Origin of the sequence: Algibacter agarivorans (assembly GCF_039543245.1) — a bacterium.
Classification (GTDB): domain Bacteria; phylum Bacteroidota; class Bacteroidia; order Flavobacteriales; family Flavobacteriaceae; genus Algibacter_G; species Algibacter_G agarivorans.
This window is the reverse complement of the sequence record NZ_BAABJJ010000014.1, coordinates 1-115,343: the sequence shown is the minus strand read 5'-3', so window position 1 is coordinate 115,343 and position 115,343 is coordinate 1. Positions and strand designations below refer to the sequence as shown.

Genomic DNA, 115,343 nt, shown 5'->3' with positions numbered 1-115,343 from the left:
TAAATACAAAATGTTTGCTGCCCAGTTAGCTTTGTTAGGGCATATAAAAGTGATTCCAAACCATTTAACTATTGATGTGGGCCCGATGTTACAATACAATGGCAGGTTAGAGATTAAGGACAAAAACCAAGAAGGTTACTTTATAAATAACTACACCAATTTATCTGCGGAAGACATCACCAATATTTCCCAATTTAATTTGAATGGGGCTGTAGGAGCATCATTAGGATTTAAAAATTTCAAGTTGAAGGCCCAATATCTTTATGGGTTTACTAATACTTTGAAGAAACTTGAAAATGAAGGTTTAGATACTCTAGGCGGTAATTCGCGTTTTAAAGGGAATCAAACGATGTTGGTTTTAGGGGCGACGGTTTCGTTTTAGGGTTAGAATATATACAACAAAAAAGCAAGCTATTTAGCTTGCTTTTTTGTTGGCTTCCACAATCGAAGTTGTAAATTTTCGCAATTCCTTTTGTGTTATGGTAATGACACGCTTTGTGTCATATGTATTAAATACTATCAATAGCCAGTTCTATTCGTCTAACCGTTGCATCTCTACCAATCATAAACATAATTTGGAAAAGGTCTGGACCTTTTAAATCACCAACTAAAGCCAAACGAAGGGGCTGCATCACTTTGCCGAAACCAATGCCTTTGTTGGTTATCCATTCTTTAACAACCGTTTGAAGATGTTCAACAGACTCTGCTTCTATATTGTTTATAACTGATACAAATTCTTTCATAATAGCATCTGTATCGTCTTTCCAAGCTTTTTTTGCTGCCTTTTCAACAAATGTTTTTGGTGCAGCAAAAAAGAAAGAACTAAGCTCCCAAAAGTCACTAACAAAAGTGGCACGTGGTTTAATTAATCCAACAACCAACGATATATAATTTACATCGATAGGTTCAAGCTCTGGATGAGCCGATTTAAATGCTTTTGCCAAGACATCATTATCTTGCTCTTGCATATAGTGATGATTAAACCACTTGATTTTATCGGGGTCGAAACGCGCACCAGATTTGTGTACTTTTTTCAAATCGAACGCTTCAATCAGTTCATCAAGAGTAAAAATTTCTTGTTCCGTTCCTGGATTCCAACCTAAAAAGGCTAAGAAATTAACCATGGCTTCCGGGAAATAACCATCTTCTTTATAACCTCTAGAAACGTCACCAGTTTTTGGGTCTGTCCATTGTAACGGGAATACTGGAAAACCTAATTTATCACCATCGCGCTTGCTTAATTTCCCTTTTCCTGTAGGTTTTAATATAAGCGGTAAATGTGCAAATTCTGGAGATTCCCAGCCAAAAGCTTTATATAATTGGTAGTGTAATGCCAAAGAGGGCAACCATTCTTCGCCACGGATAACATGCGAGATGTCCATTAAATGGTCGTCTACAATATTCGCTAAATGATATGTTGGCATGCCATCACTTTTAAACAACACTTTATCATCTAAAATATTAGTATCAATTTTAATATCCCCACGAATAATATCTTGTAAATGCAACGTTTCATCTTGAGGGGATTTAAAACGAATCACATAATCATCGCCAGCCTCTAATTTAGCTTGAACCTCGTCTGCGCTAAGCGATAAGGAATTACTCAATTTTAATCTGTTATGCCAATTGTAAATAAATGTTTTTCCTTTTGCTTCGTGGTCTTTTCTGTGAAAATCTAATGTTTCAGAAGTATCGAAAGCATAATACGCATTACCAGAAGCAATTAATTCTTCGGCATATCCCTTATATAAATGTTTACGTTCGCTTTGTCTATATGACTCTTTTGTCATTCCCTCGGAGGAGGGAATCTGTGGTCCTTCATCAAATTCTAATCCGCACCAATTTAAAGCGTCTATAATATATTGTTCTGCACCTTCAACATATCTATTTTGGTCGGTATCTTCAATTCTTAAAACAAACGTTCCGTTATGTTTTTTAGCAAATAAATAATTGAATAAAGCGGTACGAACTCCGCCTATATGTAAAGGTCCTGTTGGGCTAGGTGCAAAACGCACACGAACATTTTTGGTCATGTTTTGTAAATTTGCAGCAAAGATATGTATTAAGACAGAAGACAGAAGCCAGAAGACAGAAGTTTTTTGCTTTTTATTAAATAGATGGCCTTAATTAACACTTAATTATAAAACCCGTAAAAAATAAAATTGTAGTTTAGTAAGTTGAAAACACTAATATTGAAGAGGTTTTACCCAAATCATGAATAACTTTAAAACCATACAAAACAAATTAGAGGCATTTATTAGGCGATATTATACGAATGAGTTGCTTAAAGGAACCATTCTGTTCTTCGCTATTGGTTTACTGTACTTTCTGTTTACGCTTTTTATAGAACACGTTTTATGGTTGAATACAACCTTTAGAACGGTGTTATTTTGGTTATTTATTACAGTTGAATTTGGCTTGCTCATCAAGTTTATTTTTATCCCATTGGCAAAATTGTTTAAACTTCAAAAAGGGATAAATTATAAAACAGCTTCAAAAATTATTGGACACCATTTTCCTGAAGTGAATGACAAATTATTGAATGTTTTACAGCTTAATGAGAATGCTTCAAAATCAGAATTACTACTAGCTAGCATCGAGCAAAAGTCTTTAGAATTAAAACCTGTTCCGTTTAAATTAGCGGTTAATTTTAAGAAGAATATTGGGTATTTAAAATATGCTGCTATTCCTATCGCCATTTTATTGTTAACCTTTTTTACGGGAAATTTTGATTGGTTTAATGAGAGTTACAAACGTGTTGTTGATTATAAAACCGCTTACGAACCACCCGCGCCATTTCAGTTTTTTGTAGTGAATGACAATTTGAATGCTATAGAAAACAAAGACTTTAAGTTGATTGTAAAAACAGCAGGAGCCGTAACCCCAGAAAGTGCTCAAATAACCTATAATAACGAAACTTATTTTCTGCAACAAAAAGCTGTTGGCGAATTTGAATACGTATTTACCCAACCGAAAGAGGCCATTACATTTCAGTTATCGGCCAATGATGTAACCTCAAAACCCTATACGATGGATGTTATTGAAACACCGTCGCTATTAAGTTTTGAAATGGTTTTAGATTATCCAAATTACACTAAAAAGAAAGATGAAACCTTAAAAAGCACAGGTAATGCTTTAGTTCCAGAAGGCACACATATTAAATGGAAACTTAAAACTAAATCTACAGATGCCGTGTTTTTATACGCTAAAGACACCCTTGCTTTTAGTTCTGATGAAGCCAGTGTTTTTGAAGCCTCTAAGCGCGTGTTTAATAATTATGATTACACGTTAAGTACCAGCAATAAAAAACTAAAAGACTACGAGAATTTAGCCTTCAGTATTGATGTGGTAAAAGATGAATATCCAGAAATCAATTTGAAAGTTGAGAAAGATAGTTTGGATTTGCAGACGCTTTATTTCTACGGACAGGTGAGCGACGATTATGGTTTTAGCAAGTTGCAATTGGTTTATTATCCCTCAGAAGATGAAAAAAATAAACAGTTTGAAGCTATTCCAATTTCAAATTCAAACATTGCAGAATTCATCAGTGCATTTCCAAATAATTTGAATATTAAAGAAGGTGTTCCTTATGAATTATACTTTCAAGTAATTGATAATGATAGAGTTAATAGGTTTAAAAGCGCAAAGAGCAGTGTGTTTACCTATCGAAAACGTACTAAAGACGAAGAAGCACAAAAGAAACTTGAAGAGCAAAGCGAAACGATTAAAGATTTAAATAAGTCTTTAGAAAAGTTTGATGAGCAAGAGAAGAAATTAGAAGAATTAACCAAAACTCAAAAGGAAAAATCGAGTTTAAATTTTAATGATAAAAAGAAGTTAGAATCATTTTTTAAGCGTCAGAAACAGCAAGACGAGATGATGAAAAATTTCAATAAAAAATTAAAAGATAACCTACAAGAGTTTCAAAAAGAAAACCCAAAAGAAGATCAGTTTAAAGAAGATTTAAAAGAGCGTTTAAAGGACAACGAAGAAAAGCTCAAAAGAGATGAAAAGCTTTTAGAAGAAATAGAAAAACTTCAGGAGAAAATTAATAAAGAAGACTTAATTCAAAAGTTAGATGAGCTTGCCAAACAAAATAAAAACAAAAAACGAAGCTTAGAGCAACTCTTAGAATTGACCAAACGTTTTTATGTTGAAAAGAAGTTAGAAAAGCTCAAAGATGATTTAGAAAAGCTATCAGAAGAACAAGAGAAACTATCTAACAAGTCTGAGGAGGAAATCACCAAAGACAAGCAAGACGAATTGAATAAAGCATTTGAAGACTATAAAAAGCAAATAGAAGAACTCGAAAAAGATAGTAAGGCTTTAAAAAAGCCAATAGATATTCCTAGAGATAAATTAGATGAAAAGGAGGTTGAAAATGAACAGAAAAAAGCATCGGAGGAATTAGATAAAAAAGAAGAAGAGCCGCAAGAACCTCAAGATTCTGATCAAGAAAAAAAGGAACAAGAAGAAAGTAAAAAACAAAATTTAAAAAACGCTCAAAAAAGCCAGAAGAAAGCGGCTAAAAAAATGAAGCAAATGAGTCAGCAAATGCAAAGTGCTATGCAATCGAGTGGTGGCGAACAAATGCAGGAAGACACAGACATGCTAAGACAGATTTTAGACAATCTTGTCTTGTTTTCTTTTGACCAAGAAGCGCTCATGGATCAATTTAAATCTATCGATGTTAATCACAATAAATTTGCAACCTATCTTAAAAAACAAAGTTATTTAAAAGAACATTTCGAACATATTGATGATAGTTTGTTTGCCTTATCGCTCCGTCAACCAAAGTTATCGGAGCAGGTTAATAAAGAAATTACCGAAGTGTATTATAACATTGATAAGGCCTTAAATTTATTAGCCGAAAATCAATTGTATCAAGGGGTTTCCAATCAACAATTCACTGTTACAGCAGCCAATAATCTTGCAGATTTTTTAAGTAATGTGTTAGACAACATGCAAGAAAGTATGAGTATGTCTGCAGGTAAAGGAGGTGAAAGCGATATGCAGTTGCCAGATATTATTATGAGTCAAGAAGAGCTCAACAAGATGATGGAGCAAGGCATGAAAAAAGGAGAAAAAGGAAGTCCTAAAGACGGCGAAGGAAAACAAGAAGGTGAAGGAGAGAAAGAAGGGGAGAAGGGTGAAGATGGAAAGTCAGGTAAGGAAAAAGGTGACCATAAAGGAAAGGACGGTCAACAAACTGGTGGGGAAGGAGAAGGTACTAATGAAGACCAAAACGGATTACTTTACGAAATCTACCAACAACAACAACAACTAAGACAAGCGCTTCAAGATAAAATAGCTAAAGAGGGTATGGGCGGAAATGGTGATGCATTGGTTAGAAAAATGGAAGACATTGAATTGGATTTATTGAACAAAGGATTCACGAATCAAACACTTCAAAAGATGATGGAACTGAAACATCAATTATTAAAATTAGAGAATGCTACGTTTCAACAGGGTGAAGATAATAGACGAGAATCTGAAACCAATAAAAATAGATTCGATAATAACTCAAATAATCAAATACCAACCGCTAAACAATATTTTCAAACAACAGAAATATTAAACAGACAAGCTTTACCTTTGCAGCAAGTTTACAAAAATAAAGTACAAGAATATTTCAAAAAAGCGAATGATTAATTTCAATTACGAAACCGATTTTAAGTTGGAATCAGAGGAGCAGATTTCAAAATGGATTACTGATGCAATTGCTTCTGAGGAATACAAATTAGAGGAGATTAACTATGTGTTTTGTGACGACGATTATCTTCATAAATTAAACGTGGAATTTTTAAAACATGATACTCTAACCGATATTATTAGTTTTGATTATTCAGTCGGAAAAATTATACAAGGAGATATTTTCATTTCTGTTGAAAGAGTAGCTGATAACGCTAAAGATTTTGGTGTTTCAATTGAAGAAGAATTGTATCGAGTTATGATTCATGGTGTGTTGCATTACTGTGGGTACAAAGATAAAACGGATGATGATGCAAAGGAAATGAGGGCAAAAGAAAACCACTACTTATCTCAATTAGTTTAGGATTAAAGATTTCATCGTATATTTGCAAACTCAAAATTACAATGTGTTCCACGTGGAACACATTGTAGAATTAAATAAATAATGTCAGGTAGAGCGCTCCCAATAGGTATAGGGATGAAACCTTTTGATATTAATAGAAACAGTAATTATGTTTAACGAAGTTTATGATGTTATAGTTGTAGGAGCGGGTCACGCAGGAAGTGAAGCTGCTGCGGCTGCTGCAAATATGGGAAGCAAAACGCTACTTGTTACCATGAACTTACAGAACATTGCACAAATGTCTTGTAATCCTGCTATGGGAGGTATTGCTAAGGGGCAAATTGTGAGAGAGATAGATGCCCTTGGAGGGTATAGTGGTATTGTTTCTGATACGTCTGCTATCCAATTTAAAATGCTGAATAAATCTAAAGGACCTGCCATGTGGAGTCCGAGGGTGCAGAGTGATAGAATGCGATTTGCTGAAGATTGGAGATTGCTTTTAGAGGGCACACCTAATCTTGATTTTTATCAAGAAATGGTTTCTGCACTGATAGTGGAAAATCACAAAGTAGTCGGGGTAAAAACATCATTAGGAATTGAAATAAAAGCGAAGTCTGTTGTCTTAACTAACGGTACTTTTTTAAATGGATTAATCCATATAGGCGATAAGAATTTTGGTGGAGGACGAGCAGGTGAAAGAGCTGCAACAGGAATAACAGAACAGCTTGTTGATTTAGGTTTTGAGTCTGGTAGAATGAAAACAGGAACTCCTCCTAGGGTTGACGGAAGGTCTTTAGATTATTCTAAAATGGCCGAGCAGCCTGGAGATGAAAACCCTGAAAAATTCTCATATTTGGATATTACAAAACCACTCGTAAATCAGCGTTCTTGTTATATGACTTACACAAGTCTTGAGGTACATGATTTGCTTCGCGAAGGTTTCGATAGGTCGCCTATGTTTAATGGTAGGATTAAAGGTTTGGGTCCAAGGTACTGTCCATCTATTGAAGATAAAATAAATCGTTTTGCAGATAAAGATAAGCACCAATTGTTTATTGAACCAGAAGGCTGGAACACTTGCGAGGTTTATGTAAATGGGTTTTCTACATCCTTACCAGAGGATGTGCAGTTTAAAGCATTGCGTTCTGTTGTTGGTTTTGAAAACGTGAAATTTTTTAGACCAGGGTACGCTATTGAATATGATTATTTTCCGCCTACGCAACTAAAGCATACGCTAGAAACTAAACTTGTTGAAGGTTTGTATTTTGCTGGCCAGATTAATGGAACAACGGGTTATGAGGAGGCTGCTTCCCAAGGGTTAATGGCGGGTATAAATGCAAGTTTAAAAGTAAAAGAAAAAGACCCTTTTACTTTAAAAAGAGATGAGGCATATATAGGTGTTTTGATTGATGATTTGATTACTAAAGGGACTGAAGAACCTTATCGTATGTTCACATCACGTGCAGAATATAGAACTTTATTGCGTCAGGATAATGCAGATAAACGATTAACGCCAAAAGGATTTGAATTGGGATTAGCTTCTGAAAAGCGTTTAAAACGCATGGAAGAAAAGCATGAAGCTGCAGAGAAATTTGTTAGGTTTTTTGAAACTGAAAGTGTCAAGCCAGAAATTATAAATCCGATTTTAGAGTCTAAGAAATCAGCACCTGTTAAACAATCCGGAAAGCTTTTTAAAGTATTTGCTAGACCAAATATTGAGATGGATGATATTAGAAAAGTAGAAAGTATAGAATCTTACATTCAAGATAATAATTTGGACAGGGAAGTGATTGAGCAAGCTGAAATCCAAGTGAAATATGCTGGATATATTGCTAAAGAAAAGAACAATGCTGACAAATTAACGAGATTAGAATATGTAAAGATTCCTGAGAATTTTGACTATTCACAAATCAAATCGATGAGTTTTGAAGCACGAGAAAAGTTGAAAAAGATTCAGCCCGCTACGGTATCTCAAGCATCTAGAATTAGTGGTGTTTCACCAAACGATATATCCGTATTATTGGTTTATATGGGGCGCTAAGTCGATCATGGACGTTTGAAATTTGATATGTTCCACGTGGAACATGTTTTTTTTCCTAGGATTAAAATACAATAATATAGCCAATTGTAAGTTGTGATGTCACGCTGAGCTTGTCGAAGCGCACAACATAAAATAAATAGAACTGTTGGTTAAGGAAAGTCTTCGACAAGCTCAGACTGACAAATATTATATCATTTGTCAAACATTTATAAGAGGAAACCCAAGATAAGTTTTAGTAAATAGTTTTTAAACATTCGTGTATTCGTGGCTAAAGAAAATTTAAAAGTAAAAGACCACTCCGTTTCGGGAGAGGAATTCATATTAATTCAGAATCCTGAATACGGTTTTCTCGAAACTTCGCCACAACCATCAACAGATAAATTACCGGAATTTTATAAAAGCGAAGATTATATTTCGCATACAGATTCTAAAAGAAATCTATTCGAAAAAATATATCACCTAGTTAGAAGAATTTCACTTAATAAGAAATTAAAGTTAATTAATTCGTTTGCTTCTGAAGATAAAAATATTTTAGATGTAGGATGTGGGACAGGCGATTTTTTACAAACGGCACAACAAAACAGTTGGATTGTTTCGGGAATAGAACCTAATGATCAAGCCCGAGAAATTGCCAATAAAAAAACGAATAATTCGATTTTTGAAACGGAACAACTTTCAAAGTTTAAATCAAATAGTTTTGATGTGATTACACTTTGGCATGTATTAGAACATTTGCCAAACTTAGAAGATCATATTCACATCTTTAAAAAACTTTTAAAACCAAATGGGACTTTAATTATTGCTGTTCCCAATTATAAAAGTTACGATGCAAAATATTATAAACAGTTTTGGGCAGCTTATGATGTGCCGAGGCATCTTTGGCATTTTAATCAGGATTCCATTTCAAAATTGGTTTCAAAACAATCTATGGAAGTTATAAAAGTAAAACCAATGTTGTTTGATGCGTATTATGTTAGCTTACTTTCTGAAAAGTATAAGTCTGGAAAAATGAATCCTATCAACGGGTTTTGGATTGGATTGCTTTCAAATATTAAAGCGCTAAGTACAAAAGAAGCTTCATCTTTAATTTATATCATTAAAAACAGTTAAAATCGATTTCTATTTAGCACAGTCTTTCTTCTTGCAAGCAAATACCCAAATACTAGTCAATTTTATTAAAGTGCTTTAAATCGCTTTATTCGCATTCATTTTTAATAGGGATTAACTATTGTTTTCTATTTTTACTATAAGGGTTCATTATATGTTAAAATCAGAATAATTCCGCTTCATTTTAAAGCTTACTTTATTACATTTGTTCGGATTTAAAAAATCAACAAAAACAATCAACAAATAAAATAGCAGATGAAAAACATAATTTATGTTGCCTTAGCGATGCTTGTATTAGCATCATGTGAAAAACCAAATAAAATTGGTTTTGTAGATAACGGAACCGTTATAAACGATTTTCAAGAAAAGAAAGATTTAGAAGCAAAATTTCAAGTAAAAGAAGAAGCTTTTAGAAAAAGAGCTGATAGTATCGGGCAAGCGTTTCAGGCAGAAGCACAAAAAGGACAAGCAGAAGCTCAAAGAATTGCAAGAAGTAACAGAAAGAAAGCTGAAGAACTTATGGGCGGTTTGCAACAAAAGCAACAACAATTACAGCAACAAATGCAAATAGAGCAACAACAATTAACGCAAGCGTTCCAAACTGAAATTGATTCGGTTATTGTTAAGGTTAAAGACTTTGTAAAAGACTATGGAAAAGCTAACGGTTACAACTTTATATTAGGGACCAGTGATGCTGCTGCAACGGTTATGTATGGAGAGGAACAAAATGATTTAACACAAGTAATTTTGGATGCTTTAAATGCAGAGTATAAAAAAGAAGAATAGATTTAAATAATTGATATTCAATACGCTAAAACCTTGTTTGAAGAAATTCTGCAAGGTTTTTTTATGGAAATTAATCTGCTTTCTTATGAAGTAACCGCGTAAGTTTAATAGATAAATCCGTTAAAATTATTTTAGAATTACCGTTACGCTCAATATGATAAATAGCATCTTGTAATTCATTACTAATATCCATGATGTTATTACCATGTACAAAAGGCGCAAAATTTTCTAGTTTAAATTTTTCGGTTTTGGGTTCAAAAAAGACTAGATCTGTGGCGTTATAATTTAAAAGTAAGGCTTGACGAAAAAAGTCTAAACAAAAGTTCAAGAATTGTTTTTGGGTTTCTCGACCTGTTTTAGCAATATCTTCACTCCAAGAAATTAAATCGTGAATAGCCGCTTTGTTGCCTTTGGCTTTAAAGGCGCTACGAATCCAGAAAATAAACCAAGTTTCAAATTGAATATCTTCAGAGTCTTGATATACTAGGTCGCAGGCTTTATTATAATTTCCATTAGACTGGTGCGCTATTTTTGTGGCTACGCCAATATCTATATTATACTGTTTTACTAAAGCATTTTTTATAACGTCTTCTGCCAAAGGCGGGAAATGTAATATTTGGCAACGCGAACGTATCGTATTAATAATTTGCTCTTCATCTTCAGCAACTAAAATAAAAATAGTTTTACTTGGTGGTTCTTCAATCAGTTTTAAAAGTTTGTTGGCAGAGGCGGTGTTCATTTTTTCTGCCATCCAAATCAACATCACTTTATAGCCACCTTCGTAAGATTTCAGCGTAAGCGATTTCACAATATTATGTGCTTCTTCAACACCTATTTGTCCTTGTTTGTTGTCAACACCAAGTAGTTTGTACCAATCAAAAAGATTTCCGTAAGGCTGTTCATTTAAAAGTTGTCGCCATTCTTCCAAATAAAAACTAGAAACCGGTTTGCTTTTTACTTTATCGCTCGTGGTTACCGGAAATGCAAAATGTAAATCGGGATGCGAAAAGTTTTTAAACTTCAAGTTACAGGCATCGTTTCCAGAAGTATTTTCACCTCCAGAATTTGAGCATAAAATATATTGCGCATAAGCTAAAGCCATAGGTAAAGTCCCAGAACCCTCATTACCCACAAATAATTGTGCATGCGGAACCCTGCCATTATCTACACTTTGCGTAAGGTGTTTTTTAATGTGTTCTTGACCTAATATGTCTTCAAAAAGCATAAAACAAACCTACATAAATTTTTACTAATAAATAAAGAGTCAAACATTAAAAACACAATAAAGCACTCTGCATTTTTACGTATTTAAAAAATCTTTACTAGCTACATCGTTTTCGTTAAAAATCACATTTTAAATGGTTTTTTAATTAGTTACATTTGTAAATTAAATACTTAAAAGACAAATATATATACATATGAAAACGCTTAATGATTTTAATTTCGAAAACAAAAAAGCATTAATTAGAGTAGATTTTAATGTGCCATTAAATGAAAAATTTGAAGTTACCGATGCAACAAGGATTGTATCCGCAAAACCTACTATTATTAAGATTTTAGAAGACGGCGGAAGCTGTATTTTAATGTCGCATTTAGGGCGTCCAAAAGGATTTCAAGAAGAATTTTCATTAAAGCATATTGCTGGTAAAGTAGAAGATATTTTAGGCGTAGAAGTAAAATTTGTTGCAGATTGTATTGGAGAAGATGCTGAAGCGGCGGCTGCAAGCTTGGAACCAGGACAAATTTTATTGCTAGAGAACTTACGTTATTATAAAGAAGAAACCGCTGGTGATGTTGGCTTTGCTGAAAAATTATCAAAATTAGGCGATATTTATGTTAATGATGCTTTTGGTACTGCGCATAGAGCACATGCATCTACAACAATTATAGCTCAGTTTTTTGAAGGTAAAAAATGCTTCGGAAATTTATTAGCTCAAGAAATTGAAAGTATTAAAAAAGTTATGGAAACAGGCGAAAAACCTGTTTTAGCTATTCTTGGTGGTGCAAAAGTATCCTCGAAAATTACCATTATTGAAAATATTTTGGATAAAGTAGACCACTTAATTATTGGTGGAGGTATGGCGTTTACTTTTGTTAAAGCGCAAGGCGGAAAAATAGGAAATTCTATTTGTGAAGATGATAAAATGCCTTTGGCTTTAGAAATCTTAAAACAAGCAAAAGCAAAGAATGTACAAATTCATATTCCGGTTGACACCATTGCTGCTGATGATTTTAGTAACGATGCTAACACACAAACTGTTGATATTAATGAGATTCCTGATGGATGGGAAGGTGTTGATGCTGGACCAAAATCTAGAAAACAATTTCACGATGTAGTGATGCAATCGAAAACTATTCTTTGGAATGGCCCATTAGGCGTTTTTGAAATGGAAAGTTTTGCTGGAGGAACTATTGAATTAGGAAACTCAATAGCTGAAGCCACTAAAAATGGTGCATTTTCACTTGTAGGTGGCGGGGATTCTGTTGCAGCAGTAAAACAATTTGGTTTTGAAGATAAAGTAAGCTACGTAAGTACTGGTGGTGGTGCCATGCTTGAAAGTTTAGAAGGAAAAACATTGCCTGGAATTGCTGCTATTTTAGAATAGTTAGCAAAAAACAGCATAATAGAATAAAATGGATGCCAAGTGCATCCATTTTTTATTCAATGACTTTAAGGGTCGAGTGGCCTCTGATTATGATTGAGTCAAAGGGATTGAAAATTGATAGGGATTGGGCTGTGTTTTATATGCATGTTGGCAGTAGTTTTTATTCCTTTTTTTAGTTTATTCTATGTGAATTTTATTTAAAGCCTATAATAATTCTAAATTATATTGTATATTTACAATTGACAAGACGTAAAAATACAATAATGGAGGTTAAGACAAAAACAGGGAATTCAAATAAAAAAAAGGGTGCAGTAAAAGTAAAAGTTGCTAGAAAGGGTGCGACTCCTGCAAAACATAGTAAGTTTTCGCCATCTTGGGTTGTTGTACACTCTAAAGATGCTCCTGGATTCAAATTGGAATTAATAGGTCGTATTAGAGAAGGTGTTAAAAAGTCAGATTGGAAAGAATTGATTCAATACACAGATTCTACGGAAAAAGAGTTCGAACATATTCTTCCTGCATCTATAAGTAGTATGCAAAAGAAAGCTGTTTACGGAAAAGAGACGTCTGAACGAATTTATGAATTAGCTAGATTATTTGGATTAGGTTATGAGGTCTTTGATTCCAAAGAAGATTTTAAGAAATGGTTAATGACTCCATCGAAAACTCTCGGTAATAAAATTCCATTTGAGCTACTTGACAGTAGTTTTGGTTTTGAAATGGTGGAAAACGAAATCATTAGAATTCAATATAACGTTTACAGCTAATGATTGTCTACAGAATAGCTAATGTAAAACATAAAGACAAAACATTATCAGGAATTGGTGCTGAAAAAGTTGGCGGAAGATGGAATTCAGTTGGTACGAGAGCTGTTTATTGTTCAGAAAATATTTCATTAGCGTTATTAGAATATTATGTTCATTCTGAAAACATTGCGTATTTACCTAAAGAAATATTAATTGCAAAAATTCAATTTCCAGACGAGTTTTTAATAGAAGAATTAAAAGAACTTCCTGAAAGATGGAATCAATATCCATATTCTTCCAAAACAACAGAGGTTTTTACTGATTTAGCAAAAGACCGAAATAGATTTGCTTTAAGAGTGCCATCTACTATTGTCGGTCTCGAATCAAATATTATTCTAAATCCTTTATTTAAAGAATTTGGAAAAGTTGAAGTAGTCGAGTTTATTGAATTACCAATTGATGAAAGGCTAAAAAAAGATAAACGATAATAATCTAGATTTTGCCTTGGGTTTTAATGCCAACTCGTTATATGGTAAATTTTTTGTTACCGTTATCCCATAAAGATAATTAAGTTTTCCTGCGGGAAATAAATAATTTCCAACAAAAACTATCAGGATTTTAAATACTATTTATCATGGCGAATCAAGATTTTATTCGTGATGTGGCAATCTGTTTGTTGAAATCTATAAACTTCAATTTAAATCAAAAATCAGTGTTTAATTAATCTAAATTTAGATATAACTTAAATTAAGTTTTCTAATTCCCCTAAAAAATACGAATTTAGCCATAACACCGTTCAATAATCAACGGAATTGATTTTATGGCTTTTCGATTTTTTACAATCCTATTACTTCTTAATATCGGAACTTGTTTTTCGCAAGTTCAGGACACTGTTTATGTACAACACCAACCCATTAAAGACTCTTTAATTGACGGCATTTCCCAAAGCATAAAATCTATTGAAGTTGAAGTGGATAGTGCTTCAATAAAAAAAAGAATAGAAGCCATTGCGTATGCTAACAAATTAGACGAACAATGGTATGCGGAATTGTACAACAACACCCTGTTCGATTCTATTTATAATTCAGTTACTGAATTAAATTTCGAACCCGTTGACTACCCAGAATTACCCACAGATACGCTTAAAGCCAGACTTAAAAAACTTGATGCAAGAACGCCTTTTAATGTAGCATATAATCCATCTTTAGAAAGTGTTATAAAATCGTATTTAAAACACAGGAGAAAATCAATTCAAAAGTTAATCACCTTAAGTGCGTTTTACTTTCCGATGTTCGAACGTGAATTAGACCTTTACGACATTCCATTAGAAGTTAAATATTTAGCCATTGTAGAGTCGGCATTAAAACCCAGGGCAAAATCTAGAGTAGGCGCTACAGGGTTGTGGCAGTTTATGTTTAGCACAGGTAAAATGTATGGTTTAGATGTAAGTAGTTATGTTGACGAACGTAGCGACCCCATAAAATCTACCGAGGCCGCAGCAAAATACTTAGCCAAATTATATAAAATATTTGGGGATTGGGATTTGGCTTTAGCGGCGTACAATTCGGGCCCTGGTAATGTTTCTAAAGCCATTAGGCGCTCTGGAGGTTATAGGAATTACTGGAATATAAGGCATAATTTACCGCGAGAAACAGCGGGTTATTTACCAGCATTTTTAGCCAATATGTATATTTTTGAGTACGCCAAAGAACATGGTTTTAAACAATACAAACCCGAATCTGCTTATTTTGAAACAGATACTGTTCTTGTTAAACGTATGATTACGCTCGACCAAGTGTCGGAAGTAACAGGAACCCCTATTGAAAAACTTCAATTTTTAAATCCGTCTTATAAATTAGATATTATTCCTTTTATTAAAGATGAAAATTATACGTTGCGATTACCCATAGATGTTGTTGGGGATTTTGTAAATAATGAGGAACAAATTTATGCCTTCGCTAAAGCGGAATTTGATAAACGCGAAAAACCCATGCCTCAGTTTTTTGAAGCAAAAGATAAAATAACCTATCGTGTAAAGTCTGGAGACTATCTAGGGAAAATATCTAGAATCTATGGTGTTAGAGTTAGTAATATAAAAAGATGGAACGGGTTAAGAAGCAATAATTTAAAAATAGGCCAACGATTAACTATTTATCCTACAAAGCCTCATGTGGCTGCTAAGTCTTCCACGAAAGCGATAATAAAACCAAAACCCATTTCTGGGGAAGTGATTACCTATGTGGTTAAAACTGGAGACTCACTTTGGAGCATTTCTCAAAAATTCCCGGGAGTTTCTATTCAAAATATTAAAGATTGGAACGGTATTAGCGGTAGTAAATTAAAACCCGGAATGAAACTTAAAATAGCCAAAGGGTAAATTCCTAAAACTTGAGCGTATTATGCGATATATTATTTTTTCAGTAGTATCATTAATAATTTTAATGTCTTGTGTTGACAGCAATAAACCAAAAGAAAAATTTCTTCCAGATGCATCGGGAGCTATTAACAATGTATCTGTTGTAACAGAAAACGAGATATGGGACGGTCGCGTAGGTGAAGCCATAAGAAACGTACTCGCACAACCCATTTACGGATTGCCACAAGATGAACCCACATTTACTATTAGTCAAATTCCGACTGCTGTATTTTCAGGTTTTGTTACTAAAAACAGAACGGTTTTAAAGATTGAAACCAATAAAGAAGCGGGTATTGAAATTTTAAAAGATGCCTACGCTAAGCCTCAAAAAGTTATTGTAGTTTCTGGGAAAACAAAAGAAGAGATTATTAATGTTCTTAATGAAAATGAATCAAAAATAATTGAAACATTTAGAAATGAAGAGCTTACAGAACGATTAAGGCAAATGGCTAAATCGCCACATAAATTCAGTGCTATTAAAGAAAAATTTGGTCTAACAATTCAGTTTCCATCTATATATGAAATCGTTAAGGAAACAGACAATTTCTTCTGGTTTTCAAAAGACATCACCACGGGGTCGTTGCATTTAATGTTGTATGAGTTGCCATATGATGCCATAAAACGTAATGATAGCACGGTTGCACAAATTATAAAAATTAGAGATTCGATAGGGGAAATAAATGTTCCTGGACGTATAGAAGGATCCTATTTAATAACCGAAAAAGCCTATACGCCATTCCATAACAACGTTATAATAGATAACAAACCGACTTTAGAAACAAAAGGTATTTGGGATTTACAAGGTGCTTTTATGGCGGGCCCGTTTATTAACTATGCTATAGAGGATAAAATTAATAAACGTTGGGTAGTTGTTGAAGGCTTTGCATTTGCACCATCAGTTGAAAAACGAAACTATATGTTAGAAGTTGAAGCGATTATTAAATCGGTTAAAATAGATTGATACCTAATAAGCCTCAAAAATTTTCATAAAAAAAGACCAACACATCGTGTTGGTCTTTTAAGTATAAACAAAATTAGTTTTACTCTTTTTTGTCGTCTGCGGATTCTTCCTCTTTACTAGCATCTTTAAATTCCTTGATGCCGCTTCCTAATCCGCGCATTAATTCTGGTATTTTTTTACCTCCAAATAATAATAAAACAACCACAACAATCAATGCTATTTGCCAAGGTCCTATTGCTAATGGTAACATATATAAGCTCATAATAATTATTTTAAAAAACAAAGTTAATAATTTAAGTTTAATAAACGCGATTTAAGGCTAACTTTAGCATATTGTTAGGGTAAACTCATTTTTAGAAAATAGAAAAAATCAAGATGAGTTATAGGTATATCATTTTTTAGTTTTAGTAGTGTATTACTAGCAAAATAGTTCTAAAATAAAAGAATGATTTTGCCCTGAGCATATAGTGGGTTTAAAATAATAATGGATTAAAATGTTATACTTTATCTAAAGACCAACACTATTTAATAAATTCTATTATTTTTGTTTTAACATGAAGGACAATAAAAAGAAACCTAAAAAAATAAAAAGAAAGTTACTTGATAAGTACCGATTAGTCATACTTAACGAAAACACTTTCGAAGAGCGCTTATCATTTAAGTTAGCACGGTTAAATGTTTTTGTGCTGTGTTCGTTACTAGTTATTTTTTTAATAGCATTTACCTATCTATTAATAGCGTTTACACCGCTTAAGGAATATATCCCTGGATACTCATCAACAGCATTAAAAAAGAAAGCCACAGCATTAAGTTATAAAACCGATTCTTTACAGCAAGTCATAATTATGAACGACCGTTATTATCAATCTATAAAAAAGGTTTTAACAGGCGATTTGAGCGTTATAGATTTTAATAAAGATTCTATTATTCAATCGGTTAAATTGGAAGCTAGTGAAGTTGATTTAAATCCAATAGCCGAAGATTCGTTGTTACGTGAAAAAGTGGATAAAGAAGATAAATATAATTTATTCGAGTCGGCAACAACAGCAACCAATTTTGTCTTATTTCCACCAGTAAGTGGTACTATTAGCGAGCATTATAATGCCAAGGAAAAACATTATGCAGTAGACATTGTAGTTGCAAAAGACACCCCTGTAAAAGCTACTGCAGACGGCATTGTTATTTTTGCTGAATGGACTGCAAGTACGGGTTATGTTATTATTATTGAACATAGTTATGGGTTGATTTCAATTTACAAACACAATGCCGCGTTATCAAAAGAACAAGGCGATTTAGTTAAAGCAGGAGAGGTTATTGCTACCGCAGGAAGCACAGGAGAATTATCAACAGGGCCCCATTTGCATTTTGAACTTTGGAACGATGGATACCCTATCAACCCTACAAATTTCATAGATTTTAAATAAATGTTGTCTCCTCAAGCGCAGTCGAGAGGTTATAAATAAAAAGTAATAAAAAAGGTTTCAAACTGCGCCCGACCACACTATTGTTTAATATCGATAAAATCATGATATCACTAAAATCTGCCTTAGCAAAACCTTTTGCAAAACGTGTTTATAAGCGTGTTCAAAAATGGGCAAATAAACCTATAGAAACCCAGAAGAAAGTGTTTCAAGACTTAATTTCAGAAGCCACTAGTACTGCGTTTGGAAAAGACCATGATTTTATTAGCATAAACAATCATGAAGATTTCGTAAAGCGTGTTCCAGTTAGAGATTATGAAGCTCTTAAACCTTATGTAGAAAAAGTAGTAGCTGGAGAAAAAGATATTCTTTGGCCCGGTAAACCCATTTATTTTGCAAAAACATCTGGAACGACGTCAGGTTCCAAATATATTCCTATTACAAAGGAAAGTATGCCGAGTCATGTTGAGGCGGCTAGAAATGCCATTTTAATGTATATTCATGAAACTGGAAACGCAAAATTTGTTGATGGTAAAATGATTTTTTTACAAGGAAGTCCAATTCTTAAAGAGCAAAATGGGGTGCAATTGGGACGTCTGTCGGGTATTGTGGCACATTATGTGCCTAAATATCTGCAAAAAAACAGGTTGCCATCTTGGGAGACTAATTGTATTGAAGACTGGGAAACCAAAGTGGATGCCATTGTTGAAGAAACCCTTCCAGAAAATATGACCATAATTTCTGGAATCCCATCTTGGGTGCAAATGTATTTTGAAAAACTTCAGCAAAAGACAGGTAAAAAAGTAGGGGATATTTTTAAGAATTTCAATTTATTCATTTTTGGAGGCGTTAATTATGAACCCTACAGAGCTAAATTTGAAAATTTAATTGGTAGGAAAGTCGATAGTATAGAATTATATCCCGCAAGTGAAGGTTTTTTTGCTTTTCAAGATAAGCAGCATGAAAAAGGGATGTTGCTTCAACTTAATTCTGGTATTTTTTATGAATTTATAAAAGCCGATGAATTTTTCAACAAAAACCCAAAACGAATTACCATAAAAGATGTTGAATTAGGTGTAAATTACGTCATGATAATTTCAACAAATGCTGGGCTTTGGGCGTATAATCTTGGTGATACCGTTGAGTTTACATCCACAAAGCCCTATCGTGTTATCGTTTCAGGTCGGATAAAACATTTTATTTCGGCTTTTGGCGAACATGTTATTGGCAAAGAAGTAGAACAGGCCATGCAAGACGCCACATTAAACACTAGCATTCGTGTTTCAGAGTTTACGGTAGCACCACAAATTAACCCAAAGGAAGGATTGCCGTACCATGAATGGTTTATTGAATTTGAAAACGAACCAGATAATCTTTCCGCTTTAGCGAAAAAAATTGATGAATCCCTTCAAAAACAGAACACCTATTATTTTGATTTAATTCAAGGTAATGTCCTTCAGCCTCTTAAAATCACTAAAGTTAAAAAAGGCGGATTTCAAGAATATATGAAATCTGTTGGTAAACTGGGTGGGCAAAACAAATTACCAAGATTATCGAACGATAGAAAGATAGTTGCTAATTTCCCGTATGTAAATTAATGCAAATAGTATTATATTTGGCACCACCAAATTAAACTATGAGTAGTAATAAAAAACATCAGGCTAGAACGCGCGCTCAAGAAAGCTCGAATGCCATTGAGCGGATGTATATTACTATGCGCCATTTGTTCAATAGAGGGTTTTATAAACCTATGGGAGTTTCTGGCGAAACGTTGCGTCAGTCATTATTACTTTTACGACCAGAGATATATGGTTCTGTAGGCGAAGAAAAAGCAGAACTAGAGGGTTTGCTGTATGTTATAGATAGGCTTCCTATTGGTATTGAAGAATGTTCCTTTATTAATTTAACAAATGATGAAGGGTACTCCAATTCTCATTTCAAACCTATTATTCCAAAAAAGAGACGCCGAAATTGCTATAGGATTGATGCCGAACAAATGAATATTGAGATTACTAGAGGGCGCTCAGAAATCTATGATATTCTAACACACCTTACGTTTCTATTTATAGAATCCCATAAAATTGGTAATCGCGTTATAATAAACGACCAAGGGGAAACAACTCGAGATTGGATAAAGCTTGAAAAAGCGGTTTTATCAAAAAAGAAACTCAATCAAGAAGAAAGAGAAATTGCTATTACCCATATCGCTAATATTTTAGGAAGAACCTTTAATGAGTTAATGACCGTTTATAATAAGTTTGCTTCAGCTTCACAGCCAGAACGGTTGCTTCATATTGTATATTGGTTAGGAAAATTAGCGATTGAAGAACTTATACATGACAATAAACGAACCGTTACATTTAGCCCTGTTTTACGAGAACGTATTGGGCATCATATACACGGAGAAATATGGTCGGATGCTATAAAAGACGTGCTTTTTAAAAACGATTTACTAGAACGGCCTATTCATATAATTAGTGCTAATATGCATAGTGTTATGAATACACTTTTTGCGCCCAATGCATTAAAACCTAATACCTCTAAAAAGGATATTGTTGAAGTCTATGAATCTTTAAGCAAAAAAGAAAATGATGTGTTACGCAATAAAGTAACAAAAGAAGCGTTGCAAAATGGGATGATTTACATCGAGGACACATCTGGGACCAATATAGATGTTCAAATTTTTGATACGGCCAAAATGGATGTTTCTAAAATAGATATTAAAGTTGCTGAAACCCATTTAAAACAAAAAAAACCTGTAATATTGGTTATGGATTATGCTTTTGGTGAGCAGGCCTATGAAACGATTGATGAATTATTAAAGCCATACAACGTAAAGGGGAAGAAAATCCATTTGAATGTTGAGTCTTTGTCAATAATGGGTAAAGCAGGTATTTTAAAAGGCGGTAAAGGTGATATTATGATACCATCCGCACATATTTTTGAAGGAACAGCGGATAATTATCCTTTTGAAAACGAATTAAAAAGAGAAGATTTAGAAGGGAAAGGTGTTGCTGTTTATGAAGGTTCGATGATTACCGTTTTAGGAACCTCATTACAAAATAAAGATATTTTAAAGTTTTTTCACAATTCCACTTGGCAAGTTATAGGCTTGGAAATGGAAGGGGCGCATTATCAAAAAGCCATTCAAGCGGCATCAAAAGTTAGGGGAAGTATAAGTCAAAATGTAAAAGTAAGATACGCCTATTATGCTAGTGATAACCCATTAGAAACGGGGGCCACTTTAGCATCAGGAGGGTTAGGTACATCTGGCGTAAGACCAACGTATTTAATAACAAGAACAATATTAGAACAAATATTAAATTAAATAATACATTATAATTATGAGTAAAGATTTGCAACAACAACCTCAATCTGAAGAAGTGGATTTGGGTCAATTGTTTAAGCTAATAGGAAATATGTTTGATCGATTATTTCGGTTTGTTGGAAACATATTCAAGAGTATTTTATCGGTTATTATTTTTATAATTAGAGCTGTAATTAATAATTTCAAAATAATAGTTATTTCTATGGTGTTAGCTGGAGTTATCGGCTATGCTATAGAAAAAGCAAAGCAGCCTGTTTATACTTCTAGTATGCTTGTTAAACCCTATTTTGATTCTAAATTTCAGCTAGTTACAAACATAAATTATTATAATGCTTTAATTGCGGATAAAGATTTTAAACAATTAGGTAATCTTTTTAAGATAGAAGAGGATTTTGCTAATGAAATACTTGAATTTGAAATTACCCCTGGCCCTGAAACAGAGAATGATAGAATTTTAGAGTACGAAGAGTTTATTAAGCAAGTAGATAGTACAAGAGCTACAGAAATATATTTTGATGCGTTTATAGAAAATAGAAGTATATATTCAGGAAGTATATATGAAATTGGTGTAAAATCCTTTAAAAAAGATATTTTTAGATCTTTAGAGGAAGGTTTAAACTCCACCTTTACCAACACCTATTCTGTTAAGAAAATGGAAAAGAGAGATTCTTTGATAGCGATTGATAAAAATCGTATTATGAACTCTTTACAACAAGTGGATTCACTTAAAAATGTATATATAAAAGTATTGCAAGAGGAATCCAGTTCTAAAAACTCTGGAACCATTACATTAAAAGACGGCATGTCCCTGGTTCAGGAACGTGTAGATACTAAGGAATTTGAATTATTGGATAAGGAATTACAGTTAAGACAGCAATTATCTACATTAGAGTCTCAAAAAGTTGAAGAAGATGTGTTTTTTGACACATTATCTAGTTTTCAAGATGTGGGTTCTGAGTATAGTAGTCTTTGGACTAAATACGTTCTTATTTTTCCATTATTGGCTTTTGTAATACTTACTATGGTATTTTTAATGAAAAAACTAATACGATTTGTAAATAATTATGAAGACTAAAAACATTTTAGTAACAGGTGGCGCAGGTTTTATAGGATCACATGTGGTAAGACTCCTTGTAAAAAAATACCCAAATTATCATATCTTTAATTTAGACGCATTGACCTATGCTGGAAATCTAGAGAATTTAAAGGATATTGAACACAAGCCTAATTATACCTTTATTAAAGCGGATATAACAGATGAAGATGTCTTAGATACACTTTTTAATACACATAAGTTTGAAGGCGTCATTCATTTAGCAGCAGAATCTCATGTAGATCGATCTATTGAAGATCCTTTGGCGTTTGTTAAAACTAATGTTATGGGAACCATGAATCTTTTAAATGCTTTTAAGACCTGTTGGAAAGATGATTATAAAAACAAACGTTTTTATCATATAAGTACCGATGAGGTTTATGGATCATTAGGGCAAACAGGTTTATTTACTGAAACCACGGCTTATGCCCCAAATTCCCCTTACTCAGCATCTAAAGCAAGTTCTGATCATTTTGTAAGGGCTTACGGTGAAACCTATAACCTGCCTTATGTTATAACTAACTGTTCTAATAATTATGGCCAGAATCAATTTCCAGAAAAGTTGATTCCTTTATTTATAAACAATATTATCAATAACAAACCTTTACCTGTTTATGGTGACGGTAACTATACTAGAGATTGGTTGTATGTAAAAGATCATGCCGTAGCAATAGATTTAGTATATCACCAAGGAATTAATGGTGAAACTTACAATATAGGAGGTTTTAACGAGTGGAAAAATATAGACTTGGTTAGGTTATTATGCCAAAAAATGGATATTGAATTAGAAAGGCCAAAAGGATCATCAGAACAATTAATCACGTATGTAAAAGATCGACCAGGGCATGATTTAAGGTATGCTATTGATGCATCAAAGATAAAGCATGAATTAGGCTGGGAGCCCTCGGTAACATTTGAACAAGGTCTTGAAAAAACTATTAAATGGTACTTGAGTAACGACCATTGGTTAAATAGCGTTACCAGTGGGCAATACCAATCCTACTATAAAAAGCAATATAATTAGATTATAAAACTAATGAAAGGAATTATACTAGCAGGAGGGTCTGGTACAAGATTACACCCATTAACATTGTCAGTAAGTAAGCAACTGATGCCTATTTACGATAAACCAATGATTTACTATCCGCTTTCTACACTAATGTATGCTGGAATAAATGACATATTAATTATTTCTACACCTAAAGATTTACCTTTGTTTAAGGATTTACTTGGGGATGGAAAAAAATATGGTTGTAAGTTTGAATATGCAGTTCAGCAAGAGCCTAATGGACTGGCAGAAGCGTTTATTATAGGAGAAGAGTTTGTTGGGAATGATAAGGTCGCTTTAATCTTAGGTGATAATATATTTTATGGGACAGGGTTGGCAAAACTCTTGCAAGCTAATAACAACCCTGATGGCGGTATTATTTATGCGTATAGAGTACATGACCCAGAACGTTATGGAGTAGTAGAATTTGATAAAGAAGGAAAAGCCATTTCGATTGAAGAAAAACCGGAATATCCAAAATCGAATTATGCAGTGCCAGGAATATATTTCTATGACAATTCTGTTGTAGAAATAGCAAAAAATATAAAACCAAGTCATAGAGGAGAACTCGAGATTACTGATTTAAATAAAGTTTATTTAGACCAAGGAAAACTCAGCGTAAGCATATTGGATAGAGGAACCGCATGGTTAGATACAGGCACCTTTCAATCATTGATGCAGGCCTCTCAATTTGTTGAAGTTATTGAAGAAAGACAAGGTTTAAAAATAGGAGCAATTGAAGCTGCTGCTTTTGAAATGGGCTACATAAGTGAACGCCAATTCAAGGCCTTAGCAGAACCGCTGCTTAAAAGTGGATATGGGAAAAACTTATTAGGACTATTGAAAAAAAAATAATGACGATAAGAGAAACTAAATTAGAAGGGTGCTTTATTTTAGAGCCTAAAGTTTTTGAGGATAAAAGAGGATACTTTCTTGAAAGCTACAACCAAAATACTTTTAGTAAGTTAATAGGACGTAATATTAGTTTTGTTCAAGACAACGAGTCATATTCCTCGAAAGGCGTTTTGAGGGGCTTGCACTTTCAGAGAGGTAAACATACCCAGGCAAAATTGGTTAGAGTTATAAAAGGAAAGGTTTTAGATGTTGCCGTGGATGTTCGGCAGGAGTCCCCAACATATGGCCAACATGTATCTATTGAATTATCAGGAGAAAATAAAAAACAATTTTTTGTGCCAAGAGGATTTGCACATGGCTTTGTTGTATTGAGTGACACAGCTTTATTTTCATATAAATGTGATAATTTTTATAACAAAGCTTCCGAGGGAGGAATTATTTATACAGATTCTGATTTAGATGTTGATTGGCTTTTACCTACGACAGATCTTATAGTTTCTGAAAAAGATTTAATCCTGCCAACTTTTGAAAATATTTGTTTATGATTAATGTTTTAGTTACCGGAAGTAACGGTCAATTAGCTAGTTGTATAAAAGACATTGAAAATCAATATAGTGGGTTAAATTTTATTTATACAGATTATCTAGATCTTGACATTTGTGATTTAGATCAAGTAAGTTCTTTTTTTAAGTCTAATTTAGAATTTCATTATTGTATAAACTGTGCGGCATACACAGCTGTTGATAAGGCAGAAAAGGAAATTCAACAGGCTTATAGCATAAATGCTATTGGGGCTAAGAACTTAGCTAAATTATGTTCTGAAAATAACACAACATTAATACATATATCAACTGATTTTGTTTTTGACGGAAAATCTTTATTACCTTACACTGAAAAAGATTTAGAAACCCCCTTAAGCGTATATGGTAAGTCTAAGTTAAAAGGAGAAGAAGAAATAATTAGTACTTTTAATAATTACTTCATTTTAAGAACAGCTTGGTTATATTCTGAACACGGGAACAATTTTATGAAAACTATGTTACGCTTGGCTGAAACAAGAAACGAAATTAGTGTTGTAAGTGATCAGATAGGTACACCAACATATGCCAAAGATTTGGCAGAAGTAATATTAAAAATTATAGATTCTAATAATCAAAATTACGGATTGTTTCATTATAGTAATGAAGGGGTTGCCAGCTGGTTTGATTTTGCAAAAACTATATTTCAAATATTTAAAATCGAAATAAAAACTCACGCCATTAAAACGAGTGAGTATCCTACACCAGCAATAAGACCAGCATATAGCGTGTTAAATAAAGACAAAATAAAAACAACTTTAAAAATGGAAACATATAATTGGCAGGAAAGTTTAAAAAAGTGTATGTTTAACTACAAAAACCTTGTAAAATAGTATTGTATTTAACAGAAAATAAAATTTTAGATTAATTTAAAAAAATAAAATGAAAAGCACGTTTGACTTAAAAGGAAAATCTATTTTAATTACTGGAGGAACAGGTTCTCTTGGTAAAGCACTTACTAGCCATATTCTAACTAAATATCCAGAAGTCAAAAGATTGGTAATTTATTCTAGAGATGAGCAAAAGCAATTTCAAATGGCTCAAGAATATCCTTCTCAAAAGTATCCTCAAATACGTTATTTTATTGGCGATGTTAGAGATAGAGAAAGATTAGTAAGAGCGTTTCAAGGTGTAGATTATGTGATACACGCAGCGGCTATGAAACATGTTCATATCGCAGAATACAACCCAGATGAATGTATAAAAACTAATATAGGTGGAGCAGAAAATGTTGTTGACGCTTGTTTTAAAACTAAAGTAGAGCGTGTTGTTGCGCTTTCAACAGATAAGGCTTGTGCGCCAATAAATCTTTATGGAGCAACAAAATTAACATCAGACAAGTTATTTATTGCGGCAAATAACATTAAAGGAGAAAACCCAATAAGGTTTTCGGTTGTTAGATACGGAAACGTTATGGGCTCTAACGGCTCGGTAATTCCGTTTTTTATCAATAAAAAGAAAGAAGAAAACACGTTGCCTATCACTGATCCTAATATGACGCGTTTCAACATCTCGTTACAAGGTGGTGTAGATATGGTTATGCATGCTTTGGAACATGCTTGGGGAGGAGAGTTATTTGTTCCTAAAATCCCATCATACAAAATTATGGATGTAGCTGAAGCCATTGGGCCAAATTGTGAAAAACCAGTTGTTGGTATACGTCCAGGCGAAAAAGTACATGAGGAGATGATTACACCTTCAGATTCTTTTTATACTTACGATCTTGGGAAATATTATACCATACTTCCTGCAACTCACAAATGGAGTTTAGAGGATTTCGTTAAAATCTTTAATGCTAAAAAGGCACCATTAGGATTTAGTTATAACTCTGGAGACAATGATGAATGGGAAACCATTGAAAGTCTTAGGGATTTGATAAAAGAACATGTAGATTCTAATTTTATAGTTTAATGAAAGCCATACCTTACGGAAGACAAAATATAGACCAAGACGATATTGATGCGGTTGTAAAAACGCTTTCTGCTGATTTTTTAACGCAAGGACCAAAAGTTAAAGAATTCGAAGGTAAGTTTGCAGAATATGTTGGTGCAAAATATGCTGTAGCTGTAAACAATGCAACATCTGGCTTACATTTAGCTGTTTTAGCTTTAGGATTGAAAGAAGGTGAACGCGTAATTACTACACCAATTACATTTGCAGCATCAGCTAATTGTGTGAGATATGCTGGAGGCGAAGTTTGGTTTGCAGACATCGATCCAGATTCTTATGTTTTGTCTTTAGAAAGTACTAGGGAACTTATAGAAAGTAAGCCAAAAGGATTTTTCAAAGGTATCATCCCAGTTGATTTTGCCGGTCTTCCAGTAAATCTAGAAGCGTTTAGAACATTAGCAAACAAGTATGATTTATGGATTATTGAAGATGCTTGTCATGCACCAGGAGGCTATTTCACAGATTCTAAAGGCATAAAACAAATGTGCGGAAATGGTAATTATGCTGATATAGGTATATTTTCATTTCATCCAGTAAAACATATTGCTTGTGGCGAAGGCGGAATGATAACCACAAATTCAGAAACGCTTCATAAAAAACTGTCTTTGTTAAGAACACACGGAATTACTAAAGAAAACATGGCAGAAAACCATGGTGGTTGGTTTTATGAAATGCAGGAGTTAGGTTTTAACTACAGGCTAACAGATATTCAATCAGCTTTAGGAATAACACAGCTTGCAAAAAATAATACTGGTGTAGCAAGAAGAAATGAGATAGCAAATGCCTATAAAGAAGCTTTTAATGGTAAAATTAAATTTCAAAGCTTACAAGAAAACGCCGTAAATGCACATCATTTATTTGTAATTGAAGTTGAAGACCGAAAGGGGCTTTACGATTTTTTAAGAACACATAATATTTTTGCTCAAATACATTATATTCCTGTACACACCTTGCCTTACTATAAAGGAATAGGTTATGGAAGCGCAGATTTAAGCAACTCAGAAAACTATTACTCCAAATGTATCAGTTTACCAATGTACCCAACGCTAACAAATGAAGAACAGGCATTTGTTATAGAAAAAACGCTATTTTATATCAATGGCTAATTTAGCAATTATACCTGCAAGAGGAGGAAGTAAACGTATACCTAGAAAGAATATCAAGCTTTTTTTAGGGAAACCCATTATTGCCTATTCTATTGAAGCTGCTTTAAAAAGTAATTTGTTTGATGAGGTTATGGTGTCTACTGATGATGAAGAAATAGCAAAAATAGCATTCGAATATGGAGCTAAAGTGCCTTTTTTAAGAAGTAACGATAATGCCAATGATTTTGCCGTTTTAGCAGATGTAGTTGAAGAAGTCGTTGCAAATTACAAAAAACAAAACAACACTTTTAATAATATTTGTTGCATACTGCCAACAGCACCTTTTGTTACTTCAAATAAAATCACTGAAGCTTATAAAAAACTTATAGAGGGCAATTTAGATAGTGTTTTTCCAGTTTTAGAATTCTCGTTTCCAATTCAACGCTCGTTAAAAATAGAAAACAATAAGGTTACCATGGTTTGGAGCGAACACTTGAATTCACGTTCACAAGATTTAGAACCAAGATATCATGATTCTGGTCAGTTTTATTGGCTAAAATCTAATTCGTTTAATAAAGATAAAAAACTATTTACAAGCAATTCTGGAGCTTTAATTATATCAGAGTTACACGCACAAGATATTGATACAGAAACCGACTGGAAACTAGCCGAAATTAAATATAAACTCATCCTCAATGACCAAGAAAATAATCTTTAGAGCAGATGGAAATGCCACAACAGGATTAGGTCATTTATATAGATTATTTAGTCTTGTAGAAGTTGTTAAAGATACTTTAGAGTTTGTTTTTTTAACTCACGAAACTTCAACATTATTGGTTATTCCTGATACGTATACAAAAAATATTATCCCAGAATCAATTAATATTGAAGACGAACCAGAATGGTTGGCTTCAACTTTTTCTTCTAAAGAGTATATAATTATTGCAGACGGCTATCAATTTATAGCATCCTATCAAAAGCAAATAAAAGAAAAAGGCTTTAAGTTAATATACATTGATGATTTGGCAAAAGAGCATATGTATGCAGATGTGGTTGTAAACCACTCACCTTATATATTAGAAACCCATTATAATAAAGAACCACATACTAACTTTGCATTAGGAACACAATACGCATTATTAAGACCCCTTTTTTTAAAAGAAGCTAAGCGGAATAAAACTATTAAAACAATTGATAGTGCATTTGTGTGTTTTGGTGGTGCAGACCCTTTTAATTTGACTTTGAAGGCGGTTAAGGGATTATTGCAAATTCCAAATTTTAAAAGTATACATATTGTTTTAGGTGGGGCATATAAGCACAAAGGGATTTTTAATTTAGAAAAAAAACAGTCAGATAAAATAAAAACATATCTAAATCTTTCTGAAGAGCAACTAATAAAAACTATGCAGAAATGCAACTTTGCTATTGCACCAGCCAGCACTATTTTATATGAGCTTTCGTGTGTTAAAATGCCTGTTTTTAGCGGTTTTTATGTTGATAATCAAGAATTGATTTATAAAGGATTTCTAAATAATGAAGCTATTTATAAAGGCGGAAACATGAAAGATTATCAGGTTTCCGATTTTATAAATAAAATAGAAGTTATTTTTAAAGAACATAAATTTAATCATTTAATTAAAGCACAAAAAGCATTGTTTGACGATAAAATAGCCTCACGACATTTAAATTTAATTAAAGAATTATGCTTACAATAGGAGTCCTTTGTAGTGGCGGATTAGGATTAGATACGCTTTTAAAAATTGCAAACGAGCATACCATACAGTTTATTTTAACCGATAGAAATTCCACTGGAATTATAGATTTTGCAACAAAAAACAATATACCGTTTTACGCTGGTAATCCAAGAAAAGGCAAGGGTTATGATTTTATTAAAAGCTTTAGTGTAGATGTTATAGCATCCATTAACTACTTGTTTTTAATTGAAGAAGATATAATTAACCATGCTAATGAGTTAATTTTCAATATTCATGGGTCATTGCTGCCAAAGTACAGAGGTAGAACGCCGCATGTATGGGCTATTATAAATGGAGAAAATAAGGCGGGAATAACAGCACATATTATTGATTCAGGTTGCGATACAGGTAAAATAATACACCAAATAGAAATCGCTATTGATGCAGAAGATACTGGAGCAATAATACTTGAAAAATATGCAAGAGCTTATTATCCATTGGTTAAAAAGGTATTAGATAATGTGGCTAACAACCAATTGAATTTAACAATTCAAAACGAAGAAGACGCTACGTATTTTGGAAAGCGGACACCGGTAGATGGAGAAATTAACTGGGATTGGACAAAAGAAGTAATAAGAAATTGGGTGCGAGCGCAAGCAAATCCATACCCAGGAGCTTTTACATTTTATAACAATCAAAAAATCATTATTGATAAAGTATCATTTTCTAAAGATAAAACTTTGAAGAATCAAGTTAATGGTGAGATTGTTAAAACAGAGCCAGAAGTGATAGTTAAGACAGTAAACGGTACTATAAGCTTAGATGTAATAAGAACAGAAAATTGTACTTTTGCTCGAGGAAATAAATTTGACAATGAAAATAGGAAATAGGTTTATTGGAGGAAATAATCCATGCTTTATAATAGCTGAATTATCTGCAAATCATAATGGCGATTTAAATGTTGCTATAGAAACCATTAGAGCAGCAAAAAAAACGGGAGCAGATGCCATTAAACTTCAAACCTACACTCCAGACACTTTAACCATAGATTGCGATAATAAACATTTTAAAATTGATGGTGGTACATTATGGGATGGTAAAACATTGTATGAACTATATGGGGAAGCTTATACCCCTTGGGAGTGGCATAAAAATCTTTTTGAAGTTGCGGAAGAAGAAGGCTTAATTTGTTTTTCATCACCTTTTGATTTTACAGCGGTAGATTTTCTTGAAGAATTAAACGTGCCAGCATATAAAATTGCTTCTTTTGAAATTCAAGACATTCCTTTAATTGAATATGCAGCATCAAAGGGAAAACCTATTATTATGTCTACAGGAATTGCTGAAGAAGCGGATATTCAACTAGCAGTTGATACTTGTAGAAAAGCAGGTAACAACGATATTATTTTACTAAAATGCACATCATCTTATCCAGCACCTTTAGAGTTGGCAAATTTGAATACCATTCCGGACTTAAAACAACGTTTTGGAGTTGAGGTTGGGTTTAGTGATCATACTTATGGTTCGTTAGCACCAACAGTAGCAACTACTTTAGGTGCAACCGTAATAGAAAAACACTTTATTTTAGATAAATCTATTGGTGGGCCAGACGCAGATTTTTCGTTAGATGTTGATGAGTTTACAGAATTAGTAAATAAGGTTAGAGATACCGAAAAACTATTAGGCAAAGTGTCTTATGAAATTTCTGAAAAAGTAAAAAATAATAGAAAATTTGCAAGATCTCTTTTTGTTGTGGAAAACGTTAAAGATGGAGACACAATTACCAAAGAAAACATAAGATCTATTAGACCAGGTTATGGGTTACATCCAAAATATTATCATGAAATATTAGGAAAATCTTTTATAAAAGATATTGAAAAAGGAACACCTTTAGAATTACAACATTTTAATATTTAACTAATTAGCCTGTAGTTTTTTGAAGCGAATTGTAGATATATTAAAAACAAACAAAAGCCTTTTTAGCTACATGGCTTTGAGTTATTTTGATAAAGCTATTATTTTTCTACTACCCTTAATAGTACTCCAATTATTTAAAGACCAAACGGTATATTTATCAATAGAATACATTTTTTCTATTACTGTAGTAATTATTCCTCTTATTGATTTTGGGCTTTCGGGTTACTTCTTTTATGTTTACAGAAATATCAGTAATAAAGAGGAAACTGTTAAAAACTTTGTCAATGTTTTTCAACGAGTATATGTAATATTGAGTGTTCTTGGTGGAGTAATTATTTTAATTCATTATACTGCATTTGAGTTTGAAAAATTCATTTTATTTATAGTTTGTAGAGTATTATTTGTTTTAGCAACTGTTTTCTTATCGTCATATTTTAGGCTTACCAACAGACCGGAAAAAGCTGTATATGTTACAATTTTATCTAATGCAACGTCTTTGTTGTTTTTGTTAGCCTATTTTTTATTCGATATTGAGTTTTCCTTATGGGTAATATTTATTGGACAAATCATTTTTTCAATATTTTATTTATTTAGATCCATTTCAAACATATTATTTGATAAAGAAGGTTTTAATACACAGCAAATTAAGAGATTAATTAAAAGCACTTTACTCTTTTCTTGGCCTACCATAATTCAGGTATTTATTATGATGTATATTGTTAATTATGGGAAAATGAATGTTTTAACTAAAATGACTACAGAAGATGGTGTTTTGTTATCATTAGTTCAGCGATTTTCAATGGTGATTTTCTTGACGCATTCATCGCTTTGGGCTTTTATAATTAAAGATATTTACGTAGAAAAAAATTTATTTTTGATAAAACGAAGAGTGTTTTACAAGTATTTGACATTCTTAACATTTGCTTTAGTAATGATTTTGATGGTAACTGGAGCATATATTGTATATAATTACACTTCTTTTCAAAGAGTATCTTGTATTTCCGTACTCATTATAGGTCAAACCTTTTTTGCGTGTATTTATGCCTATTTAGAAATGTATTACGGTAGGGAGAACAAGAATATTATTAAGTTGTACTTAGCCATATTTAGTGGGTCGATTTTTATAGCAATTATTACACTTGTAAAAATAGATTTCTTAGAAAGGATTTCAATTGCTATGTTTGTTAGTACATTTGCTTCATTATTATTAAGCGTCTTTGTTTTATATAAAAGAAATTATAAAATTGCTTAAAACCTTAATTAAAAGTATGAAAAACATATGTTTTATCGCTAACTATTACAAAACAGATGTTTTTGTTGAAATTGCCAATGTTTTAAAGGAACATCTTATCACTTCGTACTGGATTATTCCAAATAAAAAACAGTACATTCAATTAAAAAGAATATTTCCAGAAAATCAATTACTATATATTGGGAAGCTAAAAGTATTGTCTGTTGCAAACCTAGCAGAACTAAATGTTGATTTAAAAATCAATGAGTTAATTTATGGAGATAGAGTTTTGAAATATGAATCAAGTAAATGGACTTATAGGTATCTTAATAGTTTAAGTAAATTATATTACGATTTTATAGCGAAAAATGATATAAATTATATTTTTGGTGAAGTCACTTGGGCTCATGAGCTCATGGCGCATCGGTTAACTGTTCAGGCAGGAAATCTTAAATGCCAGTTTTTAAATCCACACACCATACGTATTCCAAATGGCAAATTTGCATTTTTTACTGATGAGTTTCAATCAGTAATTAAAGAGGTTTCAAAAACTTCAATATCAAAAACTGATACTATAAAAATAGAAAAGCCATCATATCTTGCTATAAATGATAAACTGATAGCTAAAAAAGGAACATTAAAACATAATTTGAAATTAATTAAAAATTTTGTGCTAAGAACCAATCAAGATAAAAATGATCCAACGCTATATAAAAACCCATTAACGCAATTCAAAATAAAAACAGCCGAGATTTATAATAGGTTTTTATTTAAAAACTTTGTTTCAGAAACCAATGTAGAAGCTTTAGCCGAGAATAAGAAAAAGGTTCTTTTCACACTTCATAAACAACCAGAAGCCTCTATTGATGTTATAGGTAGATATTATGAAAACCAATTAGAACTAATTACAAATATATGGCGAATATTACCAGAAGATTATATCTTATTAGTTAAAGAACACTCTAACGCTATTGGAGATAGAAATTTAAAATTTTATAAAACAGTAAAAAAATTGCGTAACACGTATCTTATTGATAATAAGGCGGACTCACATAGATTATTAGATAGATGTGATGTTTTTTTTACCGTATCAGGAACTATTGCTTATGAAGCTGCCTTAAAAGGCAAACAAGCGTTTACATTTGCGCCTGCTTTTTTTAATAAAATGAGTACTTGTAATGAGGTGTCCTGGAATGGTTTTAAAAACCAGACTTTAAATGATTTGATAAGTAATCAACAAAATTGTTTAAATACAAATGAGTTTTCTAGTTGGTTGTTGGATAATTCTTTTGACGGTATTATGTCGGATGCTTTTGGAGACCCAAGGTGTATGGGAAAGGATAATATTTTAAAACTTTCAAAAGGATTTTTAAAAGTGATTATAAAATGATTTTAAAAAAACAAAAGATTATTGAATATTCAATAATACTATTTATTTCATTTTTAGCGTTTACCAATGTATTTGCTTTCAAGACTTCCAGTTTTTCGATATCACTTTATGTGTTTTTTGGTCCTTTTTTTATTTTACTATTCTCCTTTTTAAAATTTAAAATCCCATCACTAAATAATTCGATTCCTTTTGTAATCTTATTATATATTCTTTTTAGTTCCTTATTAAACTTAAAAGATGTAAGAATTACTTCAATCATTTATTCCTTTTTATTTATTGCGTACTATATTTATTTAATACATGCTTCAAAGAAAAATTTAGCGGAAGAAAAATTTATCTGGCTACTTAAATTTATTATAATTTCTTTTTTTATTGTATTAATATTATCACAGTTCATCGTGCTTTTTAATTTAGAAGAGTTAAAAGGCCTTGAAGGGTATTTTCAAAGTTCAGGCCAATTGGGGATTCTTTTTGATATTAGAACCCATATTTTTAGGTACCATTCGTTATCATCAGAACCGTCATATGCGGCAATTATTGTTTTTGTGTGTTTTGCTGTTTTAAATGATCTTGTTAAAATAAAAAAAAGCCTTATTTGGTATGGAATAATTGTGCTGTATATGTTGTTAAGTTTTAAATCATCTATGGGCTTTTTAATTTTAGGGGTATGGTTTATTAGTCAAATCACATTCTCAAAAAAGTATTTTATAATACTAGGCGTTATAATTTTCACAGGAATCTTATTGTTTTTCTTTACAAGCATTGGAGGTAAAAGTATTGACAGGCTTCGTGAAATTGTATTTCTTTTATTTTCATTTAAAGGAAGTTTCATGGAGAATCTAAACTTAATAGATTCAAGTGCTCATGCTAGAATTGGTCCAATGATATATTATCTGCAGAACATGGATTTTTTATATTACAAAACATACTTTGGGTATGGAGCAGGAATGTCAACACCGTATTTTTCAACATATATATATCCAGAGGCATGGAATACTGATATGATTATTAATACGGGTTTTATACCAGCATTTTTATACGATTTCGGTATTATTGGAGTCTCATTAGTTTTTCGTTTTATTTGGTTGTTAGTAAAATTCAGGAATGCATTTTTTAAAATAATATTCATTATTATTTTATTAAATTCAAATTTTAATACACAACTTTTTTGGTTTACAATTACAATTATTGCGCTGAGTAGTTATTATCTTAATAAAGGAGACTCTGGCTTAGCTTTAGAAAAAATAGATTAACAGTTGATTTCATTGTAACGGAAGGAAAAGGCTTTGTATAAAAATTAATTTTTTAACCTTATATTAGTTTGAATAAAAAGATACTTGTTGACATGCATGTTTTTGATGGGAAACATCAAGGGACAAGAACATATTTAAAAGGAATATATAGTTCGCTTATTCAAAAGGCAGAAAACCATCATTTTTTTTTAGTTGCGATGAATATAGACAACTTGAAAAATGAATTTGGAGTGCATGATAATGTTAGTTACGTTCAATTAAAATATCATAACAAATTTTATCGTCTTCTTATTGAATTACCTTTTTTAATCAGAAAACATAATATTGATTATGCGCACTTTCAGTATGTATCTCCTTTATTTAAATATTGCAAATATATTATTACCACACACGATATTCTTTTTGAGCAGAAAGAATTTAAAGCTTTTTTTCCAATAAAGTATAGAGTAATTAACGGATTGTTTTTTAGGTACTCAGCAAAAAAGGCAGATGTTTTACTTACAGTTTCGGAATATTCTAGAAAAAAGATTTCTCAAATTTACAATATTCCTATTGACACTATTCATGTTACACCAAATGCTGTAGAAAATGGGTTTAGCAAATTAGATGCTTCAGTGGCATACCCTGAGACGGCGAAGATAATATTATATGTTTCGAGAGTTGAACCCCGAAAGAATCATCTTATTTTGATTAGAGCCTTTCTGGAGCTCGAATTACACAAAAAAGGGTATAAATTAGTTTTAATTGGTTCTCACGATTTCCCAGGAAAGGAACTACAGGAATTTATTGATAATAATACAGAAAGGCTTAGGCGGTCGATAATTTGGAAAAAAGATATTTCATTTGAAAGTATTAAACATTATTATGCTAATTGTGATTTGTTTGTTTTTCCGTCATTTGCAGAAGGGTTTGGCATCCCGGTTATAGAGGCCATGACATTCAATCGTAGAATTGTTATATCGAACCATACAGCAATGAAAGATTTTAATTTACCGTTAGAGTTCACATTTAACCCCTTTGATTTGGAGGATTTGAAAGTAAAAATCGAACAAGCTTTACTTAATAAAATTAGTAATCAAGAATTGGTTTATCAAGATATTATATCCAAATATAAGTGGGATAAAAGTGCTAACATAATATTGAATTTAATTTCTTAAAATAATGGATAATAAAGCAAAAAAGAGATTAATATATTTTTTGTTGTTTAGCTTGTTAATTTATAGTGGCATATATTTATGGACTAACTATCAATTGGTAAACGTTGCAGTTAGCGGTATTAAGGTTGAATTAAATAAAAATGCTTTAGATAAGGGCATTCCCTTGCTTTATACAAATAGAAATAAAGAGGCTACTATTGATCTTCAAAAACCCTATAGATTTAAAAAAATAAATGATTCTGTGATTATTCTTGATAATCTAGAAGATCTTGATATTTCGAAATTTAGAGTTTATTTTGAATATCCCGGAACCAATTATATGTTTCGGAAATTAACGGTTTTCAGTAAAAACCTATCTAATGAAATAAGCTTAGATGATATTAAAGAACACGAAGGTGTTAAAAAGCAAGATGATTTGTTTTTTGATGTTAAAATGCATAATTCATTTTTAGAATACCCCTTTGTTTTAATAGATAAAATCCCGTATTTAAAAATAACTTTTGGGATATTGTTCGTAGGGCTGTTGTTGTATTTCTTTTTGTTGAAAACATCTGTTTTTGATTTGTTGCTTACTTTAAAGAAAGAAGATATACTTTTTGCTATGTTTTTATTGTCTATTTTTTCATTCGCTCCCCTATATAATATCGCTCTAATTTTAGGAGTTCCCTTCTATATAAAATATTTTGATTGGAAGCTATTTAAAGAAAATAAACTTAATATTCTGTTTATTCTTTTCTTTATTGTTTATTTAATAAATAACATTTGTATAAGCAATAGTGTGGCTAACGAGTTTTCTACAATTGAAAGATTTGTACCGTTTATATTCATACCTATTTTAATGGCTTCAATTAAGTTTAGTAATGCACTTTACTATTTAATGTTGTCTGCGTTAGCTATAGGGATTGTATTGTTTACATCGTCTTTATTGGATTTTATTATTTTAGAAAGGCATGAATATTTTTCTTTTAAACAGTTTTCAAAGTACTATCATCCCGTATATTTATCATATTTGTTTTTCTTGGTTATTTGTTTTTTACAACAGTATTATCATCATAGAGAAAAATATATCTTACAAGGAGTTTTTCTGCTTTTTTTAATATTTTTAGGGTCGAAGCTTGTCTTGCTAGTTGCTGTGCCATTATATCTTTTATTTCATTTAAATGTTAAGAGAAAATCAGTAATTTTTGTGGTATTATGTGTAATGCTCTTACCCTCTGTATTGTTATTTAAACCACTGCAAAAAAGGTTTAATGATATTTTAAATTTTAATGATTTAAGTTTATTAAAGGAAACTAAAATTCATGATTCTAATGATTCTAGAGTTAATGGATTAACACTAAGACTTATCTTGTGGAAAGAAGCAATTGCAACGCTGAATGGTTTTGATGAATTTGCTTTTGGAAATGGCGTTTCAAGATTAAGAGCAGAAGACTTAAGAGCTCGGTTGACAAGTCTAGGCTTGATCCATCACAAAGGGTTAAACCCTCACAATCAGTATGTTGATACGTTTTGGAGAACAGGTTTTATTGGTTTTATTGTCCTAATATTGATATTTGCACAGTCGATAATAATGGGGGTAAAATCTAAAAACAAAATATTGTTAATTTTCACTTTATTTTTAATGTTTAGTTTTATTACTGAATCCGTATTTGGAAGGGTTAGAGGCGTGTATTTTATTACTGTTTCGTTATTGATTTTAACGAATACTAATTTTAATTATAAATTGAAAGCAATTAAAAACAAGGAAACGATTATACCTTGAGAATTTTGATTTCTAAATAGATTTCTTTAAGGTGTGAAAGAGGTTGGTGAAAACTGTAAAGATAAAATGAAATTATTGGAAAAATTTAAATTGCTTTTTATTAATTATCACGAAGTTATCTTTGGTTTTCTGTTGCTTAGTTTGGGTTTTGATTTCATAACTAAAACAGTTAATTTTTATGGTTTTGAAATTGTAAAATTCAGTAAATTTTTAAAAGCAATTTTTTTAGTATATTCTTTACTATTTATCATTATAAATTTTAAATATGTTTATAATAAATTAAGAGTGCCAATTGTTATTATTATAGTATTATCTGTTGTTTTCTTATTAAAAAATAATTTTTCAGAGAACTACATGCTTGAATACATTAGGTATATTTTTCCATTATTAGCATTTCCTTTAATGTATTTTGCCTATAAAAATAAAGGGGAGAAATTATTGGTTAAACTCTATACGCTTTTTAAATGGCTCATTTTTATAAATTTTCTCTTAGTATTCTTTGGTTTATTATTTGAAATAAAAATTTTCGACACCTATTATGCTCAAAGGTTTGGGGTTAATGGTTTTCTTTTAAGTCAAGGTTTTGCCCCTTTTTTTTATTTGAGTGCTACAATATTGTTTTGGGAGTTTAATGATAAAAAAATGCTTTTACTAGTATTCATACTCTGCATATTGTCCGGTGTTAAAGGGGTTTATTTTGGAGAATTTTTGTTGTTGAGTATGTTGGTCTTTTGGAGTAAGAAATTGAGCAGAGGGTTTAAACATGTTATAATAGTAATCCTGTCTTTGGTGTTTTTTTGTTTGCTATTGTTTTTATATTCTAAACCTATATTCAGGGAAGTGTATGATTCGGACGGGATCTTATCTGCAATTTTTTCTTATCGAAATGATTATACTGTAAGCCTGTACAAGCAAATTACTCCAGATAATTATAGCCTTCTAATTGGAGCTACGAACCTTCAAAAACTGAGGTTAGAATTACAAATAATTGATGTTATTTTATTTTTTGGACTTATTGGATTAATTTGTTATACTGTGTTTCTATCTTGGCTTTATAGAAGTCTAGTGAAAACAGATGTTTCTAAGGCTTTTTTTATTAGTGTTGTTGTTCTTTCGACCTTAAGCGGTAACCTTTTGTATATTCCTTTATCTCTTATGTTAATGTTTTTGGTGTTAATAGCACTAAAAAAGCAAGGCAATTAATTGAACTAACTGATTTATTTTCCAAAATACTTCCTTATTTTTGTCCGTTCAAAACATTAAAGTAGTAATAGGAACTCGGTATATTGCAAATTTTATAACCATATGAAAATAGTAATCTTAGGAACTAGGGGTATCCCTAATAATTATTCAGGCTTCGAACAATTTGCTGAGTTTTTTTCAGTGTTCCTTGTAGAGCAAGGTCATGATGTATGGGTTTATAATTCTCATAATCATGTTTTTCAAGAGAAAAAATTCCGAGGCGTGAACATTATCCATAAATTTGACCCTGAATATAAAGTAGGAACCTTTGGGCAATTCATATACGACTTTAATTGTATTATAGATTCACGGAAAAGAAGTTTTGATGTTATCCTACAGCTTGGTTATACTAGTAATACTATTTGGCACAGATTTTTACCAAAAAAGCCAATAATAATAAGTAATATGGACGGTTTGGAGTGGAAACGATCAAAGTATTCTACTGTAGTAAGGCGATTTTTGAAGTATGCTGAAAAACTTGCTGTTAAATCAAGTGATTATTTGATTTCAGATTCTATTGGTATTCAGAACTACCTTTTAAGAGAATACAATGTTAGTTCAGAGTTTATTGCATATGGAGCGGAATTGTTTAATGAACCTAATCGAGAAATTTTAAAACAGTATAATGTTGAAGAATTTAAGTACAATATGCTAGTGGCAAGGTTTGAGCCAGAAAATAACTTGGAAATGATACTGGATGGGGTGGTTTTAGCTGATAAAAAAAACCCGTTTTTAGTTGTCGGAAGACATGATTCGAATAAGTTTGGAGAGTATTTAAAGAATAAATTTAAAGATGCGAAAAATATTCGATTTGTTGGAGGTATTTTTAATTTGGAGTATTTAAATAATCTCAGGTATTTTTCAAATTTGTATTTTCATGGCCATTCTGTTGGGGGAACTAACCCTTCTTTACTTGAGGCTATGGCATCAAAAGCTTTAATTGTGGCTCACAATAATGAATTTTCTAAGTCTATATTAGAAGGAGATGCTTTTTATTTTAAAAATAAAGAAGAAGTTAAAATACATATAGATACAATTGATAAAAATCAAAACATTGGTAATATTGAAAATTGTTATGCCAAAATTAATAGTAAATATAGATGGGAAGTTATAAACAATAAATATTTAGATTTGTTTATTAAGAGTGTTAAAAGAGATAAATGAAATTAATAAAAATATTTTATCCTACTTTTTACTGTAAAAATAATTTGTGGATTTGGTTATAGTAAGATAGGTGTTTAATTAATTGTCGGTAGAGTTAAATTTGTCTTTGATTAAAACATGCTTTTGATTAAAGAAACGAGCTTTATTAATTGAGAAATTATGTATGTTTTGAGTTTATTAGTATATTTGCCCTTGAGAGAGATATGAGTAATTTATGATTAGTAATGGAAATTATTCAAAATTAATAAGACCCGTTTTATATATATTGGATTTATTAATAATTACGGTTACGTCTTATTATGTATTTACACAAGACTTAATTTTAATTCTAATTTTAGTAGGCTCCTGGTTTTTAATTTCTCTTTATTCTTCATTTTATAATATTTATAGGTATACCAAAATCACAAGAATAGTATCACTGTTATCTAAGCAAGTTTTTATAGTTATTTTGCTATTTCTTTCGTATTTATTTGTACAAAAAATATCGATTGATTCTGAGTCCATTTTCTTTTTCTTTTTTTTTCTATATGTGTTGTTGGTTGTGTGGAGGACTTCTATCCATTTTATTTTAAAAAAATACAGAATAATAACTGGTAGTAATTATAAGCAAGTTGTAATAATAGGATCAAATGACTCAACAAAAAAATTAGAACAATTTTTTATTGACGAACCTGGATTTGGATATAAGTTAATAGGCTTTTTTACAAATCAAAATGAGGATAATAAACTGGGGAGTATTTCTGAAAGCTTTGATTTTATAGTAAACAACAAGATAGATGAAGTTTATTGTTCTATGAAAGAACTAACAAATAAGCAAATAAAAGAGTTTATTGAGTTTTGTGATATTAAAGTGAAATCTTTAAAGTTTATACCTGATAATAAAGATATATATAGTAAAAACTTGTTTATTAATTATTATGATATTACACCTATTCTATCCTTAAGAGAATTACCCTTGGACAATCCAATTAAAAATTTGACTAAGCGTATTTTCGATGTCATATTTTCATTAATAATTATATGCTTTGTACTTTCTTGGTTAATACCCATTTTGGGGTTAATAATTATTCTTGAAAGTAAGGGACCTATCTTTTTCCAACAAAATAGACCTGGAATAAAGGAGCAAGGATTTGGTTGCTATAAGTTTAGATCAATGGCCATAAATTCTAGATCAGAGGATTCTGCCACACGAAATGATGCTAGGATTACAAGGGTAGGAAAGTTTATTAGACGAACAAGTATTGATGAATTACCCCAATTTTTTAACGTATTGTTTGGAACCATGTCAGTTGTTGGACCACGGCCACATTTATGGAGACAAAATGAAATGTACGGTACAAAAATATCAAAATACATGGTTAGACATTTTGTAAAACCTGGTGTAACTGGTTTGGCACAGGTTAGGGGATATAGAGGAGAAATTGAAACAAGAGAAGACATTGTAAATAGAACTAAGTATGATATATTTTATATAGAAAATTGGTCTTTTTTGATGGATTTTACTATTATAATCCAAACAGTTATTAATGTATTTAAAGGAGAAGAAAAAGCATATTAATAATTTATAATAATTAAATGAAGGTATCAGTAATTGGAACGGGTTACGTGGGTTTGGTAACAGGAACTTGTTTGGCAGAAACAGGAAATGATGTATTGTGTATAGATATAGATGAGAATAAAGTCCAAAAAATGACCCAAGGAGAAGTACCGATATATGAACCCCACTTGGATGTGTTATTCCATAGAAACATTAATGCAAATAGATTACACTTTTCAACATCATTAGACGAGGGCTTAGAGCACGGGGACATTATATTTTTAGCATTACCAACTCCTGAAGACGAAGATGGGTCTGCGGATTTGTCTTATGTCTTAGGTGCGGCAAAAGAAATAGGAAAACTAATAAAAGACTATAAAGTTATAGTTGATAAGAGTACAGTTCCAGTTGGAACATCAGAAAAAGTAAGAGAAGCTATTTCTAATGAAACAAATGTTGATTTTGATGTGGTATCCAACCCAGAATTTTTGAGAGAAGGTTTTGCTGTTGATGATTTTTTAAAACCAGAACGCATAGTCATTGGGTCGAATTCTGAAAAAGCTACAGCTTTAATGGAAAAGTTGTATAAACCATTTGTAAGATCAGGAAATCCTATTATTACAATGGACGAAAAATCGGCTGAGCTTACAAAATACGCTGCAAATGCTTTCCTTGCTACTAAAATTACATTTATGAATGAAATAGCTAACTTTTGTGAAATAGTTGGCGCTGATGTAGATAAAGTACGTGCTGGTATGGGAACCGATTCAAGAATAGGAAAACGCTTCTTATTTCCAGGAATAGGATATGGGGGGTCCTGCTTTCCAAAAGATGTAAAGGCATTACACAAGTCAGGTAAGGATGCTGGCTATGAGTTTGATATTCTAAATGCAGTAATCAAGGTTAATGACCTTCAGAAAAAAGTGCTAATCCCAAGAATAGATGCTTATTTTAATAATGATATAAAAGATAAGACTTTTGCTATATGGGGATTAGCTTTTAAGCCTGAAACAGATGATATTAGGGAAGCACCAGCTTTATATATCATCGAGGAATTATTAAATAGAGGTGCCAAAGTTAAGGTGTTTGATCCTGAAGCTATGCCAAATGTAAAACGAAAATTTGGAAATGATTTAACTTTTGCCTCTAATATGTATGAGGCATTAGAATCAGCAGATGCGTTAATAGTGTGCACAGAGTGGAGTATTTTTAGAACACCAGATTTTGATAGATTAAGAGCAGGGTTAAATTCCCCAACAATTTTTGACGGACGAAACCTTTATGATTTAAAGGAAATGGAAAAAGAAGGCTTTTATTATAGTTCTATAGGAAGAAAAACTAATTAAAAAACTAAAGCATATGAAAAGAGTATTAATTACAGGAGCGGCTGGCTTCTTGGGGTCTCATTTATGTGATCGCTTTATTAAAGAAGGTTATTCCGTTATTGGAATGGATAATTTTATTACTGGTGATAAAAAAAATATAGATCAATTACAGAATAATCCGCATTTCGAATTTATTGAACACGATGTTTCTGAATTTGTGGAAATAGAGGGCGAATTAGATTACATACTTCACTTTGCATCACCCGCAAGCCCGATTGATTATTTAAAAATTCCAATACAAACATTAAAAGTGGGTTCTTTAGGGACACATAATTTATTAGGTGTAGCAAAGGCAAAAAAGGCTAGAATGCTTATTGCCTCTACATCGGAAGTGTATGGTGATCCTTTAGTACACCCGCAAACCGAAGATTATTATGGAAATGTTAATACCATTGGACCGCGTGGCGTTTATGACGAAGCCAAGCGCTTTCAAGAGTCTATTACAATGGCATATCATAGATTTCATGGGGTTGAAACACGCATTGTTCGAATATTTAATACTTACGGACCTAGAATGCGACTTAATGATGGTCGTGTTATACCTGCGTTCATGGGACAAGCACTTAGAGGAGAAGATTTAACTATTTTTGGTGATGGCATGCAAACACGTTCGTTTTGTTATGTAGATGATCAAGTTGAAGGCATATATAGATTGTTACTAAGTGATTATGTTGAACCAGTAAATATTGGAAACCCTCACGAAATAACTATTAAAGATTTTGCCGAAGAGATTATAAAATTAACAGGAACCACCCAAAAAGTAATTTATAAGGATTTACCTGTAAACGATCCTATGCAAAGGCAACCAGATATCACTTTAGCTAAAAAGCTATTAGGATGGGAGCCAAAAGTAGATCGAGCTGAAGGCATGAAAATAACATTTGATTATTTCAAAAGCTTATCAGAAGCAGAACTTTATAAAAGTGAGCATAAAGATTTTTCAGGCTACATTAATAAATAATTAGCTTATGGAATTTAAACGTGGAAGATATTCATGGCTATTAAGACCTGCTTTAATAATATATGATCTTTTAGTTATAAATTTTTTCGCGTTTTATTTATTAAGTTTCAACGAAGAGAACTTATATTTCTTTTCAACTAATTTTTTTAACGATAAACATTTACTTTATTTTGTTTATTCAGTCACCCTGTGGCTTTCATCTACATTTTTGTTGAAATTTTATAAAGTTTATAGATATACTTCATTACTTAATATAGCCTCCTTACTCTTAAAACAATTTATAACCTATGCCGTAGTTGTATATGCATTTATAGGTTTTTTTAGAAGCATCAACGTACAAGCGTTTATTGTTTTAAAATATCTATTGTATTCATTTGCAGCAATAGCGACCGTAAAAATATTAAGTTTCTATGTCTTAAAAAAAGTTCGTACTTATTTAAAAGGAAATTTAAGAAGTGTTATTATTGTAGGTAGTGGTTCAAGTGTTGAGGAGCTCAAAAATATATTCTCGAGGAAAAAAGAATTAGGATATAACATAACAGCGATATTTAGTGATTCTAATGATAAAAATAATACGGGATCAATTAAGGACAGCTTTGAGTTTTTAAAAGAACCTAACAATATCGATGAAATTTATTGCGCCATTGATGAGTTAACTGAAAAACAAGTTAATGATTATGTTAAATATGCGAATATAAACCATTGTAATATTAAGTTTGTTCCTAACACTTTAAGGCTTTTTACAAAACGCCTTCACACAGATTATTATAACTATCTGCCTGTTTTATCTATTCAAGAAGTGGCATTAAATAATGATTTCAATAAATTTTTAAAGCGCGTATTTGATGTTTTGTTTTCGCTATTCATAATAATATTTTTCCTTTCATGGCTTTCAATAATATTATTTATCATTATCAAGTTAGAATCCAAAGGACCTTTATTTTATAGACATAAAAGAAATGGAATTAATTATAAGGAGTTTGATTGTTATAAGTATAGATCGTTAACTATTACTAAAGAAGTTAAAGGAACTTACGTAAAACCAAATGATAGTAGGGTTACAAATATTGGCAAATTTTTGCGCAAAACGAGTATAGATGAATTTCCACAATTTATTAATGTTTTAAAAGGGGATATGAGTGTGGTAGGCCCCAGACCGCATATGATATCTTATACGGATGATTACTCGAAAAAAATAGATAAGTACAATTTTATTTTTAGACATCATGTAAAACCAGGGATTACTGGATTAGCTCAAATAAAAGGGTGTCGAGGAGAGGTAGAGCATGATAATGACATTATAAACCGTGTGAAATATGATAATTTTTATATTGAGAATTGGTCCATATTGTTAGATTTAAAAATAATTTTTCAAACTATAATAAATGCCTTAAAAGGTGAAGAAAAAGCGTATTAGAGTTTTTCGAAAAGTGACATTAGTTGAATATTAAATTCAAAATTTTTAATCGCGGTTTCTTGAATTTCCTTTCTTTTGTTTAATCCTAATTCTGAAGATTCAATTTTAGAAATAACAGCATTCAAATCACGATAGTTTCCTGCTTCTGCAATCCATCCCAAATTATATTGTTCAATTAGTTTTTCACCTTCACCACCCCCAAAGTATAGCATAGGGATTCCTAATCGGGCGTATTCAAAGATTTTAGAAGGTACTGAACCATAAATTCTATTCAGTAAAGGAATAATAGTAATGTCATATTGGATTAGTGCGTTGTGTAATGCGTTCCTTGATAGTTCTCCATGATATACGATATCTAAATTTGGATGTTTTTTGATAAGATTTTCAATAGCGTTTTGTTCAGCACCAGCACCATAAATATGAAGTTGAATATTGGTGTAATCCAATGCTTGGCATAATTTATAAATACCTTGAGCTACACCTAACAATCCTGCATATACCATTTTTAGTTTTCTGGTTGATGTGTTTTTTAAACAAACCTTTGGAGCGTCAAAATCAGGAAAATTGCGATATAGAAAAGTCGCTTTATTTGGAAAAAGAGATTGCACATGGCTTAAAATCTCTTCACTCTGCCCTAAAACTAAATCAGTATGTTTATAATTAAAATGCTCGATGTTTTCGAGGACGCGATAGCTGAAATTCTTTTTTAAAGCACCCAATTCCAATCCAGCTATGGGCCATAAATCACTCACGTTTAAAATAAGCTTACGTTTTTTAGAACGCAAAAATACCATAGCTGTAAAAGCAACAAGTAAAGGTGGTGATTGTACAATAACTGTTTTAGGAATCTTATTCCAAGTAAAAAACCACACCAAACTAAAACTATAGGATAGCATGGCTATAAGGCGTAACAACTTATTCTTTGAGTTACTAGCATAAATCCATAAGCGATGAATGGTTAGCTTGTTTTCTTTTGAAGTATGTTTAAAACGCCCTTTATAAGCTTTAAAAACCTTGCCAGTTGGATAGTTGGGCAAAGGCGTAATAACTGAAACCTTAAAATGATGTTTCTGTAAACCTTCCGCTAAATGAAGCATACGATTTGAAGCGGCTCCCGTTTCAGGAGGAAAATAGTTGGTTATGATGAGGATATCCTTCATGATAACTTATATAGATGAGATATATGATGAATAATTCTTTCTGCAGCATGTCCGTCCCATAACTCTGGATTAGTACCTTGTTTCCAAGTTCCTGAAAGTAACATCTTAAATGCATATTCAATTTTTTTAGAATCATTTCCTACTAAAATATTAGTGCCGATGTTACAGGTTTCAGGACGCTCTGTACTGTCTCGTAATGTTATACAAGGTACATTCAGTACCGTTGTTTCTTCAGTAATACCTCCAGAATCTGTTATAACGGCTTTGGCGTTTTTTACCAAATAATTAAACTCTAAATACCCAAGCGGATTGACGTAATGAAGGTTTTTAAAATTTAAATTCAGACTACTCAACAATTTTTGAGTTCTGGGATGAACAGGAAAAATGATAGGATAATCTTTTCCGAGCGCAACAATTTGTGTAATTAATGTTTTTAGTTGTAATTCTTCATCAACATTGCTAGGTCTATGAAGGGTCATAACTAGGTATTTTTTATGGTGCAACTCTAAATCACCCCATAAACTAGGTTTTTTTAATCGGCTTTCATTTTTTAATAAGGTGTCAATCATCACATTACCTACAAAAAAAATATTTGATTTAGAAACACCTAACTGTTCCAAGTTTTTATTTGCATAGGTTGAAGTTGTGAAAAAATAATCGGTTAAACTATCGGTTACAATTCTATTGATTTCCTCAGGCATGCGCATATCTCCAGAGCGTATTCCTGCTTCAACATGTGTTACTTTTATATTTGATTTTTTAGCTACAATGGTACATGCCATGGTAGAGGTAACATCGCCAACAACCATTACCAAATCACAGGGGTTTTGATTTAATTCGTTTTCAAAACCAATCATTATAGCTGCGGTTTGTTCTGCTTGAGTGCCACTTTTTACTTCTAAATTACGGTCTGGTAACGGGATATTTAATTCTTCAAAAAAAGTACCACTTAAATTTTTGTCGTAGTGCTGTCCCGTATGTACAAGTCTGTAATTAATGTTAAAACCTTCCTTTTTTTTATTCTGAATCGCCTCAATAATAGGTGCGATTTTCATGAAGTTTGGCCTGGCACCAGCAACTATGGTAATATTCATGTATTTTGATTTAAGTAGGATAAAAACTGTTTCAATTTACCACTTTTTGAACGAACTAATTTGTCGTGCCTTTCAAAATTAATGTTAAGCCCTTTTTCAAGATATTTTTCCATTTCAATAGTAATGTGTTGCATTTTTTCTTCAGAAAGATTCTTAGAGCTTACATAAATTATTTTGAAAGTATCAAGTTTGGTTTGTTCAATAACAAATTCTTTAACGTTCCCATCATCTTCAATAATACTTTTAGTAATGTAATAAAAAGTTAAGCCAGCAGCTTTTTTTCCGCTTGGTAGAATAGCCATATCATTTGTTCGTCCAGCAAGTTTTTCAAGTATAGGTTCTTTAACTGTGCTTTCTTTTGAAAGGATTCCAATATCGCCAATATCGTAGCGTATAAACGGCTGAGATTTATTATAAAGCGATGTAATAACCAATCGCCCCTCTTCGCCGTAAGGCAAAACGGTATTATTGTCATCAAGCACTTCAACAAACAGCGTTTCGCTATTTACGAGCCATTTGCCGTTTGGTTTTTCAAAAGCTATTAAATCCAATTCTGATGCACCGTATTCATTTACTACGGGAACTCCAAATTGTGTTTTTAAAAGCTGCTTATCATTTTCAAAAAGCATTTCAGAAGTTGTAATGCAAACTTTTAATGCTGGACATTCCATACTGAGCACTATATTTTTACGCTTTAAATATTTTGCAAATTGCACCATGGGGCTGGTATAACCATTCATGTACTCCAGTTCTTTAGTTTTAAAAACGCTTAACCAATTTTCAAAAGCTTTATCACTTAAATCAAAGACATTAAAACGGGTTCTACGGCTCACAAAATCTTTCAACTTTTCAATATAAAATCCTTTTTTATCCAATGGAATACCATAAAAACGGGCTTGTTTAGTGGTATTGAAATCAATATTAAACCAACCAAAACGGTTTTTAATAATGGCCCAGGTTAAAGCATGGCAAAATTTATCTTTTGTGAAAATAAAAGGTTGTCCAGAGGCTCCTGAGGTTTTATCGACATACACATTTTTTTTTGTAAAACCATCAGACATTAGGGTATCTAGTGGTTGCTGTAAATCCTTTTTAGTCATTACAGGAATCGTATTCCAATCTAACGGATTTATAGATTTTCCAAAGGTTTTATAAAAGGAATTGTGTTTTAAATGATAGGAAATGATGTCTTGCTTTTTATGCTCAACATAAACATCAAATGCATGGTCATTTTTATTCTGAATGGTTTTCAAAACACGTTCTGCTTTTCTAATAGGAAAGCCTTTAAGTTGTAATGAAAGGTTAAATAAATTCAAATCAAAAAATATATATTTTGTAAAGTAAATAAAAAATATTCGTGTATTAGTGGCATTAGTTTTATTTTTGCGCAAACTATAATATGGCTTTTAATGCATGGCATTAAAAAACATTAATTTGTCATTCCCGTGAAAACGGGAAACTAAAACGAAATAAATGAATATCTTAATTCTTGGTTCTGGAGGAAGAGAACACACCTTCGCTTGGAAAATAGCTCAAAGTCCTTTATGTAACAATCTGTTTGTTGCTCCTGGAAACTCAGGAACAGCTAATGTAGCTACAAACGTAAATATTGGTGTAACCGATTTTAAAGCTATTAAAGAACTGGTTTTAGATAAGCAGATTGATATGGTTGTTGTTGGGCCAGAAGACCCATTGGTTCAAGGCGTTCATGATTATTTTTTAAATGATGAGGCTATTAAGCATGTATCCGTTATTGGACCACAAAAAGCAGCAGCCGAATTAGAAGGCAGTAAGGAATTTGCCAAAGAATTTTTATATAGACATAACATTCCAACGGCGGCTTACGAGAGTTTTACTAAAGAAACCGTTGAAAAAGGCTATGCGTTTTTAGAAACCCTAAACGCACCTTACGTTTTAAAAGCCGATGGATTGGCAGCTGGAAAAGGCGTCGTTATTTTAAATGATTTAAATGAAGCTAAAGCGGAACTAAGAAGTATGCTTGTCGATGCTAAATTTGGCGAAGCAAGCACAAAAGTGGTTATTGAAGAGTTTTTAGATGGTATTGAATTAAGCTGTTTTGTATTAACAGATGGCACAAACTATAAAATTTTACCAACAGCTAAAGATTACAAACGTATTGGTGAAGGCGATACCGGTTTAAATACTGGTGGTATGGGAGCGGTTTCTCCAGTACCATTTGCTACAGACGAATTTTTGAATAAAATTGAAGAGCGCATAGTAAAACCAACAATTTCCGGTTTTAAAAAGGATAACTTACCTTATGTTGGCTTTGTATTCATCGGACTTATAAAAGTTGGAGACGACCCAAAAGTGATTGAATATAATGTGCGGATGGGAGACCCAGAAACCGAAGTTGTTTTACCAAGACTTAAAAATGATTTTGTTGAAATCCTACAGGCTATGGCTAATGGTAGTTTAGATAAAATTGATATTGAAATTGATGAGCGCGCAGCAACAACTATTATGTTGGTATCTGGCGGATATCCAGAAGCTTATGAAAAAGGAAAGGAAATAACTGGAGTTGATGCTATTCAAGATTCTATCCCATTTCATGCGGGAGCCCAACTGCAAGATGGAAAAATTCTAACTTCAGGCGGTCGTGTTATGGCTATTACTTCTTATGGAAATACGTATCAAGAGGCCATAAAAAAATCTTACCAGAATATAGAAAAACTACATTTTGATAAGATGAATTATCGTAAAGACATTGGATTCGATTTAAACTAATTTTAATAAGATTTAGGCAAGTAAATAGTATTAAATTAGTTTACAAATAAGAATGTGCAGAAACGCTTTTATCTTCTTCGTTATTATCGTTGAAGCCTTTAAGTTGTTTCATCCAGTAGACCATAGCAACAAATCCTATAATCATAAAAATCCAAGATATAGCGTTCGCTCCAAACCAGCTTTCAAGTTCTAAGGCTCTTAAAGCGTCAAAAGGTGCAAAAATGACATCAACAAATAAATCTTGTATAGCGTAAAAGAAATCTTTCATGTGTGTTATTATTATTTTCTAACTGGGTATATAGTTAGTATATTTACGTAGCAAAAATACAAAAACAGTTAATGATAACAAGTATTTTTAATAAATCTAAGCCAATAAATTTCATCATCGTTTTTTTTATTACGCTTTTAGCTTTTGTAATAGCTAGATTAAGTTTAATAAATGAGCCGTTTCCAATGGCGTTTATTGTAAAGCAGACCACATTGCTTTTTGTAGCGTATGCATCTATTTTACTTTTAGATTTTATAGTTAATAAGAATAGTTTAACCTTAAAAAGCAATTATGAAATTTTGCTGTTTAGTCTGTTTTTGCTATTTATTACTCAGACAACCAGTAACTCTAATGTGCTTATATCCAATTTTTTTGTACTGTTAGGGTTAAGAAGAATAGTAAGTTTGCACTCTCAAAAAGACGTGAAAAAGAAACTGTTTGATGCTGCTTTTTGGATTGCAATTGCCGCACTATTTTACTTTTGGTCCATTCTGTTTTTTGCTTTGATTATAGTGTCACTTGTTTTATATACAGATAATAATGTACGACATTGGATAGTACCTTTTTTAGGCGTTTTTACTGTTTTTATAATTTCTGTTGCGACTTCTATAGTGTTTTACGATAGTTTTTTTGGCATGTTCGACATATCCCCTCAAACAAGTTATGATTTTAGCAACTATAATTCTTTATCGTATTTAATCGCTATCACGGTACTTTTATCTTTCGGGATTTGGTCTTCGTTTTTCTATTTAAAAAACATTAAGAAGAAGAAAAAAGTGTTTAGAGTGTCGTTTAAACTCATTATTATAGCTGCTATTATAGGGTTTTTAATAGTATTACAAGTTCCTGAAAAAAATGGTAGTGAATTTTTATTTCTCTTTGCGCCGTTGGCAATAATTATTACCAATTATATCGAGATAATTCAAGAAAAATGGTTTAAGGAAGTCTTTCTTTCGGTACTCTTTATTGTCCCTTTTGTATTGCTATTGTTGTAGTTTTTCGCCAAAAGCTAAATCGCCTGCATCACCAAGCCCAGGAATTATATAGCCTTTTTTGTTGAGTTTTTCATCAATAGCGGCAATCCACAAATGCACGTTATCATCAAAGTGTTTTTCAACAAATTTAACACCTTCCTGTGCACCAATCGCACTTATTAAATGGACTTCTTTAGGTGTTCCAAAAGGTTTTAGAGCTTCAAAAGTTGCCACCATAGATTGTCCTGTGGCTAGCATAGAATCTGCTAAAATAAGTGTTTTGTTTTCTAAATTTGGGCAAGCTAAATACTCTACAATTATTTCAATACTTTCAGGATTATGTTTATGATGTCTATAGGCCGAAATAAAAGCATTTTCAGCAGTATCAAAATAGTTAAGCAATCCATTATGTAGAGGCAAACCTGCTCTTAAAATTGAGCATAAAACAATATCGTTTTCTAATACATTTATAGAAGCTTCTCCTAAAGGGGTTTTAATAGATGACGTTTTAAAATTTAGAGATTTACTGATTTCATAAGCCAAAATTTCTCCAATACGCTCAATATTTCTTCTAAACCGCATACTATCTTTTTGAATATCAATATTTCTAATTTCTGAAATAAAAGTGTTTAGTATTGAGTTTTGCTGAGATATATGGTGGATATGCATAATGAGTTATGGTTTTTCAGTAGTAAAGTTAATTAAATATGAAGTATATTTACGCTTTAAAATTTAACACATTATGTTCACAGAAAAAGCCAACAAAATATTTCAAGACGTCATTGAAAAATACCACATTATTAACACTGTAGATCAGCCTTTTGAAAACGCTTACGCGGAAAGTGATTTATTAGAACATTTATTATATAGAAAATGTTGGATTGATACCGTACAGTGGCATTACGAAGATATTATTCGCGATCCACAAATAGATCCTGTTGCCGCCTTAACTTTAAAGCGTAAAATTGATGCTTCAAACCAAGATAGAACGGATATGGTGGAATATATTGATAGTTATTTTTTGGAAAAATATAAAGATGCTCCTGTTAAAGAAAATGCCACTATTAATACTGAAAGTCCAGCTTGGGGCGTAGATAGATTATCTATTTTAGCATTGAAAGTGTACCACATGAACGAAGAGGCAACTCGAACTGATGCTTCAGATTCGCATAAAGCCGCATGTCAGAAAAAATTAGACATTTTATTAGAACAGCGTGTAGATTTATCGACCGCTATTGATACGCTTTTAAGCGATATCGAGAAAGGCGATAAATACATGAAAGTTTATAAGCAAATGAAAATGTATAATGATGATGAGCTTAATCCTGTGTTGAGAGGACAGAAATAAATAGTCTCTATATTCAAATATAATTGAGCTGTCAGTCTGAGCTTGTCGAAGACTTTTTCAACTGAAAGATAATGCCAAATATATCTAAACACATTCTAGTAATCCGTCTCTCAGCCATGGGAGACGTTGCTATGACTGTACCGGTTTTGCGTGCTTTTACACAACAATATCCAGAAGTAAAAATAACCGTTTTAACGCGGGCCTTTTTTATTCCCTTTTTTAGAGATTTACCGAACGTTGCTGTTTTTCCTGCTGAGGTTAAAGGTATGCATAAAGGTGTTTTTGGATTGTACCGGCTTTCAAGACAACTTAAAAAACTAGGAATTGATGCCGTTGCAGATTTACACAATGTTTTACGAAGCCATATTTTAAAAATCTTTTTTTTAGGAGTACCAGTTATTCAAATTAATAAAGGTAGAACTGAAAAAAAAGCATTGATTTCTGGTAAAATATTTCAGCAATTAAAAACCACACATCAACGCTATGCTGATGTTTTTGAAGCATTAGGGTATACCTTAGATTTGTCAAACCTTAATTTTCCAAAGCCATCTGTTTTAGATGAAAAACTTCAAACACTTTTAGGTAAAGAACCAAAAAAACGTATTGGAATTGCTCCTTTTGCAGCGCATCAAGGAAAAATGTATCCTCTAGATTTGATGAAGGTAGTTATTGAAACGCTTTCCAAAGATTATAAAATCATTTTGTTTGGCGGCGGACAAAAAGAAATTGACGTTTTAAATGGATTTGAAAGTATTTCTGAAAATGTAATTAATGTAGCAGGAAAATTATCGCTTAATGAAGAATTAGACCTTATTTCAAATCTTGATGTTATGCTTTCTATGGATTCTGGTAACGGGCACATGGCTGCTATGTTAGGTGTTAAAGTGATTACCATTTGGGGTGTTACCCATCCTTTTGCTGGTTTTGCACCATTTAATCAACCAGATGATTATTGTTTATTATCGGATAGAAATCAATTCCCTGACATTCCAACTTCCATTTACGGAAACAGATATCCAGAAAATTATAAAAATGCCGCTGGAAGTATTACTCCTCAGAAAGTTGTTGAAAAGATAATGTCTGTTATTTAACAGCGAAACGGTCTAAAGTCTAACGTCTTTTTTACACATCATCATAATCAATAACAATACTAGGTGTTGTTGGGTGCGCTTGACAAGTTAAAATTAAACCTTCAGCAACTTCACTTTCGGTTAAAATATTATTTTGCCTCATAGTAGCGTTGCCTTCAGTAACACGTGCTAGACAACTGCTACAAATACCACCTTGACAAGAATAAGGCGCATCTAAATCTTCATCTAAAGCGGCTTCAAGAATAGTTTGTTTTTGAGACATTTCAAAGGTAGTGGTTTCATCATCAACCGTAATTGTTATATTTGTTTTACCAGTAGCTGCATGACTATCATCTTCAACTTCAGCAGGTTTTGCAGCTTTAAAAAGCTCAAAATGAATTCGGTTTTCATCAATATCATGTCCCGTTAAAACATCTTTAACTGCATGAATCATAGCCTCGGGTCCGCAAAGGTAAAAGGCATCAACCTCAATGTGTTTATGTTTGTTTTTCATAACATAATTAACCGTGCTTTTTTCAATTCTTCCAAAAATAGAATCCTCTTCATCTTGTTGGCTAAATACAAACTGAACAGAAAAACGGTCTTTATATTGATGCTGAAGTTCTAAAAGTTCGTTTAAAAACATGGTGTCCTTGGTTGTTTTGTTACCATAAACCAGAATCACTTTGCTATAAACTTCTTCTTCTAACGCACATTTTATAATGCTTAATACGGGTGTAATACCACTACCGGCCACAAAAGCCGCAATGTTTTTAGTTTTAGAATCGTTGGGCTCAAAAGTGAAACGTCCTTTTGGCGGAGCAACTTCAAGAGTGTCTCCTGGTTTTAATTCGCTATTAGCATAAGCTGAAAAGGTACCGTCTTTAACTTCTTTCACAGCCACTTTTAATTCACCACTCTTTGGAGAAACACAAAGCGAATAATCCCGACGCACTTCATGGCCATCAATTTCAGTTTTTAAAGTAATGTATTGTCCAGCTTTAAAAGCAAATGCGTCTTTTAGATTTTCAGGAATGTTAAAAGCAATGCTAATAGCTTTATCGGTTTCTCGTTTTATGGCTTTAACTGATAGTTTGTGAAATGATGACATGTATTAATATTTTTTGTAAAAATAGTGAAGCCGATAAAAAATAAGATGAATTTTATGAAAAATTAATACATAAGAATTAAATGCATAATTATTTTATGTATATATTTGAAACCTTATGAAGAAATCTGAATTATATAAAGGAAGCCTAGCCACAATCATTTTAAAACTTTTGAATGAGCATGATAAAATGTATGGCTATGAGATTACACAGCGAGTAAAAGAAATCACAAAAGGTGAACTTCATATAACCGAAGGGGCTTTGTATCCATCTTTACACAAATTACAAGACAACGGGTTTTTAGATGTTGAAGTCGTTAAAACTGGCAATAGATTGCGTAAATATTATAAGCTTACAGAAGAAGGCACAAGAGAAACGATTAGGAAACTTGCTGAACTAGAAAGTTATATAAAAACAATGCGGGTTTTAGTGAATCCTAAATATAGGTTGCAGTAATTAAAAAGCACTAAATTTAAATATTACGATTTTCTTTGTAACAATTAATAGAAAATGAGTACTAACATATTAGAATTCAATCAAAACGAAATAAAACAACTTGTTGCATTTTAATATACAGATTTGGGTAAAAAATTAGCAAACAAACAATTTGGATTAACTCAAAAAGCGATGGTATTTGGTCAATCTTGGGGTATGGAAGTACAGGGTATTGCTCAAAAATATAACTAATTGCAAGATATGATAATACGGTTTTTAAGTTTAGAATGGAAATCTTTTTTTCGATCTGCTAGTTTCGGAAAAAGTTTAGTTATAAAAATATTTATGGGCTTTTTGTCACTATATTTTATAGCCATGTTTTTAGGAATGGGACTGCTTTTATATCCTGGACTTAAAGACGTTTTTCCTGATAAAAATCCATTACTTATTGTCAATAGTTTTCTATTTTACTGGATTTTAGGTGATTTAGTACTTCGTTTTTTCTTTCAAAAACTACCGGTAATGATTGTAAAACCATTATTAACCTTACCTATAAAAAGAAGTAAGATTGTAAATTATGTTTTAGGAAATTCAGCTTTATCGTTTTTTAATGTCTTACCGCTTTTTGCTATTATTCCATTTGGAATTACATTAATAGTTAAAGACTACCCAATTGATTCTGTAATAATATGGATGCTAACCTTAGTTGTAGTTGTGCTTATTATTAATTTTTTGAATTTTATTATTGAAAGCTTTTCAGAAGAAACCGAGTTGTCTTTTCTTCCTGTCATTATATTCGCTGGAGGCTTGTTTGCGCTAAACTATTTTAATGTTATTTCTTTTAATGACATTGTTGGGCGTGGATTTAGTGCTATATATGAAACTCCAATTCTAATTGTTATTCCAATTCTCATTTTAATAGGCCTTTATCTATTCAATTTTAAATTGTTAAGGCAAAAACTGTTTTTAGATAGTGGTTTAAAAACGAAAATTAAAGAGGTAAACGCATCCAATTTAGATTGGACAAAAAACTTTGGAGACATTGCGCCTTTTATGCAATTGGATTTAAAATTGATTTGGCGAAATAAACGAACCAAATCTTCTGTTTGGATGTTAGCCATAGGCTTATTGTATGGTTTGTTTTTTTATCCGCAGCCAACATATCAGGGCATGCCATGGTTTTTTGTTTTTATTGGTGTGTTTTCAACAGGTATATTTTTAATAAATTTCGGACAGTTTATCCCAGCTTGGGATAGTGGTTATTACAAGTTGTTAATGAGTCAGAACATTAAATATGAACACTATTTAAAATCGAAGTTTACCTTAATGGCAGTAAGTGTTATTATATTATTTGTACTCGGTATTCCTTATGTGTTCTTTGGATGGAAAATATTATTGGCACACTTTGCAGCAGCTATTTATAACATAGGCGTTAATACTCATGTTATTTTGTACGGAGGGTCTTTCAATAGAAAAAAAATTGATTTAGGTCAAAAAGCAGCTTTTAACTATCAAGGTACAGGCGCGGTGCAATGGCTTATAGGAATCCCTTTATTATTATTACCTATGGGGTTGTTCGCCTTATTTTACTTTTTAATAGGCTTTGAAATGGCCTGTTTAATATTAGCAATTCTTGGAATTATTGGCATTGTTTTTCATCAAAAACTCATGAGAATAATTACAGCAAAATATTTAGAATCAAAATATAAAATGATTGATGCTTTCGATCAAAATAATTAAGAGGATATAATTATGATAACAACATCAAACTTATCAAAAAAATACAGTGGAAATCAAGTTTTGAACATCGAAACTTTAGATATTCCAAAAGGACAAAGTTTTGGTTTAGTTGGTAATAATGGTGCTGGAAAAACGACCTACTTTAGTTTGCTTTTAGATTTAATACAACCTACAACAGGATATATAAAAAATAATGAGATACAGGTTAATGAAAGTGAAGATTGGAAACCTTTTACATCAGCATTTATTGATGAAAGTTTTTTAATTGGCTATTTAACAGCCGAAGAATACTTCTATTTTATTGGTGAATTACGTGGACAGAACAAAGCTGATATTGATACGCTTGTTGCACAATTTGAAGACTTTTTTCACGGCGAAATATTAGGGCAAAAAAAGTATTTGCGAGATTTAAGTAAAGGGAATCAAAAAAAGGTTGGTATTGTTGCTGCACTTATTGGCAATCCCGAAGTTATTATTTTGGATGAACCGTTCGCCAATTTAGATCCAACAACTCAAATTCGTTTAAAAGGCATTATTAAGGATTTAGCTGAAAAACAAAGTGTTACCGTTTTAATTTCAAGTCATGATTTAACGCATGTTACAGACGTTTGCGAACGTATTGTCGTATTGGAAAAAGGCGAAATAGTAAAAGATTTAGCCACAAGTACGGCAACGTTAAAAGAGTTAGAAGCGCATTTCGCTGGAAACGAAGAGGTTGTTTAGTTTACAGTCTCAGTCTCAGTCTCAGTCTCAGTCTCAGTCGCAGTATTCAGATGTTCCCGTTTCAGATTAAGACTTTTAGTTTCATAATAAAAAACGATGTGCATTTCAGCGAAACAACCCATAATCTTCCAGTCTTCGCTTTGCGCCTTAGCGTCTTTGCGTGACCATTTTGTCCCACAATCTTTAGCTAAATCCAAAAAGATGCTTATTTTTACCACTATATATAATAATAACAACAGTTTATAGTTATTATTTAGACTAAAAAATACAGCATTGAAAGCAACGTTTAAAGCCATATTAATAGTAGTACTTTGTACTTTTTTAACCATAAGTTGTTCAAGAAAAAAGGACAAGTTTATCAATAGAAATTTCCATGCCATCACTACGGAATTTAACGCGCTTTATAATGGATACAATGCTTTAGAAGAAGGTAGAAGTAGTCTTAATGCCGCTTATTTTGATAATTACTGGGATGTATTACCCATTGAGCGCATGCAAATATTTGAAGAAGTTGTGCTTCCTGGACAATCTAAAAATGAAAATTTTACTAGAGCTGAAGAAAAAGCTGCAAAAGCCATCCAAAAACACAGTATGAATGTAGGCGGAAAAGAAAAAAACCCGCAAATAGATGAAGCTTATTTATTGTTAGGAAAAGCGAGATACTTTGATCAGCGTTTTATTCCATCCTTAGAAGCGTTTAACTATATACTTTACAAATACCCTGCAAGTGATAAAATTAACCAAGCCAAGGTTTGGCGTGAAAAATCCAATATCCGTTTAGATAATAACGAGCTAGCAATTAAAAATTTAAAACGCTTATTATTTCAAGAAGAGTTAGAAGGTCAAGATTTAGCAGATGCCACGTCTATATTAGCACAAGCATATTTAAATACCAAATCTGTTGATAGTGCTATTACGCAATTAGAAATTGCTTCAAATGCTACAAAAAACAATGATGAACGCGGACGTTACCGATTTATTCAAGGGCAGTTATACAACCAATTAGGTTATAAAGACAGTGCAAATATAGCCTTTGATAAAGTTATTGAGCTAAATCGTAAAACGCGAAGGATTTATATGATTACCGCATATCTCGAAAAAATTAAAAATTTCGATTATGAAAACGGTAACAAATTGGAAGTTACAGAATTACTTACTGAACTTGAAGAAAACAGAGAAAACCGTCCGTTTTTAGATAAAATCTACCATCAAATTGGCGAATATCATTTAAATAATAATTCAGATTCTTTGGCGGTGGCGTATTACAATAAATCCTTGCGCACCAATTCTAAAGATGAATTTTTAAAAGCCAGAAATTATGAAATTCTTGGCGACATGAATTTTGATGCTTCTGTTTATGCTGATGCTGGCGAATATTATGATAGTACCATGAGTAATTTAGCGCTTAACTCGAAACCTTACCGTGTTATTAAACGCAAACGCGATAATCTGGAAGATGTTATTTACTATGAAGCCATAGCTAAAGTGAACGACAGTGTTTTAAGATTAGTAAATTTACCGGAAGATGAAAGGTTGACTTATTTTGAAGGTTTTGTTGAAGCCTTAAAAATTAAAGACGAAGAAGAAAAAGAAAAGGCTGAAGCTGCAGAACGTAGCAGTGGTTTAGCTACCGTTGATAATAGAATAAGTGGTCAGCGTGTAGGCGCAAATAAACCAAGCCAAGCTGCGGTATTTTATTTTTATAATCCTACTACAGTAGCTTATGGTAAAAATCAATTTGTAAAAATTTGGGGAGATAGACAACTAGAAGACGATTGGAGATGGTCTAATAAAGGGATTTCAAGCGGAGCAAATACAGCATCTACTGACGATATACTGGCAACAGCAACAGATGAAGAAAAGTTTGATCCTCAGTTTTATATTTCAAAAATTCCTTCCGAAGAAAAAGAAATTGATAGTATTTCTAAAGAACGTAATTACGCCTATTATCAATTGGGCTTAATTTATAAGGAGAAATTTAAGGAATACGGATTAGCCAAAAATAAATTTCAAAATTTATTGGATAGTAATCCTGAAGAGCGATTAATATTGCCTTCAAAGTACAACCTGTATAAAATATACGAGGCGTTAGGCGAAAATGATGAAGCTACCATTGCTAAAAATGAGATTACATCAAAATACCCAGAATCTAGATATGCAACCATTATAAACAATCCAGAACTCGTTTCGGATAAAGATGAAAATAGTCCCGTTAGTTTATATGAAGCCTTATATATCCAGCATGGAAACCAGGAATTTGCCGATGTTATTTCAAAAAGTGAAGAATATATAAATAAGTTTGATGGCGAACCTATTGTTCCGAAGTTAGAACTACTAAAAGCAACAGCAACAGGGCGTTTATATGGTTATGAAGCTTATGCTAAAGCCATAAATTATTTAGCAATTACCTATGCCAATACACCAGAAGGAAAGCAAGCACAAAATATTGAATCTAATATTTTACCTAAATTGGCGAGTAAAGATTTTATTGCAGAAAACGACAGTGTTTCTAATAATTACAAAGTCGTTTTTCAATTAAAAAACCCAGAACCAGAGCAGGTTTCAGATTTTCAAAAAACGCTTGATTCTGTTTTAAAAAATATTAAGTATTATAAACTAACATCGTCAAAAGATGTTTACAGCCCTAATACAACATTTGTAGTTGTTCATGGATTAAAAACGGGAACTGTAGCTAGAACTTTTGACCAATTATTAATTAAAGAAGATAAACGAAAAATAAAAGCCCCTTATTTTGTAGTGACCTCTACAAATTATCAAATCATTCAGATTCATAAAAATTTGGATGCCTATATGAATATTGATAATAATTAAACTTAACACATTATGTTCTCTGAAAACAAAAAAGAAAAACAAATGACAGAAGGTACATCAAGCCAAAACATCATCGCCCAAGGCACTAAAATGGTTGGCGATTTTAACAGTGAAGGCGATTTTAGAATTGACGGAATCATAGAGGGAAACATTAAAACCTCTGGAAAAGTGGTTGTTGGTAAAGCAGGATTAATTAAAGGCACTTTACATGGTACAGATGCTTATTTTGAAGGTAAATTTTCTGGTAAATTAGCTTTGTCTGGAACACTAACTTTAAAATCATCTGCTCATATTGAAGGCGAAGTCGTTGTTGGTAAATTAGCCGTAGAGCCAGGCGCAACATTTAACGTAACTTGTGCTATGAAAGGCACTGTAAAAGAAATGAATAATGGCGGACAAGCTCAAAAACAACAAGAACAAAGAAAACCAGAAACCGGGAAAACAGCTTAAAAATGTTGCCATTCTTTCTGGAGTTGCATTTCAAATGGGTATCACTATTTACTTGTTTGTTATGTTGGGCAAATGGCTGGATTCTAAATTCAATGACGGAGATAAATTGTTTATTATCATAACAACACTTTTAGGAGTTGCTATTTCATTATACGTGGTTCTTAAGCAGGTTAATAGAATTAAATATTAATGAGTAACCCATTTCTAAGTTTTACCATAAAAGCAATTGTACTTTTATCGCTTGTTTTTGCAATACATTTGGTTGTTTTAAATACTTTACAGTTTCCTTTATTCGAAAATAGAATTGTACTGTCATATATAGTAAACCTCATTTTAATTATAATTATTTTCGGAATTCTTTACCTATTAAAAGAAAAGTACAAAAGCCAATTGGGGTTTCTGTTTTTGGCAGGGAGTTTTTTGAAATTCGCTGTTTTTTTTATTCTATTTTACCCATTTTATAAGCTTGATAACTCAATAACTAAGTTAGAGTTTGCTGCTTTTTTCGTCCCTTATATTATAGGTTTAATCTTGGAATCTGTTAGCCTTAGTAAATGGTTGAATAAACTAGATTAGCATCTTATCTAATCATCTTAAAGAGGGTGAATGAAATAAAAAGAAAAATTGTTTTGGTTTTTGATATAAAAACATACCTTTGCACCGATTTTTAAGCCACTATTACTTAAAGCAATATGCGAAGAAAAATATTTTTAAAACCAATTACATTATTACTGCTTTTGACTGCCTTTATGTCTTTTGGACAACATGGCGATGAGCACGGTGAACCAAAAACCGATAAAAAGGCAGAAGTAAAGGAATTTATCCAGCACCACTTAAAGGATTCCTACGACCTACATTTTTTTTCATACACAAATGATTCTGGGGAAGCGGTTCACATAGGTACACCTTTACCAGTTATTTTATGGGATAATGGGTTAAAAGTATTTTCGTCTTCTAAATTTCATCATGGAGAAACAGTTGCTGAGGTTGGTGGAGATTTCTACAAATTACATCATTCAAAAATCTACAAAGTAGATGGGCCAGACGGAAAAATTCTTGAAGATGACCATCATCACGCTATAAACGAAAAACCAATAGATTTATCAATCACAAAAAACGTGGTAATGATTTTTATGGTATTCGCTATCATGTTTTTTATGTTTAGCCGCATGGCAAAATCATATAAAACCAATAACAGCATGCCAAAAGGAACAGGTCGCTTATTAGAACCTATTGTGCTTTATGTGCGTGATGAGATTGCCAGACCTAACATAGGTGAAAAGCATTATAAAAGATACATGAGTTATTTATTAACTGTGTTTTTCTTTGTTTGGATTGTCAACTTATTTGGTTTAACACCAATAGGGATGAACGTAACTAATAACATTGCTATAACGTTATGTTTAGCACTTATTACCTATTTAATTACCACGTTTTCAGGAAATAAAAATTACTGGAAACATATTTTTTGGATGCCAGGAGTGCCTTGGCCAATGAAAATTATATTAGCACCAATAGAATTATTAGGAACATTTATTAAACCGTTCGCATTAATGATTCGTTTATATGCAAATATAACTGCAGGACACGTGGTGTTAATGAGTATTATTGGGATGATATTTTTATTCCAAAACTGGTTAGGAAGTGGGTTATCATTTTTATTAGCATTTGTATTAGCTATTTTAGAGTTGCTTGTTGCGGCTTTACAAGCATATATTTTTACAGTACTTTCAGCGTTGTATTTCGGTATGGCAGTTGAAGAGCATGACGATCATCACTAATTAGTGATGGTTTTTACAAATTGAATGTTTAATTAATTTAATATATATTTTATGGAAATTCCAGCTATCGTAGGTGCAGGTTTAGTAGTAATTGGAGCAGGTATTGGTATTGGTAGAATCGGTGGTTCTGCTATGGAAGCTATCGCTCGTCAACCTGAAGCTACAGGAAAAATTCAAACGGCTATGCTTATTGCAGCAGCTTTGATTGAAGGTATTGGATTTGCTGCTTTATTTGCAGTATAAAACAAACAAGAAACAGCTATAACGGTTGGTTATAGCTGTTCCTTTTAGTTAAACATAAGTTTTTTAGAAATATAAATTATTATGGGAAAATTATTCGAAGACTTTTCATTGGGATTGTTTTTTTGGCAAGCAGTACTTTTTATAGTACTTATTTTATTGTTGAAAAAGTTTGCTTGGAAACCAATTTTAGATGCTGTTAATGATAGAGAAGAAGGTATTAAAAATGCATTAGACTCTGCTGAAAAAGCGAAGTTAGAAATGCAAAACCTTCAAGCTGATAATCAAAAATTATTAAAAGAAGCTAGAGCAGAACGTGAAACCATGTTGAAAGAAGCACGTGATATCAAAAACAAAATGATTGATGATGCTAAAGGAGAAGCTCAAGAGCAAGCAAATAAAATGATTACACAAGCGCAAGCAGCTATTGAAAGTGAAAAGAAGGCAGCTATGGCTGAACTTAAAAATCACGTTGCAGGCTTATCTTTAGAGATTGCAGAAAAAGTTGTGCGTACTGAATTATCTAACAAAGACAAACAATTACAATTGGTTGAAACGATGTTAGGTGAAAAATCATTAAACTAAGTTATAATGGCGGGAGCAAGAGCAGCAATACGTTACGCAAAAGCAGTGTTAAGCTTGGCATCAGATCGGAAAACAGCTGAGGTTGTAAATAATGATTTGAAGTTAATCGCAAATACTTTAGCAGAAAGTAAAGATTTAAGCGAAGTGCTTCAAAGTCCTGTAATTCCTTCTTCAATAAAAAAAGCAACGCTATTAGAAGTTTTTAAAAACTCTAATAAAACGACTTTAAGCTTAATTGATACTTTAGTAACCAATAACAGAATTGATATTTTAGGTCACGTGGCTTCAAAATACAATCAGTTATTTGATGAGTCTAAAGGCATTGAGGTAGCAACTGTTACAACAGCAATAGCTTTAACAGCAGATTTAAAGAAGAAAGTTTTAGCAAAGGCTAAAGCGCTTACAGGAAAAGAAGTTGAAGTAGAAAACATAATTGATGAAAGCATTTTAGGTGGTTTCATTTTAAGAATAGGAGATGTGCAGTACAATGCAAGTGTTGCAAATCAACTTAACAAATTAAAAAGAGAATTTACATTAAATTAAAAAAGACTTTTCTCTATTGCGTTTATAACGTCTAGAGTCTAGAGTCTAAATACTTAAAAGAGATGGCAGAAGTAAAACCAGCTGAAATATCAGCAATCTTAAAACAACAACTTTCAGGTTTTGAGGCTAGTGCTTCATTAGACGAAGTAGGAACTGTATTAACTGTAGGTGATGGTATTGTACGTGCTTACGGATTAGCTAATGCGCAATATGGCGAGTTAGTAGAATTCGAAGGCGGATTAGAAGGTATTGTACTTAACCTTGAAGAAGATAACGTTGGTATTGTATTATTAGGTGGATCAGTTGGAATCAAAGAGGGTTCTACTGTAAAACGTACATCTCGTATCGCTTCTGTTAATGTAGGTGAAGGTATTGTAGGGCGTGTTGTTGACACATTAGGAAACCCTATAGATGGTAAAGGACCAATCTCTGGAAAAACTTACGAAATGCCTTTAGAGCGTAAAGCGCCTGGAGTTATTTTCCGTGAACCAGTAACTGAACCATTACAAACAGGTATCAAATCTATTGATGCTATGATTCCAGTAGGTCGTGGTCAGCGTGAGTTGGTTATTGGTGACCGTCAAACTGGTAAAACAGCTGTTTGTATTGATACCATTTTAAATCAAAAAGAATTTTACGATGCAGGTGAGCCTGTATATTGTATATATGTTGCCGTTGGACAAAAAGCTTCAACAGTAGCTTTAATTGCTAAAACTTTAGAAGAAAAAGGCGCTTTAGCCTATACGACAATAGTTGCAGCAAATGCATCAGATCCTGCTGCAATGCAAGTTTATGCACCGTTTACAGGAGCTTCTATTGGCGAGTATTTTAGAGATACTGGTCGTCCAGCTTTAATTGTATTTGATGATTTATCAAAACAAGCCGTTGCATACCGTGAGGTATCTTTATTATTACGTCGTCCACCAGGGCGTGAGGCATATCCAGGTGACGTTTTCTATTTACACTCTCGTTTATTAGAACGTTCTGCAAAAGTGATTAATAATGATGCCATTGCTAAGGATATGAATGACCTTCCAGATTCTTTAAAAGGAATTGTAAAAGGTGGAGGTTCTTTAACAGCTTTACCAATTATTGAAACACAAGCGGGTGACGTTTCTGCGTATATTCCAACAAACGTGATTTCGATTACAGATGGGCAAATCTTCTTAGACGGAGATTTATTTAACTCTGGTGTACGTCCAGCAATTAACGTAGGTATCTCGGTATCTCGTGTTGGTGGTAACGCTCAGATTAAATCCATGAAAAAAGTAGCAGGTACTTTAAAATTAGATCAAGCGCAATATCGCGAGTTAGAAGCTTTCGCGAAGTTTGGTTCAGATTTAGATGCGGTTACTTTAAATGTAATTGAAAAAGGTAAACGTAACGTTGAGATTTTAAAACAAGCACAAAACGATCCTTTTAAAGTTGAAGATCAAATTGCAATTATTTATGCTGGATCTAAAAACTTATTGAGAGATGTGCCTGTTGAAAAAGTGAAAGAATTTGAAAGAGATTTCTTAGAATTCTTAAAAGCAAAACATGCTGATGTATTGGCTACTTTAAAAGCAGGAAAATTAACTGATGAAGTTACAGATACATTAACAGCTGTAGCAAAAGATTTATCAGGAAAGTATAGAGCATAAAAAGTTATAAGTTTAGAGTTATGAGTTCAGAGTTTCTCACTCATAACTCTAAACTTCATACCTTGCAACTATAAAAGATGTCTTTAAATAACAGTCCAATTCGAGTAAAGAGTTTTCAATTTGCTTGCGAGATTGTTCATTTTACGGACAAACTAAAAGAGAATAAAGATTTTGAGTTAGCTTCTCAATTATTAAATAGTGGAACGAGTATTGGAGCCAATACAAGGGAAGCACAAAGAGGAGTTAGTACAAAAGATTTTAAAAATAAATTTGGAATTGCTTTAAAGGAAGCTGATGAGACCAAATATTGGTTAGAAATTTTAGAAGCAACTGGAAGGCAAGTGCCGAAAGAAATGAAGAACAAGTGTGAGGAGTTAATAAGAATTTTGGTAGCAATTATCAAAAACTCATAACTCAGCACTCATAACTCATAACTTGAGAAATGGCAAATTTAAAAGAAATACGTAACAGAATATCATCAGTATCTTCAACCATGCAGATTACCAGTGCCATGAAAATGGTGTCTGCTGCAAAGTTAAAGAAAGCTCAAGATGCTATTACAGCTATGCGTCCTTATGCAGATAAGTTAACAGAGCTTTTACAAAGTTTAAGCGCCACTTTAGATGCAGATTCTGGAAGCACATATTCTGAACAACGTGAATTAAAAAAAGTGCTTTTGGTACCAATTACTTCTAATAGAGGTTTGGCAGGTGCATTTAATTCAAACATCATCAAGGAAGTTAATAAACTTACTGCTGAAACTTATGCTAATCAAGAGGTTTCTTATTTAGCCATTGGTAAAAAAGGAAATGACGCTTTTAAAAAGACCAATAGGGTTATAGCTAATAAAAGTGAAGTTTATGACGATTTAACCTTTGACAATGTTGCTGAAATTGCTGAATTGTTAATGGATAAATTTGTTGCTGGCGAGTTTGATAAAATTGAAATCGTTTATAACAAATTCAAAAATGCGGCTACTCAAATTGTAATGACAGAGCAGTTTTTACCAATTGTTCCAGTTGAAGGAGAAGCTAATAATAATGCTGATTATATTTTTGAGCCATCAAAATTAGAGATTGTAGAAGAGTTAATACCTAAGTCTTTAAAAACACAATTGTATAAAGGTGTTAGAGATTCATTTGCATCAGAACATGGAGCACGTATGACAGCCATGCACAAAGCCACTGATAATGCAACAGAATTAAGAGATCAACTTAAATTAACGTATAACAAAGCACGTCAAGCAGCGATTACCAACGAAATCTTAGAGATTGTTGGTGGAGCGGAAGCTTTGAATAACTAATAAGTTCCTGTGAAGACAGGAATCTCATTCAGATAAATTACAAACCTAACTTTAACGAGTTAGGTTTTTTTGTTATAAAAACCCTATTTTTAGCCTTATAAATAAATAGTTTTTGAGCACACTAAAGAAGTTCTTTAAAGATACCATCATATATGGTTTGGCAACTGTTTTGCCAAGACTAATGAACTTTGTATTAGTACCACTACATACAGACACTCTAGAAACTTCAAGTTATTCGGACAACACGACGTTTTATGTATATGCAGCATTTTTTAATGTGCTGCTAACCTATGGTATGGAAACTGCTTTTTTTAGATTTTTCAGTAAAAGTGAAGAAAAGCAAAAGGTGTTTTCAACTGCAATGATTAGTTTAACAGTTACAGCAGTTTTATTTCTTTCAGTGGTTTTGATTTTCAATCAACAGCTAGCTGAATTGGTAAACTTGAATCAAAACTATTTCAATCTTTTAATAGGCGTATTGGTTTTAGATACTATTGTTGCAATTCCGTTTGCCTACTTAAGAGCTACGGGAAGACCAATCAAATTTGCAGCAGTTAAAATGGTCAATATACTTACTGTGGTAGTTTTAAATTTCTTCTTTCTGTGGGCAATACCAAAATATAGTATAGGTTTTCCAAATTATGATAGTAATGACTTAGTTAAATATATCTTCATTGCTAATCTGGTTGCAAGTGGTGTAACGTTTCTATTGTTATCACCATATTTTTTCAAAACAAAACTACAGTTTAGCAAAGCAATATTTAAACAACTATTAAATTATGGTTTACCAATAATGGTGGCCGGTTTAGCATATGTTATCAATGAGAATTTTGATAAATGGCTTTTACCGGACGTTCTTGGAAAAGATATTAACGGTGCTTACAGCGGTTGTTATAAAATAGCCGTTTTCATGACTATATTTATTCAAGCGTTTCGGTTAGGTGCTGAGCCTTTCTTTTTTAATCATGCTAAAGAGAAAAATGCTAAAGAAACATATGCTAGAATAATGAAGTACTTTGTTATTTTTGGAAGTGCCATGTTAATCTTTATCATAGCCTATCTGGATGTTTTTAAATCACTTATTGTAAGAGATGAAAGCTACTGGGGCGCCATAGATATTGTTCCAATCGTGTTATTAGCTAATTTATGTCTCGGTATTTATTTCAATTTAGCTATTTGGTACAAACTAACAGATAAAACACGTTACGGCATGTATTTGTCTCTATTAGGTGCAACTATAACCATAGTATTTAATGTTGTTATGATAGAAAAAATAGGTTTTATTGCCGCAGCTTGGGCAACCTTGCTGGCTTATGGTATCATGATGATAGTGTCGTATGTATTGGGGCAAAAATTTTACCCAGTACCTTATAGTCTTAAAAGTATTTTAGGGTATTTGTTATTCGCAATTATGTTATCTATAATTGCTTTAAACACAAATGCGAACTATTATATAAATACTATGTTAGTTTTAGTATTTTTGGGGCTAGTTGTTTTTTTAGAAAAAAACGAAATAAAACAATTGTTAAAAAGATAACTTATGTCATGCTGAGAGCAGTCTAAGCATCTTAAACATCAACATAAATGAATATTAAAATAATAAACAAATCCAGTCACGATTTACCGCATTATGAAACCATAGCTTCCGCAGGAATGGATTTACGTGCCAATTTATCTGAAGCTAGAGTTTTAAAGCCATTAGAGCGCAGTATTGTGGGCACAGGCTTATTTATAGAACTTCCAGTTGGTATAGAAGCCCAAGTGCGGCCAAGAAGTGGTTTAGCCGCTAAAAAAGGTATTACGGTACTTAATGCGCCTGGAACTATTGATGCCGATTATAGAGGCGAAATAGGAGTGATTTTAGTAAATCTATCCAATGAAGATTTCACTATAGAAAATGGCGAGCGTATTGCACAATTAGTCATCGCGAAACATGAACGTGCTGAATGGGCTCAGGTTGAAACACTTTCTGAAACTGATAGAGGTGAAGGCGGTTTTGGAAGCACTGGAACAAAGTGATTGACGAATTACGATTAACGATTTTTGATTTCAGAATAGAAAGATTCGTGTATTCGTGGCGAAAAAAGTATAAACTAAAATATAAATCTTAACAAAAATCCCCTCTCCTTTGGAGAGGGTTAGGGAGAGGAATGAAAATAATAGTACCAATGGCAGGTCGAGGTTCTCGATTACGCCCACACAGTTTAACCGTACCAAAACCATTAATTCCTGTTGCTGGGCAACCTATTGTTCACAGATTGGTAAAAGACATTGCTAAAGTTTTAAAACAACCCGTAGAGGAAATTGCCTTTGTTTTGGGAGACCCAGCTTGGTTTGGAGATGATGTGGTTTCGAGTTTACAAGACTTAGCTAAAAGTTTAGGAGCCAAAGCATCAATTTATCGTCAGGACCAACCGTTAGGAACTGGTCATGCTATTATGTCTGCAGAACCATCGCTTTCAGGACCTGCTGTAATTGCTTATGCAGACACCTTGATTAGAGCTGAATTTGATTTAGACCCAACGGCAGATAGCGTTATTTGGACAAAACAAGTAGACAATCCCGAAGCTTACGGTGTAGTTAAATTGAATGATAACGGCGACATTGTAGAACTTGTTGAAAAACCAGAAACGTTTGTAAGCGATCAAGCTGTAATTGGTATTTATTATTTTAAAGATGTTGCCGTTTTAAAAGGAAAACTACAGGAAATCCTTGATGAAAACATTATGAATGGCGGTGAATACCAAATTAATGATGGTATTAAACGTATGATGGCAGAAGGCAGAATATTCAAAACAGGAACTGTTGATGAATGGATGGATTGTGGAAACAAAGCCATAACTATTGAAACCAATCAACGTATGCTAGGCTTTTTGAAAGCGGATGGCGAAGAGCAATTAGTAGCATCTTCAGCTAAACTGGAAAATTCTAATATTATAGAACCTTGTTTTATTGGTGAAAATGTAGTGCTTAAAAACGCTACAGTTGGCCCTTATGTTTCTATTGGAAACCATAGTGTTATTGAAAACTCAACTGTTAAGAATAGCTTAATTCAAACAAATACAACAATAAAAAATGCTAATTTAGATAATGCCATGGTTGGTAATCATGTTAAGTATGATGGGAATTTTACCAGTATTAGTATTGGCGATTATTCGGTGTTAGAGTAAATTCTCTTATTCCCTTGACCGTGCTGAACTTGTTTCAGTAAAGGAGAGAATCTCATCAAGCAAACTTTGGAATAACAATTGCTAATTATTAAACTATGTATATTATTTTATATTCCTTTCAAGTAAAACCTAAGCAAGAACAAAATTTCATTGCGGCTTGGAAAGATTTAACAAATTTAATATACAAATATGAAGGAAGTTTAGGCTCTAGATTGCATAAGCAAAAAGAATATCAATATATTGCTTATGCCCAATGGCCAGATGCAAGTACGTTTAAAGCTTCTGGTGAAAACTTACCAAAACAAGAAGCTGATACCGCTAGAAGTTTAATGAGGGCAGCCTGCGAAAAAATCGAAATTTTACAAGAACTTGACGTTGTTGAAGACTTATTAAAGACAAAACCAAATCATTAAGAAATTAAATGAAAAAACAATTTCATATTATATTTAATAGATTAGACTTAACCATCGATTGAGCTAAATGCTGGCAGATGTTTGTGTTAGGGATTGAACGGCATGTTTGAGCTCCCCGACCTAAGGAGGGAGCGAGTAGTGAAATATTTATATTCATGAGTTCAATAATTTAAAGTATAAACCAACGAATAAAGCCCGACCCTTGGGGTAACCTGCCTGCCGGCAGGCAGGCGCCCAAATAAAATAAGAAGCATTAATAAATAATGAAACAAAACTTCTACATAGTCATTTTTATCTTCGGAATGTTAATATTTCCGCAGATAAACTATGCGCAATTAGATTTTACAGTTGAAAATATTAAGCCTGATGATGATTTAGGAGATCATGAAGACAAGTTTCAAGAACTTTTTTACGAAGCCTTAAAGCAAAAAGGGATTGAAAATTATGACCGATCGGTTGATGCGCTTTTAAAATGTATAGCAATTGATAATTCGGTACCTGTTTTATATTTCGAATTAGGTAAAAATTATAACAAGTTAAAAAACTTTGGTGCAGCAGAAGATGCCTTTATAAAAGCAGTAAATAAATCGCCTGAAAACGAATGGTTTTTAGATGAATTGTACGGTTTTTATGTGGAACAAAACGATTATGAAAAAGCCATAAAAACAGTTAAGCAACTCGTTAAATATCACCCAGATTACAAAGAGGATTTAGCATCACTTTATGTAAGAACAAAAAAATATGATGATGCGCTGCAAATTTTAGATGAATTAGATACGAAATTTGGGATTTCTGTGTCACGGGACGTTATGCGAAATAGAATTTACGAAGCAACGGGGCGTAAAAAAGATCAGATAAAAAATCTTGAAGCACGTGTTGAAAGCAATCCAGATAAAGAATCAAATTACTTAGCGCTTATTTTTCGTTACAGCGAAAACAATGAAAAAGAAAAAGCTTTTGAAACCGCTAAAGAACTTCTAAAGATTAATCCGAATTCGCAATTGGTTCATTTAGCTTTATATAAATTTTATTTAGATGATAATAATGCCGAAAAGGCTATAGAATCTATGAAAATAGTGGTTAAAAGCACGGAAGTAAAACCAGAGGCGAAACTTAAAGTATTAACTGACTTTGTGAAATTTGTTGCAAATAACCCGCAATATGAAGCAGACTTAGTAGAAGCCACCGCATTGGTTAGCGATACAAATAATAGCAAGACACTTCTTGAATTAGGACAGTATCATTTAACAAAAAACAACAAAGAAAAAGCTTTAGAATATTTTGAAGCTGCTTTGAAATTAGAACCAGATAATTTTGGAATACTGCGTCATGTAATGTTGTTATATATTGATTTACGGAAATTTGAAGCAGCAGAAAAAAAGAGTAGTGTAGTCCTTGAAAAGTATCCATCACAACCTTTGTTTTATCTCATAAATGGTGTGGCTTTAAACGCCTTAAATCAGCCCAAAAAAGCTATAGAAGCCCTAGAAACTGGATTGGATTATATTATTGATGACACCAAAATGGAAGCCGATTTTTATACTCAGTTGAGTAAAGCATATACGGTATTAAACAATACTGTTAAAGCAAAAGCGTTTAGTGATAAGGCAAAACAAATACAATCCCCAAATTAATGAGTAAGTATTCACATATTATTTCAAGCTTGTTCGTGTTATTGATGTTTAATTGCAAATCTGCAAAAACAATTAACGTTAATAGCGAAGCTAATTATAAATTATCTACAAGGCAGTTAATAAAAGAAAATGCAAAACAAGAAGCCACTTTTAACACGCTTCAATCAAGACTTAAAATAACATATACCCATCAAGGGAAATCGCAAACCCATACGGTAAGTTTTAGAGCTAAAAAAGATAAGGCGTTATGGATAAGCGCTACTTTTTCAATAATTAGAGCGTTGGTTACTCCCGAAAAAGTGAGCTTTTATAATAAATTAGATAATACTTATTTTGATGGTGATTATAAGTATTTAAGTGATTTGTTAGGCACTGAATTAGATTTTGAGAAAGTTCAAAATTTATTAATTGGAGAGGCTTTATATAATTTGAAAGGTGCAGATTACAAGGCATCAGTTGATGATAGGTCGTATATACTCCAGCCAAAAAAGCAGCGTGAGTTATTCGAAATATTCTTTTTGTTAGACCCATCGCATTTTAAAGTTAAATCGCAGCAAATATCGCAACCCAAAACATTTAGACACTTACAGATTGATTATGTATCGCATCAAGAAGTTGATAAACAAATACTACCGGAAAACATAAAAGTAATAGCTGTTGAAGCAAACAAAGAAACGATTATAGGTTTAGAATTTAAAAACGTGTCTTTAAATGAAGATTTGCGTTTTCCTTTTAAAATACCAGCAGGGTTTAAGGCCATAGAACTTTAATGATAGTCCGAAAACAGTCATATAAAATAATATTACTTCTTAGCTTTTTGCTATGTGGAAGTCTTGGTTTTTCGCAAAATAGTAAGCAAAAGCAACTTGAAACACGCCGACAAGAATTGCGCAGGGAAATTCAGAAAATTAATGAATTACGTGCAGAAAACAAATCCAAAGAAAAGTCGCAACTCTCTTTAATTGAAGATTTTAATTATAAGATAAATGTGCTGTCAAATTTGATTAAAGTTACCAATCAGCAAGCTAATTTATTGACTCGTGAGATTAATACCAATCAAAGAAAAATATCAAGTTTAAGAGACGAATTAAAGCGGTTAAAGGAAGATTATGCTGCTATGTTAGTGAAGTCCTATAAAAGCAAAAACCAACAGAGTAGAATCATGTTTTTGCTATCCTCGAACGACTTTAAGCAGGCTTATAAACGCTTACAGTATATTAAGCAGTACTCAGACCACCAAAAGCAGCAAGGCGAAACGATAAAGGTGAAAACAGTTGAATTACAGGAAACCAATGCCAATTTATTAAAACAGCAAGAAAATAAGAAAACGCTAATAGCAGAAAACAGAATGGTTCAAAAAACATTAGAAGCTGAGCGTAAGCAACATCAAACGTTAATGGCGTCTATAAAAAAGAATTTGTCATTATATGCGTCTCAAATAAAACAAAAACAAAGAGAAGCTGATAAAATTGATAGAGAAATAGACAGAATCATTAAGGCAGCTATTGCTAAATCTAATAAAAAGGCAGGTGGAAAAACAAGTTCAAAAAGTTTTGCGCTAACTGCTGAAGAAAAAGTTTTAGCATCCAATTTTATATCAAATAAAGGTAGGTTGCCATGGCCTGTAGAAAAAGGTTTTGTTAGATTGGGCTATGGAACGCAGCCGCATCCTATTGATAAATCATTAACTATTAAAAGTAACGGAGTTCGTATTGCCACAGAAAAAGGCGCTAAAGCCAGAGCGGTTTTTGATGGTGAAGTTAGTGAGATACTTAAAATGAAAAACGTTAATCCTATCGTGATGATTCGTCATGGAAATTACTTGACCTTGTATAGAAATTTAGCCCATGTTTATGTTAAAAAGGGCGATAAAGTAAAGACAAAACAAGTTATTGGAGAAGTATTTACAAACCCTTCAAATGGTGAGACGATATTAAGTTTTACGCTGTCTAAAGGAACAAGTACTGAAAATCCAGCAAGCTGGATTTATAAGATGTAACACGAAGTGTACATGCTGAACTAGTTTCATTATCTTATTGTTATACCTTAATCTACAATTATAAACAAAAATAAAATTTGCATTTCAATAAGTAAAATCGATAGTTTTATTGAATTCTCCTCCTTTTAAAGTAGGAGTGGGTTCAATTTCAACACCTTGAAATTGAAGATGAGGTGGTTATAAATTTAATATTTTATTCAAACAAAGCTTTTAACTCTGTAGCTTCATTTGGTTTTATTTTTCCAGCCAATAACAAACTCAATTGCTTTCTGCGTAAAGCAGCATCAAAACGTTCTTTTTCTAAATCGGTTTCTGGAAGTACTTCAGGAACTTTAATAGGCCGTCCAGTATCATCAACAGCAACGAAAGTATAAATAGCCTCATTGGCTATGGTTTTTTCACCAGATTCCCTGTCTTCAATCCAAACATCAATAAACACTTCCATAGATGTTTTAAAAGCACGAGATACTTTCGCTTCTACCGTTACAACACTACCTAAAGGGACTGCTTTATTAAATGCAACGTGATTAACAGAAGCGGTTACTACAATGCGTCTGCTATGGCGTCTTGCCGCAATACTTGCTGCACGATCCATGCGTGCCAAAAGTTCACCACCAAATAAATTATTTAAAGGATTGGTTTCGCCGGGCAAAACCATATCTGTTAAAATAGTTTTAGATTGTTCGGGAGTTTTTGCTTTCATCATTTAGATTTTAATGAGGCAGCAAAGTTACGTATTAAAGCAAGGATATATAAGTGAATATGAAAAAACTAATCTAACTTCTTAACCAACAACCAAGCATCTTTATTATGCGTTTTCTTGATGGTTCGCAATGCTTTTAAGGCATCGAGTCTACCTTCATAACTGGCATAAACTACTTGATGTAAACCGTATTTGTTTGCGCCTATTTTACGAGCACTAAAACCATCTGTTTTTAGTTGTGATATTTTTTTATCACAGTTTTCTTCAACTCTAAAAGCACCTGCAATAATATGATAATTACCGGTTTGTTTAGTAACATTTAAGGTAATGGCAGGAAGCGGGTTTAAGTTAAAAGTGGCTTGCTGTATTTTAGTATCTAGTTGCTTTGTTGCTGCTTCTTGTGCCAATTGGTTATGTTGTTCAATTTGATTCACATAAAAGTTTGAAGCTACCAAACCACCAACTGTCAATGCTATTAAAGCCACCGCAGCATATTTTAAATAGGGTCTGGTTTTTCGTTTTTCTGGAGTAATAGCAATAGGAATTACTTTTTCTATGTTCTCAACCTTTTCTTTGTAAACTTCACGAGTTACAGATGGCGATACAAATTCTGAAAGCCCAAAAGAATCCGTTAAGTAGTTAAGGTGATAAGATGGCTCAAATAAAATTTTGCCTTCAGTATTAAATTGAATATCACCTATGTTTTTAAAAGTAAGTGTTTCGCCTTGCGTTAAATTAGACTTTAATATTTTAACCCGTTTGGTAATTTTTTTATTTGCAATTTCAAAAGGAATTTTTTCTACATCGGCAATATAATGCGCCAATAAACCGTCATTTTTTTGGATTTGCTCATTAAATGACACTACTTTTTTTGGAGCATGAAACGTGTTTGATGCTTCATCAATAGTGGCAGATACGCTTTGGGTTAAAAATGAGCCAAATTCTGGGATGGTAACACACTCATATCTATAGAGTAAGTCGCTTATGTAGGTTTCTAGTTGCATGAAAACAAAGTTAAAAAATTATGCTTTTATATAAAATTTTGCCTCAATTATTTATTAACACTTTAAAAATTCTTTTATTGCGGTTTTAAAATCAATAAGATAGAATGACAGAAAACGATTTGCTTTACACTTTAGCGTTACAACATGTACCCAATATTGGCGATATTACCGCAAAACGATTAATAGCTCATTGTGGTTCTGCGGAAGCGGTTTTAACAGAAAAGAAGCAAAATCTACTTAAAATTAGTGGTATTGGAATGGTTACCTTAAGCGATTTGTTTAAAACACATCATTTAAGGGAAGCCGAAAAAGAAATTGATTTTATAAAAGAGAATACCATTAAGGTATCTTATTTTGAAGACGAACATTATCCTGATAAGTTAAAACATTGTATTGACGGTCCACTTTTATTATTTCAGTCTGGGCAAATTAATTTAGAAGAACAACACATTATTAGTATTGTTGGTGCTCGAAAAATCACAACAAGTGGTATAGCATTTTGTGAAAATCTGGTTGAACAACTAGCCGTATACAATCCTATAATTGTTTCTGGATTCGCCTATGGAACTGATATTACAGCGCACAAGGCAGCTATGAAACATAACCTGCAAACCATAGGCTGTTTGGCACACGGGCTGAATCAAATTTATCCTAAAGTGCATAAAAAGTATATGGTAGATATGGAGAAAAACGGTGGTTTTTTCACAGACTTTTGGAGTAGCGATACGTTTGATAAAAACAATTTTTTAAAACGAAATAGAGTTATTGCAGGATTAAGCCAGGCAACTATTGTTATAGAATCTGCTGAAAAAGGTGGGAGTTTAGTAACTGCGGATATTGCAAATTCATATAACAGAGATGTATTTGCAGTTCCTGGAAGAACAACGGATAGTCAAAGTGTTGGCTGTAATAATTTGATAAAACATCAAAAAGCACACATGCTTACCACACCTTTGGATGTTCCTTATATTTTGAATTGGCAGTTAGAAGATGATAAAAAACCAGCCATACAAAAACAGTTATTTGTAGAACTAGATGCAACCGAAAAAGTAATTTACAATTATCTAAAAGAAAACGAGAAACAGCAACTTGATATTATAGCATTAAACTGTGGTTTGCCTATTTTTAAAGTATCAGGTACGTTATTAAATATGGAATTAAAAGGGGTAGTGAGGCCGTTACCGGGAAAATTGTTTGAGGTGATTTAATACCCAACCTTCTCCCTTACTCTATTCAAAACACCATTAGCAACCAACTTCGCCTTTTCAGCACCAACTGTTAGGGCTTTGTCAATTTCATTAAGGTTATTCATATAATAATTATAACGCTCTCTAGGTTTAGCAAATGTTTCAATAATCAACTCAAATAACGCTTGTTTGGCGTGTCCGTATCCATAGCCTCCATTTTCGTAATTGGCTTTCATGGTTTCAATTTGATCGTCATTGGCTAATAAACCATAAATAGAAAAACAGTTGCAAGTACTCCAATCTTTGGGGTCTTCTAACGGTGTGCTATCGGTTTGAATGCCCATAATTTGTTTGCGTAGTTTTTTATCATTCAAAAAGATGTTGATGATGTTATTTCTACTTTTGCTCATTTTTTCACCATCCGTTCCAGGAATAAGCTTGGTGTCTTTTTGGACTTCAGCCTTAGGTAATACAAAGGTTTCACCCACTTTAGCATGAAAACGAGAAGCGACATCTCGCGTCATTTCAATATGTTGTTCTTGGTCTTTCCCTACAGGAATGATTTCAGCATCGTATAATAAGATATCTGCCGCCATAAGCATCGGGTAAGTAAACAATCCAGAGTTTACATCTTCTAATCTATCGGCTTTATCTTTAAAACTGTGTGCTAAGGTTAAGCGTTGGTACGGAAAAAAGCAACTTAAATACCAAGATAGTTCAGTTACTTGAGGCACATCACTTTGTCTGTAAAACACTGTTTTTTCGATATCTAAACCAAAAGCTAACCATGTGGCAGCAGTAGAATATGTGTTTTCTCGTAAAACAGCAGCATCTTTAATTTGAGTTAAAGTATGTAGATTTGCGATAAATAAATACGAATCGTTCTCAGGTTTCTCAGCCATTTTAATTGCAGGAATAATGGCTCCTAAAATATTTCCTAAATGTGGTGTTCCTGTACTTTGTATGCCTGTAAGTATTCTTGCCATAATATTACCTGCAAAGGCAGGTATCTCTTTAAGAGTTAAACTAAAGAGGCAAAGGTAATTGTTTTAATAAAATACCTCAATACAATTATGTATTTTTGATACCTGTGATTGTTTTCAAAAATATATTCTGGGTTTTGTATCGCATTTGGTTTTATATACTAATGGCTATACCTATACTCATTCTGTTACCTTTTCTTTTAATTTCTATCATAAAAGAGTCTTGGTATCCATTTTTTTTCAAAATGGCTAGGCTTTGGTCTAAATTCATTTTAATAGGTATGGGTTTTGTGTATCGTGTTAATCGTGAACAAATTCCAGAAGAAAACAAAAGCTATATGTTTATAGCCAATCATACTTCAATGGCAGATATTATGCTCATGCTGGTTTCTGTTCAAAACCCGTTTGTGTTTGTGGGGAAAGCAGAATTAGCTAAAATTCCACTTTTCGGATTCTTCTATAAGCGCACTTGCATACTGGTAGATAGAAGTTCTCCAAGGAGTAGGCAAGCCGTTTTTTTAAGGGCGCAAAAGCGATTAAAAACAGGAGTGAGTATTTGTATTTTTCCCGAAGGCGGTGTGCCCGAAGAACATATTGAGTTAGACGATTTTAAAGATGGTGCATTCAGGTTAGCCATAAACCATAAAATCCCTATTGTACCTATAACATTTGCCGATAATAAAAAACGATTTTCATATACTTTTTTTAGTGGAGGTCCGGGTAGAATGCGTGTTAAAATTCATAAGTTTTTATCTACTGAAGGCTTAACTATTGCCGATACGAAAGCTTTGAATGAAAAAGCTAAAAATATTATTTCTAACCAACTACAAACCTTTGAAGGTTAAAAGGCTGTCAATGGAGGTCTTTTTTTGTCATTAAAATTAATGTTTTGAGTATAATTCCTTAAATTCGCGAACTTATAAGAATCGATAGTAAATGAGCGCGAAATTTCCTGAATATAAAGGACTTGACTTACCAAATGTAGCTAACGAAATACTACAATATTGGCAAGATAACAACATCTTTGAAAAAAGTGTATCTACCCGAGAAGGTAAAGAACCGTACGTGTTTTATGAAGGGCCACCTTCTGCAAACGGACTTCCTGGCGTACACCACGTTTTAGCACGTGCTATTAAAGATATTTTTCCGCGTTACAAAACCATGAAAGGGTACCAAGTAAAGCGAAAAGCGGGTTGGGATACCCATGGTTTGCCTATTGAGTTGGGTGTAGAAAAAGAATTAGGGATTACTAAAGAAGATATTGGTAAAACCATTTCTGTTGAGGATTATAATGCGGCTTGCCGAAAAGCAGTGATGCGTTATACCGATGTTTGGAACGATCTTACTCAAAAAATGGGCTATTGGGTAGATATGGATGATCCATATATTACTTACGAACCAAAATACATGGAAAGTGTTTGGTGGTTGTTAAAGCAGATCTACAATAAAAGTTTGTTGTATAAAGGCTATACCATTCAGCCTTATTCCCCAAAAGCAGGAACAGGTTTAAGTTCGCATGAGTTAAACCAACCAGGCACATATCAAGATGTTACAGACACAACAGCTGTGGCTCAGTTTAAAGCCATTGAAAATACACTTCCAGATTTTTTACAAAATGAAGGTGATATTTATTTTCTAGCATGGACAACTACACCTTGGACGTTGCCTAGTAATACAGCTTTAACTGTTGGACCAAAAATTGATTATGTTTTAGTTGAAACGTATAATCAATATACATTTAAGCCAATTAACGTAGTCTTAGCTAAGAAATTAGTCAACAATCAGTTTTCTGGAAAGTTTAATAAAGTTGAAGTTAGATCTGAATTATTAGCTTATAAAGCTGGCGATAAAAAGATACCATTTTACATTGTAAAAGAATTTATTGGAAAGGATTTAGTAGGAATAAAATACGAGCAATTATTGCAATATGCACTTCCAAACGATAATCCTGAAAATGCCTTTAGAGTTATTACGGGAGATTTCGTTACTACTGAAGACGGTACAGGAATAGTACACACAGCTCCAACTTTTGGACAAGATGATGCTATGGTGGCAAAACAAGCAACACCAGAAGTTCCTCCAATGTTAGTAAAAGATGACGATGGAAACTTAGTGCCATTGGTAGATTTACAGGGACGTTTTCGTCCAGAAATGGGTGAATTTGCTGGTAAGTATGTAAAGAACGAATATTATAATGATGGAGAAGCACCAGAACGTTCTGTAGATGTTGAACTTGCCATCAAATTAAAAGAAGAAAACAAAGCCTTTAAGGTTGAAAAGTATAAACACAGCTATCCAAACTGTTGGAGAACCGATAAACCAATTTTGTATTACCCATTAGATTCTTGGTTTATTAAAGTCACCGATGTTAAGGACCGGATGTATCAGCTAAACGAAACCATAAACTGGAAGCCAAAAGCTACAGGAACAGGACGTTTTGGTAATTGGCTAGCAAATGCTAACGATTGGAATTTATCGCGTTCTAGGTATTGGGGAATCCCGTTGCCAATTTGGAGAACCGAAGACGGTAAAGAAGAAATCTGTATAGGTTCTGTTAAAGAGCTTAAAGCGGAGATGGAAAAGGCAGTTTCAGCAGGTGTTTTAAAAGAAGATATTTTTGCCGATTTTGAAATCGGAAACAATTCCGAAGACAATTACGCCAAAATAGATTTACATAAAAACATCGTTGATGAGGTTATTTTAGTTTCTCCAACGGGGCAGAAAATGTTCCGTGAAAGCGATTTGATAGATGTGTGGTTCGATTCTGGCTCTATGCCTTATGCGCAATGGCATTACCCGTTTGAAAATCAAGATTTAATAGACAAAGGAACTACTTTTCCAGCCGATTTTATTGCTGAAGGTGTTGACCAAACTAGAGGGTGGTTTTATACGCTTCATGCCATTGGAACTATGGTTTTCGATTCTGTAGCTTATAAAAATGTAGTATCTAACGGATTGGTGTTAGATAAAAATGGACAAAAAATGTCCAAACGTTTAGGAAATGCTGTTGACCCATTTGAAACTTTAGGGAATTATGGAGCCGATGCTACGCGTTGGTACATGATTAGTAACGCAAACCCCTGGGATAATTTAAAATTTGATGTTGAAGGCATTGAAGAAGTAAAACGTAAGTTTTTCGGAACGCTTTACAACACTTATTCATTTTTTCAGTTGTATGCCAATCTTGATAATTTTAATTATGGTGAAGCTGACATTCCTTTAAATGAAAGACCAGAAATAGACCGTTGGATACTTTCAGAATTACACACGTTAATTCAAAAAGTAGATGCTTTTTATGCCGATTACGAGCCTACAAGAGCCGCTAGGGCCATTTCAGATTTCACACAAGATTATGTGAGCAACTGGTTTGTGCGTTTAAGTAGAAGGCGTTTTTGGAAAGGCGATTATCAACAAGATAAAATTTCGGCATACCAAACACTTTATACCTGTATGGTAATTATTGCGAAGTTGGGCGCGCCAATTGCGCCATTCTTTATGGATAAACTGTATTTAGATTTAAATAAAGTGACGAAGAAAGAAACTTTTGAGAGCGTTCATTTATCTGAATTTCCAAAATTTGATTCAAATTTTGTTGATAAGTCTCTAGAAAACAAGATGGAAAGTGCTCAGATTATTTCGTCTTTAGTTTTATCGCTAAGAGCAAAAGAAAAGATAAAAGTGCGTCAGCCACTTCAAAAAATCATGATTCCTATAGATAGTGAATCTCAAAAAAATGAAATTTTAGCTGTAGCAGACCTTATAAAATCTGAGGTTAATGTTAAAGAAATTGAAGTTTTAGAAGATGCTTCAGATATTTTGGTCAAACAGATAAAACCAAACTTTAAAGTGTTAGGGCCTCGTTTTGGAAAAGACATGAAGGCTGTTGCTCAACTGGTTAATAACTTTACTTCTGACGATATTAAAAATATCGAGCAAAAAGGTATTTTAGCTGTTGAAATAAACGGGAAAAGTATTATCTTAGAGCGTACAGATGTAGAAATAACCTCTCAGGATATTGAAGGGTGGTTGGTTGCTAATGAAGGGGCTTTAACAGTGGCTTTAGATGTAACGATTACTGATGATTTACGAAAAGAAGGTATAGCAAGAGAGCTGATTAATAGAATTCAAAATTTGCGTAAAGATTCCGGTTTTGAAGTCACAGATAAAATAGATGTAACCTTTCAAAAAGATGAACACATAGTAAAGGCTATAGATGCTAATATTACGTATATTAAGTCAGAAACATTAACAAAAGAATTAGAAATTATAGATAAACTAGAAAATGGTATAGAAATTGCTTTCGACGAGGTAAATACTAAATTGTTTATTCAAAAACATTGAAATTATGATAGAAAATAATGTAAGATACCCAGATGCAGATTTAGCTGAATTTAAAGTGCTTATAAATGAAAAAATTGAAAAAGCGCAACATGATTTAGAGCTTATTAAAAGTGCATATATGAATGACCATAATAACGGAACTGATGATACATCACCAACTTTTAAGGCTTTTGATGAAGGAAGTGCTGTTATGAGTAAGGAATCTAATTCGCAATTGGCCATTCGTCAAGAAAAATTTATTCGCGATTTAAAAAATGCGTTAATTAGAATAGAAAACAAAACTTACGGTGTATGCCGTGTAACCGGAAAGCTAATAAATAAGGAGCGTTTAAAACTGGTACCGCATGCTACATTAAGTATTGAAGCTAAAAATATGCAATAATTTATTTTAATTATATATTTGAAACGTCTCAAAAATATTGAGACGTTTTTTTGTTTGAAACGAAACGTTTTTCAATCGTAATTTTAAAATCGTAAATCGCAATTTCCTTAATGTCATTAAAAAAATCTATAGTCTTAATCATAATCATTTTACTCATCGACCAGATTAGTAAAATATATATTAAAACCAATTTCATGTTACACGAAAGTGTAGATGTATTTAGTTGGTTTAAAATATATTTTATTGAAAATGATGGCATGGCGTGGGGTACAAAAATCAGTGATTTTGTTTCTTTTATTTCTGACAGAACAGCAAAAGTAGCACTTACGTTATTTAGAGTTGTTGCTATATTCGGGATTGGCTATTGGTTATATGATGCTACAAAAAAACAAAGTCCTAAGGTGTTAATATGGGCTATAGCCTTAATATTTGCTGGAGCTTTAGGTAATATTATCGACTCTGTACTTTATGGTGTTTTGTTTGATGATAGTATTAACCAAGTGGCTACATTTTTACCAGAAACAGGTGGGTATGATGCTTTGCTGCATGGGCGCGTAGTAGATATGTTATACTTCCCTTTATTTGAAATAGACCTACCAGAATGGTTTCCTTTTTATGGTGGTAAGCGCTTTAACTTTTTCGAACCCGTTTTTAATATTGCCGATATGGCTATAAGTACTGGTTTTATTATGCTTATTGTGTTTAATAAGAAGGCATTTTCTAAAAAGGATATATAACTAAAACCTGTAAACCTTTCTAGCCGCCACACAATAATCCAACCTGACGTCATTTTCAAAAACATCACTAATTTCATCTTCAGCCTCAAAAAAGGAAAGCCCAATTTTAACAGTTTCAGGTTTACAGTTTGCTAAAAATCGGTCATAAAATCCTTTCCCATAACCCACACGATGGCCTTGTTTGTCAAAGGCTAATAGTGGAATAAAAACCACTTCAATTTTATCATTTGAAATTTCTATACCATCTATAGGTTCAGGAATGTTATACTTGTTTTTCTTTATAACCGTATTATCGGTTAATAGGAAATGTGTCATTTCTCCGGTTACAAAATCACTTTTTGAGATGAGAATATTTTTGTCTTTGCCCGATAAAATATTCAATATATAATCTGTATTTACCTCTTTTTGTTCTTCAATCGCTAAAAAAATATGGTAAAATGAATAATCCCAAACAGGAAGTTTTAATAGCTGATTTGAAATGGCTAAACTCAAATCGTCAATTTGATTTTCAGATAAATTTTTACGGCGTGTTTTATATATTTTACGTAATTCAGCTTTGGTCATAGTCATTTTTATGTTTTCAGATCTGTTCAGGTTTTTAAAACCTGGCAGGTCTTTTTTAATGCTTAAGTTTCGTAGTAATATGAAATAAAGCATCTCCTTGATATACAATTGGAGATTCATTTACATTGATAATATAGCCATCGTTTTGAGCTTTTACAACATAGTTGAGTTTTCCGTAAGGATCTGTAATATTTCCTAAAGTATCTCCTATTTTTACAGCTATTCCTATAAAAGAAGATGCTTTAAACATGCCAGAGTACTTAGCACGAATCCATTTGCTTTCATCAATGAAAAGACTGTCTTTTTTAGGTGCTGATACCGTAAATTTTGAAGATAACATGCCTAAGTGGTGCAAAATACGTTTAGAACCATTAATGCCAGAATTTGTAACCATATCATCAATATGAAAAGATTTTCCGCCTTCAAAAAGTAATAGTGGTTTGGCTAATTTATAGCATGACAATCTAAACGATTTTGATACATTTTTGGAGTATAACACAAATGGGGCGCCGAATACTTTTGCTAAGTCGTTCAATTGCTTGTTCTCGTTTGCAATGCGTAATTGTGGCGCGTTAAACCTGCCAGAACCACCTGTGTGAAAATCTATAATGTAATCTGCGTGAGGGATAATTTCGTTTATTAATTTGTGTGCTACCCTGCTTGCTAAAGAGCCTTTAGAGCTTCCGGGAAACACACGGTTTAAGTCTCGGCCATCTGGAAATTCACGTTTTAAGTTTATAAAGCCAAATATATTGATAACAGGAATACAAATAATAGTGCCACATTTAGGTTTGTTAATGCCTTTTGCTATAAGTTGTCTAACAATCTCAACACCATTAACTTCATCACCATGTATCCCAGCAGTAAATAAAACGGTTGGCCCTGGTTTTTTAGAACGCTCAATAATTATAGGTACATTAACAGTGGTAGCCGTGTGGAGTTTTGCAATATCAAAACTTATTTCTTTGCTTTCGCCAGGATAGATTTTATTGTCTAAAAGCGTTATTATGTTGGTGTTATGTATGGGCATTCTAAACGTTTCGTTCTATATAACGTATTATTGTATTTGCAATATCCTTTTTGGTAGCGGTTTCTATACCTTCAAGACCTGGTGAAGAATTTACCTCTAAAATTAAAGGCCCTCGTGCAGACTGTAGCATATCGACACCGCAAATACCTAGACCTAACGATTTTGCTGATTTTAATGCTGCGTTCTCTTCTTCATCTGTAAGTTGAATAATATCTGCACTACCACCTCTATGTAAGTTAGATCTAAATTCCCCTTCTTTACCTTGCCTTTTCATTGCGCCTACAACATTGCCATCTACCACAAAAGCTCTAATGTCAGCTCCTTTAGATTCTTTTATAAATTCTTGAACTATTACTCTAGCTTGCAGCCCGTTAAAAGCCTCAAGTACTGATTCTGCAGCGTTATTGGTTTCAGCCAAAACAACACCTAAACCTTGTGTGCCTTCTAATAACTTAATGACTAATGGGGCTCCGCCAACATATTTTATCACTTCTGCCACATCTTTAGTGTAATTTGAAAAAACAGTTTTCGGCATGCCTAATCCAGCTCGAGATAAAACTTGTAAACTTCTCAATTTATCACGGGATCTGACCAGAGCTTGGGATTCTACAGTGGAGAATATTTTCATCATTTCAAATTGTCTTACAACAGCTGTTCCATAAAAAGTAACAGAAGCTCCAATACGTGGAATAATGGCATCTATATTTTCCAAAGCCTTCCCTTTGTACAAAATTGCAGGGTTTTTCTTTTCAATAATAATTTCACACTTTAAAGGGTCTATTACTTCTACTGTATGTTTTCGTCGTTTTGCAGCTTCTACAAGTCGTTTTGTTGAATATAAATGAGGGTTTCTTGATAGTATAACGATGTTCATAAATTGGTTTTTATAAGGAATAAATTGGAATATGGATTATTTGGCCAACAGCATTTTTTCTTTAAAAGATACATCTTTTAGATTAACATCTACAATAAATTTTTTCAAGAGAAACCTACGTCCAATTAAAATAGGGTACTTCATGTCATCCCTATCATTTAAAGTGAGATAAATACTGTATTTTTTGTTGAACAAAATTATAGAAGTCTTAACTTTATATCTATTTTGAACAATACCATTGCTGCTTTTAACTTTTGCAGTTGTAAAATTTTTAAAAACTATTTTTTTGCCGTTATAATTTGGGTGTCCCTTATGATAAAACAAACATTTTAAAACACCATCTTCTTCGTAGTATTTATGGCAATGTATTGATGAAGTATAAGCTCCAGTATCAATTTTGCAATCGATATTAAATAAATCTAGCGTAGGAAAATCTACCTTGTCGATTCTTCCAATTGTTTTTTTAGGCATTTTTTAATTAAAATAGTAACGCAAGTTAGCAATAAAGTTAATTTAAAAGGATGTTTTTAATTTAATTTTAATATGATAAAAAATTTAAATAATTACCTTTACAATAATGGACACCCCTGATTTAGAGATACAATTAAAAACCTTACCAAATCAACCTGGGGTTTATCAATATTACGATAAAGAAGGGGTGATTATTTATGTTGGGAAAGCAAAAAATTTAAAAAAACGAGTAAGTTCCTATTTTACCAAAACCCACGAAAATGGTAAAACCCGAGTGTTGGTCAAAAAAATTGTTAACATAAAACACATTGTTGTAGAAACCGAAACCGATGCGCTTTTACTAGAAAACAATTTGATAAAAAAGCATAGACCGCGCTATAATGTGTTGCTTAAAGACGACAAATCATACCCATGGATTTGCATAAAAAAAGAACGTTTCCCTAGAGTGTTTTCTACACGTCGTGTTTTTAAAGATGGTAGCGATTATTTTGGGCCTTACACTAGCGGAAAGACGGTTCACACCTTATTAGATTTAATAAAAGGGTTGTATAGTTTAAGAAATTGTAATTTTAATTTATCTGAAGAAAAAGTAGAAGCAGGAAAATATAAAGTCTGTTTAGAATACCACTTAGGAAACTGTAAAGGTGCTTGCGAAGGTCTGGAAACCGAGGCAGAATACAATGAAAACATCAAAGCCATAAAAGAAATTTTAAAAGGCAATTTTAAAGATTCCTTGTCTCAGTTCAAAATGCAAATGAAACAGTATGCCGAGAACATGCAGTTTGAGGAGGCTCAAAAAATAAAAGAAAAAGTTGCCATTTTAGAAAACTATCAAGCAAAATCTACCATTGTAAATCCTAAAATTAGCAATGTAGATGTGTTTTCTATTATGAGCGACGAGAGTTATGGTTATGTTAACTTTTTACAATTATCGTACGGTTCTATCATCCGTTCGCATACCTTAGAGATTAAAAAGAAATTGGACGAAACCGATTTGCAATTATTAGAACTTGCCATTATAGAAATAAGGCAGCGTTTCAAATCCAATTCCAGAGAAATATATGCGCCTTTTAAGATCGATTTGGGCGAAGATGTAAAAGTGACTGTTCCTAAGCTAGGCGATAAAAAACATATCTTAGATTTATCGCTCAGAAACGCCAAGTATTTTAGAATGGATCGTTTCAAGCAAATGAAAATTGTTGATCCCGACCGACATACCAATCGAATTATGGCACAAATGAAAGTCGATTTAAGGCTTTCTGAAGAACCAAGACATATTGAGTGTTTCGATAATTCAAACATTCAAGGTACGCATCCCGTGGCAGCTTGTGTGGTATTTAAAAACGGAAAACCAAGCAAGAAAGATTACCGCCATTTTAATATCAAAACCGTTGAAGGGCCAGACGATTTCGCTTCTATGGAAGAAGTGGTATATCGCAGATACAAACGATTGCTAGAGGAAGAGCAACCCTTGCCACAACTCATTATTATTGATGGCGGAAAGGGGCAATTGTCATCAGCATTAAAAAGCTTAGATGCTTTAAATTTAAGAGGAAAAATAGCTATTATCGGAATTGCAAAACGTTTGGAAGAATTATTTTACCCAAACGACCCAATTCCCTTATATTTAGATAAGAAAAGCGAAACACTTAAAATAACCCAACAATTACGAAACGAAGCACATCGTTTTGGTATTGAACATCATAGAAATAAGCGAAGTAAAACAGCGTTAAATACTGAGTTAGAAACCATTTCTGGAGTTGGTGAAAAAACGGTTGTAGAATTGCTAAAGCATTTTAAATCAGCTAAACGCGTTGCCAATGCCAAGCTAGATGAATTGGAAGCTGTTGTTGGAGCTTCAAGAGCTGAAAAGGTTTATAATTATTATCATGAGAAGTAAACAGCCTGCGAGGTTTTAAAAACCGTGTAGGGTTTAAACAAAAATGCATATTCCATATTTAAAAACATATAATTACAAAACCAAAATTTGAACATAAAACCCATCATATTAACCCTATTCTTAATCGTTTCACTTTCCGCGAAAGCGCAAAACGAAACACAAGAAAACACCCCAAAAATAGGTTTGGTGTTAAGTGGTGGTGGGGCAAAAGGATTGGCTCATATTGGTGTTTTGAAAGTAATAGATAGTTTAGGTGTTAAAGTAGATTATATTGCAGGAACCAGCATGGGTTCTATAATCGGTGCGTTGTATGCTTCGGGTTATTCGGGTAAACAACTGGATTCTTTATTCCAAGAAATAGATTTTGATAATCTTATTAATGATGCTTTGCCAAGGTCTTCTACGGCATTTAATGAGCGGGATAATATGGAAAAGTATGCTGTAAAATTACCGTTTAATAATTTTAAAATAAAATTGCCGTCAGCATTGTCTAGAGGTCAAAATACTTATAGTTTGTTATTGAAATTATTGTTGCACGTCAATGAAGTTAACGATTTTAGTAAGTTGCCCATTCCGTTTTTTTGTATTGCTACAAATGTTGAAAACGGCAAGCAGGTTATTTTGAGTAAAGGAAATTTAACACAGTCTATCAAGGCAAGTGGTGCGTTGCCATCTTTATTTCAACCTGTGCGTATTAATAACGAGATTTTAATTGATGGTGGCGTGGTAAATAATTACCCAATTGATGAACTTCGGGCAAAAGGCATGGATATTATCATTGGTGTTGATGTGCAAGATGAATTAGCTAATCGTGATGAGTTAACATCAGCTCCAGATGTGTTGATTCAAATAAATAATTTTAGAACCATTAACGACATGAAGTTAAAGGTTAATAAAACAGATATTTATATAAAACCAAATATTAAGGGTTTTAATGTGGTTTCATTTGATGAAGGTTATGATATTATTGATGCAGGTAAATACGCGGCATTGTCTAAACTAAATGCCCTTAGAGAATTGACATTTGAAAAGCCTCTTAGCCAGAAGAAATTAAAACCCAAAAACATAGATAGTTTAAAAATAAACAGTGTTTTTGTAAAAGGCAATGAAAACTATACAAGAGCCTATATTTTAGGAAAACTGAAGCTTAAAAAAGATAAAAAAATCAGTTACAAAGCCTTTAGCAAAGGCATTAACAATTTAGTTGCTACAAATAATTTTGATTCTTTTGAATATGAATTAAAAAACATAAAAAATAAAGAAGGCTATAATCTAATTGCAAGTGTAAATGAATCTAAGGTAAATACATTTTTAAAACTAGGGATGCATTATGACGATTTATATAAGAGTGCGGCACTTATAAACCTAACAAAAAAACGTTTGCTTTTTAATAATGATGTGGCTTCATTAGATATCATTCTCGGTGATAATGTGAGGTATAATTTCGAGTATTTAATTGATAAGGGTTTTTATTGGAGCATAGGTTTAAGGTCTAGATATAATCAATTTGATAAAAATATAAGTGCGCAATTATTACTGGATGACAATCAAATAATAAATACTGGGTTGAATAAGATTGATGTAAAGCTTGAAGATCAAACCAATCAATTTTATGTGCAAACCTTATTTAGAAGAGATTTTGCTTTAAGTATTGGTGCAGAGCACAAGCGCTTAGAAATTCATTCAGAAACTATTTCTGGTAATAATACAAATGACGATTTTCTATTTGAAAAGACTGATTATTTAAGCCTTTTCGGGAATTTAAAATTTGATACTTATGATAATAAATACTTCCCAAAACGAGGTGTGTATTTTAATGGGGATTTAAACATGTATCTTTATGCCTCGGGTTTTGTTGAAGATTTTAAAGATTTTTCGATAGCAAAGGCAGATATGGGCTATGCCTTTAGTGTTTCAGATAAATTAGCATTTAATTTACAAACTCATGGCGGGTTTAAGTTAGGGGATAAATCTACTAGGACATTAGACTTTGCGTTGGGAGGCTATGGCAATGATTTGATTAATAATTTTATTCCTTTCCTGGGTTACGATTTTATTTCACTTACAGGAAATAGTTACGTAAAAGCATCTGTTATTGCGGATTATGAGGTTTTAAAAAAACATCACATTACTTTAGAGGGTAATTGGGCCAATATTGATAATAATATTTTTGATTCTGGCGAGTGGTTTACGCTTCCAGACTATAGAGGCTATGCTTTAGGTTACGCTATTGATACATTTTTAGGGCCAATTCAAGCAAAATATAGTTACTCGCCAGAACAAAAAGCAAGCACTTGGTTTTTTAATATAGGATTCTGGTTTTGACAAAATAATTATAAAACAATTATTTTGTCATGCTGTCCCGAAAGCTTTCGGGATTATTTCAGCATCTCACTTAAAAATACGATATTTGTGTTAATATGAAACTCTTCTGGAAAGACTTATTATCATTTCTACACTATCTCATCAAGAGGAATCCTGAATGAGCATATTTTTGTATCTTTATAAATACTAGTTGTTTAGCGTCTTAAGTTTAGCTTAAGGCCTCTATTATTATTCAATTTTTAAATTTAAAAATATGCCTTTTTACCATAAATTAGGAAACATTCCGCATAAGCGACATATCCAATTTAGAAAGCCAGATGGTAGCTTGTATTACGAGCAATTATTTGGCACTATAGGGTTTGATGGCATGTCCACAAACAGTTACCACGAGCAGCGTCCTACACAGGTAAAGGAAATAAAAAAACAATATAGTGTAGCGCCAAAAATTGCGTTAGCAAACAATATAAAATCGTATCGTTTAAAAGGATTTCAAGTAAAACCAGAAAACGATTTTTTAGAAAGTCGAAAAACGGTATTAATTAATAGTGATTGTGCTATAATTTTGGCCGCACCAAAACAATCCACACAAGATTATTTTTATAAAAACACGGATGCTGATGAACTTATTTTCATCCATAAAGGCAAAGGAAAATTAAGAACACATTTAGGGAATCTAGATTTTAAATACGGCGATTATTTATTAGTGCCACGAGGGATTATTTACAAAATAGATTTTGACACCGAAGACAACAGGCTTTTTATTGTAGAATCTCGCAGACCTATTTATACACCTAAACGTTATAGAAACTGGTTTGGACAATTGTTAGAACATGCGCCATTTTGCGAGCGCGATATTCGTCAACCTCAAGAGTTAGAAACCTATAATGAGTCAGGAGACTTTTTAATTAAAGTGAAAAAGCAAGATGATATTATAGAAATGGTTTACGCGTCCCATCCTTTCGATGTGGTGGGTTACGATGGTTATAACTATCCGTATGCGTTTTCAATACACGATTTTGAGCCTATAACAGGGCGTATTCATCAACCGCCACCAGTACATCAAACTTTTGAAACCGATGCGTTTGTGGTGTGCAGTTTTGTGCCTAGACTTTATGATTATCATCCGCAGTCTATTCCGGCACCTTACAATCACAGCAACATAGATAGCGATGAGGTGCTGTATTATGTAGATGGCGATTTTATGAGTAGAAATGATGTTGATGCAGGTCATATATCGCTGCACCCAGCGGGTATTCCACACGGTCCGCATCCAGGAGCGGCAGAACGAAGTATTGGAAAAACAAAAACCGATGAATTAGCAGTTATGGTTGATACGTTTAAACCTTTAATGGTTACCGAAGAAGCCGTGAAAATAGCTGATGAAGATTATTATAAATCTTGGTTGTAAATCCCTATCCCGATAGCTATCGGTACGCCAAAGGGGACTTTTTAAAACGTTCATTAAAATAATAATTAGAAGCTATTTCCTGCTTTCCGTTGTATCTTTTTTGAAGAAAAATCAAAAAAGGATGCCACTTCAATCAGGGCTAAACATATCAGCAAACTAATAGCTTTATCAAAACAAAATACTCAATTACCCGAGTTGAGTTTCTCCCTCTTGGGGAGATTAAGAGGGGTTTTTTATCATGAGTAAAGACATAAAATCAGTAAACTACGGTTTAGAAAAAATATTTGAAGGCGCACAAGATTTTTTGCCACTTTTAGGAACAGACTATGTAGAATTCTATGTAGGTAATGCAAAACAATCCGCACATTTTTATAAAACAGCATTTGGGTTTCAATCCCTAGCTTATAAAGGTTTGGAAACGGGGTCAAAAGATTCAGTAAGCTATGTATTAAAACAAGATAAAATACGTTTGGTTTTAACCACCCCATTAACCAGTAAATCACCAATAAACGAGCATATTGTAAAACATGGTGATGGTGTAAAAGTCATAGCGCTTTGGGTCGAAGATGCTAGAAAAGCATACCAAGAAACCATAAGCAGAGGGGCCAAGTCATACATGGAACCCATTGTAGAAAAAGATGAATATGGCGAAGTGGTTCGCGCGGGGATTTATACCTACGGCGAAACGGTGCATGTGTTTGTAGAGCGTAAAAACTATAAAGGCGCTTTTTTGCCAGGATATAGAACATGGGAATCAGATTATAACCCAGAGCCAGTAGGTTTAAAATATATAGACCACATGGTTGGCAATGTTGGTTGGGGGCAAATGAATACTTGGGTGAAATGGTATGAAGATGTTATGGGTTTTGAAAACTTCTTGTCTTTTGATGATAAACAAATCCATACGGAATATTCAGCCCTTATGAGTAAAGTAATGAGTAATGGCAACGGACGTATTAAATTCCCAATTAACGAACCTGCCAAGGGTAAGAAAAAATCGCAAATAGAAGAATATCTGGATTTTTACGAAGGCGCAGGTGTACAACATATTGCGGTTGCTACAGATGATATTATAAATGCAGTAAGCCAACTAAAATCAAGAGGGGTTGAGTTTTTATCAACACCACCTGAGGAATATTACAGAGCCGTTCCAGGGCGTTTAGAAGAACATAGTCATAAACTTCAGGAAAATATTGAAGCTTTAAAAAGTTTAGGCATTATGATTGATGCGGATGAAGAAGGCTATCTGCTTCAAATTTTTACTAAACCTGTTGAGGACAGACCAACTCTATTTTTCGAAATTATCCAACGCATGGGTGCAAGGGGTTTTGGAGCAGGAAACTTTAAAGCACTTTTTGAATCCATTGAACGCGAACAAGCTAATAGAGGGACGCTTTAGTTTGTATTTCCTTTAAGGTTTATAAAACCTTGTAGATTTTCAAATATATGTTTTTAGACTTAGACCCTTCAGGTTTCAAAAACCTTAAGGGTCTCTTCTTGCGTTAGCATTTATGCTGATGAGTATCTTCTGCTTCTAATTAATTTAAACTTGTTCCTCCCTTTGTTTTAAAGGGAGAACAATTTCGATTTTATCGAAATTAGGAGGGTTGAAAAATATAAATACCAGAAAGGTTTGTAACTTCCGAACTCTAGTGTTTTAAATCTTGAATGGCCTTTTTTGTATAGGATTAGAAAACGTTATAAGTTTATTACACAGAGGTTCGCTAAGTTTTCACGGAGATTCACAGAGCGGTTTGTGCTGTTTGTAAAATTCTCGGTTTTAATCAAAATCTTAATGTATATTATTGTGTTGGGATTTCTCTGTGAGACACTGTGGTTCTCGGTGTGTCTCTGTGTAATCTTTTGGTAAGATAATTATGAATGGGGTTCTGTATTGCGTTAGAGATTGTAGTGGCGCCCTTTGTGTGCTTAACTATAAATTTGGTTTGAAACTTATTTAAGATATGTAAAAAAAACTTGATGAGATACTGAACAATCCCATAGCTATTGGGAGTCGTAGCGCCATAATTATTCAAGATAAACGGTTAATTTTATAAAACTAGCAGAACAATAACGAACTAAACTGTAGCTAATACAATAAAATTTTTATTTTTGGAACAGTAATTGTAATTTCTTACTCATAACAATAAAATGTACCCTTAGGAAGTTACGTTGTCTATGACCCGAATAAAGGATGAAAAAAACACTACTTATATTAACTGCAATAATAACCATGCAAACGGCTTTTGCCCAGCAAGAATCTGCTTTCGGAGATGGTGAATGGTTTAAATTTAAAATGAGTTATAGCAATTGGCTTAAAGCTGGAAATGCTACACTTACTGTAAAAGATGCCAGTTTAAACAGTAAAGAGGTGTATCATGTAGTTGGTAAAGGTTGGACAACAGGGATGATAAAGTGGTTTTTTAAGGTAAAGGATAGGTATGAAAGCTATTTTGACAAAAATACCATTATGCCTTATAAATTTGTGAGAAATATAGATGAAGGTGGGCATACCAAAGATTTAGAAATAGATTTTGATCAAATAAACAATAAAGCGCACGTACACAACAAAAAACATAAAACTAAAAAGGTTATAGATACCAAGCCTAATATTCAGGATATGGTATCTACATTTTATTATTTGCGGAATAATTTGAATACGGATAGTTTAAAAGTTGGCGATGAAGTGAAGGTTGATATGTTCTTTGATGAAGAAAATTACGGATTTAAATTACAGTATTTAGGTGAAGAAACTATTGAGACTAATTTTGGTGACGTTAAGACTTTAAAATTCAGACCATATGTTATGGCCGGACGTGTTTTTAAGGAAGAAGAAAGTTTAACGCTTTGGGTGTCAAAAGACAAAAATAAAGTACCTTTACGAATTAAAGCAGATTTAGCTGTAGGTTCGCTTAGAGCAGACTTAGAAGCATTTAGAGGATTAAAACACCCTTTCAAAATCGTTGTCAATAAAAAGAAATTTTGAATCCTAAGATATTCAACCAACTCCAAGAAAAATACGAAGCCATCGATCAAGATGTTGATGTGCATTTAGAGGGCTTGCTACATAGTAAACCTATTAATTATTGGGATTATATTCAAACCGATGCTTTATTAAATCTTCAAGTACAACGTACCGTATTCCCAGATGAAATGGTATTTATTATGTACCATCAGGTCAATGAGTTGCTATTTAAAATGGTGCTTTCCGAGATGGACCAAATAGCAAAAAATAACGAAATTGATACCGAAACATTTACAAGTAAAATAATGCGCATTAGCCGTTATTTTGATGTGCTTACCTCTTCGTTTAGTATTATGAAAGATGGTATGGATGTGGATCAGTACAATAAATTTAGAACCACGTTAACTCCAGCTAGTGGTTTTCAAAGTGCGCAATACAGAAAAATTGAGTTTGCTTCAACAGAGCTTATCAATCTTATTGATAAACGTTTTAGAGATACCATCGACAGAAATTCGTCCTATGAAAACGCTTTTGAACACCTATATTGGCAAGCCGCTGGAAAAGATTATAAAACAGGAAAAAAAACCCATACATTATCTGCTTTTGAAGCACGGTATAAGGACGAATTCATTAGATTTACCAAGTTTTATCAATTTAATAATTTATGGGCAAAGTTTAAAACATTGCCCAAAGCATCTCAAGCCAATAAGGATTTGATTAAGGCTATGCGCCATTATGATTACACCGTGAACATAAAATGGGTAATGGCACACTATAATACGGCAAATCATTATTTGAACATTAATGGTAAAACAGCCGAAGCAACAGGAGGAAGTGAATGGGTAAAATACATGCATCCAAAATATCAAAAAAGAATATTTTTTCCAGATTTATGGACAGAGAAAGAAATACAAGATTGGGGAATAGGTCTATAATAGTATTAATACTAGCTCTATGTTTTATGGCTTGCAAAGACGAGCCTAAGCCCATAATTGAGGAAATGGCTGTAGTTGTTGAGGAACCAAAAGAGATTTTGGAATTCGGTTTTAATTTAGAAAACTACACTGTAAAAAGAGATACCATAAGAAAAGGAGATAGCTTTGGTGAAATTCTAGAACGTAATCATGTAGGCTATCCACAAATTTTCAACATTGCTGAAAAAGCAAAAGACACATTTGATATACGACGCCTTCAAATAGGGAAACCATATACGCTCTTATGTACTAAAGATTCCTTAGAACTTCCAAAATGTTTTATATATCAACCTAATTTGGAAGAGTATGTGGTTATAAATTTTCATGACTCCATTCATGCATATACAAGTAGAAAGCCCATTACATATATTGAAAAGACGGCCACTGGCGTTATTACAAGTAATATTTCTGAAACTTTAGAAGAACAAGGCTTAAGCCCGAGGTTAGCCTATAAAATGGCCGATGATATTTATGCTTGGACTATAGATTTTAGACGTCTTCAAAAAGGTGATCGATTTAAAGTTATTTATACCGATAAGTATATTGATGATACCATTTATACTGGGGTGCACAATATAAAAGCGGCTTATTTTGAGCACAACAAAGAGCCTTTTTATGCTTTTGAATTCACCACAGACTCTACAAAAGGTATTATAGATTATTTTAGTGAAGACGCTAAAAATTTACGTCGTGCCTTTTTAAAAGCACCTGTAAAATTTAGCCGGGTGTCATCACGGTATAATTTAAAACGACGTATTGCTGTTTACGGTTTTAAAGTGCGCCCACATAAAGGTACCGATTTTGCAGCAAGAATTGGCACAGAAATTATGGCTACAGCAAATGGAACAGTAACTGAATCTAGACGAAAAGGCGGAAATGGTAATTATGTTAAAATACGCCATAACGCTACTTACGAAACCCAATACCTCCACATGAAAAAGCGAAACGCCAAAGTTGGTCAGTTTGTAAAACAAGGCGATGTTATTGGTTGGGTAGGTATGACTGGTAATACAGGAGGTCCTCATGTGTGCTATCGTTTCTGGAAAAATGGAAAGCAGGTGGATCCATTCAAGCAAAAATTACCAGAAGCTAAGCCCATTTCAGATTCTTTAAAAATAAAATATCTAGACTTTATTAAACCGATTAAAATCCAATTGGATAATATCCATTTTTTGGATGATGTTTTTGAGGATCAAAATCAACCTGAACATATAATAAAACAGAATAATAACCTAATTTCACAAAACCGTTAATTTATGGCATTACCAAGCATAAACCCAACGACTACAGAGTCATGGAAAAAACTTCAAGAGCATTTTGAAAATGTAAAAGATGTTCACATGAAGGATTTATTTGCCAAGGATCAAGACAGAGCAAACAAATTCACTATTAAATGGGATGATTTTTATATGGATTATTCGAAAAATAGAATTACTGATGAGACTTTAAAACATTTACTTCAATTAGCTGACGATGTTAAGCTAAAAGACGCTATTCAAAGTCAGTTTTCAGGCGATATTATAAATCAAACTGAAGGAAGAGCTGTGTTACATACCGCATTAAGAGCGCCAAAGGATGCAGATTTTAAAGTTGATGGTGTAAATGTGATGCCAGAAATATATGAAGTAAAACAAAAGATTGAAAAATTTACTAATGAAGTTGTAAATGGCGATAGAAAAGGGTTTACAGGAAAAGCATTCACAGATGTTGTAAATATTGGTATTGGAGGTTCAGACCTTGGTCCAGCTATGGTTGTAGATTCACTTCAGTATTATAAAAATCATTTAACAACTCACTTTGTTAGTAATGTAGATGGCGACCATGTTAATGAAGTTATCAAAAAACTAGATCCAGAAACAACATTGTTTGTTATTGTTTCTAAAACATTTACAACACAAGAAACACTTTCAAATGCCAATACTTTAAAAGCCTGGTTTTTGAAATCTGCTACCGAAGATGCTATTGCAAAACATTTTGTAGCAGTTTCAACTAATATTAAAAATGTAAAGGCTTTTGGTATTGATGAAAACAATGTTTTCCCAATGTGGGATTGGGTAGGAGGTCGATTTTCGTTGTGGAGTGCCGTTGGCCTAACCGTTAGTTTAGCTGTTGGTTATAATAATTTTGATAGCTTATTGAAAGGCGCTAACAAAATGGACAACCATTTTAAAAATGAAGATTTTGAATCTAATATTCCAGTGGTTTTAGCCTTAATAAGCGTGTGGTATAATAACTTTTTTAAAGCTGAAAGCGAAGCTATTATTCCATATTCTCAATACTTAAATCAGTTTGCCACGTATTTGCAACAAGGCATTATGGAAAGTAATGGTAAAAGTGTCGATAGAAATGGAAAGTCCATAGATTATCAAACAGGAACCATTATTTGGGGAGAGCCAGGAACAAATTCACAACATGCGTTTTTTCAATTAATACACCAAGGTACTAAATTGATTCCAGCAGATTTTATTGGGTTTACAAAATCGTTACATGGTAATCAAGATCATCAAGATAAGTTAATGTCTAACTTTTTAGCACAAACCGAAGCGTTAATGAATGGTAAAACAGAAGCTGAAGTTGTTGCTGAAGGAACTAGTTCTGATATTACCCCATTTAAAGTTTTCAAAGGCAACAAGCCAACAAACACTATTTTTATAAATAAATTATCACCTGAAAGTTTAGGAAAACTAATAGCTATGTACGAGCACAAAATATTTGTACAAGGTATTATTTGGAATATTTTTAGTTATGACCAATTTGGAGTTGAATTAGGGAAACAATTAGCCAGTAAAATTTTACAGGAATTTAATAGTAGCTCAATTAATAAACATGATTCTTCTACAAGTAATTTATTGAATTATTATAAGGAAATGTCTTAAAGCACTTGTGGTTTTTTTAGTAAAACTACCAAAATGCCTCAATATTTTTAATATTGGGGAATTTACTGTTTATAACAATTGTTAAAACTCTTAAGGTTCGACTATATAGAGTCTCTTAACCAGAACCGTCCAGCTACTTCAGTTATATCTGAAAATTATAAAGGTGTAAATAGAGATAATCAAGGCCGTTTCGGATATGGAAGAACTTGGAATGTAAGTATGCGTTTCAACTTCTAATTCAAACAAGGTTATACAATTTTAAAACCGCTTCTCCCGATAACTATCGGGATGAAGCGGTTTTTTTATGCATATAATTATTACATTTGCCATATAAACCTAATACTTATAATCCATGTACGACATTGTAATATCACTTCACTCATATTGGGCCTATTTAGTACTTTTAGTATTAATAATAGCTACAGCAAATGCTATCATAAAGACGCTTGGAGATAAGGAATATGAAGCTAACGATTTTAGAAAATCATTATTCACTTTAATTGTGTCACATATTCAGTTACTTATTGGGTTAGTATTGTATTTCGTTTCTCCTCGATTAGAATTATGGAGTGAATTAGGCGGTAAAGTGATGAGTAATTCTATTGCGCGATTATATCTTGTAGAACACCCATTTATAAACATCATAGCGGTTGCTTTAATTACAATTGGTTACTCAAAACATAAAAAGAAACTAACCTCTAAGGCTAAATTAAAAACAATAGCTATTTTCTATACGATTGCATTAGTGTTGTTTTTATCCAGGATTCCTTGGAGTTCTTGGATGGCGTAATCTAGGTAAACACTATAGATAAAGATATATCCAGACCTCTCAGGTTTTAAAAACCTGAGAGGTCTCTTTGCATTAAAAAAAGAATAATCTTTCAATATATAGAACTAAAGTGGTGATATTTAGTCTCTCCCCTTCGGGGAGATGTCCGGCAGGACAGAGGGGGCTACTTCCTTTATCAAATAAACATAAACTGGAAAATGGTCGCTAAAACCATTATTAAACCCATCATATCCAAAACTTCTTAGCGGATAACCTTTGTAAGTACCGCTTTTAGTAATAATATAATTTTTATTAAATACACCAGCTTTGTAAAATTGAAATGAAGCATAATCTTTTTCAAGTAAAGGCTTGGTAACCATAATTTGGTCAAATAAACTCCAAGCATCTCTATACGCTGTTGTGCCTATGCCATTTTTATAGAAGTTTATAAATGGGTTATAAATCCCTTTTAAACCAACATTTTTAGATTTCTTAGCCTTTAGTATTTTTTTTACGCTGGCATTATTTGGATTGTCATTCAAATCTCCCATAATAAACACCTTTGCGTATGGGTCAATAACTTGTAAAGAATCTACAAGGCTTTTACTCAATTTAGCAGCTGCAACGCGTTTGGGGCGACTTTTTGCTTCACCACCACGTCGGGAAGGCCAATGGTTTATAATAATATGTATTACATCATCTTCAAGTTTTCCGCTTACCAATAATTGATCTCTGGTGTAAACTCGTTTCCGACTTTGATCGTCATAGATTTTCAATTCATGAGCGCTTGTGTTAATAGGCGTAAATACTTTTTTTTGATATAAGAGTGCCACGTCAATGCCTCTAGAATCTGTTGAGTTATAATGAATGATGCCATAATCTTTATGAACTAACAGTGAATCGTTAACCAAATCCTCTAAAACCTCCTTGTTTTCGACTTCACAAACCCCAATAATACTGGGTGTATTTTTAGTAACATCATATCCAATATCGGCAATAACGCGTGCCATATTGCTAATTTTCTGCTTATAAACAGCACTTTTATCAGTTTTTAACTCCATAATGGGGCTATATTCATCAAATTTCGTGGGGTCGTTTATGGTGTCGAATAAGTTTTCTAAATTGTAGAAGGCAACAGTGTGTATTTTAAACTTCTTTTCTTGTGCATTCGTATTTACAAATACACTAATAAATAAAGTTAATAAACCGAGTTTTAAATAATTCATTGGCATAAAATACAAATAAGTTATAGCAGCTATAATACAAAACCTAAGCCAAAGTTATTTAATTGAAGTAAAAAATTTGGAATCAATTAGTTACTTTTCCTTATTATCAATTATTTTGAAGTTTATTTGGTATTTTGGTGTCTTAAAGATATATATGAGTAAAATATCCCTCATTTTTTTATTAGGAATTTTTTCAATGTCCCTCTTTGCACAACAAACCCTAGTTAAGGGTAGTGTTAAAGATGCACTCTCATTTGAACCTGTTGAAGGTGTTACTATAACTATAGAAGAAACAGATTTATATCTGTTAACAGATGCCAATGGCGAATTTCTGTTTAATAAAAATGTGCCTTTAGGAGAACAAATCTTACGAATTTCCAAAACAGGTTATATTTCAAAACGCTTTCCAATTGTTGTAAATGAAGGGAAAACGGTAAATATTACCGACATGACTTTAGATAGAGATGCTTCAGATGCGGGAGATTTATTTGTAATTACGTTATCGGATGATGAACTGAATGACGATACCAGTGGTGCCGATAATATTTCGGGTTTACTCGCCTCATCATTAGATGTTTTTCAACGAACAGCAGCTTTTGAGTTTAGCTCATCTTTTTTTAGGGTTCGTGGTTTAGATTCTAAAAACGGGTCCATTCTCATAAACGGTATCGAAATGAACAAAGTTTATAACGGAAGACCACAATGGAGTAATTGGGGAGGTCTAAACGATGTATTACGAAACCAAGAATTAACCTCAGGTTTAACACCTTCAAACTATAATTTTGGTGGTGTTTTAGGAACTACAAATATAAATGTTAGAGCGTCTGAAGCTAGACCTGGATCACGTATAACCTATTCGTCTTCAAATAGAAGTTATACAAATCGAATCATGGGAACTTATATTTCAGGATTATTGAAAAATAATTGGGCTTATATGGTTTCTGTGGGCAGACGTTGGGGTAACGAAGGTTATCAAGATGCAACAAGTTATAGTTCTAACTCGTTTTTTACTTCCGTGGAAAAGAAAATCAATGACAAACATAGTTTAAATTTAACAGCCATTTATACGCCCAACCGTCGAGGGAAATCATCACCAAATACACAAGAAATTTATGATTTAAAAGACATAAAATATAACGAATATTGGGGCTGGCAAGATGGAGAAAAACGTAACTCCAGGATTAAAGAAGTAAATGAACCTATTATTATGCTAAACCATTATTGGGAGCTTAATAATAAAATGAAGTTAAATACAAATGTTGGCTATCAATTCGGGAAATTGGGAAACAGCCGATTAGATTATAATGGTACAGATTTGATTGACGGATTTCCACAAGGTGGAGGGGCAAACCCAAGTCCAACCTACTATCAAAAACTCCCAAGCTATGCTGAACGGAATTTTCCAGATGATTTAGGAAATGCATATAAGGCATTAAAAGCCTTTGAAAATGATGGTCAAATTGATTGGAATGCTATGTATAGGGCTAATATTGGAAATGGTAAAAACGCTATTTACGCCTTATATGAAGACCGAGTTGATGATAGGCAAATAACTGTAAATAGTATTTTAACCGAAGAAATTAACGATAACATTATACTTAATGCCGGAATAAACTATAAATCCTTAAAATCTGAAAATTTCGCACAAGTTATCGACCTTTTAGGTGCATCTACTTATTTAGATATTGATGGTTTTGCAACAACTATTGATGAAGCTCAAAACGATTTACTAAACCCAAACAGAATAGTTGGGGAAGGCGATAAGTTTAAATATCACTATAATATTTTCGCAAACGAATTAAGTGCCTATGCTCAAGCACAGTTTTCTTATAAAAAAATAGATTTTTATGTTTCGGGAAGTGTAAAAAACACAACCTACCAAAGAGAAGGGATTTATCAAAATGGAGGGTTTCCTGATAGTTCCTTAGATAAGGGTAATGAATTAATATTTACTGGCTATGGAGCAAAATCTGGGTTCACTTATAAGCTAACAGGAAAGCACGTGTTCGATTTTAATGCAGGCTACATTTTAAGAGCGCCATCCATACAAAATACATTTTCAAATTCTAGAGAAAATCATAATATTGTACCAAATGTTTCTGAAGAAAACATAACCTCAGTTGATGCTAGTTATGTTTTTCGTTCACCTATTGTAAAAGCAAAATTAACGGGCTATTACACGAAAATTTCTGATGCCAGCGAAATATCTTTCTTTTTCGCTGATGGTATTGGTGGAGATAACACAGCTTTTGTACAAGAGATTTTACAAGGAATCGATAAAAAGCACTTTGGAGCAGAATTAGGCATTGAAGCTCAGGTAACACCAACAATAAAATTAAAAGGAGCTGCTGCTGTTGGGCAGTTTACTTATGATAATAATCCAAACTTATTTCTTTCAACAGAACCAGATGACGAAGCCATTGCTGCAGGATTTGTAGATGGTTTTAAAGACTTCGGTCAATCAAAATTAAAAGGCTATAAATTAGCTTCAGGCCCTCAGAGTGCTTACTCTGTAGGATTTGAATATCGTGACCCAGATTATTGGTGGTTTGGTGCTACGGCCAACTTCTTTGCAAATACGTATGTAGATGTGAGTCCGTTAACGCGATCCACAAATTTTAATACAGATTTTGATGGTAATGTATTTAATGATTATGATGAAGATTTAGCCAGGGAATTGTTGAAACAAGAACGTTTTGATGATTATATGTCGGTGAATTTAATTGGAGGAAAATCATGGAAGATTGGTAAATATTATGTTGGTTTTTTTGCAAGTATCAACAATCTGTTGGATGAAATTTATAAAACAGGTGGTTTTGAACAAGGTAGAAATGCTAATTATAGAGAGTTAAGAGATGATAAAGCTTTAGATACACCAGTTTTTGGTTCTAAATATTGGTACGGTAGGGGAACAACGTATTTTTTAAACTTAAATGTTAGGTTCTGATGAAATTGTCATTCCTTCTAATCCCAATAGTTATCGGGAGGAAACCTAAAATGAATTTATTATGAAAAAAATCAACAAAATAAAAATAGTATCAAGTGTTATTCTGGCATTGTTGCTTTTCACATCATGCATTAAAGATGACGATTATGGTACACCAGATATTTCAATTACCGAGCCTAATATTCCGCTAGAACAAATAACCACATTTAGAGCCATGAAATCGCTTTATGACCAAGCTGTAAATGATGGAAATGCAACTGTGGTTATTGATGATGAACCAGATTTATACATTGAAGGCTATGTGGTGTCTTCCGATAAATCTGGAAACTTTTTTGAAGAATTAATTATTCAGAATAAAACCGATGACAGTAGCCCAGATAACGATCCAAGGTTAGGTTTTAAAGTAGATATTAACGTAAGCAGTTTATCAGACACCTTTCAATTCGGACAAAAAGTATATGTGAAAATGGATGGTTTAACCATAGGAGAAACTAGTGGCGTTATTACCATTGGAAAAGGTGATGCTGTTGATGTTAAACAAATTCAAGCTGCCGAGTATAAAGCTATTGTAATTAGAAGTAATGAAATAGAGACTATTATACCTAAAGTTACAGGCTTAGCAGATTTAACCGAGTTAGATGAAAACACGTTAATTCAGTTGAATAATATGCAATTAAATAGGTTTGAAATGGGTGCAACTTATGCAAGTGAATCCTTCGATGAATTTGATGGATTACGGCTACTTGAAAGTTGCGATTCTGGTATTTCAATGATTATGCAAACCAGTACATTTTCAGATTTTAAATCGTTAGTTGTGCCTCAAGGTAAAGGAAATGTTACAGGTATTTTCAGTAGGGATTTTAGAGATGATTTTAATGTGCTAGTCATTAATAGCTCTGCTGATGTTAATTTTGATAGTACCGAGCGTTGCGACCCTATGGAATTAACATGTGGTTTAGCATCAACTATTGGTTCAGGGAATTTATTATATGAAGATTTTGAACCTCAAAAAAACAATAAACCCATCGTTATTGATGGATGGACTAATTATATTGAAGCAGGTACCGAAGCTTGGGAAGGCTATTCGTCAACATCATCCAATGCCTCTTTGGGGCGTTCTGCCAGATTTCAATCGTCCAGTTCGGGAGATGATAGTAACATTGGCTGGTTAATAACGCCCGCTATTAATTTAGATGCTCAAGATGGCGAAACATTACGTTTTAAAACCTCTAATAGTTTGTCTGATAGTAGTTTTATGGAAGTGCTGTATTCACTGGATTGGGATGGTACTGAAGCAGGTGTTACTTTAGCAACATGGGGCGTGTTATCTGCAGCGTACGTTGTAAAAGATACCGATTCGTTTGTGCCATGGTTTAATTCGGGAAGTGTTGATTTATCATGTGCTACAGGAATAATGCACATCGCATTCAAATACACGGGAAGCGGTCAAGATACTTTTGATGGTATTTATGAGTTGGATGAGATTAGTATTGATTATGTGGAATAGTAAAACATAAGTGATACCTTTACATAATAAATTATTTAATGAACACATTCGACGCCCTATTCTTTCATTTCTTTCAACATTACAAAACCAAAAAGAGCAAAAAAGCTAATAGCATTGCAACATTTTATATTACGTTTTTACAATGCAGTTTGTTATTGCTTTTAGGTGTGTTTTTTGCTGGGTTTTTTAGGCAAATGCGTGTAGATACCATGTCTGCAAGTAAAGCATGGACACTATTTATAATGGTCGCCATTTTTATATATTTCAAAAACTGGATGCAATACGGCGGCAGAAAAAGAAAAGTGCTAAACGCTAAAATGATTAAAAACCGAAAGATTACCTATAACATATGGCTACTTTGGTTATTGCCAATTACCATTTTGGGGTTGACTTATGTGCTATTTCAAGCCGTTTAATCACTTCTTAAAAACAGCATATACAGGAAAATGATCACTATATCCACCTTTGTATTTGGGTCCAACATAAGTTCTAAAAGGTTTCCCTTTATACTTTCCTTTTAAAAGTTTTAAAAAATCATCATCAAAAATATTGGCCTTATCAAAACTTAAAGTGTCTGGTGTAGCTTCAAAAAAATTAGTAGAGAAGATTATTTGGTCAAATAAATTCCATTTAAAATTGTACGTCGTCGTGCCTCTAGAGTAGGTGTGTAAAACTTCCATAGGATTAAATAGGTCTTGACTAATAACTAGCTTTTTAATACTGCTGCTAGTAGGGTCATCATTAAAATCGCCAATAACCACTATTTTAGGATTGGTGTGTTCAATATTTAAATTTGTTATTATTTCAATGACTTTATCAGCGGCTGCAAAACGTTTATGTTCCGTTTCTTTTTCGCCCTCGCGTCTAGAAGACCAATGGTTTGCAATTACATGGATGTGTTCGCCATCAAGTAATCCAGATACTAATAAAATATCCCTGGTATAATCTGTTTCGCCATTATCTTTTGTGAGATGCACTATGAATGTTTCAGAATATATTACCTCAAAAGCATTAGTGTCATACAATAAGGCCACATCAATACCACGTTCATCTAAAGAATCATAATGGACATATCCATAGTTACAGTTTTCTAAATACTTAGAAGCAATTAGATCTTCAATGACTTTAGCGTTTTCAACTTCGGCTAGCCCAATAATTGCTGGGTGTTTTCCTGTTTCTTTCTTCCCAATATTTGAAACTGCAAAACCTAATTTACGTAGTTTATTATCGTAACGCTTAGGTGTCCATTTTTTTGCCGAAGTTGGTGAAAAATCATTGTCATTCGTATGTTTATCATTATGGATATCAAATAAATTTTCAAGATTGTAAAAGGCAATAGTTTGCAAATCATCGCGTACGGGGATATCTTCTAAATGGTCTGTCATAAATCAAAAATAGGCTTAAAAATATTAAAAATTAAAATGATTGTAATTATGTAACTTTGCTGCATAATATTTTTTATAATAGAAAGGAATATATGGGATTAGAAAAGGCAGTTTTAATAGGCGTTATCACTAAAGAGCAAGATGAAGAAAAATCTAAAGAATATTTAGATGAATTAGAGTTTTTAACCTTTACTGCTGGTGGTTATGCTGTAAAACGTTTTACGCAAAAAATGGACATGCCAAATCCTAAGACTTTTATTGGGACAGGGAAGATGGAGGATGTGAGCCAATTTATAAAGGAAAACGATATCGATACTGCTATTTTTGATGATGAATTAACGGCAGCACAAGAGCGTAATATTAGTAAAATCCTTGATGTAAAAGTATTAGATAGAACTAATTTGATTCTCGATATTTTTGCACAACGCGCCCAAACAAGTTATGCTAGAACTCAAGTAGAGTTAGCGCAATGCGAATATTTATTGCCGCGTTTAAGAGGGATGTGGACTCACCTTGAGCGTCAAAAAGGGGGTATTGGGATGCGTGGCCCTGGAGAAACCGAAATTGAAACAGATAGACGTATTGTTCGTGATAAAATCTCATTATTAAAAGAGCGAATAAAAACCATTGACAAACAAATGGCGGTGCAACGTGGTAACCGTGGTAAAATGGTACGTGTGGCACTTGTGGGATATACAAATGTTGGTAAATCTACACTAATGAACGTTATTAGTAAAAGTGAAGTATTTGCAGAAAACAAGCTTTTTGCCACGCTTGATACTACCGTTAGAAAAGTGGTGATTCAAAATTTACCTTTTTTATTGAGTGATACGGTTGGGTTTATAAGAAAGCTGCCAACCCAATTAGTTGATAGTTTTAAAAGTACTTTAGATGAGGTTCGTGAAGCCGATTTGCTATTGCACGTTGTAGATATTTCACATCCTAATTTTGAAGAACACATAGCATCTGTAGAGAAAATTTTAGGCGAAATTAAAAGTGGGGACAAGCCAACCATTATGGTGTTTAATAAAATTGATGCTTTTGAAGCCGAACCGTTAGAGGAAGATGATTTGGAAACCGAACGCACCGAAAGACATTATTCTCTTGAAGAATGGAAAAGTACATGGATGAATAAAGTAGGTAATAACGCTTTATTTATTTCAGCTTTAAATAAAGAAAATTTAGAAGATTTTAAAAAGCGTGTTTACGATGAGGTTCGTGAGATTCACGTCACGCGTTTTCCCTATAATCATTTCTTATATCCAGATTATAATTACGAGGATATGGAGTAAGCCAAAAATAATTCAATTCCTTATTACGACATTATATATTCAAGTTATTATAAGGTTATCTAAACTTTATATTCCAAGAAATGCCAATATCAAAAATCCATAAATAAGAACCTGGGTCAAAACTTATTTCTTGGTGCACTATCCCCGAGCGTATGCCCCATGCATTTTTATCGTTTTTTGAAGTGAAAAAATAGCCTATGTTTAGTTTTTGTGAATTAAGGTTTATAATAGCATTTTGGTTGCCTTCAAATTCAAATCTGTAAATTTCTGGAGAAAAGCCCATACCAGCATCAATGCTAAAATAATTGTTAGCATCCTTTCTATATTTTCTGTAATTTAAAGTTCCAGATATACTTGATCCAGCATTGTCTGGTGTAACGTATGATCTAAAAGACCAATAACTGTTTCCTGTATACCAACCAACTGAACCTGTATAGATATTAGTGGTTTCAGAGTATTTTAAAGATCTAAACCCTAGTGATGCTTCAAAACTTTTAGGTAAGGATTTATATAGTTCGGCACCATATCTAATTTTTGGAAATAATGAGGATTCAGAGGTTCCAAAATTTAAGTATGCATACAGCCCTTCGGAGATTCTTGGGTATAAATCCACTTCAAATTGCCAGCCATTTGAAGCAAATCGTCTGCTAAAGTTAACTTTTGCGTTTATACTTCCATATTTTGTTTGTCTTCCATATTGCAATAAGTAATATTGCATAGGATCAAACACTTCAGAATAGACCTCGATAGAAGATCTTAGCCCAATAGTATTATGACTTAATTTATTTATCAAGTCATTTTTATAATTGATAGCTTTTTCATGTTTTGGATTATTTTCTAATAATTTTTCTATGGTTTTTAAAGCTTCTTCCTGTTTATTGGAGTCTTCTTGCACACTTGCTTTTAGGTAAAGTAATTCGTCATGGTCTGGAAAATGTTTTAAAGCTTTATTTGCCAGCTCCAAGGCGCTAAATGTTGCATCGCTGTACATTTCATTTTTTATAGCGGCTTCCCAAGTGTCTAGTCTGTCTGTGTCATCTTTTAGTACTATAGCGAATTCTTTTTTCGCCTTTTTATAGTCGCCGTCCCATGAATATGTACTTCCTAAAAAAGACCTAACATCGTTGTATGTTGGGTATTTAGTTAAAATTAAGATCAGTGTGTCTTGAGCTTGTTTGCGCTTACCATTAAAAGCAAGTTCTCTAGCATTTTTAAATGCCTCATCAGGGTCTCCCTTAAATACTTTCTGTTGTCCATAAAAGCAACAGCTTGACAAAAATAATAGTATGAAAAAATATTTATTCATTAGATGAAACTTTTAATTTAGGGATTTTTTATATGCTATATAATCAGCATTATTTGGGTGTTTTTTAACTAAGCTATCCATTAACTTAACGGCTAGGTTTTTATTGTTTTGGCGATCATAAGCATTGGCCATTTTAAAACTTAAATCTGGATTATCGATTTTATTCTTTAAAGCTTGCTTATATAGACTTTCTGATTTTTCTTCTTGTTCAGACCACCAGTATAGGTCTAAAATCGCCAAATAACTATCAAAATAAAAAGGCGATCTTTTAATTACGTTTAGCAACTCTATTTCAGAATTAGCATAGTCGCCATCCCAAGCTAGAGTTCGTCCTTTTAAAGTTCTAGCATCAGAATGATTAGGGAGTTCGCTTAAAATATAATCACATAATAATCGGGCTTCTTTGCGTTTTTTATTGAAAGCTTTGTTTTGAGCAATCTTAAAAGTATCATCAAATGTTTTGTTCTTTGCCATAGTGCTTATCATGGCTAACTGTTCATTTGAAAAATCTATTTTCGGTTTTACATAAATATTAAGCGAGTCCGGAAAAATTTTGTTGCGTTTTGTTATGTAAGCATTCGTTTTTTTAAATGCTAATAAAGAATCTCCTATAGCATTTGTTAATGCTTCTTCATGAACTTTATAAGTTCCAAAATCCTCATTTATCTTATATAACTCTCCATCAGAGTATAAATAGTCTTTATATATATAATCATTCACGCTTCCTTTATACCGCATTAATGGGATTTTATTAATATTTCTAAAGGCTTTTGTTGTGTCTAATCCTTTGCCCATCCAAGCTGTTTCGTCTAGTTTATTAAATTGGTAATTATTCATTAAAAAAGAAAGTAAGCTTGGCGCAATATCCCAATGTGATGAAACCGATTTAAATGTTTCTGGTTTTTTCAATAATGGACTGTAAATGTATAATGGCACATGAAACCTACATAGTTTGTCTTTTTGAGGAATAGGAATAAGCCTGTGGTCTCCAGTTATAATAAATATGGTATTGTTAAAATCTTTTCGTTTTTTATAAGCATCCATAAAGTCTTTTATAGAGTTATCTGTATAATATAAACTTGTATAAATATCTTTATATTCTAAAATTTCTTCTCGTGGAATATTAAAATTTTTGCTGGAGTTTAAAATACTATCTACTTTGCTCTCATAGTATTCTTTATTAGGAAAATTAAAAGGTTCATGATTTGATAACGTCATGATAATATCTAACCTAGGTTCAGGATATTTATCGATAGTAGCAAGGGCTTTTTTAAATATTTCGGAATCTGGATACCCCCAAGAAAACCCACCAGAGTTAGCTTCTGTTTTTGTGTATTCAGGTTCGTATTTATTTTCATCTATAACATTGTCAATGTCATTGTATTCAAAAAAGTTAATTTTTTTATCAAAACTAGATTGGTCTCCAGAATAATAAGACGTTGAATAATCATTAGCTTTCAATACGCTAATGAGTGAAATATGAGATGGCGTTTTAGGGAGTTCTAAAAACCCCGTTTCGCCAAAAGGCAAAGACCCTAATATAGAAGGGACAACACCAAAAGTGCGACCTGTTGTACTTACAAAATTTTCCCAATACAATGATTTTGAAATAAGTCCATCTAAATACGGTGTAAAGCCGCTATATGTTCTATCGCCAACAAATTCACTGCCAAGGCCTTCAACAATTAAAACCACTACATTAGGTTTTTCTTGTGTAATGTTAAAAAAGGGAGATAATACATCTTTAGAGTCACCAAAAGGTTTTAATAGCGGGTAATCGTTTCTGTTGAAGTTATAAGCGTTTAACTTATTTTTTTCGTTTTGAAATTTTATAATATCTGAAGTTAAAAAGGCTATTTTATTTTGAAATGAAACTTCCGAGACATCCGTAAGTACTAGTTTTAAGCTGCCAAATAGCAATACAACTATTAATCCTCCAGCAATTAATATACGCTCATTGGAATATATTGCTAGTAACCTGAGTACTAAGAAAAATAGTAACGGAAAAACTATAAAAGGAATAAAATATGCTATGGAAAATGATTCTGAAGATGATACTGTATTAAAAATATCATCCATGGAATATCCTAAAAGATCGGCTCCTAAATTAAGCAAGGTAGTTAAGCTATATTTTACAAGTGAAAATTGAATAATTACAATAATTACAAACAAAATTTTGATAATGTTAAACACTTGTTTTTTAACAAAAATATTTATGAACAAGCACAAAGGAAATACTAATAGTCCAATTATTAAACCTCCCCAAAAGTCGTTTGTAAGTTTATATAATAATGCAAGAATAAAATGGGTTTGGGTAGATTTAGCCATGATTAGCTCAAAGAGGCTTATTAACCAAAACGACCCAATTAGTGACAACGTTAAATTGGCATATTTGAAAATATCTTTATTTAAAAATTTCACTTTCATTACATTTTAAGTTATGTTGTTGATAATCCTTTTCTAACCATATGTCCCCACTTTTTATTCTTATTAAAGTAATAGTCATAATTTCCTTTTATAGCAGCGTATAGTATAAATGGATGTAGTGCAAATGGTTCTAAAGCACTTAATAAAACGAGTTTGAGTCCTGTGCCTTTCTTTTTGTATTGATGAAAGGTTAACTCCTCGGAATATATGGCGATTAGAGAAAATACCACCGAGAATAGATAGGATAAAATAAGAAAGGATATGGCGTATTCCCATTTAACTTCCTGAAGAATTATTAAAATAATAAAGTATATAAGTCCAACCAATTCAATTATTGGAGCAAGTCGTTCAAATATCAACCAATACGGGTAACTTACTAAACCAAATGAGCCATACTTTCTGTTAAAACCAATTTTACGGTGCTTTTTCAAGGTTTCAATAGTGCCTCTTGTCCATCTGTTTCTTTGAGAAACAAATATTTTGTAGGAGTCTGGTGCTTCTGTCCAGCATAAAGGATCAGGGATGTAAGACACCCTATATTTTTCGTTTTTTTCTTCCATATAACGCCTCATCCTCACAATAATTTCCATGTCTTCACCAACAGTTTCGGTATCATAGCCGCCAACAGTAATGGCTATTTCTTTATCCAAAATACCAAAGGCTCCAGATATAACTAGTAAACCATTTAATCTGCTCCAAGCCATTCTGCCAAGTAGAAAAGCACGTAAATATTCTAAAATTTGAGATTTAACTAATAAGCTTTTTGGTAAATTAATATCCATTAATTTACCACCTTTAATAACACAAGAATTTGCAATTCTTATAACACCGCCCGCTGCTATTACTTTGGTTTCGGTTTCATCAAGAAAAGGTTTTATTAGTTTTTGTAGTGCATCTTCAAGAAGTAAACAATCTACATCAATACAGGCTACATACTTGCTTTTACTCATGTTGAGGCCCATGTTTAAAGCATCTGCCTTTCCTCCATTTTCCTTATCTACAACCATTAATTTTTCAAAAGCTGGATTTTTTGATTTAAATACTCCTGCTCTTAGTGGTTGAGTTTTAATTTTTTCATTAATAATGTATTCTGTTTTTTCCAAATCATAGGCTGCAATAAGGCGTTCTAAACTATCATCATTGCTACCATCATTCACAATTATTACGCTGTAATTTACATAGTGATTAGACAATAATGACCTAACGTTTTCAACTACATTTAAGCTTTCATTATAGGCAGGTGCAATAATGGTTATTGATGGTGATATGGTTGAGGACAGAATATCCTTATAATTAACAAAACTTCTCTTTTTTGAGTATTCAATGGTTTCTTTGCCAGATATAATAGAAAGAATAATGTAGGATAGAATGGCGGCAAAAGCGTATCCAAAAAATATAAAATGGAGTATTTGTAAAATTATTTTAACCGAACTTGTATCCATATTATATAGTGTTTTCTGATTTAATCATAGCTTTACTTTTTTCTTTGTTAGAAAGCTTTGAAAAGCCCATATATTTGTCAATGTTTATTTCTTTTAAAATATTTAGGGCTAATAATTGTATTTCGAAATTTTTATGAAATAAATGTTCTTCTATAAAAGGTTCGTCATCTGGCATTACTAGTTTTTCTAAAAGCCCGAAGAAGCTTATTTGTTCTTCTATACTAAGCGTATTAAAGTTGGCTTTAAGAATATCTTTAGCTTCAATTCCGTATAAATGTGTAAGTACATTTATGGTATTAAGCCGTACATCTTTATTTGTATGTGACAATAACTCCATTAAGGTATCTTTTACTTCAAATTGATTATAAATTTGAGCTAGTTTAAGTGCAAATAGCACTACGGAATCATTAGTAGATTTTAGCCATGGACGTATGTCGCATATTTCTTGATTTTCGAATTTTTGTAAAGTTTCAAGCAATTGAATTTGTGCCCACTCGGAAAGTGTAGTGGTTAACTCATCTAAAAAAGAGAGGCCTTCAAAAAGGAATAAATTAACCATATATAGCTGGGTTTCCCTTTGGACTTCTGGTCGAGGGAAGTTTATGAATTTAGCTATTTTATGACTTGCTTCTTCAACTCTAAAGCGTCTTAATTCACCTATCCCTTTGGCAATAATATTCCACTTTTTACTGTCTAACCTATCGTAGGCATAATTGATAAGGCCTGTATTATGGTAGAATGTTTGTATGGTGCTTGACATTTCACCAGAAACTTCATTCATCAAGTCAAATAAAACATCAACAATTATTTTTCTTTTGGAATCAATCCTGTCCTAAATAAATTTTGGACACACTAAATCTAACCATTTTACTGATTTATTTCATTGCTTTT

102 protein-coding genes (1 of these 102 running past the window's edge) are annotated in these 115,343 nt (G+C 32.6%); 79 read left to right on the top strand and 23 right to left on the bottom strand.

Features of this window, described 5'->3' with window-relative positions; all coding sequences use genetic code 11:
* A protein-coding gene (locus tag ABD935_RS07025) for a hypothetical protein (RefSeq protein WP_345191036.1) crosses the window boundary here: on the top strand, positions 1-382 show its 3' portion. It extends 302 nt beyond the left edge of the window; only the last 382 of its 684 coding nucleotides appear in the window; its start codon lies beyond the left edge, outside the window; its stop codon occupies positions 380-382.
* Positions 383-509: 127 nt separating this feature from the next.
* On the opposite strand, the gene gltX is transcribed toward ABD935_RS07025, so the two are convergent.
* Positions 510-2,033, bottom strand: a complete 1,524-nt coding sequence (gene gltX, locus ABD935_RS07020) for a glutamate--tRNA ligase (RefSeq protein WP_345191035.1) — start codon at positions 2,031-2,033, stop codon at positions 510-512.
* Positions 2,034-2,214: 181 nt separating this feature from the next.
* Between gltX and ABD935_RS07015 the strand changes: the two genes are divergently transcribed.
* From ABD935_RS07015 to ABD935_RS06995, 5 genes are all read left to right on the top strand, one after another.
* Positions 2,215-5,652, top strand: a complete 3,438-nt coding sequence (locus ABD935_RS07015) for a DUF4175 family protein (RefSeq protein WP_345191034.1) — start codon at positions 2,215-2,217, stop codon at positions 5,650-5,652.
* Positions 5,645-6,055, top strand: a complete 411-nt coding sequence (ybeY, locus tag ABD935_RS07010; protein ID WP_345191033.1) for an rRNA maturation RNase YbeY — start codon at positions 5,645-5,647, stop codon at positions 6,053-6,055. Before ABD935_RS07015 ends, ybeY begins: the two co-directional genes overlap by 8 nt.
* Before the next feature lie 148 nt (positions 6,056-6,203).
* Positions 6,204-8,075: a tRNA uridine-5-carboxymethylaminomethyl(34) synthesis enzyme MnmG gene (mnmG, locus tag ABD935_RS07005; protein ID WP_345191031.1), complete on the top strand. Its 1,872-nt coding sequence runs from the start codon at positions 6,204-6,206 to the stop codon at positions 8,073-8,075.
* Positions 8,076-8,339: 264 nt separating this feature from the next.
* Positions 8,340-9,185 (top strand): class I SAM-dependent methyltransferase, encoded by an 846-nt coding sequence (locus ABD935_RS07000; RefSeq protein ID WP_345191030.1) that lies wholly within the window; start codon positions 8,340-8,342, stop codon positions 9,183-9,185.
* A gap of 252 nt (positions 9,186-9,437) precedes the next feature.
* Positions 9,438-9,968, top strand: a complete 531-nt coding sequence (locus ABD935_RS06995) for an OmpH/Skp family outer membrane protein (RefSeq protein ID WP_345191029.1) — start codon at positions 9,438-9,440, stop codon at positions 9,966-9,968.
* Between the two features lie 70 nt (positions 9,969-10,038).
* On the opposite strand, the gene ABD935_RS06990 is transcribed toward ABD935_RS06995, so the two are convergent.
* Positions 10,039-11,193, bottom strand: a complete 1,155-nt coding sequence (locus ABD935_RS06990; RefSeq protein ID WP_345191028.1) for a DNA polymerase III subunit — start codon at positions 11,191-11,193, stop codon at positions 10,039-10,041.
* A gap of 193 nt (positions 11,194-11,386) precedes the next feature.
* On the opposite strand from ABD935_RS06990, the gene ABD935_RS06985 reads away from it, so the two are divergent.
* The 5 genes from ABD935_RS06985 to ABD935_RS06965 all read left to right on the top strand — a co-directional run bounded on the left by ABD935_RS06985 (position 11,387) and on the right by ABD935_RS06965 (position 16,697).
* Positions 11,387-12,574, top strand: coding sequence for a phosphoglycerate kinase (locus ABD935_RS06985; RefSeq protein ID WP_345191027.1), 1,188 nt, complete (start codon positions 11,387-11,389; stop codon positions 12,572-12,574).
* A 263-nt stretch (positions 12,575-12,837) separates the two neighbouring features.
* A complete protein-coding gene (gene parS / locus ABD935_RS06980) occupies positions 12,838-13,341 on the top strand; it encodes a type II RES/Xre toxin-antitoxin system antitoxin (RefSeq protein WP_345191026.1) in 504 nt (167 codons plus the stop codon).
* On the top strand, positions 13,341-13,808 hold the full coding sequence (locus tag ABD935_RS06975) for an RES family NAD+ phosphorylase (RefSeq protein WP_345191025.1): 468 nt from the start codon (positions 13,341-13,343) through the stop codon (positions 13,806-13,808). Before parS ends, ABD935_RS06975 begins: the two co-directional genes overlap by 1 nt.
* A gap of 332 nt (positions 13,809-14,140) precedes the next feature.
* A complete protein-coding gene (locus ABD935_RS06970; protein WP_345191024.1) occupies positions 14,141-15,697 on the top strand; it encodes a lytic transglycosylase domain-containing protein in 1,557 nt (518 codons plus the stop codon).
* A 22-nt stretch (positions 15,698-15,719) separates the two neighbouring features.
* The gene (locus ABD935_RS06965) at positions 15,720-16,697 is read left to right on the top strand and encodes a DUF4837 family protein (RefSeq protein WP_345191023.1); all 978 of its coding nucleotides are present in this window, start codon (positions 15,720-15,722) and stop codon (positions 16,695-16,697) included.
* 79 nt (positions 16,698-16,776) lie between these two features.
* Here ABD935_RS06965 and tatA read toward each other — a convergent pair whose 3' ends face one another.
* Positions 16,777-16,959: a twin-arginine translocase TatA/TatE family subunit gene (tatA, locus tag ABD935_RS06960; RefSeq protein ID WP_345191022.1), complete on the bottom strand. Its 183-nt coding sequence runs from the start codon at positions 16,957-16,959 to the stop codon at positions 16,777-16,779.
* Positions 16,960-17,251: 292 nt separating this feature from the next.
* Here tatA and ABD935_RS06955 point away from each other — a divergent pair, with 292 nt between their 5' ends.
* The 16 genes from ABD935_RS06955 (at position 17,252) to ABD935_RS06880 (ending at position 34,287) form a co-directional block, all read left to right on the top strand.
* On the top strand, positions 17,252-18,121 hold the full coding sequence (locus tag ABD935_RS06955) for a M23 family metallopeptidase (protein WP_345191021.1): 870 nt from the start codon (positions 17,252-17,254) through the stop codon (positions 18,119-18,121).
* Positions 18,122-18,222: 101 nt separating this feature from the next.
* Positions 18,223-19,716 (top strand): GH3 auxin-responsive promoter family protein, encoded by a 1,494-nt coding sequence (locus ABD935_RS06950; protein WP_345191020.1) that lies wholly within the window; start codon positions 18,223-18,225, stop codon positions 19,714-19,716.
* A 38-nt stretch (positions 19,717-19,754) separates the two neighbouring features.
* Positions 19,755-21,446, top strand: coding sequence for a DUF6909 family protein (locus tag ABD935_RS06945; RefSeq protein ID WP_345191018.1), 1,692 nt, complete (start codon positions 19,755-19,757; stop codon positions 21,444-21,446).
* A 16-nt stretch (positions 21,447-21,462) separates the two neighbouring features.
* A complete protein-coding gene (locus ABD935_RS06940; protein WP_345191017.1) occupies positions 21,463-22,521 on the top strand; it encodes a YveK family protein in 1,059 nt (352 codons plus the stop codon).
* Positions 22,511-23,563, top strand: a complete 1,053-nt coding sequence (rfbB, locus tag ABD935_RS06935) for a dTDP-glucose 4,6-dehydratase (RefSeq protein ID WP_345191016.1) — start codon at positions 22,511-22,513, stop codon at positions 23,561-23,563. Before ABD935_RS06940 ends, rfbB begins: the two co-directional genes overlap by 11 nt.
* Positions 23,564-23,575: 12 nt before the next feature.
* Positions 23,576-24,442, top strand: coding sequence for a glucose-1-phosphate thymidylyltransferase RfbA (gene rfbA, locus ABD935_RS06930; RefSeq protein WP_345191015.1), 867 nt, complete (start codon positions 23,576-23,578; stop codon positions 24,440-24,442).
* Positions 24,442-24,987, top strand: a complete 546-nt coding sequence (gene rfbC, locus ABD935_RS06925) for a dTDP-4-dehydrorhamnose 3,5-epimerase (protein ID WP_345191014.1) — start codon at positions 24,442-24,444, stop codon at positions 24,985-24,987. The genes rfbA and rfbC overlap by 1 nt, the downstream gene beginning before the upstream one ends.
* Positions 24,984-25,853 carry a dTDP-4-dehydrorhamnose reductase gene (rfbD, locus tag ABD935_RS06920; RefSeq protein ID WP_345191013.1) on the top strand — a complete coding sequence of 290 codons (870 nt, stop codon included), beginning with the start codon at positions 24,984-24,986 and terminating at the stop codon, positions 25,851-25,853. The genes rfbC and rfbD overlap by 4 nt, the downstream gene beginning before the upstream one ends.
* Before the next feature lie 49 nt (positions 25,854-25,902).
* A complete protein-coding gene (gene pseB / locus ABD935_RS06915; RefSeq protein ID WP_345191010.1) occupies positions 25,903-26,931 on the top strand; it encodes a UDP-N-acetylglucosamine 4,6-dehydratase (inverting) in 1,029 nt (342 codons plus the stop codon).
* Complete coding sequence (gene pseC, locus ABD935_RS06910; protein WP_345191009.1) at positions 26,931-28,076, top strand: UDP-4-amino-4,6-dideoxy-N-acetyl-beta-L-altrosamine transaminase; 1,146 nt, start codon at positions 26,931-26,933, stop codon at positions 28,074-28,076. The genes pseB and pseC overlap by 1 nt, the downstream gene beginning before the upstream one ends.
* Positions 28,069-28,773, top strand: coding sequence for a pseudaminic acid cytidylyltransferase (pseF, locus tag ABD935_RS06905; RefSeq protein WP_345191008.1), 705 nt, complete (start codon positions 28,069-28,071; stop codon positions 28,771-28,773). Before pseC ends, pseF begins: the two co-directional genes overlap by 8 nt.
* Complete coding sequence (pseG, locus tag ABD935_RS06900) at positions 28,751-29,770, top strand: UDP-2,4-diacetamido-2,4,6-trideoxy-beta-L-altropyranose hydrolase (protein ID WP_345191007.1); 1,020 nt, start codon at positions 28,751-28,753, stop codon at positions 29,768-29,770. The genes pseF and pseG overlap by 23 nt, the downstream gene beginning before the upstream one ends.
* Positions 29,758-30,639, top strand: coding sequence for a methionyl-tRNA formyltransferase (locus tag ABD935_RS06895; protein ID WP_345191006.1), 882 nt, complete (start codon positions 29,758-29,760; stop codon positions 30,637-30,639). Before pseG ends, ABD935_RS06895 begins: the two co-directional genes overlap by 13 nt.
* Complete coding sequence (pseI, locus tag ABD935_RS06890; RefSeq protein WP_345191005.1) at positions 30,623-31,666, top strand: pseudaminic acid synthase; 1,044 nt, start codon at positions 30,623-30,625, stop codon at positions 31,664-31,666. The genes ABD935_RS06895 and pseI overlap by 17 nt, the downstream gene beginning before the upstream one ends.
* Before the next feature lie 19 nt (positions 31,667-31,685).
* A complete protein-coding gene (locus tag ABD935_RS06885; protein ID WP_345191003.1) occupies positions 31,686-32,918 on the top strand; it encodes a hypothetical protein in 1,233 nt (410 codons plus the stop codon).
* A 16-nt stretch (positions 32,919-32,934) separates the two neighbouring features.
* Complete coding sequence (locus tag ABD935_RS06880) at positions 32,935-34,287, top strand: hypothetical protein (protein ID WP_345191002.1); 1,353 nt, start codon at positions 32,935-32,937, stop codon at positions 34,285-34,287.
* 106 nt (positions 34,288-34,393) lie between these two features.
* Here ABD935_RS06880 and ABD935_RS06875 read toward each other — a convergent pair whose 3' ends face one another.
* Positions 34,394-34,546 (bottom strand): hypothetical protein, encoded by a 153-nt coding sequence (locus ABD935_RS06875; protein WP_345191000.1) that lies wholly within the window; start codon positions 34,544-34,546, stop codon positions 34,394-34,396.
* Positions 34,547-34,685: 139 nt separating this feature from the next.
* On the opposite strand from ABD935_RS06875, the gene ABD935_RS06870 reads away from it, so the two are divergent.
* The 9 genes from ABD935_RS06870 to ABD935_RS06830 all read left to right on the top strand — a co-directional run bounded on the left by ABD935_RS06870 (position 34,686) and on the right by ABD935_RS06830 (position 46,165).
* On the top strand, positions 34,686-35,540 hold the full coding sequence (locus ABD935_RS06870; RefSeq protein ID WP_345190999.1) for a hypothetical protein: 855 nt from the start codon (positions 34,686-34,688) through the stop codon (positions 35,538-35,540).
* Positions 35,541-35,608: 68 nt separating this feature from the next.
* Positions 35,609-36,697, top strand: coding sequence for a glycosyltransferase family 4 protein (locus tag ABD935_RS06865; protein WP_345190998.1), 1,089 nt, complete (start codon positions 35,609-35,611; stop codon positions 36,695-36,697).
* A 4-nt stretch (positions 36,698-36,701) separates the two neighbouring features.
* Positions 36,702-38,459 (top strand): O-antigen ligase family protein, encoded by a 1,758-nt coding sequence (locus ABD935_RS06860; RefSeq protein WP_345190996.1) that lies wholly within the window; start codon positions 36,702-36,704, stop codon positions 38,457-38,459.
* Positions 38,460-38,534: 75 nt separating this feature from the next.
* Positions 38,535-39,662 carry a hypothetical protein gene (locus ABD935_RS06855; RefSeq protein WP_345190995.1) on the top strand — a complete coding sequence of 376 codons (1,128 nt, stop codon included), beginning with the start codon at positions 38,535-38,537 and terminating at the stop codon, positions 39,660-39,662.
* Positions 39,663-39,764: 102 nt separating this feature from the next.
* Positions 39,765-40,865 (top strand): DUF1972 domain-containing protein, encoded by a 1,101-nt coding sequence (locus ABD935_RS06850; RefSeq protein WP_345190993.1) that lies wholly within the window; start codon positions 39,765-39,767, stop codon positions 40,863-40,865.
* A 214-nt stretch (positions 40,866-41,079) separates the two neighbouring features.
* Positions 41,080-42,423 carry an undecaprenyl-phosphate glucose phosphotransferase gene (locus ABD935_RS06845; RefSeq protein WP_345190992.1) on the top strand — a complete coding sequence of 448 codons (1,344 nt, stop codon included), beginning with the start codon at positions 41,080-41,082 and terminating at the stop codon, positions 42,421-42,423.
* A gap of 17 nt (positions 42,424-42,440) precedes the next feature.
* The gene (locus ABD935_RS06840; RefSeq protein ID WP_345190991.1) at positions 42,441-43,748 is read left to right on the top strand and encodes a UDP-glucose dehydrogenase family protein; all 1,308 of its coding nucleotides are present in this window, start codon (positions 42,441-42,443) and stop codon (positions 43,746-43,748) included.
* A 13-nt stretch (positions 43,749-43,761) separates the two neighbouring features.
* The gene (locus ABD935_RS06835; protein WP_345190990.1) at positions 43,762-44,748 is read left to right on the top strand and encodes a UDP-glucuronic acid decarboxylase family protein; all 987 of its coding nucleotides are present in this window, start codon (positions 43,762-43,764) and stop codon (positions 44,746-44,748) included.
* 7 nt (positions 44,749-44,755) lie between these two features.
* On the top strand, positions 44,756-46,165 hold the full coding sequence (locus ABD935_RS06830; RefSeq protein WP_345190988.1) for an exopolysaccharide biosynthesis polyprenyl glycosylphosphotransferase: 1,410 nt from the start codon (positions 44,756-44,758) through the stop codon (positions 46,163-46,165).
* On the opposite strand, the gene ABD935_RS06825 is transcribed toward ABD935_RS06830, so the two are convergent.
* Genes ABD935_RS06825 through ABD935_RS06815 form a run of 3 tightly spaced genes read right to left on the bottom strand, consistent with a single transcriptional unit; the run spans position 46,162 to position 49,735 of the window.
* Positions 46,162-47,325, bottom strand: coding sequence for a glycosyltransferase family 4 protein (locus tag ABD935_RS06825; protein ID WP_345190987.1), 1,164 nt, complete (start codon positions 47,323-47,325; stop codon positions 46,162-46,164). The genes ABD935_RS06830 and ABD935_RS06825 overlap by 4 nt on opposite strands.
* The gene (gene wecB, locus ABD935_RS06820; protein ID WP_345190986.1) at positions 47,322-48,419 is read right to left on the bottom strand and encodes a non-hydrolyzing UDP-N-acetylglucosamine 2-epimerase; all 1,098 of its coding nucleotides are present in this window, start codon (positions 48,417-48,419) and stop codon (positions 47,322-47,324) included. Before wecB ends, ABD935_RS06825 begins: the two co-directional genes overlap by 4 nt.
* Positions 48,416-49,735, bottom strand: coding sequence for a phenylacetate--CoA ligase family protein (locus ABD935_RS06815; protein WP_345190985.1), 1,320 nt, complete (start codon positions 49,733-49,735; stop codon positions 48,416-48,418). The genes wecB and ABD935_RS06815 overlap by 4 nt, the downstream gene beginning before the upstream one ends.
* Before the next feature lie 157 nt (positions 49,736-49,892).
* Here ABD935_RS06815 and purD point away from each other — a divergent pair, with 157 nt between their 5' ends.
* The gene (purD, locus tag ABD935_RS06810) at positions 49,893-51,167 is read left to right on the top strand and encodes a phosphoribosylamine--glycine ligase (protein ID WP_345190984.1); all 1,275 of its coding nucleotides are present in this window, start codon (positions 49,893-49,895) and stop codon (positions 51,165-51,167) included.
* A 40-nt stretch (positions 51,168-51,207) separates the two neighbouring features.
* Here the strand turns inward: purD and ABD935_RS06805 are convergent, their stop codons facing one another.
* The gene (locus tag ABD935_RS06805) at positions 51,208-51,435 is read right to left on the bottom strand and encodes a DUF6341 family protein (protein ID WP_345190983.1); all 228 of its coding nucleotides are present in this window, start codon (positions 51,433-51,435) and stop codon (positions 51,208-51,210) included.
* A gap of 71 nt (positions 51,436-51,506) precedes the next feature.
* On the opposite strand from ABD935_RS06805, the gene ABD935_RS06800 reads away from it, so the two are divergent.
* Positions 51,507-52,430: a DUF6427 family protein gene (locus ABD935_RS06800; RefSeq protein ID WP_345190982.1), complete on the top strand. Its 924-nt coding sequence runs from the start codon at positions 51,507-51,509 to the stop codon at positions 52,428-52,430.
* On the opposite strand, the gene upp is transcribed toward ABD935_RS06800, so the two are convergent.
* Positions 52,419-53,078, bottom strand: a complete 660-nt coding sequence (gene upp / locus ABD935_RS06795) for a uracil phosphoribosyltransferase (protein WP_345190980.1) — start codon at positions 53,076-53,078, stop codon at positions 52,419-52,421. The genes ABD935_RS06800 and upp overlap by 12 nt on opposite strands.
* Before the next feature lie 73 nt (positions 53,079-53,151).
* On the opposite strand from upp, the gene ABD935_RS06790 reads away from it, so the two are divergent.
* Positions 53,152-53,757, top strand: a complete 606-nt coding sequence (locus ABD935_RS06790; RefSeq protein WP_345190979.1) for a DUF4254 domain-containing protein — start codon at positions 53,152-53,154, stop codon at positions 53,755-53,757.
* A 71-nt stretch (positions 53,758-53,828) separates the two neighbouring features.
* Entirely contained in the window at positions 53,829-54,848 is a 1,020-nt protein-coding gene (locus tag ABD935_RS06785; protein WP_345190978.1) for a glycosyltransferase family 9 protein, read from the top strand.
* A gap of 31 nt (positions 54,849-54,879) precedes the next feature.
* On the opposite strand, the gene ABD935_RS06780 is transcribed toward ABD935_RS06785, so the two are convergent.
* The gene (locus ABD935_RS06780) at positions 54,880-55,938 is read right to left on the bottom strand and encodes a 2Fe-2S iron-sulfur cluster-binding protein (protein WP_345190976.1); all 1,059 of its coding nucleotides are present in this window, start codon (positions 55,936-55,938) and stop codon (positions 54,880-54,882) included.
* A gap of 115 nt (positions 55,939-56,053) precedes the next feature.
* On the opposite strand from ABD935_RS06780, the gene ABD935_RS06775 reads away from it, so the two are divergent.
* The 21 genes from ABD935_RS06775 (at position 56,054) to ABD935_RS06675 (ending at position 75,427) form a co-directional block, all read left to right on the top strand.
* Positions 56,054-56,392: a PadR family transcriptional regulator gene (locus ABD935_RS06775; RefSeq protein WP_345190975.1), complete on the top strand. Its 339-nt coding sequence runs from the start codon at positions 56,054-56,056 to the stop codon at positions 56,390-56,392.
* A gap of 123 nt (positions 56,393-56,515) precedes the next feature.
* A complete protein-coding gene (locus ABD935_RS06770; RefSeq protein ID WP_345190974.1) occupies positions 56,516-56,623 on the top strand; it encodes a hypothetical protein in 108 nt (35 codons plus the stop codon).
* 9 nt (positions 56,624-56,632) lie between these two features.
* Entirely contained in the window at positions 56,633-58,111 is a 1,479-nt protein-coding gene (locus tag ABD935_RS06765; protein WP_345190973.1) for a DUF5687 family protein, read from the top strand.
* A gap of 12 nt (positions 58,112-58,123) precedes the next feature.
* Positions 58,124-58,834 (top strand): ABC transporter ATP-binding protein, encoded by a 711-nt coding sequence (locus ABD935_RS06760; RefSeq protein ID WP_345190972.1) that lies wholly within the window; start codon positions 58,124-58,126, stop codon positions 58,832-58,834.
* Between the two features lie 273 nt (positions 58,835-59,107).
* Positions 59,108-61,666, top strand: coding sequence for a type IX secretion system periplasmic lipoprotein PorW/SprE (gene porW, locus ABD935_RS06755; RefSeq protein WP_345190970.1), 2,559 nt, complete (start codon positions 59,108-59,110; stop codon positions 61,664-61,666).
* Positions 61,667-61,678: 12 nt separating this feature from the next.
* Positions 61,679-62,116, top strand: a complete 438-nt coding sequence (locus ABD935_RS06750) for a bactofilin family protein (RefSeq protein ID WP_345190969.1) — start codon at positions 61,679-61,681, stop codon at positions 62,114-62,116.
* Positions 62,055-62,306, top strand: coding sequence for an AtpZ/AtpI family protein (locus ABD935_RS06745; RefSeq protein ID WP_345190968.1), 252 nt, complete (start codon positions 62,055-62,057; stop codon positions 62,304-62,306). Before ABD935_RS06750 ends, ABD935_RS06745 begins: the two co-directional genes overlap by 62 nt.
* A 502-nt stretch (positions 62,307-62,808) precedes the next feature.
* Positions 62,809-63,897 carry a F0F1 ATP synthase subunit A gene (atpB, locus tag ABD935_RS06740; protein WP_345190966.1) on the top strand — a complete coding sequence of 363 codons (1,089 nt, stop codon included), beginning with the start codon at positions 62,809-62,811 and terminating at the stop codon, positions 63,895-63,897.
* Between the two features lie 51 nt (positions 63,898-63,948).
* Positions 63,949-64,140, top strand: coding sequence for an ATP synthase F0 subunit C (atpE, locus tag ABD935_RS06735; protein ID WP_102756010.1), 192 nt, complete (start codon positions 63,949-63,951; stop codon positions 64,138-64,140).
* An 81-nt stretch (positions 64,141-64,221) separates the two neighbouring features.
* Complete coding sequence (locus tag ABD935_RS06730; RefSeq protein ID WP_345190965.1) at positions 64,222-64,722, top strand: F0F1 ATP synthase subunit B; 501 nt, start codon at positions 64,222-64,224, stop codon at positions 64,720-64,722.
* A 6-nt stretch (positions 64,723-64,728) separates the two neighbouring features.
* On the top strand, positions 64,729-65,265 hold the full coding sequence (gene atpH, locus ABD935_RS06725) for an ATP synthase F1 subunit delta (protein WP_345190963.1): 537 nt from the start codon (positions 64,729-64,731) through the stop codon (positions 65,263-65,265).
* Between the two features lie 62 nt (positions 65,266-65,327).
* Positions 65,328-66,908 carry a F0F1 ATP synthase subunit alpha gene (gene atpA, locus ABD935_RS06720; RefSeq protein WP_345190962.1) on the top strand — a complete coding sequence of 527 codons (1,581 nt, stop codon included), beginning with the start codon at positions 65,328-65,330 and terminating at the stop codon, positions 66,906-66,908.
* 77 nt (positions 66,909-66,985) lie between these two features.
* Entirely contained in the window at positions 66,986-67,321 is a 336-nt protein-coding gene (locus ABD935_RS06715; protein ID WP_345190961.1) for a four helix bundle protein, read from the top strand.
* Positions 67,322-67,350: 29 nt separating this feature from the next.
* Entirely contained in the window at positions 67,351-68,211 is an 861-nt protein-coding gene (atpG, locus tag ABD935_RS06710) for an ATP synthase F1 subunit gamma (protein WP_345190959.1), read from the top strand.
* Positions 68,212-68,323: 112 nt separating this feature from the next.
* Entirely contained in the window at positions 68,324-69,748 is a 1,425-nt protein-coding gene (locus ABD935_RS06705) for a lipopolysaccharide biosynthesis protein (RefSeq protein WP_345190958.1), read from the top strand.
* Between the two features lie 47 nt (positions 69,749-69,795).
* Positions 69,796-70,230, top strand: coding sequence for a dUTP diphosphatase (gene dut / locus ABD935_RS06700; RefSeq protein WP_345190957.1), 435 nt, complete (start codon positions 69,796-69,798; stop codon positions 70,228-70,230).
* Between the two features lie 131 nt (positions 70,231-70,361).
* Complete coding sequence (locus tag ABD935_RS06695; protein ID WP_345190956.1) at positions 70,362-71,381, top strand: sugar phosphate nucleotidyltransferase; 1,020 nt, start codon at positions 70,362-70,364, stop codon at positions 71,379-71,381.
* 95 nt (positions 71,382-71,476) lie between these two features.
* Positions 71,477-71,794 carry an antibiotic biosynthesis monooxygenase family protein gene (locus tag ABD935_RS06690; RefSeq protein ID WP_345190955.1) on the top strand — a complete coding sequence of 106 codons (318 nt, stop codon included), beginning with the start codon at positions 71,477-71,479 and terminating at the stop codon, positions 71,792-71,794.
* Between the two features lie 263 nt (positions 71,795-72,057).
* Entirely contained in the window at positions 72,058-73,428 is a 1,371-nt protein-coding gene (locus ABD935_RS06685; protein ID WP_345190953.1) for a tetratricopeptide repeat protein, read from the top strand.
* Positions 73,428-74,198: a lipoprotein insertase outer membrane protein LolB1 gene (gene lolB1 / locus ABD935_RS06680; protein ID WP_345190952.1), complete on the top strand. Its 771-nt coding sequence runs from the start codon at positions 73,428-73,430 to the stop codon at positions 74,196-74,198. The genes ABD935_RS06685 and lolB1 overlap by 1 nt, the downstream gene beginning before the upstream one ends.
* A complete protein-coding gene (locus ABD935_RS06675; protein WP_425550203.1) occupies positions 74,198-75,427 on the top strand; it encodes a murein hydrolase activator EnvC family protein in 1,230 nt (409 codons plus the stop codon). Before lolB1 ends, ABD935_RS06675 begins: the two co-directional genes overlap by 1 nt.
* A 193-nt stretch (positions 75,428-75,620) precedes the next feature.
* Here ABD935_RS06675 and ABD935_RS06670 read toward each other — a convergent pair whose 3' ends face one another.
* Both ABD935_RS06670 and ABD935_RS06665 read right to left on the bottom strand, forming a co-directional pair.
* A complete protein-coding gene (locus tag ABD935_RS06670) occupies positions 75,621-76,130 on the bottom strand; it encodes an acyl-CoA thioesterase (RefSeq protein WP_345191147.1) in 510 nt (169 codons plus the stop codon).
* Between the two features lie 68 nt (positions 76,131-76,198).
* The gene (locus tag ABD935_RS06665) at positions 76,199-77,134 is read right to left on the bottom strand and encodes an HU domain-containing protein (protein WP_345190949.1); all 936 of its coding nucleotides are present in this window, start codon (positions 77,132-77,134) and stop codon (positions 76,199-76,201) included.
* Between the two features lie 104 nt (positions 77,135-77,238).
* On the opposite strand from ABD935_RS06665, the gene dprA reads away from it, so the two are divergent.
* On the top strand, positions 77,239-78,342 hold the full coding sequence (gene dprA / locus ABD935_RS06660; protein ID WP_345190948.1) for a DNA-processing protein DprA: 1,104 nt from the start codon (positions 77,239-77,241) through the stop codon (positions 78,340-78,342).
* Here the strand turns inward: dprA and trpS are convergent.
* A complete protein-coding gene (gene trpS / locus ABD935_RS06655) occupies positions 78,339-79,307 on the bottom strand; it encodes a tryptophan--tRNA ligase (protein ID WP_345190947.1) in 969 nt (322 codons plus the stop codon). The genes dprA and trpS overlap by 4 nt on opposite strands.
* Positions 79,308-79,468: 161 nt before the next feature.
* Between trpS and ABD935_RS06650 the strand changes: the two genes are divergently transcribed.
* The 4 genes from ABD935_RS06650 to ABD935_RS06635 all read left to right on the top strand — a co-directional run bounded on the left by ABD935_RS06650 (position 79,469) and on the right by ABD935_RS06635 (position 84,764).
* On the top strand, positions 79,469-80,149 hold the full coding sequence (locus tag ABD935_RS06650; protein ID WP_345190946.1) for a lysophospholipid acyltransferase family protein: 681 nt from the start codon (positions 79,469-79,471) through the stop codon (positions 80,147-80,149).
* Positions 80,150-80,240: 91 nt separating this feature from the next.
* Positions 80,241-83,645: an isoleucine--tRNA ligase gene (ileS, locus tag ABD935_RS06645; RefSeq protein ID WP_345190944.1), complete on the top strand. Its 3,405-nt coding sequence runs from the start codon at positions 80,241-80,243 to the stop codon at positions 83,643-83,645.
* A gap of 4 nt (positions 83,646-83,649) precedes the next feature.
* On the top strand, positions 83,650-84,027 hold the full coding sequence (locus tag ABD935_RS06640) for a TraR/DksA family transcriptional regulator (RefSeq protein WP_345190942.1): 378 nt from the start codon (positions 83,650-83,652) through the stop codon (positions 84,025-84,027).
* Positions 84,028-84,137: 110 nt separating this feature from the next.
* Positions 84,138-84,764, top strand: a complete 627-nt coding sequence (locus tag ABD935_RS06635; RefSeq protein ID WP_345190940.1) for a lipoprotein signal peptidase — start codon at positions 84,138-84,140, stop codon at positions 84,762-84,764.
* On the opposite strand, the gene ABD935_RS06630 is transcribed toward ABD935_RS06635, so the two are convergent.
* The 4 genes from ABD935_RS06630 to ABD935_RS06615 are packed head-to-tail and all read right to left on the bottom strand — an operon-like array spanning position 84,765 to position 87,703.
* Positions 84,765-85,328, bottom strand: coding sequence for a 5-formyltetrahydrofolate cyclo-ligase (locus ABD935_RS06630; RefSeq protein ID WP_345191146.1), 564 nt, complete (start codon positions 85,326-85,328; stop codon positions 84,765-84,767).
* A gap of 55 nt (positions 85,329-85,383) precedes the next feature.
* Positions 85,384-86,358 carry a succinylglutamate desuccinylase/aspartoacylase family protein gene (locus ABD935_RS06625; RefSeq protein ID WP_345190939.1) on the bottom strand — a complete coding sequence of 325 codons (975 nt, stop codon included), beginning with the start codon at positions 86,356-86,358 and terminating at the stop codon, positions 85,384-85,386.
* A 1-nt stretch (position 86,359) separates the two neighbouring features.
* A complete protein-coding gene (rimK, locus tag ABD935_RS06620; protein ID WP_345190938.1) occupies positions 86,360-87,232 on the bottom strand; it encodes a 30S ribosomal protein S6--L-glutamate ligase in 873 nt (290 codons plus the stop codon).
* Between the two features lie 36 nt (positions 87,233-87,268).
* The gene (locus ABD935_RS06615; protein WP_345190937.1) at positions 87,269-87,703 is read right to left on the bottom strand and encodes an ATP-dependent zinc protease family protein; all 435 of its coding nucleotides are present in this window, start codon (positions 87,701-87,703) and stop codon (positions 87,269-87,271) included.
* A 106-nt stretch (positions 87,704-87,809) separates the two neighbouring features.
* On the opposite strand from ABD935_RS06615, the gene uvrC reads away from it, so the two are divergent.
* The 9 genes from uvrC (at position 87,810) to ABD935_RS06570 (ending at position 100,941) form a co-directional block, all read left to right on the top strand.
* Positions 87,810-89,603, top strand: coding sequence for an excinuclease ABC subunit UvrC (gene uvrC, locus ABD935_RS06610; protein ID WP_345190935.1), 1,794 nt, complete (start codon positions 87,810-87,812; stop codon positions 89,601-89,603).
* Between the two features lie 93 nt (positions 89,604-89,696).
* Positions 89,697-91,928, top strand: coding sequence for a patatin-like phospholipase family protein (locus tag ABD935_RS06605; protein ID WP_425550205.1), 2,232 nt, complete (start codon positions 89,697-89,699; stop codon positions 91,926-91,928).
* A gap of 253 nt (positions 91,929-92,181) precedes the next feature.
* Positions 92,182-93,336, top strand: a complete 1,155-nt coding sequence (locus ABD935_RS06600) for a homogentisate 1,2-dioxygenase (RefSeq protein ID WP_345190933.1) — start codon at positions 92,182-92,184, stop codon at positions 93,334-93,336.
* 238 nt (positions 93,337-93,574) lie between these two features.
* Entirely contained in the window at positions 93,575-94,735 is a 1,161-nt protein-coding gene (gene hppD / locus ABD935_RS06595) for a 4-hydroxyphenylpyruvate dioxygenase (protein WP_345190932.1), read from the top strand.
* A gap of 795 nt (positions 94,736-95,530) precedes the next feature.
* A complete protein-coding gene (locus tag ABD935_RS06590; RefSeq protein WP_345190931.1) occupies positions 95,531-96,322 on the top strand; it encodes a DUF3108 domain-containing protein in 792 nt (263 codons plus the stop codon).
* Positions 96,319-97,236, top strand: a complete 918-nt coding sequence (locus tag ABD935_RS06585) for a tryptophan 2,3-dioxygenase family protein (RefSeq protein ID WP_345190930.1) — start codon at positions 96,319-96,321, stop codon at positions 97,234-97,236. The genes ABD935_RS06590 and ABD935_RS06585 overlap by 4 nt, the downstream gene beginning before the upstream one ends.
* Positions 97,237-97,262: 26 nt before the next feature.
* Positions 97,263-98,528 carry a peptidoglycan DD-metalloendopeptidase family protein gene (locus ABD935_RS06580; protein WP_345190928.1) on the top strand — a complete coding sequence of 422 codons (1,266 nt, stop codon included), beginning with the start codon at positions 97,263-97,265 and terminating at the stop codon, positions 98,526-98,528.
* Positions 98,529-98,531: 3 nt separating this feature from the next.
* Positions 98,532-100,151, top strand: a complete 1,620-nt coding sequence (gene pgi / locus ABD935_RS06575) for a glucose-6-phosphate isomerase (protein ID WP_345190927.1) — start codon at positions 98,532-98,534, stop codon at positions 100,149-100,151.
* Between the two features lie 352 nt (positions 100,152-100,503).
* The gene (locus ABD935_RS06570; protein WP_345190926.1) at positions 100,504-100,941 is read left to right on the top strand and encodes a hypothetical protein; all 438 of its coding nucleotides are present in this window, start codon (positions 100,504-100,506) and stop codon (positions 100,939-100,941) included.
* A 119-nt stretch (positions 100,942-101,060) separates the two neighbouring features.
* Here ABD935_RS06570 and ABD935_RS06565 read toward each other — a convergent pair whose 3' ends face one another.
* On the bottom strand, positions 101,061-102,146 hold the full coding sequence (locus tag ABD935_RS06565) for an endonuclease/exonuclease/phosphatase family protein (RefSeq protein WP_345190925.1): 1,086 nt from the start codon (positions 102,144-102,146) through the stop codon (positions 101,061-101,063).
* Between the two features lie 154 nt (positions 102,147-102,300).
* On the opposite strand from ABD935_RS06565, the gene ABD935_RS06560 reads away from it, so the two are divergent.
* The 3 genes from ABD935_RS06560 (at position 102,301) to ABD935_RS06550 (ending at position 107,016) form a co-directional block, all read left to right on the top strand.
* Positions 102,301-105,093: a carboxypeptidase-like regulatory domain-containing protein gene (locus ABD935_RS06560; RefSeq protein ID WP_345190924.1), complete on the top strand. Its 2,793-nt coding sequence runs from the start codon at positions 102,301-102,303 to the stop codon at positions 105,091-105,093.
* A gap of 61 nt (positions 105,094-105,154) precedes the next feature.
* Positions 105,155-106,600, top strand: a complete 1,446-nt coding sequence (locus ABD935_RS06555; protein ID WP_345190923.1) for a DUF5689 domain-containing protein — start codon at positions 105,155-105,157, stop codon at positions 106,598-106,600.
* Positions 106,601-106,638: 38 nt separating this feature from the next.
* On the top strand, positions 106,639-107,016 hold the full coding sequence (locus ABD935_RS06550; protein WP_345190921.1) for a hypothetical protein: 378 nt from the start codon (positions 106,639-106,641) through the stop codon (positions 107,014-107,016).
* Here the strand turns inward: ABD935_RS06550 and ABD935_RS06545 are convergent, their stop codons facing one another.
* Complete coding sequence (locus tag ABD935_RS06545) at positions 107,017-107,985, bottom strand: endonuclease/exonuclease/phosphatase family protein (RefSeq protein WP_345190920.1); 969 nt, start codon at positions 107,983-107,985, stop codon at positions 107,017-107,019.
* Positions 107,986-108,077: 92 nt separating this feature from the next.
* Here ABD935_RS06545 and hflX point away from each other — a divergent pair, with 92 nt between their 5' ends.
* Positions 108,078-109,277: a GTPase HflX gene (hflX, locus tag ABD935_RS06540; protein ID WP_345190919.1), complete on the top strand. Its 1,200-nt coding sequence runs from the start codon at positions 108,078-108,080 to the stop codon at positions 109,275-109,277.
* Between the two features lie 55 nt (positions 109,278-109,332).
* Here hflX and ABD935_RS06535 read toward each other — a convergent pair whose 3' ends face one another.
* From ABD935_RS06535 to ABD935_RS06520, 4 genes are read right to left on the bottom strand one after another with little or no spacing between them, the layout of a single operon-like run.
* Positions 109,333-110,583, bottom strand: coding sequence for a YaiO family outer membrane beta-barrel protein (locus ABD935_RS06535; RefSeq protein WP_345190918.1), 1,251 nt, complete (start codon positions 110,581-110,583; stop codon positions 109,333-109,335).
* Positions 110,584-110,595: 12 nt separating this feature from the next.
* Complete coding sequence (locus ABD935_RS06530; protein ID WP_345190917.1) at positions 110,596-113,010, bottom strand: sulfatase-like hydrolase/transferase; 2,415 nt, start codon at positions 113,008-113,010, stop codon at positions 110,596-110,598.
* An 11-nt stretch (positions 113,011-113,021) separates the two neighbouring features.
* Positions 113,022-114,452 (bottom strand): glycosyltransferase family 2 protein, encoded by a 1,431-nt coding sequence (locus ABD935_RS06525; protein WP_345190916.1) that lies wholly within the window; start codon positions 114,450-114,452, stop codon positions 113,022-113,024.
* 1 nt (position 114,453) lies between these two features.
* Positions 114,454-115,212: a HEAT repeat domain-containing protein gene (locus ABD935_RS06520; RefSeq protein WP_345190915.1), complete on the bottom strand. Its 759-nt coding sequence runs from the start codon at positions 115,210-115,212 to the stop codon at positions 114,454-114,456.
* Positions 115,213-115,343: the final 131 nt, after the last annotated feature.

Bases quoted from the DNA above. Each gene is read 5' to 3' on its own strand.
- ABD935_RS06665 (WP_345190949.1), bottom strand. From the start codon at position 77,134: ATGCAACTAGAAACCTACATAAGCGACTTACTCTATAGATATGAGTGT.
- ABD935_RS06800 (WP_345190982.1), top strand. From the start codon at position 51,507: ATGATAACAAGTATTTTTAATAAATCTAAGCCAATAAATTTCATCATC.
- ABD935_RS06525 (WP_345190916.1), bottom strand. From the start codon at position 114,452: ATGGATACAAGTTCGGTTAAAATAATTTTACAAATACTCCATTTTATA.
- ABD935_RS06760 (WP_345190972.1), top strand. From the start codon at position 58,124: ATGATAACAACATCAAACTTATCAAAAAAATACAGTGGAAATCAAGTT.
- hflX (WP_345190919.1), top strand. From the start codon at position 108,078: ATGGGATTAGAAAAGGCAGTTTTAATAGGCGTTATCACTAAAGAGCAA.
- purD (WP_345190984.1), top strand. From the start codon at position 49,893: ATGAATATCTTAATTCTTGGTTCTGGAGGAAGAGAACACACCTTCGCT.
- ABD935_RS06690 (WP_345190955.1), top strand. From the start codon at position 71,477: ATGTATATTATTTTATATTCCTTTCAAGTAAAACCTAAGCAAGAACAA.
- ABD935_RS07015 (WP_345191034.1), top strand. From the start codon at position 2,215: ATGAATAACTTTAAAACCATACAAAACAAATTAGAGGCATTTATTAGG.
- ABD935_RS06685 (WP_345190953.1), top strand. From the start codon at position 72,058: ATGAAACAAAACTTCTACATAGTCATTTTTATCTTCGGAATGTTAATA.
- hppD (WP_345190932.1), top strand. From the start codon at position 93,575: ATGAGTAAAGACATAAAATCAGTAAACTACGGTTTAGAAAAAATATTT.
- ABD935_RS06600 (WP_345190933.1), top strand. From the start codon at position 92,182: ATGCCTTTTTACCATAAATTAGGAAACATTCCGCATAAGCGACATATC.
- ABD935_RS06825 (WP_345190987.1), bottom strand. From the start codon at position 47,325: ATGAAGGATATCCTCATCATAACCAACTATTTTCCTCCTGAAACGGGA.
- ABD935_RS06670 (WP_345191147.1), bottom strand. From the start codon at position 76,130: ATGAAAGCAAAAACTCCCGAACAATCTAAAACTATTTTAACAGATATG.
- ABD935_RS06530 (WP_345190917.1), bottom strand. From the start codon at position 113,010: ATGAAAGTGAAATTTTTAAATAAAGATATTTTCAAATATGCCAATTTA.
- ABD935_RS06555 (WP_345190923.1), top strand. From the start codon at position 105,155: ATGAAAAAAATCAACAAAATAAAAATAGTATCAAGTGTTATTCTGGCA.
- ABD935_RS06780 (WP_345190976.1), bottom strand. From the start codon at position 55,938: ATGTCATCATTTCACAAACTATCAGTTAAAGCCATAAAACGAGAAACC.
- lolB1 (WP_345190952.1), top strand. From the start codon at position 73,428: ATGAGTAAGTATTCACATATTATTTCAAGCTTGTTCGTGTTATTGATG.
- atpE (WP_102756010.1), top strand. From the start codon at position 63,949: ATGGAAATTCCAGCTATCGTAGGTGCAGGTTTAGTAGTAATTGGAGCA.
- ABD935_RS06565 (WP_345190925.1), bottom strand. From the start codon at position 102,146: ATGAATTATTTAAAACTCGGTTTATTAACTTTATTTATTAGTGTATTT.
- ybeY (WP_345191033.1), top strand. From the start codon at position 5,645: ATGATTAATTTCAATTACGAAACCGATTTTAAGTTGGAATCAGAGGAG.
- ABD935_RS06845 (WP_345190992.1), top strand. From the start codon at position 41,080: ATGATTAGTAATGGAAATTATTCAAAATTAATAAGACCCGTTTTATAT.
- ABD935_RS06785 (WP_345190978.1), top strand. From the start codon at position 53,829: ATGCCAAATATATCTAAACACATTCTAGTAATCCGTCTCTCAGCCATG.
- ABD935_RS06950 (WP_345191020.1), top strand. From the start codon at position 18,223: ATGATATCACTAAAATCTGCCTTAGCAAAACCTTTTGCAAAACGTGTT.
- atpB (WP_345190966.1), top strand. From the start codon at position 62,809: ATGCGAAGAAAAATATTTTTAAAACCAATTACATTATTACTGCTTTTG.
- ABD935_RS06730 (WP_345190965.1), top strand. From the start codon at position 64,222: ATGGGAAAATTATTCGAAGACTTTTCATTGGGATTGTTTTTTTGGCAA.
- rimK (WP_345190938.1), bottom strand. From the start codon at position 87,232: ATGAACATCGTTATACTATCAAGAAACCCTCATTTATATTCAACAAAA.
- ABD935_RS06860 (WP_345190996.1), top strand. From the start codon at position 36,702: ATGGATAATAAAGCAAAAAAGAGATTAATATATTTTTTGTTGTTTAGC.
- ABD935_RS06990 (WP_345191028.1), bottom strand. From the start codon at position 11,193: ATGCTTTTTGAAGACATATTAGGTCAAGAACACATTAAAAAACACCTT.
- ABD935_RS06630 (WP_345191146.1), bottom strand. From the start codon at position 85,328: ATGACCAAAGCTGAATTACGTAAAATATATAAAACACGCCGTAAAAAT.
- ABD935_RS06850 (WP_345190993.1), top strand. From the start codon at position 39,765: ATGAAAATAGTAATCTTAGGAACTAGGGGTATCCCTAATAATTATTCA.
- pseG (WP_345191007.1), top strand. From the start codon at position 28,751: ATGACCAAGAAAATAATCTTTAGAGCAGATGGAAATGCCACAACAGGA.
- dut (WP_345190957.1), top strand. From the start codon at position 69,796: ATGAATATTAAAATAATAAACAAATCCAGTCACGATTTACCGCATTAT.
- pseF (WP_345191008.1), top strand. From the start codon at position 28,069: ATGGCTAATTTAGCAATTATACCTGCAAGAGGAGGAAGTAAACGTATA.
- gltX (WP_345191035.1), bottom strand. From the start codon at position 2,033: ATGACCAAAAATGTTCGTGTGCGTTTTGCACCTAGCCCAACAGGACCT.
- ABD935_RS06970 (WP_345191024.1), top strand. From the start codon at position 14,141: ATGGCTTTTCGATTTTTTACAATCCTATTACTTCTTAATATCGGAACT.
- ABD935_RS06945 (WP_345191018.1), top strand. From the start codon at position 19,755: ATGAGTAGTAATAAAAAACATCAGGCTAGAACGCGCGCTCAAGAAAGC.
- ABD935_RS06790 (WP_345190979.1), top strand. From the start codon at position 53,152: ATGTTCACAGAAAAAGCCAACAAAATATTTCAAGACGTCATTGAAAAA.
- ABD935_RS06550 (WP_345190921.1), top strand. From the start codon at position 106,639: ATGAACACATTCGACGCCCTATTCTTTCATTTCTTTCAACATTACAAA.
- ABD935_RS06880 (WP_345191002.1), top strand. From the start codon at position 32,935: ATGAAAAACATATGTTTTATCGCTAACTATTACAAAACAGATGTTTTT.
- atpA (WP_345190962.1), top strand. From the start codon at position 65,328: ATGGCAGAAGTAAAACCAGCTGAAATATCAGCAATCTTAAAACAACAA.
- ABD935_RS06830 (WP_345190988.1), top strand. From the start codon at position 44,756: ATGGAATTTAAACGTGGAAGATATTCATGGCTATTAAGACCTGCTTTA.
- tatA (WP_345191022.1), bottom strand. From the start codon at position 16,959: ATGAGCTTATATATGTTACCATTAGCAATAGGACCTTGGCAAATAGCA.
- ABD935_RS06765 (WP_345190973.1), top strand. From the start codon at position 56,633: ATGATAATACGGTTTTTAAGTTTAGAATGGAAATCTTTTTTTCGATCT.
- mnmG (WP_345191031.1), top strand. From the start codon at position 6,204: ATGTTTAACGAAGTTTATGATGTTATAGTTGTAGGAGCGGGTCACGCA.
- ABD935_RS06835 (WP_345190990.1), top strand. From the start codon at position 43,762: ATGAAAAGAGTATTAATTACAGGAGCGGCTGGCTTCTTGGGGTCTCAT.
- pgi (WP_345190927.1), top strand. From the start codon at position 98,532: ATGGCATTACCAAGCATAAACCCAACGACTACAGAGTCATGGAAAAAA.
- ABD935_RS06520 (WP_345190915.1), bottom strand. From the start codon at position 115,212: ATGTCAAGCACCATACAAACATTCTACCATAATACAGGCCTTATCAAT.
- parS (WP_345191026.1), top strand. From the start codon at position 12,838: ATGGAGGTTAAGACAAAAACAGGGAATTCAAATAAAAAAAAGGGTGCA.
- ABD935_RS06650 (WP_345190946.1), top strand. From the start codon at position 79,469: ATGGCTATACCTATACTCATTCTGTTACCTTTTCTTTTAATTTCTATC.
- ABD935_RS06965 (WP_345191023.1), top strand. From the start codon at position 15,720: ATGCGATATATTATTTTTTCAGTAGTATCATTAATAATTTTAATGTCT.
- ileS (WP_345190944.1), top strand. From the start codon at position 80,241: ATGAGCGCGAAATTTCCTGAATATAAAGGACTTGACTTACCAAATGTA.
- ABD935_RS06975 (WP_345191025.1), top strand. From the start codon at position 13,341: ATGATTGTCTACAGAATAGCTAATGTAAAACATAAAGACAAAACATTA.
- ABD935_RS06545 (WP_345190920.1), bottom strand. From the start codon at position 107,985: ATGACAGACCATTTAGAAGATATCCCCGTACGCGATGATTTGCAAACT.
- ABD935_RS06640 (WP_345190942.1), top strand. From the start codon at position 83,650: ATGATAGAAAATAATGTAAGATACCCAGATGCAGATTTAGCTGAATTT.
- ABD935_RS06695 (WP_345190956.1), top strand. From the start codon at position 70,362: ATGAAAATAATAGTACCAATGGCAGGTCGAGGTTCTCGATTACGCCCA.
- ABD935_RS06535 (WP_345190918.1), bottom strand. From the start codon at position 110,583: ATGAATAAATATTTTTTCATACTATTATTTTTGTCAAGCTGTTGCTTT.
- upp (WP_345190980.1), bottom strand. From the start codon at position 53,078: ATGCATATCCACCATATATCTCAGCAAAACTCAATACTAAACACTTTT.
- ABD935_RS06715 (WP_345190961.1), top strand. From the start codon at position 66,986: ATGTCTTTAAATAACAGTCCAATTCGAGTAAAGAGTTTTCAATTTGCT.
- ABD935_RS06955 (WP_345191021.1), top strand. From the start codon at position 17,252: ATGAAGGACAATAAAAAGAAACCTAAAAAAATAAAAAGAAAGTTACTT.
- ABD935_RS06750 (WP_345190969.1), top strand. From the start codon at position 61,679: ATGTTCTCTGAAAACAAAAAAGAAAAACAAATGACAGAAGGTACATCA.
- atpG (WP_345190959.1), top strand. From the start codon at position 67,351: ATGGCAAATTTAAAAGAAATACGTAACAGAATATCATCAGTATCTTCA.
- ABD935_RS06675 (WP_425550203.1), top strand. From the start codon at position 74,198: ATGATAGTCCGAAAACAGTCATATAAAATAATATTACTTCTTAGCTTT.
- atpH (WP_345190963.1), top strand. From the start codon at position 64,729: ATGGCGGGAGCAAGAGCAGCAATACGTTACGCAAAAGCAGTGTTAAGC.
- pseI (WP_345191005.1), top strand. From the start codon at position 30,623: ATGAAAATAGGAAATAGGTTTATTGGAGGAAATAATCCATGCTTTATA.
- ABD935_RS06875 (WP_345191000.1), bottom strand. From the start codon at position 34,546: ATGATTGAAGTAATTCTTACATCTTTTAAGTTTAATAAGGAACTAAAA.
- ABD935_RS06635 (WP_345190940.1), top strand. From the start codon at position 84,138: ATGTCATTAAAAAAATCTATAGTCTTAATCATAATCATTTTACTCATC.
- rfbB (WP_345191016.1), top strand. From the start codon at position 22,511: ATGAAGACTAAAAACATTTTAGTAACAGGTGGCGCAGGTTTTATAGGA.
- trpS (WP_345190947.1), bottom strand. From the start codon at position 79,307: ATGGCAAGAATACTTACAGGCATACAAAGTACAGGAACACCACATTTA.
- ABD935_RS06840 (WP_345190991.1), top strand. From the start codon at position 42,441: ATGAAGGTATCAGTAATTGGAACGGGTTACGTGGGTTTGGTAACAGGA.
- ABD935_RS06625 (WP_345190939.1), bottom strand. From the start codon at position 86,358: ATGCCCATACATAACACCAACATAATAACGCTTTTAGACAATAAAATC.
- ABD935_RS06590 (WP_345190931.1), top strand. From the start codon at position 95,531: ATGAAAAAAACACTACTTATATTAACTGCAATAATAACCATGCAAACG.
- dprA (WP_345190948.1), top strand. From the start codon at position 77,239: ATGACAGAAAACGATTTGCTTTACACTTTAGCGTTACAACATGTACCC.
- wecB (WP_345190986.1), bottom strand. From the start codon at position 48,419: ATGAATATTACCATAGTTGCTGGTGCCAGGCCAAACTTCATGAAAATC.
- ABD935_RS06940 (WP_345191017.1), top strand. From the start codon at position 21,463: ATGAGTAAAGATTTGCAACAACAACCTCAATCTGAAGAAGTGGATTTG.
- rfbA (WP_345191015.1), top strand. From the start codon at position 23,576: ATGAAAGGAATTATACTAGCAGGAGGGTCTGGTACAAGATTACACCCA.
- ABD935_RS06895 (WP_345191006.1), top strand. From the start codon at position 29,758: ATGCTTACAATAGGAGTCCTTTGTAGTGGCGGATTAGGATTAGATACG.
- ABD935_RS06775 (WP_345190975.1), top strand. From the start codon at position 56,054: ATGAAGAAATCTGAATTATATAAAGGAAGCCTAGCCACAATCATTTTA.
- uvrC (WP_345190935.1), top strand. From the start codon at position 87,810: ATGGACACCCCTGATTTAGAGATACAATTAAAAACCTTACCAAATCAA.
- ABD935_RS06615 (WP_345190937.1), bottom strand. From the start codon at position 87,703: ATGCCTAAAAAAACAATTGGAAGAATCGACAAGGTAGATTTTCCTACG.
- rfbC (WP_345191014.1), top strand. From the start codon at position 24,442: ATGACGATAAGAGAAACTAAATTAGAAGGGTGCTTTATTTTAGAGCCT.
- ABD935_RS06560 (WP_345190924.1), top strand. From the start codon at position 102,301: ATGAGTAAAATATCCCTCATTTTTTTATTAGGAATTTTTTCAATGTCC.
- pseC (WP_345191009.1), top strand. From the start codon at position 26,931: ATGAAAGCCATACCTTACGGAAGACAAAATATAGACCAAGACGATATT.
- ABD935_RS06745 (WP_345190968.1), top strand. From the start codon at position 62,055: ATGGCGGACAAGCTCAAAAACAACAAGAACAAAGAAAACCAGAAACCG.
- ABD935_RS06985 (WP_345191027.1), top strand. From the start codon at position 11,387: ATGAAAACGCTTAATGATTTTAATTTCGAAAACAAAAAAGCATTAATT.
- ABD935_RS06570 (WP_345190926.1), top strand. From the start codon at position 100,504: ATGTACGACATTGTAATATCACTTCACTCATATTGGGCCTATTTAGTA.
- ABD935_RS06580 (WP_345190928.1), top strand. From the start codon at position 97,263: ATGGCTTGCAAAGACGAGCCTAAGCCCATAATTGAGGAAATGGCTGTA.
- ABD935_RS06995 (WP_345191029.1), top strand. From the start codon at position 9,438: ATGAAAAACATAATTTATGTTGCCTTAGCGATGCTTGTATTAGCATCA.
- pseB (WP_345191010.1), top strand. From the start codon at position 25,903: ATGAAAAGCACGTTTGACTTAAAAGGAAAATCTATTTTAATTACTGGA.
- rfbD (WP_345191013.1), top strand. From the start codon at position 24,984: ATGATTAATGTTTTAGTTACCGGAAGTAACGGTCAATTAGCTAGTTGT.
- ABD935_RS06805 (WP_345190983.1), bottom strand. From the start codon at position 51,435: ATGAAAGATTTCTTTTACGCTATACAAGATTTATTTGTTGATGTCATT.